A 110388-nucleotide genomic window follows, 5' to 3' on the forward strand; every position below is an offset into this window, starting at 1 on the left:
GCGAATCAGGTATCCCATGAGCACCGGGATCAGCGTGACCGCCAAGCCGGCAGCCGCCGCCATGGCGTAGGTCTTGGTGAAGGCCAGCGGTGCGAACAACCGGCCTTCTTGCGCCTCCAGCGTGAACACGGGGATGAAGCTGAGTGTGATGATGAGCAGCGAGAAGAACAGCGCCGGCCCCACCTCGGCCGCAGCGTCACCAATCACACGCCAGCGCGGCTCGCCTTGCAGCGTGTCGCCCGGGTGATGGTGAGCCCAGCGCTCCAGGTGCTTGTGGGCGTTTTCGATCATCACGATGGCCGCGTCCACCATGGCGCCGATCGCAATCGCAATGCCGCCGAGCGACATCACATTCGCGTTGATTCCCTGCTGCTGCATCACGATGAACGCCATCAGCACACCCAGCGGCAGCGAGATGCTGGCCACCAGCGCACTGCGCAGATGGAACAAAAAGGCCAGGCACACCAACGCCACCACGATGAACTCCTCCACCAGCTTTTCACCGAGGTTCTTCACCGCGCGCTCGATCAGGCCCGAGCGGTCGTACACCGGCACGATCTCCACACCGGCGGGCAGGCTGCGCTGCAGCTCGGCCAGCCGCTTCTTCACCGCTTCGATGGTCTGCAATGCGTTCTTGCCCGAGCGCATCACCACCACACCGCCCACGGCCTCACCTTCGCCGTTGAGCTCACCGATGCCGCGCCGCATCTCCGGTCCGGTCTGCACCCGCGCCACATCGCCCAGGCGCACCGACACACCGGCGCTGCTGGTGATGAGCGGGATGGCGCGGAAGTCGTCGAGTGTCTTCAGGTAGCCGCTGGCGCGCACCGCGTACTCGGCCTCGCCCAGCTCCAGCACCGAGCCGCCGGCCTCCTGGTTACCGCGCGACACCGCCTCGGCCACCATGGCCTGCGTCACACGGTAGGCGGCCATCTTGTCGGGGTCGAGCACGATCTGGTATTGCTTGACCATGCCGCCCACGCTGGCGACCTCGGCCACATCGGGGACGGTCTTGAGCTCGAAGCGCACGAACCAGTCCTGCAGGGCGCGCAACTGGGCGATATCCTGCCCGCCGGTGCGGTCGATCAACGCGTACTGGTAGATCCAGCCCACGCCGGTGGCGTCGGGCCCCAGCGACGAACTCGCCCCGCGCGGCAGGCGCGCCTGCACCTGGTTGAGGTACTCCAGCACGCGCGAGCGCGCCCAGTACGGGTCCACATCGTCTTCGAACAGCACATAGACAAAGCTGTCGCCGAACATCGAGAAGCCGCGCACCGCGCGAGCGCCCGGCACCGACAGCATGGTGGTGGTCAGCGGGTAGGTGACCTGGTTTTCCACGATCTGCGGCGCCTGCCCAGGCCAGGTGGTGCGGATGATGACCTGCGTGTCGGAGAGGTCGGGCAAGGCGTCCAGCGGCGTGCGCTGCAGGGCCACCACGCCCCAGGCGCTCAGCAGCGCGGTGGCCAGGAGCACGAGGAAGCGGTTGGCGATGCTCCAGCGGATGAGCCCGGCGATCATTGGCGCGGCTCCGGTGCCACGCGCTGCAGGCTGGTGATGCGCGGCACATCGCCGTCCTGCATTTCAAACTCGATCTGCAGGCGGTCGCCCGCTTCCAGGTCGCGCGGCTGCTGCGCGCGCGGGGGCAGTTTGAAGTCCATCTGCATCTGCGGCCACTTCAGTGCCGGGATGGGTGGGTGCGTGAGCGTGACCGTGTCGCCGCTGAGTGCATCGATCACTGCGTCGGTGGTGTAGCGCTGTTGGGTGGCGGTGGATGTGGACGGAGGTGCAGGCTCCTGGTTGAGACGCGCTTCCAACCCGCGCAGGCTGGCTTCGGAGTCGATCAGAAACTGACCCGAGAGCACCACGCGCTGGCCCATCTGAAGCCCCGCGTTGATTTCGGTCTGGCCGCCCACCTCCAGGCCCGCTGTCACCTCCACCGGGCGGAAGCGCCCGCCGTCCTCGGCCACCATCACCACGCTGCGCCGCCCGGTGTGGATCACCGCATCGCTGGGCACCAGCAGGGTGGTCGCGGCCTGCGGGCGGTCCAGCCGCATGCTCACCAGCATGCCCGGCACCAGCCGCCCCTGCGGGTTGGCCAGCTCGACCCGTGCGCGGATGGTGCGCGTGACCGCGTCCACCTCGGGCAGCAGCGCCTGCACCCGGCCCTCGAAGGTCTGACCCGGCGCGCCGGGGCTGGTGGTGCGCACCCGCGCGCCCGGTTGCAGCAGCGCCGCCTGGCTCTCGGGCACGGCCCCCTCGGCCCACACCGTGCGCGTGCCCTGCAGGCGCATCAGCGTCATTCCCGGCATCACGGTGGCGCCTTCGCGCACCATGAGTTCGCTCACGATGCCGGCGATGGGCGCGGTCAGCGTGAAACGCGGATGCACTGCGCCTGAAGCCACCACGCGCTGGATGTGCGCGGGTGTCATGCCGGCCTGGCGCATGCGCTGGCGCGCCGCATCCTGCAGTGAGTCGGTGCCATCGCCCGTCAGGCGCGCCAGCGCCAGGTACTCCTCCTGGGCAGCCACCCAGTCGGGCACGTAGAGCTCTGCGAGTGGCGCGCCAGCCGCCACGCGGTCCAGCGCCGCTTTCACATGCAGCTTCTCCACGAACCCCATGGCGCGCGAACTCAGCTCCACCCGCTCGCGCTCGTTCCAGGCCACGTTGCCCACCGCCGTCACCGCCGACACCAGCGAGCCTTCCACCACCGGCGCTGTGCGCAGCCCCAGGTTCTGCTGGATGCGTGGGCTCACCGTGACGCTGCTGGCGTCCGCCGCATCACTGCCGGCGTAGCGCGGCACCAGCATCATGTCCATGAAGGGCGACTTGGCAGGCGCATCGAAGTTCTTGCCCGGCACCATGGGGTCGTGGTAATTCAGAATGCGACGACCCGTAGCCGGGTCCAGGTCGCCCGCCTTGAGCGATTCGCGGATGTGTCGGCGCGTGGCTTCCTCGCCCTGCGGGATGGTCCACAGCGACGGGTCGTTGGTGGCGGTGGCACTGGCGGTGGTGGCCAACGCCGGCTGTGAGGGAGGCATGGTGTTCCCCATGCCCTGCTGCATGCCCATCCACCAGGCGCCACCGCCCACGGCAACGAGCGCGGCCACAGCGGCCAGCGCGAACAGCGTGTTTTTCTTCTTCATGGTGTCACTCCAGCGGTGGTGTCGGGGATGAGGTATTCGAGTTGCGCCCACAGGCCGGCGGTTTCACGCTCCAGCGCCAGACGCTCCAGTGCCAGGTTCAACGCATCGCGGCGCGCCTGCAGCACGGTGCCGAGGCCCTCGCGCCCGCCCCGGTAGGCGGCCAGTGCAGCGTCCACACGCTGCGCGGCCAGCGGCTGGCGTTGGGCGTCCAGAAACGTGAGACGCTCCAGCCCGCTGCGCCATGCCTGTTGCCAGCGCTGCACCTGCAGCACCCGCTCGCGTGTCTGCTCTTCCCGCTCGGCCTCCAGCTCATTCACGCGGGTCAGGCGGGCAGCGAGTTCGCGCTGCTGACGCTGCGGCTTGTCCCACTGCAGCGGCACCGACACGCCGATCGACACCATGTTGGAGAACTGCGAGCCGCGCTGGCTGAACATGATCTCTGCGCTCCAGTCGGGCTTGAGCTCCTGGCGGGCCACCTCGGCCTCGGCCCGGGCCACGGCCTCGCGGGCTTGCAAGGCGCTGATGTCCGGCAACCGGTCTGCGTGGTCGGCTGGCGCGGGGTTGGATCGCATCGGCGGTGGATCGGCCAGCTGCTGCTCGGGCGGCCCACCGGTGAAGCGCGCCAGCGTGAGGCGGGCGTTGGCGCGCTCGGCCTGCGCGCCGATCAGGCCCTGTTCCAGCTGCGCCAGTGCTTCGCGCGCGCTGAAGGCATCGGCCGTGGAGCCCCGTCCACCGCGAAGAGCTGCCTCGGTGGTCTGCACCAGCACACGCGCCTCGGTGATCTGCGCCTGCAGCAATGCCCATCGCTGCTCCTGCATGCGGCGCTCCAGCCAGGCCTGCGCTACCTCGGTCTGCAGTAGGGCCACCCGCTGCGCTCGTTCGCTCAGCGCTGCCTCGGCCTCCCGCTCGAATCGCTCACCCCGGGCGCGGCGCTTGTCCGCGTTCGGCAGGGTCTGCATGAGACCGATGGAGCGCATGGTCATGAAATCGCGCGTGGTGCTGAAGCGCTCAGGCCCATTCACCGGCAGGTTGTCCAGCGACAGGCGCAGCACCGGGTCGGGTCGCTGCGCAGCCGCCACTGCCATCTCGCGTGCGCCTTGCGCGGCGGCGGCAGAGGCGTCGAGACTGCGCGAGCGAGCAACGGCTGCGCTCACCGCAGCGCTCAGGCTCAGGGGTTCATCGGCGGCAGCGGGTGTGACCAGCACAAGCAGGCCAGCGAGGGCCAGCACGGCGCGTGCAAGAAAAAGCGAAGGATGTTCCATGTCTGAGCTCCGGAGCAGGCACGCCCGGGCGCAAAAACCCTGGAAGCGTGCGACAGCAACGCCACCGGCGGGTGGGCTGCGCTGTGCGGGGAATCAGACGGAAGTGGGCGGACGCCAGAGGCGCGAAGTCGCGCCCGGAGGAAGGCTGCGCCAGGCCGGCGCTTGAGGGTCCTGAGTGACCGGGGTCTGGGCCACGAGGGATGGGAAAGACGGCAGGCCTGCAGCGGGAACGACGCAACTCGGAATACTCTTGCAGGGCTGGCCCGTGCGCTCAAAAGTGGCCATGTCGTTGCAGCAATCGTCCATGGCCTCGGCCTGGGACTCTGCCATCCCGTCGACTTCATCCGCCGTGGCCATCATGCCCTGCATGGGGCATGGTGACGCAGGCACCTGCCACGCCGCAAACCCCTGCAAGGGCAGCAGCAGACACAGGACGAGGACGAGCAAGCTGCGCATGGCTGGATTCTATGGCGCGCAGACTGACTGCGCTTGCCTGATTGGAGAGCCTGACCAAACAAGGCACCGTAGACTGTCCAGAGCGAGCCAATCTGTACTTGGAGGCCAACGTGGACATTGCTGCACATGCGCTGTGGGCGGGAGCGGGCGTCGTCCTGCTGTTACGCCATCGGCCAATACCCGTTGCAACTGGTCTTGCCACTGCCGCAATGGCGGCGTTGCCGGATCTGATGCACATGTTGCCTGTGGCGGCGTGGGCTCTCTTCAACGGGCTGCCGGCCGAGTTCATGACCTATGTCCGAGCGCTGCCGGAAAGGGTGCAGCCTTTACCCGAGAGCGTGGAACAGTGGTCGCACCATCTCCACTGCATCTTTCACAGCGGGGTGATCGCCATGGCAGCGACGCTGGTCGCTTGGCGATGGTCTCGTGTCTTCTGGCTGCCGTTGGCCGGATGGTGGTCGCACATCCTCATTGATGTATTCACCCACTCGGACGACTTCTTTCCGTCTCCAGTCCTCTACCCGCTCACCTACCGAGGATTTGATGGCGTTGCCTGGAACACGCCTTGGTTTGTCGTCGCCAACTACTCGGCGCTCGCGCTCGTCTGGGTTTGGCTGTTGGCGACGCGAAGAGAACGAGACCCATGAGAGCCCGGAAACTGCAGGCAGAACCGCGTTGTTCCCGCTGAAGACGTGACCGACGCGCTCCCGCCGTGAGCGAGCATGATGGCCTTGGTAATGGCCAGACCCAGGCCAGCACCATCGGATGAGGGATGCGCGCGCGCCTTGTCCACGCGATAGAAGCGATCAAACAGGCGCGGTAGGTCTGCTGCATCGATCGGATCGCCCGTGTTGGTGACACACAAGCTGGTGCTATTCATCTGGGTCTCGACAGTCAGCGCAACATCGGTACGAGGGTGGGCGTGCCGCAGCGCATTGGACAGCAAGTTGCTGATGGCTCGCCGAATCATCAGTCGATCACCCACCACGCTACCCGCTCCCACCACCCGAAGGCGAAGTTCTTTGTCCTCGGCGACCGCATCGTAGAAATCCAGAAGACTCTTCGCCTCCTCTTCGAGTGCGACGTCTTCGCGATTCGGCAGCTGGATACCGTGGTCCGTCTTGGCGAGAAACAGCATGTCAGACACCATGCGCGCGAGGCGCTGAAATTCCTCGGCGTTGGAGGCGAGGATATCTCTGTAAGTTTCCGGATCACGGCGTTGCGAGAGGGATACCTGGGTCTGTGTCAGCAGGTTGCTGATGGGCGTGCGCAGTTCGTGGGCAATGTCGCTTGAGAACTCCATGAGCTTTGAAAAATCCTGCTGCAGACGCTCCAGCATGGTGTTGAGGCTGCGAGCCAGCTCCGCCATCTCCACGGGCACAGCGTCGATTGGCATGCGCTCGTCGAGCTTGTGGGCCGTGACCTTGAGCGCGCGCTCTCTCATGGTCCTCAGCGGGGCCAGACCGCTGCGGGCTGCCCACCACCCCAGGAGGCCGCTGAGCAGGGTGGCCAAGAGGACATAGACCGCCAACTGTTGGCGCAGCATCTGCATGAAATGGGTGTGGTGCTGCGTGTCCAGCGCGAGCGTCAGGCGCATGCTCTGACCTGGACTGCTCAATCCGCCGGGCATCTGCGCTGTGGAGAGCTCTGTGCTCATGCCTCGCAGTTGCCGCTCACCATCGGTCCAGTCCATGGGCTGATCTGCGGCGCTTCGTGCAGCGAGTTCTGCTGGAAATGTGATGCCGCCTTTTCCAAACAGCTGTTCGTCACCGCGCGTAAATGAGATGAAAAGGCCTTGATGGCTGTTGAGCGATTCATCCAGCTTGGCCGCGAGTTCGGCTGGCTCTGGCGTTTCATCAACGATCTTCTCGATGAGCTGCACCTTGTCCAGCAGGTAGTCGCGGTCAAGGTCAATGAAGTGCAAATGGGTGGACCACGCCACCAAGACGCCAAGGCCAAGAAGCACCACAGCCGATACCAGGGTGTACAGAAAGGTGAGTCGTGCGGTGAGGGTCAAGCGCCGGATCATCAGGAGTGCTCCGGCACTTCCAGCACGTAACCCATGCCTCGAACCGTCTGCAACAGGCGGCACTCAAACCCGTCGTCCACCTTGACACGAAGCCTGCGCATGGCCACCTCGATGACGTTGGTGTCGCTGTCGAAGTTAACGTCCCACACCTGGGAGGCGATCAGCGAGCGTGGCAACACCTCACCCTTGCGGCGCATCAGCAATTCGAGCAATCCGAACTCCTTGGCGGTCAGGTCGATGCGCTTGCCCGCGCGGGTGACCCGACGGCGCAGCAGGTCCAGCTCCAGATCCGCGACCTGCAGGGTGGTTGGCTCCATACCCGAGCGCCCACGGCGCAAGATGGTGCGCACCCTGGCCAACAGCTCGGAGAACGAAAACGGCTTGACCAGATAGTCGTCCGCTCCGAGCTCCAGACCCTTGACGCGGTCGTCCACATGATCTTTGGCGGTCAGGAAGAGCACCGGCATCTCTCGACCCTGGGCACGCAGACCTCTGAGCACCTGCCAGCCGTCCATGCCAGGCAGCATGACGTCCAGAATGATGAGGTCGTGGTCGCCCTCCAGCGCCTGGTGCAATCCGTCCACACCGTTGTTGAGCAGCTCTACCGCGTAGCCCGCCTCGCGCAGTCCCATGCACAGGTACTCACCCGTTTTGCGTTCGTCTTCAACAATCAAGATTTTCACGTTCACTCCTGCGGCGATTTTCACTGCCAGCGGCCCATTGCAACCGAACCTGACAACTTTGTAATGAAACCGACAGGTTCGTGACGGGTGGCCTTTTGCACACTGCCCTCAGCTTGAAACAGTTGAACAGGAGCAAATCAGTGATTCATCGACGTTACCCTTCCTCTGCACTGCGGGCCATCGTTCTGGGCGTGTTTGCACTCCCCATGGTCGTTTCCGCCCAGATCGCACCGGCCCCTGCCGAGAAGAACTGGCGCGAAGCCAACGACGCCGTGGGGCAGTTCAAACGCGGCCATGCCGACATTCTCAAGTGGGAAAAAGAGAACGTTCCCGCTGCTGCAGGTCAGGAGTTGGCATCTCCCAGCCTGAGCCTCATGACGGCTGAAGACGCCGTGCGTCAGGCCTGGCGGGCCCACCTGGATTTGGTCAAACCCATGAACAGGATCGGTACGGCCAACGTGGATTTGATTGCCAAAGGCCAATGGGCCGAGCTTGATCCCATCCATCAGCGCAAGGTAGACGACATGGACGAGCTGCTGGAAGTCGCCGCTCAAGGTCGCAAGGCGTGGTTTCAGGCAGTGGCTGCGCGACAGGTTCTCAAACAGCACCGTGATGCGCTGGACGCCGCCGAGGCCGGCAACGAGCTGGGTCGCCGCATGGTGAGTGTGGGCAATTGGAGCAAGCTCCAGCAGGCCCAAGTTCAACTGGCTCAGTCATCCGCCAAGATGAACGTGCGACGCGCACAGAACGCCGCCACGCAGGCCGAAGCCTCACTCATCAAAACGTTGGGCCTCACCGGCATGCACAGCGCTGTTGCGCTGCCTGACCGTCTGCCCGATGTGCCGGTCCAAGCCTTGTCGCAACAAGTGCTGGATGGGCGCGCTGCGGCCATTGCTGCACAACTGCCGCGCGCCGAGGGCATGCGCAATAGCGCCAACGCCCGCCTCGCTCGCCAGGCCTACCTCTCCAGCCACGCACTGGCCGTGAGTGCGCGCGAAGAAGTGCTGAAGGTTCGAGAGTTCATCACCGAAGAAACCGTTCTTCACTACAACGGCATGCTCAAGAGCGTGTGGGACTTGTTGGGTGAGGTTTCCAGCCAGTCCCAAGCGGTGGCCAGTGCCATCGAGGCGCAGCGGGACTTCTGGATCGCAGAGACCGATCTGCAGTGGGTCCTTCAAGGCGGTGCGCCCGACAGCTTTGTCTCTCTGGGCGGCGGAGGCGGTGAGCCCGCTGCTGCCGCTGGCCACTGATCACATTGCACGCATAGAAAGAAAACCAACATGAGTCTCCTCAATTCACGTCGTCAGTTTTTCGCGGGTGCTGCCGCTTCGGTGGCTGGGCTGGCGGTTGCGCGGTCTGCCATGGCCGCTTTGCCCGAGCCTGTCTACCAAACGTCTGTGGACACAGCGCCTCCATTGGTGCCCACCACCGGCCGACCCTACAACCCGGTGGTCACGCTCAACGGCTGGACCCTGCCCTGGAAGATGAACAACGGCGTCAAGGAATTCCATCTGGTGGCAGAACCCGTGGTGCGCGAGGTCTCGCCGGGCTTCAAGGTCAACATGTGGGGCTACAACGGCCAGAGCCCGGGCCCAACCATCGAGGTGGTCGAAGGCGACCGCGTGCGCATCTTTGTCACCAACAAGCTGCCCGAGCACACCACCATCCACTGGCACGGCCAGCGCCTGCCCAGCGGCATGGACGGTGTGGGTGGTCTGAACCAACCCGCCATCCCCGTGGGCAAGACCTTCGTCTACGAATTTGAAGCGCGCCGTCCGGGTACCTTCATGTACCACCCGCACGCGGACGAAATGGTCCAGATGGCCATGGGCATGATGGGCATGTGGGTCACCCACCCCAAGGGCAAGCATCCCCACATCAGCGAGGTGGATCGCGACTTCTGCTTCCTGCTCAACGCGTTCGACATCGAGCCGGGCAGCAAGACGCCCAAGATCAACACGATGCTGGACTTCAACATCTGGTGCTGGAACAGCCGTGTCTTCCCCGCCATCGACACGCTCAACGTGCGCTTGAACGACCGTGTGCGCATTCGTGTGGGAAACCTCACCATGACCAACCACCCGATCCACCTGCACGGGCACGAGTTTCTGGTGACCGGGACCGACGGCGGCCCAACGCCGCCGAGCACGCGCTGGTACGAGGTGACCACCGATGTTGCCGTGGGGCAGATGCGCCAGATCGAACTGATCGCCGACGAGGAAGGCGACTGGGCCATGCACTGCCACAAGAGCCACCACACCATGAACGCCATGGGCCACGACGTGCCCACCATGATCGGCGTGGACCACCGAGGCCTGGTCAACAAGATCCAGAAGGTGGTGCCCGACTACATGCTGATGGGCGAGCGCGGCATGGCCGACATGGGCGAAATGCAGATGCCCATTCCGGACAACACTGCGCCCATGATGACCGGCACGGGCCAGTTCGGCCCGTTGGAGATGGGCGGCATGTTCACCGTGTTCAAGGTGCGCAAGGACCAGAAGCCGGGCGACTACAAGGACCCTGGCCCGTACAAGTTCCCCGAAGGCACTGTTGCGCACGAATGGACCGGTGCGCCCTTGCCCGCCGTCAGGCCCAAGGCCAGTGCAGACACAACCCCGGCGATGGGCACAGCGGTCAAGCCCATGGGCAAAGGCATGCAGCACTGAACCAAGCCGTCTTTACACATTTCTCCCACTTGCTTTCTCAACCCACCAATCCAGAGAGTTCACATGATCTTCACCCAAGCCCCACTTTCCAAGCGTTCCAGCCTTTTGTTCGTTGCCGCCCTTCTAGCCACGTCAGCCGCCACAGCGGCGGGCACGCACGGCGGCGGCCACAACGAATCGCCCATCGGTGAGCCCGGCGTCGCCAGTAAAGCTTCCCGCACCATTCAGGTCGACGCTGCCGACAGCATGCGGTTCACGCCAGCACTGGTGGACGTCAAGAAGGGGGAAACCGTCCGTTTCGTCGTCACCAACTCCGGCAAGGTGCCGCATGAGTTCAGCCTGGGCACGGAGAAGGAGCTGAAGGAGCACTACGAAGTGATGAAAAAATTTCCAGGCATGGAACACGATGAGGCCAACAAGATTTCCCTGAAGCCTGGGCAAAAGGGTGAGGTCATCTGGCGTTTCACCAAAGGCGGCGTCGTTGATTTCGCCTGCCTTCACCCCGGACACTACGACGCGGGCATGAAGGGTCAGATCAAAGTGACCACCAAATAAGCTGACAAACCACCATTCTTGCAACCCACAGACACACCTGATTGAAGGAACATTTCATGAAAACACTGAACCTGAGTCTGGCCGCATCAGCGGTCGCCCTTTCCTTTGCCTTCGCTGGACCCGCGCTGGCTCAAATGACCATGGACCAAGGAAAGATGGGAATGGATCAGGGCAAGATGGGCATGGCGGCGACACCCGCCATGACCGACGGCGAAATTCGCAAGATCGACAAGGAAAACGGCAAGGTCACGATCAAGCATGGCGAGATCAAGCACATGGACATGCCTCCGATGTCTATGGTGTTCAACGTCAAGGACAAGGCCATGCTGGACAAGGTCCAGGTAGGCGAGAAGATCCAGTTCATCGTCATTCAGGACGCCGGCAAGATGGTGGTCACCGATATCAAAGCGATGAAGTGATTTAACCAATCCGACCCTATGGGTCGGTTGTGGTCAAGGGATCGGTTGTGATGACCGATCCCTTTTTTGCATGGGTGACGTCCTCGCTGCTATGTGAAACCGGTCCGACCCAGCCTCGCAACCCATGGGCAGGCGTACGTTGGCGCACAGTCAATCCGAGTATCGTTGTCGATGATGATGAACCCGCCTTCGGGTAGCTTCTAGGAAGTCACATGAACCATCAATCCACCGCAAAACGCTTCACCACTGTCCCTAACAAGGCTCTGTGCGCCGTTTCGCTGACTGTGCTCATGTCGATGTCGGCGCATGCTCAGTCCACGCCAGCCACAGGCCCAGCGACGATGCCCATGTCCGATATGCACAAAGGCGCCACAGGTGCACACGACATGAAAGGTTCCATGATGATGGGCATGGAGGAAATGCAAAAGATGCCCATGTCGGGCAATACCGACAAGGACTTCGCGATGATGATGAAAATTCATCACCAGCAAGCTTTGAACATGGCCGAGATGCAACTCAAGACCGGCAAGTCACCCGAAATGAAGGCCATGGCAAAGCAGATCATCGTGGCGCAAAAGAAAGAAATCGCTCAGTTCGACAAGTGGCTTGCCAAGCAGAAGTGATCTGTATGGCAGGGGCAAAGCGGCGGTGCTGCTGACATACGCATAAGCGCTGGCTCAGGCACTCAACGAAGCGTCGGTCTTCAAGGCTGCAATCAGCGGGCATCGCACCTTGCCCCTGGATGCTCCGCAGAGTCGAATCAATCCCTCAAGCACTCCTTCAATCCGGTGCAGGTCCTCAAGCCTGCTCTTCACATCCGCGAGCTTGGTCTGTGCTTTGGTTCGGGCTTGGACACAGCTGGCGCCATCGTCGAGTTGCAGCAGCTCGGCTATCTCGTCCAGGCTGAATCCGAGGCGCTGCGCCGACTTGATGAAATGAAGGCGAGAACGGTCAGCTTCTGCGTAGCGGCGAATCCCGCCGGATGGGCGGAGCGGCTCAGGCATCAATCCCCTCCGCTGGTAGAAGCGAATGGTCTCCACATTGACTTCGGCTGCCTTGGCCAATCCGCCAATCGTCATGTTGGAGGCGGAAGGTGTGTGGATATCGCTCATGTCGCTTGACTCCGTACTTGGGTACGGCTTTAAGGTTATCTCATGCCAGCGCACTCCACCACCCCGAACACACCCATCTCCAGTCCCGCTACCGAACAGGGCGGCAAAGCCCTGCTGGCCGGTGGTCTTGCAGCCCTCTTTGCATCGGCCTGCTGCCTGGGCCCACTGGTGTTGATCCTGGTGGGCATCTCGGGCGCCTGGATCAGCCATCTCACGGCCTTGGAGCCCTATCAACCGCTGTTCATGGGTGTATCGCTGGCGGCGCTGTTCTTTGCGGCAAGAAGCATCTGGAGGCCAGAAGCTGCCTGCGAACCAGGTCAGGTGTGTGCGATTCCCCGCATCAACCGCATCTACAAACTGCTGTTCGGTGTCGTGGTGCTGCTGCTCACCACCGCAATGGCATTCCCGCTGATAGCTCACTGGTTCTATTGATGAAAGGCCTGGCTGTGAAACACATCTTGATTGCTGTCGGATTTGTGCTGAGTCCGCTTGCATGGGCAGCGCAGAGAACCGTCACTCTTTCCGTCCCCGGTATGTCCTGCGCCACCTGCCCGATCACGGTCAAGAAGGCGTTGACGAAACTGGTTGGCGTGGTCGACGTGGAGTCCAATCTCGGCAGGCGGGAGACCTCGGTGGTTTACGACGACACCCAGGTTTCATTGGACGCTCTGACCCGGGCGACCAAGGACGCTGGCTTCCCGTCAACCGTCACGGGAGTTGAGCCTTGACCGACGTGCTCCTGACGTCGGTGTTGACCTGTCCTGAGTGTGGACAAGCAAGGACTGAAGTCATGCCCACCGATGCTTGCCAATGGTTCTATGAATGCGAAGACTGTCACGCGATCCTTCGGCCGAAGACGGGTGACTGCTGCGTGTTTTGCAGCTACGGAACGTTGCCGTGTCCACCGATTCAAGGAGGAGGCCAATCGGGTTGCGAGAGGGCCTGCTGACTTTGCGCTGACCGAGATGTAATGCATTCGCAAGCTGCCGGTCATGGGCATCTCACTACATTGAACTTGTACCTCGTACCGCATTGATTCAGTCGAACAATGTGATTTGTTCTTGAAGGAGACACCCCATGATTCGCAAGCTCAGCATCCTCGTCCTCTCATTGGCAGCATTGGCCCCGGCATTCGCGATGGACGCAGCCAGGTCCGAGGCCAAGCAGGTCATCGCACTGCAGAACGGTGAAACGCTCTACGTCTTCAAAGACGGACTGATGGCCAAGGAAAGCAAGTTTGGAAGCGTGACTCACCTTAGCAAGGGTCAAGTCGTCCAGACCGTCGATGGCAAAAGCATCACGACGATGGGTAACGAAGTTGCGCGTCTGAGTTCCCTGTTGAACAAGGGGCACGGGAACTGACCTTCAGGCGATTTATCCAAACGGGGACGATCGAAAAGTCTCTGACCACGCAGCCCTCCCGCCGACATCGGTGCGAGGGCTGCTTTTTTTGGTCAGCGATCTGGACGCAGGTCGCACTGCAACCCCTTCGTCTGAGCAAAACGCCACTCAATTGCTGCGGCCTGTGATCACAAAACAAACCGGTCAAGTGGAGTTGGCCGAGGCTCGCAGAACCGACCCGTTATGGCTTGCCGCGCCGCAAACGCAGCGCATTGCCAATTACCGACACCGAGCTCAAGCTCATGGCCAGCGCGGCAATCAACGGCGACAGCAGCCACCCCGTCAGTGGATACAGCACGCCGGCCGCAATCGGAATGCCCAGCGCGTTGTACAAAAAAGCAAACACCAGGTTTTGCTTCATGTTGCCCACAGTCGCTTCGGACAGGGCGCGCGCAATCACGATTCCGCGCAGATCGCCCTTGACCAGCGTGATCTGTGCGCTGTTCATCGCCACGTCGGTCCCGGTGCCCATGGCCACACCCACATCGGCCTTGGCCAGTGCCGGTGCATCGTTGATGCCGTCGCCTGCCATGGCCACCACACGGCCTTCCTTTTGCAGCTTTTCCACCAACTGCAGTTTGTCGGCCGGCTTGACCTCGCCGTGCACCTCATCGATGCCCAAGCGGGCTGCAACAGCCTTGGCTGTGGTCAGTCCGTCCCCGGTTGCCATCACGATGCGCAGGCCGGAGGCCTTGAGCGTCGCCAAGGCCTCCGGCGTGCTTGCCTTGACCGGATCGGACACCGCCAACAGGCCCATCAGCTGTCCATCAACGGCCAGGTACATCACGCTGGCACCTTCTGCGCGCAGGGCCTCGGCCTGCGGCACCAGCGCACCAACCGCTACACCGATCTGCTCCATCAGCGTGGTGTTGCCCAGAGCCAGCTGACGACCTCCCACTTGCCCACGCACGCCAATGCCCGAGCCAGATTCAAAGTTCTCGGGTTTGTCCAAAGACATGCTGCGCTCGCGGGCGGCGCGCACGATGGTCTCGGCCAAAGGGTGTTCGCTGCCCTGGTCCAGGCTGGCGGCTAGGCGCAGCACCTCATCGGCGTCAAAGCCTGGCGCGGGAACGGCGCGCTCAAACGTGGGACGGCCTTCGGTAAGCGTTCCGGTCTTGTCGATGATGAGGGTGTCGATCTTGCGCATGTTCTCTATGGCCGCTGCGTCCCGGAACAACACGCCGTGTGTGGCGCCGCGACCGGTGGCGACCATGATGGACATGGGCGTGGCCAGGCCCAGCGCGCAAGGACAGGCAATGATCAGCACGGCCACCGCGTTGATCAGGCCGAACACCCAGCTTGGCTCGGGACCGAACAGACCCCAGCCAAAGAAGGTCAACAACGCAATGCCCACCACAGCGAGGACGAAGTAACCCGCCACCACGTCGGCCATGCGTTGCATGGGCGCACGGGAACGCTGTGCCTGGGCCACCATCTGCACGATCTGCGACAGCATGGTGGACGCGCCGACGCGCTCAGATCGCATCACCAGCGCGCCACTGGTGTTCAGCGTGGCGCCGATCACCTTGTCGCCCACGCGTTTGGTGACGGGCATCGGCTCGCCCGTGAGCATGGATTCATCGATCGAGCTGCCGCCCTCCGTCACCTCGCCGTCCACCGGTACTTTTTCGCCTGGGCGCACGCGCAGCAAGTCGCCTACATGCACATGGGTCAGTGGCACATCCTCTTCGGTGCCGTCTTCCCGGATGCGCCGGGCGGTCTTTGGCGCCAGACGAAGCAGCGACCTGATGGCCGCCGAGGTCTGAGAACGGGCCTTTAGTTCGAGCACCTGCCCCAGCAGCGTAAGCGAGATGATCACGGCGGCGGCTTCAAAGTAAACGGCAACGCGGCCCATGGAGATGAACGAGTCCGGGAACACCTGCGGGGCGACGGTGGCCACCACGCTGTAGACGAAAGCGGCGCCGGTGCCCAGGCCGATCAGGGTCCACATGTTCGGGCTGCGGTTCACCACCGACTGCGCGCCGCGCACAAAGAATGGCCACCCGGCCCAGAGCACGATGGGTACCGCCAGCACGAGTTCAATCCAGCTTTGGGTACCCATGTCGAACCACTGCAATCGGTGACCAAACATCGCGAGCACGAACACCACCCCCGTGAGCGGCAAGGTCCACCAAAAGCGGCGCTGGAAGTCGCGCAGTTCAGGGTTGTCATCGTCGTCAAGGTCGGGCAGCAAGGGCTCGAGCGTCATACCGCACTTGGGACAGTTCCCTGGATGGTCCTGGCGAATCTCCGGGTGCATCGGGCAGGTGTAGATCGCACCGGTCACAGCTGGACTGGTTTCTGCGGGTGGCTCGGGTGCGAGGTATTGCAGCGGGTTCGCAGCAAACTTGCCCTGGCACTTGGCACTGCAGAAATAGAAGGTCCGGCCCTCGTGGGTCAACATATGACCAGACTGCGCCGTGACGGTCATGCCACACACGGGATCCTTCAGGTCCGTTGGTGAGGCCGATTCCGACGGGGCACTGCTGCCGTGATGTTGGTGTGCATTCATGTTCGTCTGCCTATTTTTCGTCGTTGTGGGTACGCCCGGAATCCTGCGAATGGCTGCCATGCCCCCCGTGGCCGTTCCCGTGCATCAAGTGCATCAGCGGACAAGCGAGCAGCAGCAGATAGGGCCAGTAACCCAGCACATGACCCCAGTGCTCTCGCAGCAAAAAGAAGCCGGCGATCAAGGCAACCGTGAGCAGCACCATGCCTGCAGGCCGGCGCCAGAACGTTGACCCGTTGGATTCGTCGTTGGCTGGGTTCATTGAATCGCTCCGCCAGGGTTGACTGCGAAAGTTGAGGGAGAACGTGTCACCCCTGGCGATCGATGCGCAGTTCCATCGCACCTGGTTGAGCGTTGATGGCTTGTCACTTGCTGGCGGGCGCGGTGGCTGCACCCGGCATGCGCTGCATCATCATTTCCATCATGATCTGCATCATGTCCATGCGCATCTCCATCATCTGATGGTGCTTGCCCATGTCCATGGGCATCTCCTTCATGCCGGACATCCCTGGCATGCCTTCCTTGCCATGCATGCCGCCCATTCCCTTCATGCCTTTCATCATCGCCATGCCTTCTTGCATGGTTTTCATGTGCTCGTTCATCAGGGCCTGCCGTTCGGCTGGGGTCTTGGCATTCATCATCTTGTCGCGCATGGCCTGCATGTCCTTCATGCCGTTTGGCATGGCAGCAGGTGCTGCAGAAGATGCCGCAGCGGCTTGATGGGCGTTGTGTTCGTCGGCTTTGGCTGCCGACGCGGCGCCGGTTCCTGGTGCACTTGGGTTTGCGCATGCCGTCAGCAAGAGGGCGGCAGAGATCGCGACGATGGTGTGGAGGGTTTTCATGGTGGTGTTCTGTGAAGGAATGGGGGTGCCGCCGCGGGCGGCGATATGGTGGCGGAAGTCAAAAATAGGACGGGGCCCATCCAGGCCGGCTAGAACGCAGGAGCGCTCTTCGCAATGGACTGCGATGCGGTCTACAAGGTCAGTCGATGGGGTCGGGCAGCGATGGGCAGAGCCAGGTGCGCGGGTCTGGTGAAATGCACCCGAACTTGAACCGCGGTTACCGAGGCAATGGTTGGCTCCGATGCCCGGTACGGCACATCCACTGACCCTGGGCCGCCATCGGCGATGGGCTGGTCCACCTTGGTGATGGCCAGCGAGGCTTCATCGCAAAACTTCAAGCATCCGGCAGTGTCGGGGTCGGATTGATCGTCGTGATGGGTTTGGGCGACGGGTACATCCTGTGGCATCGCCGTGAACGAAGAGTGACGACCGTTGTTCGGTTCGTTCAAAAGGCATGCATTGGCCACACCTGCGCCCAACGCAAACAACCACACCGCCAGGATCATCCAGGTGACATGGCGCAGCGAGCGGCGATACAGATGCATATCAGTCAGGTGAACAGTGGCAACGATTCAAGGCTAACCCTGGGCGCTTGAACTGCCTTGACGCAGATCAAGAAAGCAGGTCAAAGCACGATCCCAAGTCGAACCAGTGTGCGACTGGGCTCTACGTCGTTCGGTTCGTCACCGAACAGACCAGCTCGCTGCCATGGCGGTGACGGCATGTCCCCTCAGTGAGCGTCATGGTGAACGTGAACGCCGCGCATCCAGGCCATGAGGTCGATGGGGCTGGAAGTGCTGGCGCCTGACACCTCGGCCTTGGCTCGGGATTTCTTGAGCTGGGGCTTTTGTTGGGGCTGGTGCTGAGCAAGGCTGCCGCGCGAGAGTTTGTCCAGGATGGCGCAGTGAGGCTGGTCATTCCCGTGGCACGCCTTCACCAGCACCGAAAGCCCGTCCATCATCTGCTCGATTTCGCGGCGCTTTTCTTCCAGGTCGGCCAGGTGGCGTTGCGCCACTGCCTTCACTTCGCGGCTCGTGCGCTGTGAATCGCTCCACAGGCCGATGAGCTCGGCGATCTGCGCCACCGAAAACCCCAGGTGGCGCGATTGCCGGATGAACCGCAGCACCGAGACTTCACGATCACCGTACAGACGGTAGCCCGCCTCGCTGCGCTCTGCCTCGGGCAGCAGACCGATCTGTTCATAGTGGCGGATCATCTTGGCGGAGACGCCAGCGGCGGCGGCGGCATCGCCGATGTTCATGAGGGTGGTCATGGAGCGCTCCAGAGGTTGAACGACTTCAATGGTCGAGGATGTAGCTTGTCATGGTGGGAAGGTCAAGGCCCTCACCGGTGGGGCCCTGAGGAGCGGCGATCAGAGGGCTGGGTAGCCAGCGTCAGTCAGCGCTTCGATCAACACATCACGGTGCTCACCACTTTTCACGGTGATGAAGCGCCGCGGCAGATCGACCTGGATCTCACAGGCGGGATCGACCAGTTTCAAGGTGACATTCACCGTCGAAGCGCAGTGGCCGCAGGTCATGTCGGGAAGGTGGAATTCGTGCATGGATGACTCCGTTGAGGATTGAGGGAATCTGCACTGTGGGCATTGCCACGGTGGCAAGGTCAAGTCGCATCCGACGTTGCGCTTGCCACCGTGGCAAGGCCAACCATTCGCTCCATCCTCAACCCTTGGAGTGCCTCATGAACACCGCCACCTTGTCGCTCATCGAGCATCAGTTGCCCATCGAAGGCATGACCTGCGCCTCTTGCGTGGGCCGCGTCGAAAAAGCCTTGAAGGCCGTTGCTGGCGTACAGGAAGTCAGCGTCAACCTGGCCACCGAACGCGCCACGGTGAACGCCGCTGCTGCCACACCGCCTGCCAGCTTGGTGGCTGCGGTGCACAAGGCAGGTTACAGCGTGAGAAAGGAACCCCGCGTGGACCAGGGGGCCCAGCCAACAAGAAGCAACAGCGAGCCCTGGTGGCCTGTCGCGCTCGCTGCGGTGCTGTCGCTGCCCTTGGTGCTGCCCATGATCGCCCTGTTGTTCGGCTCTGACTGGACGATCAATGGCTGGTTGCAGCTCGCGCTGGCCACGCCCGTTCAATTCTGGTTGGGCGCGCGCTTTTACCGCGCGGGCTGGAAGGCCGTGCGTGCGGGTGCCGGCAACATGGACCTGCTGGTGGCCTTGGGTACCAGCGCCGGATACGGCCTGAGTGTGTACCTGCTGTTCAAGCACGCCGATCACGGCACGCCGCACCTGTACTTTGAAGCCTCGGCCGTGATCGTCACGCTGGTGCTGCTGGGCAAGTGGCTGGAGTCGCGCGCCAAACGCCAGACCACGGCCGCCATCGCCGCCCTCAATGCGCTCAGGCCCGAGGTGGCGCGCGTGCGCATGGCCGACGGCGATGTGGACGTCGCCATTGCGAAAGTGAAGGTGGGGAACACCGTGGTGATCCGCCCGGGCGAACGCATTCCGGTGGATGGTGTTGTCATCACAGGATCCAGCCAGGTGGACGAATCGCTGATCACAGGCGAAAGCCTGCCGGTGGCCAAACACACGGGCGACAAGGTCACCGGCGGCGCTGTCAATGCCGAGGGTCTGCTGCTGGTGGAGACCACGGCGGTGGGCGCCGAGTCGACGCTCTCGCGCATCGTGCGCATGGTCGAATCGGCCCAGGCCAAGAAGGCGCCGATCCAGCGCATCGTGGACCGCGTGAGCGCCATTTTTGTGCCGGTGGTGCTGCTGACCGCCACGCTCACCCTGCTGGGCTGGGGCCTGGTCACCGGCCAATGGGAGCAGGCCATCCTGAACGCGGTGGCGGTGCTGGTGATCGCCTGTCCGTGCGCCCTGGGCCTGGCGACACCGACCGCCATCATGGCCGGCACCGGGGTGGCCGCTCGACAAGGCATCCTGATCAAGGATGCCGAAGCGCTGGAGATCGCGCACCGCATCGACACCGTCGCATTCGACAAGACGGGAACGCTCACCGAAGGCAAACCGACGCTGGTCGCAGCCGTGGCGGCCCCTGGCCACGACGACGAGTTGCTGCTTTGGAGTGCCGCGATCCAGGCGGGTAGCGAACACCCGCTGGCACGCGCCGTGATGAACGCTGCTGAAGAGGCCGGTCTTGCGCTGCTCTCCGCCGCCAAGGTGGGCGCCGTGCCGGGACGCGGCATGTCGGCCGAGGTGCAGGGTCGTGCATTGCGCCTCGGCAGTCCGCGATACATGCAGGAGCTGGGCGTGGACACTTCGGCACTGGTTGAACCCGCTCGCCAGCTTGAAGCTGAAGGACGCACGGTCTCATGGCTCGCCGACGTGACGGAGGCACCCGCACTGGTGGGCATGCTGGCCTTTGGCGATGCCCCGAAGGCCGGCGCCATCAAGGCCATTCAGAGCCTGCAGGCTTTGGGCATTCGCACCGTGATGGTCACTGGCGACAACCGGGGCAGCGCGCGGTGGGTGGGGCGTGTGCTGGGTATCGACCACATCGAAGCCGAGGTGTTGCCCGCAGACAAGGCGGCCATCGTGAACCGGCTCAAGGAGGGTGGCCGCTCGGTGGCGATGGTGGGCGATGGGATCAACGATGCCCCTGCGCTGGCCTCGGCCGACGTGGGCATCGCCATGTCGACCGGCACCGACGTGGCCATGCACGCCGCCGGCATCACCCTGATGCGAGGTGACCCCGCGCTGGTGGCCGACGCGATCGACATCTCGCGCCGAACCTACCGCAAGATCCGCCAGAACCTGTTTTGGGCCTTCGCCTACAACGTGATCGGCATTCCGCTGGCGGTTGCAGGTTTGCTGAACCCGGTGGTGGCCGGTGCGGCCATGGCGTTGAGCAGCGTGAGCGTGGTGAGCAATGCGCTGCTGCTGGGGGGTTGGCGGTCGAAAAGATAGATTGACGTACAAATCAATCGGCTGATGGGCCTTCGCGCACGCGGTTCGTTTGTGAGCCGAACCTCGTCTCGACACTGTTGTGCGAGGTATACATGCATTGCCAAGGGTCCAATGGCCCACTTTTGGCCCACCGGAAACGACTACGCCACCCGAAGGTGGCGCAAAGCGTTGTCACATATAACAATTTTGGTGGGCGGTGCAGGGTTCGAACCTGCGACCCCTGCCGTGTGAAGGCAGTGCTCTACCACTGAGCTAACCGCCCGATTGATCTGGGCCGATCTTTCGGAAGCCTCAGATTATAGCCAGGTTTTCTTCGCCTTCAGGCGGCTTGAAGTGCCCGCCAGAGGGTCTTGCCTTTGCTGGCCTTGTCCAGATCGGCCAGCAGCGCGTCGTGTGCCTGCGCTTCCTGCTCGTTGGCCAGCAGCACGGGCAATTCGATTCGGCTGAGGTCCACCTGTTCGGCCACACCGCCCTCGCCGGACGTGTCGCCCAGGTCGATCAGCAAGGCGTCCTGTCCGCGCGTCATGTTGATGTAGACGTCGGCGAGCAGTTCGGCGTCGAGCAAGGCCCCGTGCAGCGTGCGGCCGGAGTTGTCCACGCCCAGGCGATCGCAGAGCGCATCCAGGCCATTGCGTTTGCCGGGGAACATTTCCTTGGCCATGACCAGGCTGTCGGTGACCTGTCCGATGACCGTGTGGATGGGCGAGCGGCCCAGTCGCTGAAGCTCTTTGTTGAGAAAGCTGATGTCGAACGGCGCGTTGTGGATGATCACTTCGGCATCGCGCAGATAGGCCAGCAACTCGTCTGCAATGGCGCCGAACTTGGGCTTGTCCTTGAGGAATTCGTTGCTGATGCCATGCACCTTGAGCGCATCTTCGTGGCTGTCGCGCTCTGGATTCACATAGAAGTGCAGGTTGTTGCCCGTGAGCTTGCGGTTGAGCAGTTCCACGCAACCAATCTCGATGATGCGGTCGCCGTTCTCGGCGGACAGGCCGGTGGTTTCGGTGTCGAGGACGATCTGGCGCATCAGTGGTTCTCTTTTGCGTGGTTGATCGAGTATTTGGGAATCTCGACCGTCAGGTCTTTCTGCGCCACGATGGCCTGGCACGAAAGGCGCGAGTTCGGCTCCAGGCCCCAGGCGCGGTCGAGCAGGTCTTCTTCGCTCTCGTCCAGTTCATTCAGACTGTTGAAGCCTTCCCGCACGATCACGTGGCAGGTGGTGCAGGCGCAACTCATGTCGCAGGCGTGCTCGATGTTGATCTTGTTGTCCAGCAAGGCTTCACAGATGGAGGTGCCCGTGGGCGCCGTGATGGTGGCGCCGTGAGGACAGTACTCGGGATGGGGCAGTATCTTGATCGTGGGCATGGGGGTGGTGTTTCAAACTTCTTCGAGTTTCTTGCCAGACAGAGCCTGCTGGATGCCGCGATTCATGCGCAGCGCGGCAAAGGACTCGGTGCCCTTGGCCAGCGCGGCGGTGGCGGCTTCAATGGCTGCAGCGTCATCGCCTCCCACGGTGGCCGCCAGGGCGTTCATCAGGGCTTCGATCTGCTCGCGCTCGGCGGGGGCGAGCAGATCGGCGTCGGCCGCCAGCGCGGTGCGGGTGGCGGCAATCATGCGATCAGCATCCACACGGGCCTCGACCAGCGCACGCGACTGGATGTCTTGCTGGGCGGTGGCGAAACTGTCCTGCAGCATGGCGGCGATCTGCTCATCGCTCAGGCCGTAAGCGGGTTTCACGTCCACCCGCGCCTCCACGCCACTGCCCTGCTCTTTGGCGCTCACCGAAAGCAGGCCGTCGGCGTCGACCGTGAACGTGACGCGGATGCGCGCGGCCCCGGCCACCATGGGCGGGATGCCACGCAATTCGAATCGCGCCAGGCTGCGGCAATCGGCCACGAGATCGCGCTCACCCTGCACCACATGCAGGGCCAGGGCGGTCTGGCCATCCTGGTAGGTGGTGAAGTCCTGCGCCCGTGCGGTGGGAATGGCGCTGTTGCGCGGCACGATGCGTTCGACCAGGCCACCCATGGTCTCGATGCCCAGCGAGAGCGGAATCACATCCAGCAGCAGCAGATCGCCATCTCGGCTGTTGCCGGCCAGGGCGTTGGCCTGGATCGCGGCGCCCAGGGCCACCACCTCGTCAGGGTTGAGGTTGGTCAACGGCTCCCGAGCAAAGAATTCGCCCACGGTGCGGCGCACGACTGGCATGCGGGTAGACCCGCCGACCATCACCACGCCCTGCACCTCGTCTTTTGCCACACCGGCATCGCGCAGCACTTTGCGCACGGCACTCATGGTGCGCGCCGTCAACGCGGCGGTGCAAGCCTCGAAATCGGCCGGGGTCACCGCTTGCTCGACAGGCTGCCCTGCCACGGTGGCGCGAAAGGTTTCGCAGGCTTGTGAGGACAGGGCTTCCTTGACGCGCCGAGCCTCGGCGTGCACGGCCGCCCGCTCGGAAGGACTGAGCGCATCTCCAACGCTCTGCCCTGCCAGCACCCAGGCCGCCAGGGCCTGGTCGTAATCGTCGCCACCCAATGCCGAGTCGCCACCGGTGGCCATGACTTCAAACACGCCCTTCGTCAGGCGAAGGATGGAGATGTCGAAGGTACCGCCACCCAGATCGTAGATGGCGTAGATGCCCTCGGACCCGTTGTCCAGGCCATAGGCGATGGCCGCGGCGGTGGGCTCGTTGATCAGTCGAAGCACATTGATACCGGCAAGCTGGGCCGCGTCCTTGGTGGCCTGGCGCTGGGCATCGTCGAAGTAGGCTGGCACGGTGATCACGGCACCGTACAACTCGTCGTCAAAGCTGTCCTCGGCGCGAAAGCGCAACGTGGCGAGAATTTCAGCGCTGACTTCCATCGGCGTTTTGCGACCCGCTACGGTTTCGACCACGGCCATGCCGTCCTGCTCGACCACGTTGTAGGAGAGCTTGTCGACATCGGCCACCTGGGCCCTCGCGCGTCCCATCAGGCGCTTGACCGAGCTCACCGTGTTGGCGGGGTCCTGCACCTGCGCAGCCAGCGCATCGAAACCGATCTGCCGGCCCGCGCCGCCCTGCGCGGGATCGAGGTAGCGCACCACGCTAGGAAGAATCACGCGGCCATCGGCGGCGGGCAGGCATTCCGCGACACCGTGGCGCACCGCGGCCACCAGCGAATGCGTAGTGCCCAGGTCGATGCCCACAGCCACTCGGCGCTGATGGGGGTCGAGAGACTGGCCGGGTTCGGAAATCTGCAGAAGCGCCATGGGTGAGGAATCAGGTCTGGAACAGGAAACAACCGGCTATTGTCCCAGCAGTTCGATCCGGTTCTCCACATCGCTGGCAAAGCGCTCAACGAACATAAGGGCTCTGACCTGGGCGGCCAGGGCAGGCCAGTCCTGTCGCTCGTCGGCAGTGGTCTGCAACCCCTGCAACATCGAGCGGCGCATGGCGGCCACCTCGTCGGCCATCCGCTCCAGATCGGGCAAACCGCTGGCCTCGTCAAGCTCCTCGCGCCACTGCATCTGCTGCATCAGAAAATCGGCGGGCATGGCCGTGTTGACTTCCGCCCCGATGGGCGAACCGTTCAACTCGCACAGGTAGGCTGCGCGATGCAATGGATTCTTCAGGCGCTGGTAGGCCTCGTTGATGCGCACCGACCACTGCATGGCCTGGCGCTGGGCCTGGGCGTCGGCGGTGGTGAAACGATCGGGGTGGGCTTCGCGCTGCAGCAACTTCCAGCGCTCGTCCAGTGCAGCGCGGTCGATCTCGAATCGCGGCGCAAGGCCGAACAACTCGAAGTCGTTCGATTGAAGATGAAGGTTCATGAAAGACAAAAACCGCCGGCGCTCAACAGCACGGGCGGCTTTGGAAAGAAAGGCTGACGCATCAGATTCTGAAACTCTCGCCGCAACCGCACCGGTCGCGCTCATTGGGATTGTTGAAGCGGAACCCTTCGTTGAGGCCTTCGCGCACAAAGTCGAGCTGCGTGCCGTCGATATAGGCCAGGCTCTTGGGATCAACCAGCACCTTGACACCGTTGTCCTCGAAGACCACGTCTTCAGGCGCGATCTCGTCGGCGTATTCCAGCTTGTAGGCCATGCCCGAGCACCCCGTGGTCTTCACGCCCAGTCGCACGCCTACACCCTTGCCGCGTTTGGCGATGTAGCGGTTGACGTGCCGTGCGGCGGCTTCTGAAATCGAAATGGCCATGGGAACCCGGGACTCAGTTGAGGTGCTTCTTGCGGTAGTCGTCCACTGCCGCCTTGATGGCGTCTTCGGCCAGGATGGAACAGTGAATCTTGACCGGTGGCAGTGCCAGTTCTTCAGCGATCTGGCTGTTCTTGAGCGCGGCCGCCTGGTCGAGCGTCTTGCCCTTGACCCACTCGGTCACCAGAGAAGACGAGGCGATCGCCGAGCCGCAACCGTAGGTCTTGAAGCGCGCATCCTCGATCACGCCCGTGCTCGGGTTCACCTTGATCTGCAGCTTCATGACGTCGCCGCATGCGGGCGCACCCACCATGCCAGTGCCCACCGATTCGTCACCCTTGTCGAAAGAGCCGACGTTGCGGGGATTCTCGTAATGGTCAACGACCTTTTCTGAATAAGCCATGCCTTTTCTCCTTCAATGAGCTGACCACTGGATGGTGGACAGGTCGATACCGTCTTTGAACATTTCCCACAGCGGGGACAACTCACGCAACTTGGCCACGTTTTCCTTGATGGTGGCGATCGCGTAGTCGATTTCTTCCTCGGTCGTCCAGCGGCCGATGGTCATGCGAAGGCTGCTGTGGGCAAGCTCGTCGCTGCGGCCAAGGGCACGCAGCACATAGCTGGGCTCCAGGCTGGCCGAGGTGCAAGCGGAGCCCGACGACACCGCCAGCCCCTTGATGCCCATGATGAGCGACTCGCCTTCGACGTAATTGAAGCTCATGTTGAGGTTGTGTGGCACCCGGCGCGTCTCGTGGCCATTGATGAACACTTCTTCCACGTCTTTGAGGCCGGCAACCATGCGGTCGTGCAGAGCGCGAATGCGCTGGTTCTCCTCGTGCATCTCGGCCTTGGCAATCCGGTAAGCCTCGCCCATGCCGACGATCTGGTGCGTGGGCAGCGTGCCCGATCGCATGCCTCGCTCGTGGCCACCACCGTGCATCTGCGCCTCGATGCGCACACGCGGCTTGCGGCGCACGAACAACGCACCGATGCCCTTGGGGCCGTAGGTCTTGTGCGAGGTGAGGCTCATCAGATCGACCGGGAGCGTCTGCAGGTCGATGTCCACACGGCCGGTGGCCTGGGCAGCGTCCACATGGAATATCACGCCCTTTTCGCGGCAGATTGCGCCCAGGGCTGCAATGTCCTGGATGACACCGATCTCGTTGTTCACGAACATGACCGAAGCCAGGATGGTGTCGGGTCGAATCGCCGCCTTGAAGGCTTCCAGGTCCACCAGCCCGTCTTCCTGCACGTCGAGGTAGGTCACCTCAAAACCCTGGCGCTCCAGTTCGCGGCAGGTATCGAGCACGGCCTTGTGCTCGGTCTTGACCGTGATGATGTGCTTGCCTTTGGTCTTGTAGAAATGCGCCGCGCCCTTGAGCGCCAGGTTGTTGGACTCGGTGGCTCCGCTGGTCCAGACGATTTCGCGGGGGTCGGCACCGATCAGAGCGGCGACCTGTTCGCGTGCCGTCTCCACCGCCTTTTCCGCTTCCCAGCCCCAGGCATGGCTGCGCGAAGCGGGGTTGCCGAAATGTTCGCGCAACCAGGGGATCATGGCGTCCACCACCCGCGGGTCGCAAGGATTGGTGGCGCTGTAGTCCATGTAGATGGGGAAGTGCGGAGTGCTCATGGCTTGGAATGAAACGGATTCGAGGAAGTGCCGATGCCTACTTGGTGGAAAGCGCCGCGCCGCCCAGGGCAAACACCGAATTCGGTGCGTTCACGCGAATTGGCTTGACCACCGGGGCACTTGAGATCGCGCGCTTGATCATCGGCGCGTTCTCCACCACCACGCCCTTGGCGAGCTGCTCATCCACCAGCGATTGCAGGGACACGGAGTCAAGAAAATCCACCATTTTCGCGTTGAGCGCAGCCCAGAGTTCATGGGTCATGCAGCGATGGCCTTCACCCAGGCAGTTTTCCTTGCCGCCGCACTGGGTGGCGTCGATCGGTTCGTCGACCGACACGATGATGTCCGCCACCGTGATATCGGCCGCCTTGCGACCGAGCGTGTAGCCGCCGCCGGGGCCTCGGGTGGACTCCACGAGTTCGTGGCGACGCAGCTTGCCGAAAAGCTGCTCCAGATAAGAGAGCGAAATCTGCTGGCGCTGGCTGATGGCCGCGAGCGTGACGGGGCCGTTGTTCTGGCGCAGGGCCAGATCAATCATGGCGGTGACCGCAAAGCGGCCTTTGGTCGTGAGGCGCATTTTCAAGCTCCTTGAAGTGTTGGCTTGACCGTCGTGGTACGGCTCAGAAACGGGTTTGCACCGTCTCGAACCCCTTCTCCACCCGCCCCGACCCTTGAACGGTCTGTTGATCGAAGGCTTTCCCGACTGTTTTCGTCGAGTATACCCTAAAACCCACTGTTCCGCTCGACATCTTAGCGGATCGGGCGATTTGTCCTAGACAAATTGCGCCCGCGACCCTTTGGACACAACAAAGACTGATCGGTTCAAACGGGTGCAGTTCCCGCGATTCACGCGAGGTTTTCCCGGCCTGAGGCGCCGAACACCTGCGCTTTCAGGCGCCCGAGCTGGTCGCGAACGCTGGCGGCTTTTTCGAACTCCAGGTTGCGTGCGTGTTCCAGCATGAGTTTTTCAAGGCGCTTGATCTCGCGAGCCACGTCCTTCTCGCTCATGTCTTCGATGCTGGCGCGGTGGGCGCTCTCCGCCGCCAGGCGATCGGCCTCCTTGCCGGCCTTTTCGCTGTACACGCCGTCGATGAGGTCTTTGATGCGCTTGTTGATGCTGCGCGGTTCGATGCCCATGGCGAGGTTGTGCGCGATCTGCTTGGTGCGGCGCCGGTTGGTCTCGTCCATCGCCTTCTTCATGGAATCGGTGACGCGATCCGCGTAGAGGATGGCACGGCCATTGAGGTTGCGCGCCGCGCGGCCGATGGTCTGAATCAAGCTGCGTTCGGAACGCAGGAAGCCTTCCTTGTCGGCGTCCAGAATCGCCACCAGAGACACCTCGGGAATATCCAGACCCTCGCGCAGCAAATTGATGCCGACGAGCACGTCGAAGGAGCCCAGGCGCAGGTCGCGCAGAATCTCGACGCGCTCGACTGTGTCCACGTCGCTGTGCAGATAGCGCACCTTCACACCGTTCTCGGTCAGGTAGTCGGTGAGCTGCTCGGCCATGCGTTTGGTCAGCGTGGTGATGAGCACACGTTCATTTTTCTCGACGCGGATGCGGATTTCCTGCAGCACGTCGTCCACCTGGTGGATGGCGGGGCGCACCTCGAGTTCGGGGTCCACCAGTCCGGTGGGGCGCACCAGCTGCTCCACCACCTGCCCCGAATGCGTTTTCTCGTAGTCGGCGGGCGTGGCCGAGACAAACACCACCTGACGCATGCGCTGTTCGAACTCTTCCAGCTTGAGTGGCCGGTTGTCGAGCGCGCTGGGCAAGCGAAAACCGTATTCGACCAACGTGGTCTTGCGAGCGCGGTCGCCGTTGTACATGCCGCCAAACTGGCCCATGAGCACGTGGCTCTCGTCGAGAAACATCAGCGCATCTTTGGGCAGGTAGTCGGTCAGGGTGGACGGTGGCTCACCTGCCGCGCTGCCTGCCAGGTGGCGCGAGTAGTTCTCGATGCCCTTGCAGTGACCCACCTCACTGAGCATTTCCAGGTCGAAGCGGGTGCGCTGCTCCAGCCGCTGCGCTTCCACCAGTTTGCCGTCGCCCACCAGTTGCCTGAGCCGGTCGACCAGTTCCAGTTTGATCGCCTCCACGGCGTGCAGCACCTGCTCTCGCGGGGTCACGTAGTGGCTGCTGGGGTAGACGGTGAAACGGGGAATCTTCTGCCGCACCTTGCCGGTCAAGGGATCGAACAGTTGCAGTGTCTCGACCTCGTCGTCGAAGAGTTCGATCCGGATCGCCATTTCCGAATGCTCGGCCGGAAACACGTCGATGGTGTCACCGCGCACGCGAAACTTGCCGCGCGAAAAATCCTGCTCGTTGCGGGCGTACTGCATGCGCACCAGCTGGGCGATCAGGTCGCGCTGACCAATCTTGTCTCCCGTGCGCAGCGTCATCACCATCTGATGGTAGCTCTCGGGTTTCCCGATGCCGTAGATGGCGGAGACCGTGGCCACGATCACCACGTCGCGTCGTTCCAGAATGCTCTTGGTGCATGAGAGGCGCATCTGCTCGATGTGCTCGTTGATCGCGCTGTCTTTCTCGATGAACAGGTCGCGCTGGGGCACGTAGGCCTCGGGCTGGTAGTAGTCGTAGTAGCTGACGAAGTATTCGACCGCATTCCTGGGAAAGAACTCCCGAAACTCGCTGTAAAGCTGCGCCGCAAGGGTTTTGTTGGGCGCAAACACGATGGCCGGCCTGCCCAGGCGGGCGATCACGTTGGCCATGGTGAAGGTTTTGCCCGAGCCGGTCACGCCCAGCAAGGTCTGGAACACCTCGCCGTCGTTCACACCTTCCACGAGTTGGCGGATAGCCTCAGGCTGATCGCCTGCGGGCGGATAGGGCAGGAAGAGTTCGAATGGCGAACCAGGAAACTTCAGGAACTCGCCCTCAGGGGGCGATTCGCCCTGCCCTTCAGGCAGCGGGTCTTTCGGCGTCGGGGGCAGTGTCGTCAGGGGCATCAGAAGATTGTGCCGGATGGTGGCGGTCGACTTCGGCCCTCGGTCTGCGCACGCCGGGCTTGGCCAGGATCTCCACGTAGGCCTGCGCCCCACCCTCTCGCGCCACCGTGTCCAGATGGCCCATCAGGGTCGAGAGGTGCACGACTTCGGCGGCCTCTTTGGTGGCACCGAAGCGACAATCGAAATCCAGGTAGTCGGCACCCTCCGGCAGCTCGCGGCGCCTTTCGCGCTTGAGGTACTTGCGGATCTCGTGCTTGACGGCTTCGAGCACGCGGTCGCGGTGACGGCCTTCTTGGGTCAGGGGGAAGATTTTTCTCATGGCGGTCGGTCGGGCGCGTTGCGGTCAGTGTCTTACAAGGGAGGGCGCGATTATGCGCGCCGAGGTATCCTCGGTCGCCCATGCAGCCTCTCGAACATCACCCCACGCCCGGCAAGGACGAGATCGCCCTGCTCGAACCGTTCGAGCGTCTGGGGCTGGACCGCATCGCGCTGGTAAACACGGCCGCGCAAGCGCGCGAAGCCTGCGCCGAGCTGGCGGACCACCCGGCATGGGGTTTCGACACCGAATCCAAGCCGACCTTTTTCAAGGATCAGGTCTCAGACGGGCCACACATCGTGCAACTGGCCACGCTGCAGCGCGCCTGGGTGTTTCAGTTGCAAGATCCCGCCTGCCTGGCGCAGGTGGCCGCCCTTCTCGCCGATGGCGTGCACACCAAGGCTGGCTTCGGTCTGGGCGACGACACCCGGCGCATCGTGAGCAAGCTTGAGGTGGAGCCTCGGGGCGTGCTTGAACTCAACACGGTCTTTCGCGCACGCGGCTACCGCAAGGACATGGGCGTCAAGGGGGCCGTGGCGGTGTTGTTCAACCGCCGTTTCATCAAGTCCAAGAAGGCGGCCACTTCGAACTGGGCCAATCCGCGGCTGAGCGAAGCCCAACTGATCTACGCAGCCAACGACGCCTGGGCCGCTGCGCGTGTGTATCAGGCACTGGGCCTGGCGTGAAACTCAGCGCTGGCGCAAGGGCGTGAGCAGGTCGCCCAGACCGTTGTGGTCGATTTCGTGCATCAGGGCCAGCAGTCGCCCGATCTCGCCAGACGGAAAGCCTTCGCGAGCGAACCAGTTCAGGTAGTTGCCTGGGAGGTCGGCGATCACACGACCTTTGTGTTTGCCGTAGGGCATTTCCACGGTGAGCAGGCGCTCCAGGTCTTCGGGCTTCATCGCACCGCCGAGGTGGAATGATCCAGCCACGTGCGCACACAGGCGTTGAACTCGACGGGCTTCTGGCGCATCACCCAGTGGCCGGTATCCATGCCCTTCACCTCGCACCCGGGTGTGGCCGCCAGTTGATCGAGCCAGCGCGCCGAATGAAACATGAATGGTTTGCGTCGCCCGTAGATGTAGAGCGCTGGGAGCGTGACACCGAGGACATGGTCCACGCGAGCCAGCTCACGAAGTCCACCCATGGTGCCGAACCAGCCCATGGCATAGGGATAGTTCATCTGCCAGGCGATCTGTTCCGGGGCGTTGCGGCAGCCGATGGCGCGCGCCATGAACCGCGTCATGCGGTTGGCAATACCAGGCGCCCATCGACCCAGCTTCCACGCCGCCGCCAGCCAGAGCTGGTAGTAGGCGATCATCAGTTTCTCTTTCACGCTCAGGCTCTTCAGGTAGGCACCTGAGCTCGTGTCGCCGATGTCGACGCCGACGATGCGCGCCACCCGGTGGCTGTGGCGAGCCGCAAACTCGTAGCCGAAGAGGCATCCCCAGTCGTGCAGCAGCAGGCTGACTGGCTCCTGCGGACTCACCGCATCCACCACCTGGCGCAAGAAGCGGGTGAAATCCACCACCGACACCGGCTGTGGCGGCTGGCTCAGGTCGTACCCGGGCAAAAACACGCGCACGCAGCGGTAGCCGTCTTGCAATGCGGCCACGCTGCTGTCCCAGAGCGACGGCGTGTCGGGCCAGCCATGCAGCATCAACACGGTGTGCGCACCTTGCCCATCGACCAGGACATCGACGCCGTTCACGTTCATGCGATGGCTCATGAGCGAGGAGACGCTGTGCGCCTGGAGGACCGTTCGGTCTGCACCGCCACCAGCTTGGCCAGCAACTTCATGAAGCGCGTGCGCTCAGCCGGCGTGAGCGCATCCAGAATGGCGAGCTGCGTGCCCACGCCTTTGCGGCTGGACCGCTTGAACACATCGCGTCCCGCCGACGTGAGCGTGAGCACGCGCGCTCGGCGGTCGTTGGGATCCATCTCGCGGGTCACGAGACCGCCGGCCTCCATGCGATCCAGCACACCGGTCAAAGAGGCACGGTCCAGCGCCAGCGTACGGCACAGCGTCTTCGCGTCGATGCCAGGCCGTTCATTCAGGACGATCAACAGGCCGAACTGGATCGGCGTGAGGTTGAACTCTGCCAATTGCTCCAGTGCGATGGCGGTGGCCAGTTGATGAGCGCGTCGCAGGAGTTGCGCGGGCGCTTCGGTCAGGCTCTGGATGGAAACGCTCATGGGTGACACCGGCAGGTGAGGTGGATCGGCGAACAGGTCTCGGCGATTGTAGAAGCCGCGTGTTCGGCAGGAACTTGACGGATATGTGTTGTGGTTGTGTTTTATTCTTATATGTACAAACTATGATCTCGCCACTTTCCATCGGAAACATCCTTGAGCCCCAGCCTTCCTCGCCGCGGCGCCAACGACATGCTGGCCACGTGAGCGCTTCTCTCGCCGAACACGGCCCCGCCGTCAACCTCGGTGCGTTCACCGGGAGGGTTTCACCGGAGTGCAGGCACCTGCGGGCCTGCCTCGCCGAATCGCTGCCCGCCTGACGCAGGAAGTTCAGCGCACCGTGCGCGGCCCTGAACTCAAGGCCAGGCTCAACAACATCGGCCACGCACCCGCGCCCTTGAACGCGCAGGCGTTCGACGCTTGACTGCGCGCCGAGTCGAGCGCTGGCGCAACGCGGTGCAAGCCAATCACATCAAGCTCGCCTGATGCCGGGCCATACCGACTGGCGAGGCGCCTGGAAGCCCATGATCGCCGACGGCATCGGCCTGGTGGAATTCAACATCTGGTCGGAAACACCGGATGGTGTGTCGGTCGGTCCGGGCAAGGTCGTCGCAACCATGCCGCTGCGAGCTGGTGTCGGGTCATTCGGCGCGCCTGCAGGTGTCCTTGAGGCGCCTTCACCACAATTGGTCCATCTATTGAATATGATGACCATTCCCGCAGCAATCACGAAAGACCGCGAATGAACGCAACCAGCCAGGGAGAAGACACCTCTCCCGTCCCCGACTACGGCCGCCTCTGGCGCCTGGACCAGCAGGTGTTCATCGTGCTCGGCGCAGGCCAGGGCATCGGGCGCCAGGCCGCCCATGCCTTGAGCCAGGCCGGCGCCACCGTGGTCTGCGTGGGTCGCCGGGCCGAGGCCACCCAGGCCATTGCCGCCGAGGTGGGCGGCGTCGCCATCGTGGGTGACGCGACGGTGCGCGCCGACGTGGAGCGCATCGCCGCCGAGGTGATGCAACGCTTTGGTCGCATCCATGGCCTGGTCGACATCCTGGGCATGCCTCGTGTGAAGCCGCTTGTGGCCTTTACCGACGAGGACTGGGACTGGCAGTTCAACGTCGGCCTGCGTCACGCGTTCCTGTCGCTGCAGATCGTTGGCCCGCTCATCGGGCAGAGTGGTGGGGGCGCCATGGTGTTCGTGAGCTCCACGTCGGGCAAAGTGATTTCGTCCGAACGCGCCGCCTACGCGTCGAGCAAGGCCGCGCTGCAACAGCTCGTCACCGCCGCCGCCATCGAATTCGGGCCGATGCAGGTGCGCGTGAACGCGGTGGCCCCGGGACTGGTGATGACACCCCGTGTCAGTGGCTCGATCCCCCCGGAAACGCTTCGTCAGTCGGCCGCGCTCTACCCCCTGGGCCAGGTCGGCACGCCGCCGCAGATCGCTTCGGTGATCCTGTTTCTCTCCAGCGCCCTGAGTTCGCACGTCAACGGACAGACCGTGTTCGCCGAAGGTGGCGTGTCTGCCCGCTCGCCGCTGTATGCCACCAGTTCCGCGAGGCCGCCGGGCGTTCCCTGATCAGAGCGCCTGCACCAGGCGCCGCACGCCTTCTTCAATCTTGTCCGGCCCTACGGTGGCAAACGACAGGCGCAAGGTGGAGAGGTCGGGCTGGCTGGCATAGAAAGGCGCGCCCGGCACGAAAGCCACTCCCTTTTCGATGGCGCGTTTCGCGAACTCACCGCCATCTTTCACCTTGCCGCCTGAGCCGGTGAGACGCGCCCACACGAACAGGCCGCCCTGGGGCTGAACGAAGGCGATCGCATCACCCATTTCGCGCCGCAACGCGTTGCCCATGGTGGTGGCGCGCTCGGCATAGACCTGGCGCACCCGTGCCAGCGTGGCGGGCATGCGCCCGGCCTTGAGGTACTGTGCGGCGGTGGCCTGGGCGAAGGTGCTGGTGTGGGCGTCGCTGAACTGCTTGCACATGGTGGCCTTGGCCAGCAACTCGGCTGGCCCCACCATCCAGCCCACACGCAGGCCAGGGCTGAGCACCTTGCTCAGCGATCCGCAGTGCACCAGCAGCTCGCGGCTGCCCGGCACGGTGTGGCTCATGGCCAGCAGGCTGGGCGGTGGCGCATCGGCGAAGTACAGGTCGCCATAGGGATCGTCTTCGACAATCAAGGTCTGGTGCTTCACCGCCATCTCCAGCACGCGCTGGCGCCGCGCCTGGCTGAGCATGGCGCCGCTGGGGTTGCCGAAGGTGGGAATGAGGTAGACGAACTTGGGCTTGTGCTGCTCGATCAATCGCTCCAGCTCGTCGGCCTGCACGCCGTCGCCGTCCACCGGCGCGCTGATGAGCTCTGCCCCATAGAGGCGAAAGCACTGGATGGTGGCCAGAAACGTGGGGCCCTCGACGATCACTTTGTCGCCGGGCGAGATCATGGTCTTGCCCAGCAGGTCCAGCGCTTGCTGGCTGCCGGTGGTGACGATCAGGTCGCTGGCGCTCACGCCCTGGGCGCCCTTGCTCGCCATGAAGGCGGCGAGCTGCTCGCGCAGCGGCTGGTAGCCCTCGGTCGCGCCGTATTGAAGGGCTCCGCCCGCCTCTTCGGTGAGCGCGGTGTTCACCGCTTCGCGAATACCCTCCACGTCGAACAGGGCGCTGTCGGGAAAACCACCGGCAAAGCTGATGATGCCGGGCTTGCCGAGCAGCTTGAAGAGTTCGCGGATGGCGGAGGTTTCAACGTTGTTGAGTCGGTCGGCGAAGGGAATGGCAAAGGTCATGGCGGCAGCTCTTGTGAGTTCGGGGAAAACCAGCCCGCATTGTCGCCAATTCATTGGATAGACTCAGCGCCGATGAAACCCGCCGCCATCGAAGCCTTCTTCGCCATCCTCCAGCGCGCCAACCCCAGCCCCCAGTCCGAACTGGAATACACCACCGTGTTCGAACTGCTGGCCGCCGTGCTGCTCTCGGCCCAGGCCACCGACGTGGGTGTGAACAAGGCGACGCGAAGGCTCTTTCCAGTGGCCAACACGCCGCAGGCGATCCTGTCTCTGGGTCTGGAGGGTCTGGAGGCCTACATCAAGACGATCGGCCTGTTCCGCAGCAAGGCGCGCCATCTCATGGAAACCTGCCGCATCCTGGTGGAACGCCATGGCGGCGAAGTGCCAACCACCCGCGAAGCCCTGGAGGCCCTGCCCGGCGTGGGCCGCAAGACCGCCAACGTGGTGCTCAACGTGGCTTTCGGGCAGCCCACCATGGCGGTGGACACGCACATCTTCCGCGTGAGCAACCGCACGGGCCTGGCGCCGGGCAAGACGCCGCTGGCGGTGGAGCAGCAACTCCTGCGGCGCGTGCCGAGCGCCTACGCGGTGGATTCGCACCACTGGCTCATCCTGCACGGGCGCTATGTGTGCCAGGCGCGCAAGCCGCTGTGCCCACGCTGCACGGTGGCGGCTTACTGCGACTTCAAGGAAAAGACCCAGGCCTGAAGGTCAGATCTCGACCCAGGTCCAGCCACCGGGTTCGGGTGCGTCCTTCGGCCATTCGCCTGCTTCACGGATCTGCGGGGCGCCGCTCTTCACGATGTGCTGCACCGCGCGGATCACGCCCGCGTGCGTCACCCACAGCACGTCGCCGGAGGTCGCGGGCCGCAGGTCGGCCATTGCAGCGGCCACGCGGTAGAGCAGTTGCTGCGTGCTCTCCGAGCCACCGAACCGGTGGTGCGCGAAATCAGCCATCCAGTCATCGAAGGCGCTGCGGGGGATGTGCTCCCAGGGCTTGAGTTCCCAACGGCCAAAGTCCATTTCGTTGAGGCGAGGGTCGATGCGTGCGGCTCGCAGGTCTGGCCGAAGGGACTGCAGGGCGCCGGCGAGCTGCTGCGCCCGCAACAGGCCAGAGACCCAGACCGGCGTGCCTTGGGGCAGCTGGGGTGCCATGGCCTGGGCAGTTTCGCGCGTGAGCCGTGCATCGGCCGGCACGTCGCTGGCGCCGTAGCACAGGCCGGGGGCCAGCACCACGGGCGCATGGCGAAGCAGCCAGAGTTTCATGGGGTCGCCGGCAAGGCCAGCGCCACGCCCAGGTAGAACATCACCTCGCTCAACTGCTGCGTGGCCCCCAGGCCGTCGCCTGTGAAGCCTTGCAGCCGTCGGCGCAGCAGCCGCCACATCCACGCGAGTCCCAACGCGGCACCCAGCACCGCCTGGGCCCACAGCCCCACCGCCGGCCACCACCAGAACACCAGCGCCATCGCCAGCGTCCACCACAGCAGCCCGGCCATCAAAGCACCGTTGCCGATGTACTCGGCCAGTGGTTTGCTTTTCGATTGCGGGGTGTCGCCCACATGCGGCAACGTGCGGATCACCAGCAGCGGCGTGGTGCGCGAGGTGACATGGGCTGCGAACATCGCCAGGGCCGCGAGTGTGGCGCTCGACTGCGCCAGCAAGGCCAGCAGTGAAATCTTGGCCAGCAGCACCAGCACCAGCGCAATGGCGCCGAAACTGCCGATGCGCGAGTCCTTCATGATCTCCAGCGCCCGTTCGCGCTGGGCGCTGCCACCCAGGCCGTCGGCCAGATCGGCCAGACCGTCCTCGTGAAAAGCGCCCGTGAGCATCACGCTGAAGACCGTGCTGACGATGGCGGCCACCCAGGCTGCGGCTGGCACGGTTGGCAAGGCCCACTGCAGCGCGCAAAACAACAAGGCGCTCAGGCCGCCCACGATCCAGCCGACACCTGGAAAGTGCGCGGCGCTGGCGCGCAGCATGGCCGGACTGAAACCCACCCAGTCCGCCAGGGCACCCGTGACCGGGATGCGGGTGAAGAACTGCAGGGCCAGCAGAAAGTGGCGCACGAACAGGCTCACGTCTGCAACGGCTCCTGGCTTTCGCTGCGGGAGACGCCCGCTGCCTCGAAACTGGCCATCTCTCGCAACAGCGCGCAGGCGCTCACGAGCAAAGGCCAGGCCAGCGCCGCGCCCGAACCTTCGCCCAGTCGCAGTCCCAGGTCGAGCAGCGGCTCGGCCTTGAGATGAGCGAGCATGAGTGCGTGACCGCGCTCGCCCGAGCGGTGCGCAAACACACAGCGCTGCAACACGGGCGGCTGCAGTTTCGATGCCACCAGCACCGCGGCGCTGGCGATGAAGCCATCCACCACGATCACGCGGCGTTCGGCGGCCGCCTGCAGCACAGCACCCACCAGCGTGGCGATCTCCAGGCCACCGAACGCGGCCAGCGCGTCAAGCGGCGCACGCGCTTGGCCGTGCAGGGCCAGCACCTTTCGCAACACGTCGATCTTGCGTTGCACGGCGTCGGCGTCGAGCCCGGTGCCCGCGCCGGTCACGTCGGCCACCGCCATACCACCCAGCCGGGCCAGCAGCATCGAGGCCGCCGAGGTGTTGCCAATGCCCATTTCGCCAAGCAACAGCGCGTTGCCCGGCAAACCGCATACGACGTCGCGTCCATTGCCGATGGCCTGTTCGCACTGCGCCGCGCTCATGGCGGGGCCGGCCAGCGCATCGGCGGTGCCGCGGGCCACCTTCTTCACCACCAGTCCCTTGCGTGCAGCGAAATCGTGGTTGACGCCGCAGTCCACCACGGTGAGGCCGATGCCGTGCTGGCGCGCGAGCACGCTCACGGCGGCACCTCCCGCCAGGAAGTTCTCCACCATCTGCCAGGTCACGTCGCTCGGGTAGGCCGAGATGCCGTGCGCGGCCAGGCCGTGGTCGGCGGCGCATACCAGCATCTGAGGTTCGCGCAGCTGCGGGTGCGAGCTGCCCAGGATGAGGCCCACGCGAATGGCCAGCGATTCCATGCGGCCGAGCGATCCGAGGGGCTTGGTCTTGTTGTCCACCGCACGCTGCAAACGGGCGGCGAGGTCGGGCTCATGGAGGTCGGGAATGTTCATGGTGCGGGATCAATGAGGTGGTCGAGCACGCCGGGCTCGAAGTGGGTCTGGATGAAATCGGCCAGGCCGTCGAACACGGTCTCCAGCGTGGGAACGCTGGTGCCAAAGAGCGCCTGCAACACTCGCGGGTCTTCGAAGAGGCCGTGCAGGTAGACGCCCAGCACCTGGCCCGCCGCGTTCTGCCAGCCCAGGCCACCGGGCAGCACCTCGTGTGCCAGGTCGCCAGCGGCCGCCATGGCGGGATGTTGAGCGGTCTGCCCGTGGTGGATTTCGTAGCCGGCAGCGGACACGCCCGACAGCGCGGACCATGCGCCCGTCAGCGCACCAAAGGTTGCCTGGGTGTGCCGCACGGTCTTGTCGCGATCGAACTGCGTGACCAGCGGCAGCAGGCCAAGGCCCGGCGCGTTGCCGTCGATGCCATGCGGGTCGATCAAAGCTTCGCCCAGCATCTGCAACCCACCGCAGACGCCCAGCACCGCGCCGCCCTGCGCAGCGTGCGATGCAACGGTACGGTCCAGCCCCTGCTGACGCAGCCAGGCCAGGTCTGCCGCCGTGGCCTTGCTGCCGGGCAGCACGATCCAGTCCGCGCCGGCGCAGTCGGCCGGCGTGCGCGCCCACACGAGGCGCACACCCGGCACGTTCTTCAAGGGCTGGAATTCATCCAGGTTGCTGATGCGGGGGTACGCCAGCACCGCCACCGTCTTGGTCACGGCGCCGCTGGCCCTGGTCCGGTCGTCGAACACGCCGTCCTCTTCCGGCAGGCCATGCTGCCACCACATGGGTAGCACGGCCACGGTCGGCACGCCAGTGAGTGTCTGCAATTGCTGTGGTGCCGGCGCGAGCAGGCTGGCGTCGCCCCGGAATCGGTTGAGCACGAAACCCTGAATGAGCGCACGCTCCTCGGGGGGCAACAATGCCCAGGTGCCGTAGAGATGCGCGAACGCGCCGCCCCGGTCGATGTCGGTCACCAGCAGGCAGCGCGCGCTGGCATGCAGCGCCACGCGCATGTTGACAACGTCGCTGTCGTGCAGGTTGATCTCGGCGGGCGATCCCGCACCCTCGATCACCACCACGTCGTTTTCTTCCCGCAGCGCGTCGAGCGCAGCGGCCAGCTGTGGCCACACCTTCAGACTGCGTCCGCGCCAGGGCATGGCGGACAGGCTCTCGCTCACCTGGCCCATCAGCACCACCTGGCTGCGCGTGTCGGCCTCGGGCTTGAGCAGCAACGGGTTCATGCGGACATCGGGCTCGGCGCGCGCGGCCAGCGCCTGGAAATACTGGGCCGATCCGATCTCGCCGCCCTGCACCACCCGTGCGTTGTTGCTCATGTTCTGTGCCTTGTACGCAGCGACCTTCAGGCCCTGCCGGGCGTAGTACCGGCACAGCGCCGTGGTCAGCCAGCTCTTGCCGGCGCCGCTGGTGGTGCCCAGCACCATCACGCATCGCGCTGTCATGTTGCGGTCTCCCGTTGCGCCAGCAAGGCGCCTCGCAAGGCTGCCTGGGCAAGCGGCGCCTGCACGCTCAGTCGCCAGTGGCCCGCGAGGCCAAAGGAACGCGTATCGCGCAGCTTGACACCGCGGGCGCGCAACGCGTCCGCGTCGATGGCACAGGGCGCCTCGGCGCAGAAATAGTTGGCTTCGCTGGGCAGGCACCGCCAGCCCAGTTCTTCCAGCCAAGTCTTTTGAATGCGCTTCCATTCGCGCAGTTGCTCTCGACTTTGCGCCAGCCACGCCTGGGCGCCCGGTGATACCCAGGCTTGCAGCATCGCCACGGCGTGCGCACCCAGCGGCCACGAAGGCGCCAGCCGTTCCAGCGCGGTCGCCTCGGTCTGCGCATGGCTGGGCGAGATGGCGTAGGCGCCTCGCACGCCGGTCAGACCCAGGGCCTTGTTGGGTGTCCAGAGCTGCCAGATGCGATCCAGGGCATCGGCGTCCAGGTGGCACTCACCTTCCAGGCGCAAAGGCTCATAGGCGCGGTCCAGCACGATCTGGGTACCCGAAGCCACCACGCGGCGCGCAAAAGGCTCCGTCGTACCCAGGGGACTGCTCGGCTCGCACAGCCATGCCAGATGGGCGCGCAGCGGATCGTGTACGCGTTCAAGGCGCCAAGTCTGGGCAGCTTCTGCGTAATCGCCATAGGCGAGTTCGGGCAACCAGACGCGCTGGCCGCCCGCTCTGGCCACCCACGCGGTGATGCGACCGATGAATTCGCTGGCGCTGCCAGCCAGAACAATGCGCCCCGGCTTCACCCCATGGAACGCGGCCAGCGCCTCCCGCAGCGCGGTGTACTCGGGGTCGGGATAGTGACGCGCGTCGGCCTGTTGAATCGCCGCCAGCACCGATGGGCTGGGTCCGCAGGCGTTGGCGTTGGTGGAGAAGTCCCACTCAGGCACACCCAGGGCGTCGGGCCCGCCGTGCGTGCGCGTCATGAACTTGCGCTCCACGTCCACGCCGTCACGAGCAGGGCGCAGGCAGTGAGCAGCAACACCACTCGCCCCGCCAGTTGCAAGGCCCGCACGGTGTCTGCAGGTTGCGCGAGCCGCCCATCCCCGTGCAACACGTACACGCCGGGCTTGGCCAGTCGAACATCCAGCGCGAGCGCCATGGCGGCCATGGGCCAGCCACTGTTGGGCGACGGCGTGCGGCACGCGTGCGACGGCCACACCCGCCAGCCACGGCGCAAACCCAGCAAACCGAGCAATGCGCCGGTGAGGCGCGCGGGAAGCCAGGACAAGGCGTCGTCAAGCCGCGCCGCCCATTTGCCGGCCCAGGTCCAGTCTCGGCCGCCGCGCTCACCCCGGTAACCCCACATGGCGTCGGCCGTGTTCGCGAAGCGGTAGAGTGCTGCGCCCGGCAAGCCCGCCACGGCAAACCAGAACAACGGTGCGACCACCGAATCGTTGAGGTTTTCGGCCAGCGATTCGATGGCACTCTCGCGCACCTGCGAGGCGTCGAGCTGGCTTACATCGCGGCTCACCAGCCACGACAGACGCTCGCGGCCCGCCGCCAGGGATTCGACCAGCGCTGACTCCACCGCACCCACTTCGTCGCGCAGCATTCGCCAGGCCAGCAAGGGTTTGAGCAGGCACCCGATGGCCAGTGCCTGCAGCCACCACGCCCAGGTCGCCATGAGGCGCGTGAGGCCGAGCGCCAGCAACACCACCAGCGCCGCACCCAGGCACCAGGCCAGCGCGCCAGAGACGAAGGCGCGCACATGCCCCGAAACAGGGGCGTCTGCCTCCGGCGCGATATGGCGACCCATGAAGGACAGGTACCGCCCCATGCCGACCACCGGGTGCCACCGCATCGGCGGCTCGCCCAGGCAGCGATCGACCACCAGTGCCACCACCATGGCGGGTGCCCAGAACGTCGATGGAGAGAGTACGGGGAGTTCAGTCACGGTGCTCAGGCCGAAAGGGGTCTGGCTGCCGCACCCCGACCGCGCGCCCCTGTGGCACGCGCGGCCATCCGAAGCGCACGCAGCAGTTCGTCCACGTCTGCAGGTTCGTGAGCGGCCGACAGCGCCATTCGCAAGCGCGCCGTGCCCGCTGGCACGGTGGGTGGCCGGATCGCCGGCACCCAGAGGCCTTGATCATGCAAGGCCGCCATGACGGACAGCGCAGTGGCGTTGTCGCCGATCACCAGCGGCTGGATGGCCGTGTCCGATCGCATCAGGGTCCAGCCGGCTGCGTCGAGCGCAGCATCGACCCCAGGGGCCAGCCCGGCGCGCAGCTGGGCGATCCGCTCGCTCAATTGCCGTCGGCGCCGTTCACCGTCTGCCCCCAGCACGCAACGCAAACTGGCCCGCACCGCCTCGGCCAGCAAGGCAGGTGCCGCAGTGGCGTAGGTGTAGCTGCGAGTTTTCTGCAGCAACCACTCCACCAGCCGCTCAGGACCTGCGACGAAGGCGCCCGCGACACCCAGGGCCTTGCCCAGTGTGGCCATGTAGAGCACACGGGGTGACGCCCCTGGGCCCGTGAGGCCGGCAGCAGCCAGCACGCCGCGGCCTTGCGGCCCGAGCACGCCAAACCCGTGCGCGTCGTCCAGCAGCAGCAGCGCATCGTGCCGCTCGCAAAGTGCATTCAGGCTCGCGATGTCGGCGACGTCTCCGTCCATGCTGAACACCGCGTCGCTGATCACCAGCTTGCGGCGCGCCGGACTGGCCGCCAACAACGCACCGAGTTGCGCCAGGTCGGCGTGGCGGTAGCGATGCACTGTGGCTCTGGAAAGGCGCGCGCCGTCGATCAGGCACGCGTGGTTCAGCGCGTCGGAAAACAACGCATCGCCATCGCCCACCAGCGCCGGCACCACACTCGCATTGGTGGCGTAGCCCGCATAAAAGTAAAGCGCACGCGGTAGTCCCACGGCTTCGGCCAGTTCGCGCTCCAGCTCGGCGTTGGCAACGCTGTGGCCACTGACCATGGGCGAGGCGCCGGAGCCTACGCCGTAGAGATCCACGGCGTCACACACCGCCTGGCGCAGCGCCGGCGATCTGGAGAGCCCCAGGTAATCGTTGCTGCAGAAGGCCAGCAGGCTTTCCCCATCAACCACCATCCGCGCGCCTTTGCCTGGCACCACCTCGCGGCGGCGGCGGCGCAACGCCTGGGCATCCAGCGATTCCAGGCGTTCATCGAATTCATTCAACCAGCTCATCCAAAGTCCTTGGTTGCCACGCATCGGGCAGGTTGAGCGCGAGTTTGCGCGCATCGGGGGTCGTGGCACACCAGGGTACGGTGCCCAACAACGGCGCGGGCAGCCAGCGACGAAGGGTGTCGATGTTTTCGTCTCGGCAAGGCATGTCGACGTCGATCGCATTGGCCACCCAGCCTGCCAGGTGCAGGCCATCGGCGCGGATCGCCTCTGCCGTGAGCAGTGCATGGTTCAGGCAACCCAGGCGCAGGCCAACCACCAGCACCACGGGCGCGCCGATGGCGCATGCCAGATCGGCCAAGGTCTCGCGGTCGTTGACCGGCACGCGCCAGCCTCCCGCGCCCTCGACCACCACCACATCGGCCAGGTCGCGCAGCGCACGGTGCGCGGCCAGCAGGCTGGCCACGGTGACGGACTGTCCCGCTCGCAGGGCCGCCAGGTGCGGTGCCATGGCGTCGGGCAGAGCGACCGGGTTGTCGAGCCGTGGCGGTACCGCCACGCTGGAGGCTTCGCGCAGGACGCACACGTCTTCGCTGATCCACTGGCCCTGCTTCAACACCAGACCCGCCGCCACCGGCTTCATGCCCACCACACGGCGGTGGTGGCGCGCCAGGGTGTGCAGCAAGGCAGCAGACACCAGCGTCTTGCCGACTCCGGTATCGGTCCCGGTGACGAAGCAGCCTTCAAACGCCATCACAAACACCTACCGCATTCAGCGCGCCGGAGCGGTCTTCCTCCGCCAGGGTGGCCTCAAGCGCGGCCAGCGCACCCTTCACCAGAATTGCACCTTCGCCTTCGTCAATGACATACGGCGGCATGGCATACAGGGTGTGGCCGATGGGGCGCAGCAAAAGCCCTTCGTCCAGCGCATGGCGCGCAAAGCGGCGGGCGAAATCGGGCAGGCTGCCGGGCACGTCCCACGCAAAGATCATGCCCTGCTGGCGCGCGAAACGCACCCGTGGGTGGCTCGAAAGCGGTTCGAACTGTGCGGCAAGCCGTTGGCTGGTGGCAGCGTTGTGGCGCAGTGCGTCGGTTTGCTCGAACAGATCCAGCGTGGCCAGCGCGGCACGGCACGCCAGCGGATTGCCTGTGTAGCTGTGCGAATGCAGGAAACCCCGCGCCACCTGATCGTCGTAGAAGGCGGCGTACACCTCGCCGGTGGTAAGCACAACCGACAACGGCAAGGTGCCACCGGTCAACCCCTTGGAGAGGCACAGAAAATCGGGACGGATGCCGGCCTGCTGGTGCGCAAACAGGGTGCCAGTGCGTCCAAAGCCCACGGCAATTTCGTCCAGCACGAGGTGCACCTGGTAGCGGTCGCACAGCTCGCGCACCCGCCGCAGGTACTCGGGGTCGTGCATTGCCATGCCAGCGGCGCATTGAACGAGCGGCTCGACGATCAGCGCCGCAGTGTCTTCGTGGTGCTCAGCCAGCCAGTCGCCCAGCGCATCGGCGGCGCGCCCGGCCACCTCGGCAGCAGACTCACCCGGCATCGCAGTGCGAGCGTCCGGGCTGGGCACGGTGGCAGCCAGGCGAACCAGCGGCGCGTAGGCCCCACGAAACAGTGCCATGTCGGTGACCGCCAGTGCGCCCACGGTCTCGCCATGGTACCCACCGGCCACGCCGACGAAATGGTTCTTGCGTGCGCGCCCGGCGTTGCGCCAGTGGTGTGCGCTCATCTTGAGCGCAATTTCGGTGGCGCTCGCACCGTCGCTGGCATAGAACGCGTGTCCCAGACCGGTGGCAGCAGACAGGCGTTCCGACAGCTCCACCACCGGCGCGTGGGTGAAGCCGGCGAGCATCACATGGTGCAGCGTGTTCAGCTGATCCATCAGCGCAGTGCGGATGGCCGGGTGGTTGTGCCCGAAGAGGTTGACCCACCAGGAACTGATGGCATCCAGGTACCGCCTGCCTTCGTGGTCATACAGCCAGAGCCCCTCGGCGCGTGCAATCGGCACCATCGGCTGCGCCTGCCCGTCGGGTGCATGCAGCTTCATCTGCGTACACGGGTGCCAGACCGCTGCAAGGCTGCGCTGACGCCAGGCTTCGTTGGTTGGCATGCGCACGCCCCTCAGGCAGCCGGCGCGCCGCTCGCCCGCAGGCCCAGCCGGGCGAGCATGTCCATGTCTGCTGCGACGTCGGGGTTGCCGGTGGTGAGCAGCTTCTCGCCATAGAAGATGGAGTTGGCGCCACCGAGGAAACAAAGGGCCTGCACTGCCTCGCTCATCTGCTGTCGCCCGGCGGAGAGGCGCACGCGAGCGCGCGGCATCGTGATGCGTGCCACCGCGATGGTTCGCACGAACTCCAGCGGGTCGAGGTCGGGCTGATCGGCCAGGGGCGTCCCCTGCACTTTCACCAGGTGATTGATGGGCACCGATTCGGGGTAGTCAGGCGCGAGGTTGGCAAGCTGGGCCACGAGCGCGGCGCGCTGGCGGCGCGACTCGCCCATACCGACGATGCCGCCGCAACAGACCTTCACGCCCGCACCGCGCACGCGCTCGAGCGTGTCCAGGCGGTCCTGGTAGTCCCGCGTGGAGATGACTTCGCCATAAAAATCTGGCGAACTGTCCAGGTTGTGGTTGTAGTAGTCCAGACCGGCATCTCGCAGCGTCTCGGCATGGCCATCGCTCAGCATGCCCAGCGTGGCGCAGGCCTCCAGGCCCGCTTCCTTCACCGTGCGCACCAGCTCCGCCACGGCAAGCACATCGCGGTCCTTGGGTGCGCGCCAGGCCGCGCCCATGCAGAAACGCGTGGCGCCAGCCAGCTTGGCCCGCTGCGCGGCTTCGCGCACGGCGGCCACGTCCATCAGCTTGCCGGCCTTCAGGCCAGTATCGAAATGCACCGACTGGGGGCAGTAGCCGCAGTCCTCAGGGCAGCCTCCCGTCTTCACCGACAGCAGCGTGGCCAGCTCGACCTCGGTGGGGTCGAAGTGTTCGCGATGGACTGTGTGTGCGCGCATCAGCAGCTCGGAAAACGGCAAGTCAAACAGCGCGGCGACATCGTCCACCGACCAGCGCTCGGTGGTCAGGGCGGGCGTGGAGCGTGGCATGAGGCGCACGGGTTGTTCATTCGGTGTCGAGGTGATCATTTTCTTTTCTGCAGTGGGGGAAAGGTTCAGTCTTCAATGCCTCGCTGGGCGGGGACGCCAGCCTTGAATGCGTGCTTCACCAGGGTCATCTCGGTCACGGTGTCGGCCAGCTCGATGATCTCGGGCGGGCAGCGTCGGCCTGTGATGACCACGTGCACATGTCTCGGGCGAACGCGCAGTGTCTGCAACACGTCGTCCAGAGGCAACCAGCCATAAATCAGCGGGTAGGTCAGCTCGTCGAGTGTAATCATGAAGTACTCACCCCCCAGGATGGCCGCGCGAGCTTTCAGCCAGCCATCCCGCGCGAGTTGCGCCGAATGCTCCAGGTCCTGGCTCTTCCAGCTGAATCCATCCCCAAGTCCTTCGATGGGCAGTCCGAGCTGCTCGAAAATCCTGTGTTCACCAAAGCGGGCGCTGGGCACTTTCATGAACTGGAACACTTTCACCAGCTTGCCATGCACGTGCGTCCTGCCAAATGCCCGCAACGCGAGGCCGAAGGCGGCCGTGCTCTTGCCCTTGCCGTCGCCGGTGTGCACGATCACCAGGCCTCGGCGCTCGCCTTCAGGTTTTTCGTAGCGCCGCTCGGTCGGGGGTGTCTCGATCTGCATGGAACGTCCTTCTGGTTTATCTGGGCAGCGCGACCCACTGGTCGCCCAGCGGATGGATCGCGACGCGGTGGTCAAAAACCTCTTCAAGGGCCAGGTGGGTGGCGGGGTCGTCGCAGGCGCCCTGATGGCGCACTCGGCCATCGGCCACCACCACCAGGTGGTCGGCGTGCAGCGCCATGCCGATCTCGTGCAGCACGCTCACCACCGTCTTGCCATTTGCGACCAGCCCGCGCACGAGCAACAGCCAGTCGGCCTGGTGCGGCGGGTCCAGGTTGGCCAGGGGTTCGTCCATCAGCAACACGTCGGCGTTCACCGCCAGCAGGCGGGCCAGCAGCACGCGCTGGCGTTCACCGCCCGAGAGCGCGCCCAGCGGCCGCAGGCGCCACTCCCAGGCCTGGGTGGCGCGCAGGGCTTGCTCCACGGCGGCGCGATCGGTCTCTGACGGTGGCGCCAGCCAGGGCTGGTGCGGCAGACGCCCCAGCATCGCCACGTCCCACACGCTGAGATCGTCAGCGCCCTGCTCGCCCTGCCCCAGCCAGGCCAGGCGGCGCGCGCGCTCCCGGCCACGCCATTGCATCAACGGGCGGCCGAGCAGTTGCACTTCGCCGCTGTGTGGCAGCAGGCCGGCCAGGGCCTTGAGCAGCGTGGATTTGCCTGCGCCGTTGGGGCCGACCACGCTGGTCCAACGCGCAGCGGGCAACGACACGTCCATGCCGTGCAGGACAGGCGTGCCGCTCAACACCACGCCAATGCTTCGAGCCTGCAGTGCGACCGTCACAGCACACTCCCCGGCTGGCGCCGACGGTGCATCAGCCACAGCAGGTAACTGCCGCCGAGCACGGCGGTGAGCACACCCACCGGCAGTTCCTGCGGCGCGATCACCCAGCGCGAAAGCACGTCGGCGGCCATCAGCAACAGGCCACCCATCATGGCGCTGAGCATCACCAGCCGCCCGTGGGTGGTCTTGACGATGGAGCGCACCAGATGCGGAGCGGCCAACCCCACAAAGGCAATCAGTCCGGTCTGCGCCACGGCAGCACCGGTGGCCAGTGCCAGCACCGCCACCAGCGCCGCGCGCACCGCCGCCAGCGGCAGGCCCAGGCTGATCGCGGTGGCCTCGCCCAGGGCCAGGCCGTCCAGCACGCGGCCCAGCGACGCGGCGATCACCACCGCCGCCAGCAACATCGCGGCCATCACGCCGCAGGCGGCCCATCCCACAAAACCGGTGCTGCCGAGCGTGAAGCCCTGCATGGCTTGCAGCGTGTCGGGCGCGGCGATGGTCACCAGATCGCGCGCCGCGCCCAGCACCACGCCCACGATGACGCCGGCCAGCAGCAGCCGCAAGGTGTGCTGGACGCCTTTGGCCAGGGCCAGCGTCAACACCACGCCCAGCACGGCGCCAGCGAACGCGGCGCCGGTCAACCCCAGGCGCACCAGCCACTGGGTGGCAAAGGGCGAGGCGCCGAAGAGCGCCAAGGCCAAGGCCACGCCGAGAGCAGCACCCGAGGCACTGCCAAGCAGGTAGGGATCCGCCAGCGGATTGCGGAACAGGCCCTGCGCCACGGCGCCGGCCAGACCGAGCAATCCACCCGCCATCCAGGCGCCGAGTGTTCGCGGCAGGCGGATGTCCCACAGGATCTGCCAGGCCACGGGATCGCGGCGCGCATGGAACACGCTGTCAAAGCCGGTGCTGCCCACGCCCGCGCCCGCCAGCAGCACGGCCAGCGCCGCCAGCAACAGGCCTGCGCCCAGCCAAAGGCTGCGCACCCCCCCGGTCATCGCGCGCCCTTCTGCGCGAGGCAGCGCGCCATGACGCGCGCGGCCTCGGCCATGCGTGGGCCTGGCCGCACCAACACGTCGGATTCTTCAGACGTGAACACGCAGATGCGCTGCTCTCGGATCGCGCGCAGGCCCGCCCAGCCGGGTCGCTGCTCCAACCCTTGCACGTTGCGCGAGCCGATCATGATCAGATCGGGATTGGCACGGACGACGTATTCCGGATTGATGCGGGGAAATGGGCCCAGACGGGGTTCGACGATGTTCTGCACGCCCAGCCGCGCCATCATTTCGCCGATAAAAGACTGCGTACCCGCCGCATAGCCACCGGTGCTGACTTCGTAGTACACGCGCAGCTGGCGCGTTTGCGGCGGCAACGACTGCGCGGCGGCAGACACCCCCGCGTCGATGGCGCGCCAGATGCGCAACGCGTCTGGCACCTCGAGCAACTGGCCCAGCAGGCCCATGACGCGCTGGGCATCCCTGGACGTACGTGGCTCCAGCGCCAGCACCTTCAGCCCCAGCGATTCCAGCCAATGCACGCCACGCGAAGAAGTGGCCATCAACACCACGTCGGGCCTGAGGGCCACGATGGCCTCGATGTTGGGGTCGATGCCACCACCGGTTTTGGGCAGGCCGCGCACCGTTTCGGGGAAATTGGAGTACCGATCCACTCCCACCAGGCGTTCGCACCGACCGAGTTCGCAGACGGTCTCGGTGAGCGAAGGCAGCAGCGAGACGATGCGTTGCGGCGACTGCGACAGCGTCACGGTCACGCCCCGGTCGTCGGTCACCTTCACGCTGGCGGCGTGCAGCGCACTCGCGCAAAAGAGGCAGGCCCAAAGCGCGGACAGACCACGAAACATCACCACGAATCTCATTTCGGCTCTTTCAGGTGCAACGGCAATCCCGCCGTCATCAGGGTGACGCGCTCGCAGACAGCGGCCACCGACTGGTTCAATCCACCGAGCGCATCCACGAAGGCGCGCACCTCGCGTCCCATGGGAATCACGCCCAGGCCGATTTCGTTGCCCACCAGCACCAGTGGCCCCGGTGCAGCCTCGATCGCATGGCAGAGCGCGAGCTGGTGTACCTTGGCATCAACTGGCGTACCCGAGGCGGGCATTGACAGATTGGTCAGCCACAGCGTGAGGCAGTCCACCACCACCAGCGTGTGCGGCGTGCTGTGCTCGCGCAGCGCTTCGGCCAGCGTGATGGGTTCCTCCACCGTCGCCATGCCTGGCACACGCTCGGCGCGGTCGCGCTGGTGGCGGGCAATGCGCTCGCGCATCTCGTCGTCCCATGCCTGGCCAGTGGCGATCAGCACCGCATGGCGCGCCGTTCCGCCATCGAGCCACTGCCGGGCCAGGGATTCAGCCCGACGCGACTTGCCGCTGCGCTGCCCGCCGAGGATGAATTCGCTGCGCGCGTTCTCAGCCATGGTGGTGCATCCAGTCGACCACGATGCGGTGCATCTGCGCCACGCCATCGGTGAGCGCAGCCGGGCCGGGCTGGAGAATGTCGGCCGACTTGATCTCGAACAACTGCCCGTTCTTCACCGCATTCACCTCCTGCCAGCCCGCACGCGCAGCCACCTTCTCGGCCCGGAACTTCTTGCCGCACCAGGAACCAATGACGATGTCCGGATGGCGCCGCACGATCTCGGCGCCGTCGGCAATGATGCGGTCCTTGCCCAGCGACATCGCCGCAAGTTCCGGGAACACGTCGTCACCCCCCGCGATGCCCAGCAACTCCGACACCCAGCGGATGCCGCTGATGTGCGGCTCATCCCACTCCTCGAAGAACACACGGGGCCGGCGCTTGCCGCTCGCCTCCAGTGCCCGCACGGATTCCCGGATGTCATCGAGGTGCGCGCGCGTGGCCTCGATCCAGGTCAGCCCCTCTTCGGCGCAGCCCACCATGGCCGCCACCTGGTAGAGCATGGACAGGATCTCCTCCACGCTGCGCTGGTTGAACACCGTGACCTGCACGCCGGCGCGAATCAACAGGGCTGCGATGTCGGCCTGCAGGTCGGAAAATCCGAACACGCAGTCCGGCCGCAGTTCCAGGATCTTGTCGATCTTCGCGCTGAGAAAGGCGCTGACCCTGGGCTTTTCTTCTCTTGCGCGGCGCGGCCGCACCGTGTAGCCCGAGATGCCCACGATGCGGTGTTCCTGTCCCAGGAGATAGAGCCACTCGGTGGTTTCTTCGGTGAGACAGACGATGCGCTGCGGGCCCAGTTGCGTGGGGTTCATCGGTCTGGCCCTAGAAACAGAGAAGCCGTGGCTTCGGGGCTGGAGGCGAACCAGGCGTGAAAGTAGCTGGCTTGCAATGCGCCCGATCGGTAGACTGCTTCGCCGCGAGCCCGCGCGCCACCGCGCACCGACACCGTGCAGTCCACCGGTTCCATGGAAGATTCGCAACGCGAATAGTGGAAGGTGTGGCCTCGCAGCACGCCGGCAGGCAAGGTGAGTTGCTGCGGTCCCAGCGCGGCCAGGCGCTGCTGCATGACCACTCGCCCCGGCAGCAAACCCCACAGTGCATGGGTTTGGCCATCCGAGGTCGTGAGTTGTTCAAAGAGCGGCATCATGCCGCCGCATTCTGCCCACACTGGGCGACCGGCCTGCACATGGGCCCTCAACGAAGAGAGGCAACGGGCAGATCGGGACAACGCAGCCGCGTGCAGTTCGGGATAGCCGCCGGGCAACCAGGCCGCATCGCAAGCGGGCAATGGCTCGTCGGATAGTGGCGAGAAAAAGACCACCTCGGCCCCCAGGGAGCGCAGCACGTCCAGATTGGCGGGGTAGATGAAGCAGAAAGCCGCGTCGTTCGCGACGGCAACTGTCCTGCCCGCCAGCAGCGGTGGCAGGGCTGCGCGAGGCGCGGGAGCGTCGAACGGCACCGCCCAACGCGACAGCGCGGCGCCATCCATGGCGCCCAGTGGCGTGCGGGCCAATGCGTCGGCGACGGTGTCCAGGCGTGACAGCGCATCCGGCAGTTCGGCGGCCAGGGCCAGGCCCAGGTGGCGCTCGGGCAGCGTGAACGCCGGGTCGCGCATCACGGCGCCCAGAAAAGCGCCGCCGGCCAGCGCGTCTTCCAGCATCTTCGCGTGGCCCTCGCTGGCCACCCGGTTGGCCAGCACGCCCGCCCAGGGCAGGCCGGGGCGAAAGTGCTGCAGACCAAACGCCAGCGCACCAAAAGTGCCGGCCATGGCCGACGCGTCGATCACGGCCAGCACCGGCAAGCCAAGGCGCTGCGCAAGATCGGCCGCACTGGGTTCGCCGTCGAAAAGCCCCATCACGCCCTCGATGACGATGAGGTCCGACTCCAGCGCCGCCGCATGCAGTCGCGCGCGGGCATCGTCCTCGCCGGTCATCCACAGGTCGACGTTGTGAACCGGCTGACCCGAGGCCAGCGCAAGCCAGTGCGGATCCAGAAAGTCCGGCCCGCACTTGAAGGCACGCACACGCCGCCCGGTGCGTGCGTGCAGGCGCGCCAGAGCCGCAGCCACCGTGGTCTTGCCCTGGCCGGACGCCGGGGCCGCCACCAGGATGGCCGGGCAAAGTCGCTTCACTGGCCGGGCACCCAGTTGAGCGTCACGTAGGCCGCGCGACCAGGCTGGTTGTAGCCGTAGGCCGTTTCATAGAACTTGTCGCCCACGTTGTTCAGACGCAGTGCGAGCGACCAGTCCTTGCTCAAGGAATAGCGGGCATGCAGGTCCACGGTGCCAAAGCCGGGCAGACGCTGCGTGTTGGCAGCGTTGTCGAAGCGGTCAGACACCAGCTGCATGGAAGCACCCCAGTTCCAGGCACCGATGCGGTGATCCAGGCTGGCGGTCAGCACCTCGTCGGCCCGGCGCTGCAGCTTCAGGCGGTTGGCCTGGTTGCGCGCGTCGAGCAGTTCGAGGTTGGTGAACCAGCTCCACGCGCCCGCAGAGCCTGTATACGCCAGCGACCAGCCCTCCATGCGCGCACGCGGCACGTTGGTGACCACCGGCTGGGTGGTGATGAAGCCGCGAACACGGTTGTCGAAACGCGTGAGCTTCACTTCGTGCAGGCCCATCGAATAGGTCAGACCCACTTCGCTGTTCTTGCCGCGCTCGGGTTGCGTGGTGGGGTTGCCATTGAAAAACGGCGACACGTAGTACAGCGTGTTGAACGACGGCATCTTGAACGACGTGCCGTATGCGATGTGCGGGCGCAAGTTGGGCGTGAGCTGGAAACCGTAGCTTCCAAATCCCGTGGTAGCACTGCCGAACTGCGAGTTTTCGTCGCGTCGCAAGTTGGCCTGCCACAAGTGGCGCCCTGCTTGTCCGTTCAGCCCGACGAAGGCGGCATCGGTGGTGCGCGAATTCACCGCATAGGCCTGCGTACCCGACACCGACTCCTTGATCGACTCCAGGCCCACGAGCACATTGCCCAAGACCGTATTCCAGTCGTGCTGCAGTGACCATTGGGTCTGCGCAGTGTCGAACACCGAGGGTGCGCCGGGCGCGCTGAAGCTGTCGGACTTGTCGTCGCTGCGCGCCAGGCTCAGGCGGGTTCGTGAGTCGGCCGACCACTTGCGCTCCAGACCCCAGGACGCCACACGGGTGGTGGCCACCGAACGCACGTCGAACGTGCCTGGCCCCTGGTCAAAGCGGCTGACGCTGTCAGCCTGAGTGAACTGCACGTCGGTGGCCCAGCCGGGCGCCATCGCCCAGCGAAGCGAAGCGGAGAGGCTGTCCTGATCGAAACCGTCCTTGTCAGGGTTGTGGTTGCCGAACGCGACCTTCGGGTTGGTGGACGAGTACCCCTCCTCACGGAGGGTGCCCACGCTCAGGCTGTAGGTCAACTTGTCGCCGCCCCCACTCAGGCCAGCCGTGGCATTGCGATGGCCGAAGCTGCCCAGCGTGACGCTGGCCTCCGGATGAAATCCTTTTTCGCCGCGCCTGGTGAAGATCTGCACCACACCCCCCACCGCATCACTGCCGTAAAGGGCGGAGGCCGGACCCTTGAGGACTTCGATGCGGTCAATGGCGCTGAGCGGAATGTTGTCCAGCACCGCCGATCCGGACGTGCTGGAGCCGTAGCGCACGCCGTCGATCAGCAGCAGCATGTGGCGAGTTTCGGTGCCACGAATAAACAGCCCCGACTGCTTGCCGAGACCGCCATTGGCGCTCATCTGCAGGCCGGCCCTGCGGGACAGCAGTTCCGACAGCGATCGGCCGGCGGACTGCTCGATGACATCGGACTCGATCACCACGACATCGCTGAGCACGGCGTCGGTGCGGGTCTCTACCCGCGTGGCGGTAACCACCGTCTCCTTCAGCAAGGCGACGGTTTCGGTCTGGGCATGGGAAGGAAAAGCGGCCAGGATGGCCAGAGGCAGCACGGCCAATGAAGCGTGCAGATTGCGGTTTTTCATGAGAGAGAACACAAGCTTGAGTGCCCTCACCGTCTTCCCCGACGGTGCATGGGCGTCACGGCGGCGCGTCTGTTGTCAGGCGCACCACCACCTTGTTGGCCGGTATCCGGGCTGACAGAACGACCTCCATCGCCTTCCCAGACGACAGGCGATGTCGTCCAGTGGCTGCATGATGAAAGCGGAGTGGCCAGGCAGGTTGTGCCGGGCTTCTCGTCTGCTTACCGTTGCGGGGGCAGCGCAGGTTAGGTCGGTCCTGTGGGACTTTCCCTCCTGCTTCCCGTTGAACTGCGGCATGTGAACCACACCGCGAGCACCAACAGCGGGCATTCTAAGCCGCAGCCGCTCAGCCCAACCCTACAATGTGAAAACTGCGAATCCCAACCATGGCCGATCCCAAGCACATTGACCAGATCACCGAACGCGTGGAGCGGCTGCTGCTGCGCCACGAGGAACTGCAGCGCACAAACTCCCTGCTGGTCGAGCAGGTTCACGCCTTGCAGGCCGAGCGCGATTCGCTCAAGTCCCGTCTCATGGCCGCACGCGCGCGCATCGACGCGTTGCTCGACCGGCTGCCGCCGGGCATGGCTGACGCCGTCAAAGACAGCCGGAAGGAACCGTCATGAGCAAACCTGGCAGCAAGCAGATCGAAGTTCAGATCATGGGGCAGAGCTACCTGCTCTCGTGCCCACCCGGCGGCGAGGCTTCGTTGCTCGATGCCGTCGAGCGCGTGGACACAGCCATGTGCCGGATCCGCGATGCCGGCAAAGTCAAGGCACGCGACCGCATCGCGGTGCTGGCCTCGCTCAATCTCGCGTTCGAGCTGTCGCAAAAAGAAGCTGTGGCCTTCCAGGCTTCTTCGTTCGGACAACCAGAGAACAGCGCATTCGCCGAAGCCGGTGGCGCATTCGAAAGCGAGTCACTGGACCCGCAGACGCAGGCACGCGTGGATGAACTCATGCGCCGTCTGGACCAGACTCTGGACAAGGACGGGCGGCTGCTCTGATCACCGCTCGTCACTGTGCGAGCATTTCTCGACCGATGGTCCACATCGGTCACAGGCCGGGCCTACAATCCAAACCGTCTGCAGTGCGCGCCGGGCTTTATATTTCCTTGAACCAATGCTCATAGAGCCCGGGCTTGGTACATTGCGTGGCTGGTGCGAGCGTCTCGCGTCAGACGAACCCGAAGCCACGCTGCCCTCGCCCACCTGAACCCCGGTTCAGGATGCCGGTCCGGTGGCACTTGCAGACACCTTTCATGCCCTTAGATCCCCTGCTGATTCTCGAACTGGCCGCGCTTGGCGTGGGCACTGGTTTCCTCGCCGGCCTCCTCGGCATTGGCGGGGGCATGTTGATGGTCCCCTTCATCACCTTCATCCTCGCAGGACGCGGTGTGGAAGCGGATCTCGCCGTCAAGATGGCCATCGCCACGTCCATGGCCACGATCATCTTCACCTCCATCTCCAGTGTGCGCGCGCACCACCAGCGCGGCGCCGTGCGCTGGGATATTGTCAAGGGCCTGGCGCCCGGCATCGTGCTCGGCTCCATCGTCGCCAGCCTGGGCGTGTTTGCCTTGCTCAAGGGCTCGTGGCTGGCGCTCTTCTTCGCCGCCTTCGTCGGCTTCTCGGCCACGCAGATGCTGCTCGACAAAAAACCCAAGCCCACACGCACGTTGCCGGGCACGCCGGGCCTGGTGGGCGCGGGTGGCGTGATCGGCTTTCTCTCGGGCCTGGTGGGGGCGGGTGGCGGCTTTGTCAGCGTGCCCTTCATGACCTGGTGCAACGTGAGCATCCACAACGCCGTGGCCACCAGCGCGGCGCTGGGTTTCCCCATCGCGCTGGCCAATGCGGTGGGCTACGTCATTGCCGGCCAGGGGTTGCAAGATCTGCCGGCGGGATCGGTGGGCTACATCTACGTCCCCGCGCTGGTGGTGATCGCCAGTGTGAGCGTGCTGATGGCGCCTCTGGGTGTGAAGGCGGCGCACGCTCTCCCGGTGAAATCGCTCAAGCGCGTCTTTGCCGGGCTGCTCTATCTGCTCGCCGCCTACATGCTCTACAAAGGCATCACCGCCTAGTTGCCATCGGGTCGCTGCCCGCGAGGGGGCGACCTTGGCCGGGGAAGCCCGGCTCTGCGGCCTGCCTAAAGTTGCCGGTCCGCGACCACGATGCCGTCCTCGTCGGCGTAGAGCCAGTCGCCAGGTCGAACCCACACACCCTGGATGCGAACCGCCACATCGCGCTGGCCTTCGTCGCGGCGCTCGGTCGGCAGTGGCATGCTGGCCAGCGCGAAAATGCCAGTCTGGCATTCGGCGAGTTCCGCGACATCGCGCACGCAGCCATCCAGCACGACGCCGGCCCAGCCATTGCGAGCCGCCGCAGCGCCGAGGTTGCCGCCCAGCAGCGCACGGCGCATCGAAGCGCCGCCATCCACCACCAGCACCCGGCCCTCGCCAGCGCTCTCGACCGCGGCCTTCACCAACGAGTTGTCCTCGAAGCATTTGACGGTGACCACGGGACCGGCAAATCGCGTCACCGCACCGAAGCTGCGCCACACCGGCGGCAGGACACGAAAGGTGTCACTGGTGTCGTTCTTGTGCGCATCGCACAGGTCACAAGTGGGAACGAAAAACGGTGTGGACATGGTCAGGCTCACGAAAAGAAGAAGGGAAAAACCTGCTGGGAATTGAAGCAGAAACCATGCGCGCTCCACAGGGGAAAGCGGGCAATGCGCAGGCGCCGGGCTGGCACCGGGCCCGCAAGTGTTGTTTTCCCGGCCAAAAACCGCCATCTCCCCTGCGCAAAGCTTGAAAAAACTGCGCCCTCCACCTTGGATTGCACGTGCAACTCCATTAGCATGCGAGACACCAGCGAGAAAGCGCGTTTTCCGCTGGGATGCAAGTCAACTTCTAGAAGGAAATTCAACCATGGCAACTGCGAAAAAAGCTCCCGCGAAAAAAGCGGCTCCGGCCAAGAAGGCCCCCGCGAAGAAAGCCGCTCCGGCCAAGAAGGCGCCGGCAAAGAAAGCCGCTCCGGCCAAGAAGGCGGCACCGGCGAAGAAGGCAGCTCCCGCCAAGAAGGCCCCGGCGAAGAAGGCCCCTGCCAAGAAGCGCACCCCCAACGCCGCGTTCATGAAAGCGCTGACCCCCAGCGCCGCCCTGGCCGCGATCGTGGGCAGCAGCCCGCTGCCGCGCACCGAAGTCACCAAGAAGATCTGGGACTACATCAAGAAGAACAAGCTGCAGGACTCGGTGAACCGTCGCATGATCAATGCCGACGCGAAGCTCAAGGAAATCTTCAAGAAGGCCCAGGCCTCCATGTTCGAAATGACCAAGCTGGTCAACGACCACCTGAAGTGATCCTCTCCTGCGCGCCCCACGGGGTGCGCTGGTTCCCAGCAAAGCCGGCCACAGCCGGCTTTGCTGTTTTTGCGGGGGAAGAGGACATTCCGCACGCGGACATGTGAGAAACTGCAACCAGATGCAGATACCCCTATAGGCATGACACTGAGTTCTCAATCGACCTCCTCCACCTCCCCGGCCTTGCACGGGGAGGTGTCTGCCGTGCCGCCTCTGCCCCAACAACGCCACAAAGTGGTGCTGGTGCTCGATCTCGTGGAATCGGTGCGCCTCATGGCAGCCAACGAGGCCGCCGTTATCAACCAGTGGCGCGGGTTCATGCACCACGCCACGACGCAGGTGCTGCCCGCCTGCCATGGGCGACTGGTCAAGAGCCTGGGAGACGGCCTGCTGGCCGAGTTCGACCAGCCGACCGATGCGGTCCAGGCGGCGCTGGCACTGCACCGCTATTTCGCTCCGCTCAACCAGACGCTGCCGTCGGCACAGCAGTTGCACCTGCGAGCGGGCATCAACGCCACCAACCTCTATGTGGATGAGAACGACGTCTATGGCCAGGGCGTGAACCTGGCCGCGCGCGTGGCCGATCTCGCCTCGCCGGGCGAGACCCTGGTCACCGCCAGCGTTTTCGACGGCATCGTGATCGGCGTGGACGCCGAGGTGGAGGATCGGGGTGAGAGCTACCTCAAGCATTGGCCGGAGCCCGTGCGCACCTGGTTGCTCTACCCGGTATCCAGTGATTCGGCTGCCGTGCGCCCGCGAGTGCCCGAGGGCGTGGCGGCCGACTTCCGGCCCTCCATCGCGGTGGTGCCTTTCGAGACGCGCAGCCACGCCGCCGAGCAGTACGTGATTGGCGAACTCATCGCCGATGGCGTGATCGCCCAGCTCTCGCGCAGCCAGAACCTGCGCGTGATCTCACGCATGTCGACCACGGCGTTTCGAGGCCGCCAGCGAACGGCCGACGAGATCGGCCAGCGCCTGGATGCGTCGTTCGTGCTGGGGGGCAGCTACGTGACCTACGGCGACAAGGTCGTGATCATGGCTGAGCTCTCCGACAACCAGCGCGGCGAGGTGATCTGGGCCGAGCGACTCACCGGTGACACGCACGATCTGCTGGAGCTCCAGAGCACCCTGCTGGATGCCCTCTGCAGCGCGTGCGCCAAGGCGCTGCTCAATGAACTGGTGCAGCGCACACTCGTGTTGCCGGTGCCACAGCTTGACAGCAACGCGCTCATGCTGGGCGGCATCACGCTGATGCACCGCTCCACACCGCGCGACCTGCAGCGCAGCCAGCAACTGCTGGAAGCGGTGGTGCAGCGCCACAAGCGCGTGGCCACACCTTGGGCCTGGCTGGCCAAATGGCACATCATGCAAGTGGTGCAAGGTCTCTCCCCTGAGCCGGCCCGAGACTTCAAGCGCGCCATCGACACGGCCGATCGGGCGCTCGATCTCGAACCATCGAGCTCGCTCGCCATGGCCATCAAGGGACACGCACTGTGTCACCTGGGTGAGGACGTGGGAGCATCTCGTCGGCTGTTGCAGGAAGCCTCGCAGAGCAATCCGAACGATGCCATGGCGTGGCTCTACAACAGCGTGTGGTCCCAGATGTGGGGCAAGGCCGAGGATTCTGTGACCGAGGCCGAGAACGCCTTGCGCCTGTCGCCGCTGGACCCGCAGAAGTACTACTTCGAGATGATGCTGGCGGCGAGCTATGCCGCCCTGGGGCGCTGGGAGCAAGTGGTGGAGCAATGCAATTCTTCGCTGAAGAAAAACCGCTACCACCTGCCCACGATCCGCTCGCTCATGACCGCTCAGCACGAGCTGGGTTCGAAGGAAGAAGCGCGCAAGACCTTTGAGGTTCTGCTGGCGCTGCAACCCGATCTGACGCTGGAGAAATACCTGTCATCGGGTGGAGAAAGTCCGTTGCGACGCCGCGTGGCCAAGGTCATGGAGTCGCTGGGTCTGCCGAGAAGGTGAAACGCCAAAGGAGGGAACATGAGCAGTGGCATGAGCAGTGGCATGAGCAGCGGCATGAGCAGCGGCATGAGCAGCGGGATGAGCAGTGGCATGAGTGGTGGCATCAGCGGTGCCGTCGTTTCTGCCGATGCCCTCATCCTGAGCCGGGCTGCGATCGTCGGCCCCTTCAATGGCGCAGTGCTTCACGCCTCCGAGCCTGCATTCAACGACCCCTCCAACCTCGCGCTATGGGCCGATGGGCCGCGCCACGAGGCGTGCTTCAGTGAGCTGGTCGAAGGACTTGCGTTCCGCACCCGCAGCGGGCCCAGGGAAGCGATTCTGGAGTTTGCCAATCTGCAGGCCAGCAACATCCAGCGTCGGCCCCTGGTGAAGTTGCGTGCCCCCACCAAGGCGCAGTTCAAACGGCAACTCGACCTGGTGGCCGCCTACGCAGACCTGCGCGCCGACCGCGCGGTGGAGATCGTGGACCAGAAAACGCCACCGATCGTGTTCTGGTCTACCGTGGCGGGACTCACGGCGCACCGACACAAGAAAACACTGCAACTGATCGACCTGGTTTTCTCGCTCGTGGTGCTGGTGGAGATGCGCTTCAAGCAGATCTTCGCCAGCATTCGGCCGGTGCAGTACTCGCCGCAGATCCAGCCCATGATCGAAACACCGGGCCATGGCAGCTGGCCCAGCGGTCACGCCACGGAGGCCTTTGCGGTGGCAGTCCTGCTCGAAGCGCTGATGAATGCAGCGCCAGGTGCCGGTAGCCCGCCCAACGGATCGCTCAGCCACGAGCAGTTGCAGCGCCTGGCCGCACGCATCGCCACCAACCGCGTGGTCGCAGGCGTTCACTACCCGGTGGACAGCGCCTGCGGTCGGCTGCTGGGCACCGCATTGGCCGAATTCCTGGTGGCCCGCGCCACCGGAACCCGCGTGCACGAGCGGGGATTCGACGGTCGTTTGTTTGAAGAGGCCGACGGCGCTCCCATGGATTTCAGCCTGCACCAGTCCATGAACCACACGCACGGCCATGCCTACACGCGCTCGGCCGGCACCGTGGGCGTGGGCAATGCGTCTTTGGTGGCGTGGTTGTGGGAGGAAGCGCTCAAGGAGTGGAAATGAGCCTTCGAGCTCCCTGGCAAAAGCTGCCCGTCGGCGCGTTCACCGGCACCGACTGGGGTGCGCGCGGTGAGATCAATGGCCAGGACCCCTACCTGGCCTGGGCAGAGGCCGATCACTTCGCCGGCTACCGGCGTGGCCGTGGCCACAAGCCCCCGAAGTGGCTGCCCGTCGTGATCGAGCTGGCCACCGGGGCCGACGTGCCCGCCTTGGTGGCCGCTTCGTCGACCACGTGGTTGCAGATTCCGCGCGTGTACCTCAGCGTGCCCGGCTTTCGCTTTTGCAGCGCACGCGTGAAGCCGCGTTTCTTCCAGCGCATGCGCGAAAGCTCTCACCTGCGCGGCCTGATCCAGCGGCTGGAACTCGGCCTGCCGGTCGACGAGCACGCCAACGCCATCCTGGATCCCTGCACCCGGGATTGCCACCCCGTTGCCCCTGCGCAGCTTCTCACGGGCCGCGTGCTGGGCATGATTGATGGCGGGCTCGCACTGGCCAACAGTACCTTCCTGGACCGACATGGCCATACGCGCATCAAGCATTTCTGGCGCCAGGATGCCTACCAGAATGGCAACTGGCCTGGCAACCAGCCGCACCACCGCGTGCCGCTGGACCCGGCACGGGCAGGTCCCACCCCGCACGACATGGGCTACGGTCACGAGCTCTCGGGTGCAGCCATCGACGCGGCCATGGCGGACTTCACGCGCCACCATCAGATCGACGAAGACGCGCTGTACCAACACCTCCAGTTGTGGGACCTGAGCAAGCCGGTGAACCACGGCACGCACGTGGCCAGCCAGGCCTGTGGCCGGGGCAACCTGCTGCATCCGGACAACGACGAAGCCAGCCGCTGCGACATCGTGGCCGTGAAGCTGGACTGGTCCAACGTGCTCGACACCTCGGGTGGGGCGATGAACGTGAGCGTGCTCGACGGCCTGATGTACATCCTTTCGCGCTGCGCACCGAGCGCCCAGGTGGTGGTGAACATCAGTTGGGGCACGCTGGCCGGACCGCACGACGGCAGTTCGATCCTGGAATCGGCGATGGACGAGCTCATTGAACACCTCGGCGGGCGTCTGCGCATCGCGGTGCCCGCAGGTAACGCCTACCAGAGCCGCACTCACGCCAACGACACCCTTGCGGCTGGACAGTCGCTGACACTGCACTGGCGAGTGCAACCCGACGACCGCACGCAGAGTTTCCTGGAGATCTGGCTGCCCGAGGGTGCGGAGAAGCTCCACATCCAGGTCACGCCCCCGGGTCGTGCGCAGGCGCTGCCCGCGCTGCGCATGGGCCAGGCCGGCCTGTGGATGGGCGAGGACGATCAACCCCTGTGCGGGCTGATCTTTCCAAGACGGTCCGCGCTGGGTCGGCGCGGCACCTGCGTGCTGCTCGCGCTAGCGCCCACCTTCAGCCTGCGGGGCAGAACCGCCACCGCACCTTTCGGCGCATGGCAGGTCAGGCTGATCAACACAGGTACCACGCCGGTGGTCTGGGATGCCTACATCGAGCGTGACGACGTGGCACTGGGCGTGAACACCGGTGCGCGCCAGTCGTACCTGGAAGATCCCCGCTACGACACCAGCGGCAACATTGGCGCCTTCGTCGACCATCCGGCCAACCCCACTCCGATCCGTCGCAGCGGGACGTTCAACAGCCTGTCGACGGGCCAGCGCACGGTGAGCGCAGGCGGCACGCGCCGGCACGCCTCTCCCAGCGGACACTTCGCGCTCTACTCTCCTCGCCGACCAGACCCGGACGCCGGCCGGGCGCAGCGGCCCTTTGTGAAGAAGGTGCCTGACACGCTGTACCCGAGCGACGACAACACGGCCTTGTGGGGGGTGCTGGGCGCGGGCAGCCGCAGCGGCAGCGTGGTTCGCCTGGCTGGCACCAGTTCGGCGTCGCCGCAACTCGCGCGCGACCTGCTCAACGCAGCTGGTTGAACGTCTACCAGCGTGCCGGCAGCGGCCTTGCCAGCCAGATCCAGCGGTCTCGCACGGCGATGTAGCCGCCGGTCTCCAGGTCTTTCAGCAAACGACTCACCATCTCGCGTGAACAGGCCAGGTGCTGTGCCATCTGCTGGTGTGTCATGCGCTCGCTCAGGCAACGCTCGCCGCGTTCATCGGGCTCGCGTGCCATTTCGTTGAGCAGTCGCACCAGGCGACCATAGACGTCGATCAGCGCCACGCTGCGCGCACTCTCGGTGGCCAGGCGGGCGCGGCGGATGAGCCTGGCCATGAGTTCCAGCGCGAATTCCGGGTGCGCGGAGATGTAGTCGAGCAAGGTGGCGCGCGAAACCACCGAACAGGTGCTGGCCTCGGCGGCCTCCACGTTGGCCGAGCGCGGACCGCCGTCCAGCGACATTTCACCCACATATTCGAGCGGCCCGTACATGCCCAGCGTGAGTTCGCGGCCCTGGTTGTCGGCGACGAAGGCGCGCAGGCGGCCTTGCAGCACGATGTAGAGCGTGTCGCCGCTCTCGCCTTCCTGGATCAGCAACGCTCCACGCCGGTACCGCCGCGCAACCCCGAGGGCGGCAAGGGCTTCAATGTGGTGGGAACTGGGGGGATGGGTCAGGGCAACAGCGGGGGCGGGCATCCAGGCTCACGGGTGGGAAAACTCCGTGGCATTGTGCGGCATCGGCGTGATGATGCGCAAGGCGGGCACCACCGGCGGCAAACTGTTGACGCGGTGCAGGAGCCTGCGGATGCTGGGCGCTCCGGCCTTCTCGCGCAGGGTCTTGATCTGGCTGCGAACCGTGGACTGCGCCACGCCATGCTGGCGCGCGATCTCTGGAATGGCCAGGCCCCGACACAGGCCCATCAGCACGGCTTCCTCGCTAGGGCTCAGGTTGAGGGTGCGGGCGAACATGCGCACCGCCAGGTTGTCGCAGGTGCTCTGACGCGACAGCAGCACCAGCACCGATGGCGGATCTGCCTCCAGCGGGTGGCTCAGCGGGGTAAAGGCCATGGAGAGTTCCCGGTCGCCCTGCGCCATCAGCAACAGCCGGCGTTGGCCTCGGAAAGAGGCTTCCATGGCTTGCTGGATCTGTGCGGTGAAGCCCGCACTGCTGCCGAGCAAGCTGTTGCCATAGGACATGATCACGCGCCCGCTGGCCAGTTCGTGCCGCGCCAGGTGGTTCGCGTGCAGGATGCGGCCCTGCGAGTCGATCACCAGCATGCCGTAGTCGATCTCGTCGAACACGCGCATGAGCACCTGTTGCCCCACCTGGGGCCGGGGACCCGACTTTTCCGACCCCTCGGCGCCGCCGTTCCAAACCGTCTCAGTTGCCTGCCACATGCCGATCCCCTTTTTGTTGGATGGGCCAGTCTAGGCAGACGGGTGTGCCTCAGGGTGTGCAGCAGTGCCTCGTGGTTTGTGATGTATTCACATCTTCAGGTCGACGCGGCGCCCAGCGCGCTCTGGCGGATCGCGCTCAGCGTGCCGCGTGTGGTGATCACGTCCACGTCGATCATCACCTCGATCACGCTGCCAACCGGTGTCGCCAATGCACGCTGCAATGCAGGAACAAACTCCACCGTGCGGTTGATGCGCTCGGCCGCATAGCCATAGGCCCGCGCCAGCGCGCAGAAGTCCGGGTTCGAGAGCCCCGAACCACTCTCGCGCGCGGGATACTCGCGCTCCTGGTGCATGCGGATCGTGCCGTAGCTGCCGTTGTTGAGCAGTAGCACGATGCTCTTGGCACCGTGCTGGACGGCTGTGGCCAGCTCCTGTCCGTTCATGAGGAAATCGCCATCGCCCGCAATGGTGAATGCCATGCGTCCGGTGAGAATCGCCGCCCCGATGCCGGCCGGCACGCCGTAGCCCATGGCGCCATTGGTGGGTGCGAGCTGCGTCTTGTGGCCCTTGACCAGCCCGTGGTAACGGAAGAACCGGTGCAGCCAGCTCGCAAAATTGCCCGCGCCATTGGTCAGCACCGCATCGGCCGGCAGGTGCTGCTGCAGCGAGTGGATGATGGCCGGCATGTCGATGCTGCCGGGCAGCACCACACCGCCGTTGGCCGGGTCGATGTTGGCCAGGTAATCGGCGTGGCAGGCCTGCGCCCATGAAGCCCAAGGCAATTCGGGCGGCGCGGTCAGCACCTCCAGGCTGCGCGCAGCGGCGTTCATGGTGGCGTTGATGGCCAGCGTGGGCTGGTACACGCGGCCCAGCTCTTCGGCGCTGGCGTGCACATGCACCAGCTTCTGCTTGGGCAGTGGAGCCTCGATCAGCGTGTAGCCACCCGTGGTGGACTCGCCCAGGCGCGGACCGAGGGCAATCAGCAGGTCGCTCTCGCGCACGCGGCGCGCCAGCGCCGGGTTGATGCCCAGGCCCACATCGCCCGCGTAGAGCGCGTGGTGATTGTCGAAGGTGTCCTGGAAACGGAAGGCATTGGCCACGGGCAGTTGCCAGTTTTCAGCAAAGCGTTGCAGCGCGGCGGCAGCCTGCGGCGTCCAGCCACCGCCCCCGGCGATGACCAGCGGGCGTTCGCTCGCGAGCAGCAGCGTGCGCAGCTCTCGCAGCGAACCCGGATCGCTCCAGGCCTGAACCGGCTCCACGCGCGGCAGCGGCAGCGCGTCCACGGTCTGCGTGAGCATGTCTTCGGGCAGCACCAGCACCACGGGGCCAGGACGGCCGTTCATGGCGGTGGCAAAGGCACGCGCCACATACTCCGGAATGCGGCGGGCGTCGTCAATGCGCTCCACGCGCTTGGCCATGCCCTTGGTGCTCGGCCCGAAAAACGCGGCATAGTCCACTTCCTGGAACGCCTCGCGGTCGCGCGCGTCGCTGGCCACGTCGCCCACAAAGAGCACCAGCGGCGTGGAATCCTGAAATGCGGTGTGCACGCCGATGGATGCGTTGGTGGCGCCCGGGCCGCGTGTCACGAAGCACACGCCGGGTCGCCCAGTGAGCTTGCCCTGTGCCTCGGCCATGAAGGCTGCGCCGCCCTCCTGACGATTCGTCACGAAGCGGATGCGCCCGGCGTGGGCGTGGAAGCCGTCGAGCACGGCGAGGTAACTTTCGCCCGGCACGCCGAAGGCATGGGTGACGCCCTGAGCAATCAGGCATTCGACGAGCAGGTGACCGGCGATCTGGGGCATGCGATTGACTTTATTAACCCATTGGTGAATTATCACGGCATGAGTTCTGTACCCACACCCGTTCTGGAGGAGCGTCTGCGCGACGCCGACCGATCCCAGAATACCATCCTGATGGCCGCGCGCGACGAGTTCTCGGCGCATGGCCTGGGCGGTGCGCGCATGGACCGCATCGCTGAGCGCGCAGGCTTGAACAAGCGCCTCATCTACTACTACTTCGAGGACAAGGAAAAGCTGTTTCAAGCAGTGCTGGAGCAGGTGTACCGCGACATCCGCGAGCGCGAACGCGAGCTCAACCTGTTGCACCTCAAGCCCGAGACCGCCGTGCGCCGGCTGGTGGAGTTCACCTGGAGCTACTACCTGGAACACCCGGAGTTCCTCACCCTGCTCAATAGCGCCAACCTGCACCGGGCGCGCCACCTGCAACAGTCCGAACGGGCGCGCCAGCTGAACTCGCCGCTGGTGGCCATGCTGGGCGAGATCCTGGAGCGAGGCCGCGTGGAAGGCACATTTCGCGGCGGCATCGACCCGGTGCAGCTCTACGTGTCGATCGCCGGACTGTCCTACTTCTACCTCTCGAACAATCACACGCTTTCGGCCATCTTCGGGCGCGATCTCATGACGCCCAAAGCCCACAGCGAACGGCTCTCGCACATGTGCGACGTGATCCTAGGGTATGTCCTTAGAAGCTGAGTGATCGAGCGCCTTGACGCTGGAATTCACGCCTCCTACGATTCACCAGTCAGTGAATTAAACCTGGAGACACCGCATGAATACCGTCCTGCCCTTTCGCCAACTGTTGATCACCTCCCTGCTGGCCATGGCCTCGGCCAGCGCTCTCGCCCAGTGGAAGCCGGACCGCCCGATCACGCTCATCGTGCCTTGGGCACCGGGTGGCTCCACCGACCAGGTTTCGCGCGTCACTGCCGCCGAACTGGAGAAGCACCTGGGCCAGAAGATCGTCATCATGAACCAGCCGGGCGCCTCCGGCTCGGTGGGCACCAAGAACGCCATGTCGGCCCCGGCCGACGGCTACACCTGGACCGCAGGCGGCGCCAAGGACCTGGGTACCTACAAGGTGCTGGGCATGCTCGACACCTCGGCCAGCGACTGGAACCTGTACCTGAACGTGGCCCACATCGCTGTGGTGGGCGTCAACGCCGACACGCCCTACAAGACCATGCCCGAGCTGCTCGCGGCGATGAAGGCCAACCCGAACAGCATCTCGGTGGCCACCGCCGGGGTGAACTCCAGCGGTCACTCGGCCATCGAGTCGCTGTCGCGCGCGGCCGGCGTGACCTACAAGCACGTCACCTACGACGGGGGTGCGCCCGCCGCGGTGGCCGCCGCTTCCGGCGAAACGCAGGTGACGACCCAGCTCGCCGCCGAGCAGACCGACATGATCCGCGCCAAGAAGATCCGCCCGCTGGCGGTGGTGGGCGACAAGTCGATCGAGATCGAAGGCTTCGGCACCATCCCGCCACTGTCGCAGTTCATCCCCGGCTTCAAGGACCCGATCAACTACTTCGGCATCTTCGTGCCCAGGGCCGCACCGCCTGAAGTGAAGCAGACGCTGGACAAGATCTGGGCCACCGAGATGGTCAAGAGCGACGCTTTGCGCAAGTACGCGCAATCGCGCGGCGCCATGTTTGCCCCGATGGCGGGCGACGAAGCGCAGAAGGCCGTGTTCCCGGCCATCCAGTCCTACGCCTGGACGCAGCAGGCCGCTGGCAAGGCCAAGGTGTCGCCCGACACCGTGGGCATTCCCAAGCCCTGATCCGACGACGCACCAGGAATTCACATGACCGAGGGCGGAAAAACCGCCCGCGCCGACCTCTGGGGCGGCGCGGCCTGGGCAGGGTTTGGCCTGCTGATCGTGGGGGAATCCTTGCGCATGGACCGCTACGAGTCCATGGGCGCGGTGCTCTACACCATGCCGGGCTTCGTGCCTGGCGCGCTGGGCAGCGTCGTGATGCTGCTGGGCATCGTGCTGATGCTGCGCGGCTGGCGGCGCAAGCTTCGGGCGGCCGCAGCGGGCGAGGTCGGCGAGCGGCTGTTCAACCCGCGCATCGTCATCACGATGGTGCTCAGCCTGCTGTACGCGGGTCTGCTGGTCGGACGCGCGCCCTTCTGGCTGGTCACGGCCTTGTTCGTGACGGCGTTCGTGGCCAGCTTTGCCCCCGAGCAACAGTCCTGGCGGCGCCGCATCACCGTGTCGCTGATCGCGGGCTTGCTCACCTCTGCCGTGGTCACCCTGGTGTTCCAGCACGTCTTCCTCGTCCGCCTGCCCTGATCTTTCCCCATGTTCGACGGATTGTTTCTTTTCGGCCAATCAATCGTCCGCTTCGGCACGCCCGAGACGGTCTCATTCGCGCTGCTGGCGTCGCTGGTCGGTGTGGTCATGGGCGCCCTGCCCGGCCTTACCGCCACGATGTCGCTGGCGCTCATGACCACGCTCACCATCAAGATGCCGCCCGAGCAGGCACTGCTCATTCTCATCTGCACCTACGTGGGTTCCATCTACGGGGGCTCGCGCTCGGCCATCCTGCTCAACATACCTGGCACACCAGCGTCTGCGGCTGCATGCCTTGATGGCTACCAGCTCGCCCGCCAGGGCATGGCTGGTCGCGCCATGGGCATTGCCACCACGGGCTCGGTCATGGGCACGCTGATCGGCATGTTCTTTCTGGCAGCATTCACACCAGTGCTCGGCGGCCTGGCGCTGAAGTTCGGCGCCTATGAATTCTTCTGGCTGGCGCTGTTTGGCGTGATCATCGCCGGCACCCTCACGGGGGACGATCCACTCAAGGGCTGGATCGCCGGCATCGCAGGCCTCTTCATCGCCACCATCGGGCAGGAACCGCAATACGGCTACGAGCGCTTCGCCTGGGGTGTGCGCGATCTGGCGGGTGGCATCCAGCTGGTGCCCGCGCTGGTGGGGGCCTTTGGTTTCGCGGAGCTGCTCACGGCCATGCGCAACCGGCAGGCGCCCGTGAAGATCAGCGCCTTCGACACCGTGATCCCGAAGCTGCGCGATGTGGTGCAGTACTGGCGCACCATCCTTCGTTCGGGCCTCATCGGCACTGGCGTGGGCATCGTGCCCGGCGTGGGCGAAGACGTGGCGGCCTGGTCGTCCTACGCGGCGGCCAAACGCGCCAGCAAGGAAAAGGAAAAGTACGGCAAAGGCTCGGTGGAAGGACTGATGGCTGCCGAAACCGGTGACAACGCCTGCGTGCCCGGCGCGATGATTCCGGTGCTCACGCTGGCCATTCCGGGCTCGGCACCAGCGGCGGTGCTGATGGCGGCCATGATCATCCACGGCGTCAAGCCCGGCCCGCTGATCATGGTGGAGAACCCTCAGTTCGTCTACGACGTGGTGGCCATGATGCTGTTCGCCACCATCGGCATTCTCATCTATGGACTGGTGCTCACCAAGGCGCTGGTGCAGGTGCTGCGAGTGCCGCAACACCTGATCGTGCCCATCATCTTCGTGCTCTGCGCAGTGGGAAGTTTCGCCATCGCAGGGCGCCTGTTCGACGTCTATGTGATGCTGGCTTTCGGCCTCATCGGCTTCTTCCTGCGACATTTCGGCTACCCCATGGCACCCTTGGTCCTGGGCATCGTGCTCGGCGACTTGCTGGAGAAAAACCTGCGCCGCGCGCTCATCCTCTCCGACGGTGACCTCTCGCCTTTCTTCACCCGTCCCATTGCTGGCACCGTGGCGGCCATGATCTTCGCCACCATTGGCTGGAAGCTCTGGACGCTGTACGGCCGCAAGCCCGAGGACAGGGTCCCGGCATGAAACTTTCGCTTTGCAACGAAGTGCTGCAGCCCCTGTCGCTGCCCGAGCAGTGCGAAGCCGCCGCGCGCATGGGCTATGCCGCGCTGGAGATCGCGCCTTTCACCCTGGCCGAGGATCCTGCCTCTCTGCACGCGAGTGATGCACAGCGGGTCCGATCCTTCGCAGCGAGCAGCGGGCTTGGCGTTTCCAGCTTGCACTGGCTGCTGGTGAAGCCGCAAGGACTCTCGCTGGTCACGGACGACACCGCATTGCGCGCCCGCACACTGAACCTGCTTCGCCGCCTGATCGACTTTGCCGCCAACTGCGGCGCCCAGGTGCTGGTGCACGGTTCACCAAAGCAGCGCTCTCCCGAACCTGGCCAGAGCGTGGCCGATGCCACCTTGCGGCTGGAAGCCGCGCTGGCCGAGCTGGCGCCGCACGCGCAGGCCGCCGGTGTCGTGTACTGCCTGGAGCCACTGGGCCGCTTTGAAACCCCGGTGATCAACACCGTGGCAGAAGCCGCCGCGCTGGTCGACCGCGTGGGCTCGCCTGCGCTGCGCACCATGCTCGACGTGAGCGCGGCTTCGCACAGCGAGAACGAGCCGGTGCATGAGGTGCTGAGCCGATTTCTCGCCAGTGGACACATTGCGCACGTGCAACTCAATGACCGAAACCGGCGCGGCCCCGGCCAGGGCGAGACTGATCAGCGGCCCATCCTTCAGGTGCTCAGGCAACAGGGCTACGCCGGCTGGATGGCGGTGGAACCATTCGAATACCTGCCCGACGGCCCGGCCTGCGCCGAAGCATCTGCGCGCCACGTGCGCACTCTCTGGGAGGCCCTTTCATGACCGCCACCTCGCTGCGCATCATCGAGGTGCTGCTGTTCCAGCGCCATGTCACGCTGCGCCTGCCGTTCCGTTTCGGCGCGGCCACCGTCACGCAATGCCCGCAAGCCTTTGTGCGCGTGCGTGCCGAGGTGGGCGGCAGGAGTTTCGAGGGAGCCAGCGCGGAACTGATGGTGCCCAAGTGGTTCGACAAATCGCCGGCGCTCACGCACGAGCAGAACTTCGAGCAATTGCGCGAGTCGCTTCGCAACGCGCGCGATGCGCTGCTGGCCACCAGCGACGCGCTGAGCCCCCACGGACATTCGCAGACCGCGGGCGAAGCCGCACTGGGCGTGTCGGTGGCGCGTGGCCTGCCGCGCCTGGCGGCTCAGTTCGGCCCCGCGCTCCTGGACAAAGCCGTGGCCGACGCAGCCCTGCGCGCCGCCGGACTGCCGTGGGTGGAGGGGCTGCGCGCTGGCGTGCTGGGCGATCCGTGGAGCCAGCGGCTGGAGATCGCACGTCCGTCCCACGTGGTGCTGCGCCACACCGTGGGCCTGGCCGACCGGCTGGCCGAGGACGAAGCCGGCCCCGACCCACAAGACGGCCTGCCGGCGACGCTTGAATCCGCCGCCCGCCGCCACGGCCTGCATCACTTCAAGCTCAAGCTCAGCGGGCAGATCGAGGCCGATCTGGAACGCCTTGCACGCATCGCCAGCGTGTTGCAGCGACTGGGCGTGGACTACCGCGCCACGCTTGACGGCAACGAGACCTTTGCGGATGCCACCAGCCTGGGCGCCTACTGGCGCGCCCTGCTGGCCACACCCTTGCTGACCGACCTGCTGCGTCGCACGCTCTTGCTGGAACAGCCCCTGGCGCGAGCGGTGGCACTGCGCGAATCCATCGCCTCGCTGCCGATCGGCGTGCCTGTGATCCTGGACGAGTCGGATGACCACGCGGGCGCCTTCGAACAGGGCCTGGCGCTCGGTTACAGGGGCATTTCCAGCAAAGCCTGCAAGGGCATCTACCGCTCGCTGGCCAACGCCCACCGCATCGCCAACGATCCGCGCCTGCTGCTCTCGGGCGAAGACCTCACCTGCCAGGCCGGTCTGGCCGTACAACAGGACACGCTGCTGGCCGCCAGCCTCGGCGTGCGCCACATTGAACGCAATGGCCACCACTACGTGGACGGCTTCGGCACCGCGCCGACCCAGGAAGCCCAGGCTTTTGCCGAGGCCCACCCTGGCCTCTACGAAACCGACGCCACCGGCCGACCGCACCTTGCGGTGCGCGATGGCCAGATCGACCTGAACGCCCTGCACACCATTGGCTTTGCCAGCGCGGCCGCGCCGCTGTGGCACAGCCTGCAGGCCATCCCCTGATTTCACCCCGCCTTCACGGAGACCCCACATGGCAACCAAGAAACTCGGCCTCATCATGCACGGCGTGACCGGGCGCATGGGCATGAACCAGCACCTGATCCGCTCCATCTGCGCCATCCGCGCCCAGGGCGGCGTGACGCTCTCCAACGGCGACAAGGTCTTGCCCGACCCCATCCTGATTGGCCGCAACGCCGAGAAGATGGAAGCCCTGGCCAAGGCCCATGGCATTGCACGCTGGGGCACCGACCTGGACGCCGCACTGGCGAACACGGACGACACGGTGTTCTTCGACGCCGGCACCACGCAGATGCGCCCCACCCTGCTGGCCAAGGCCATTCGCTCGGGCAAACATGTCTACTGCGAAAAACCCATCGCCACCAACCTGAACGAAGCGGTGGAGATTGCGCGACTGGCGCAAGCCTCCGGGCTCAAGCACGGTGCCGTGCAGGACAAGCTCTTCCTGCCTGGTCTGCGCAAGCTCGACATGCTGCGCCGCGCCGGCTTCTTCGGCCGCATGCTCAGCGTGCGCCTCGAGTTCGGCTACTGGGTCTTCGAGGGTGACCTGCAACCGATCCAGCGACCCAGCTGGAACTACCGCAAGGAAGACGGCGGCGGCATGATCCTGGACATGATGTGCCACTGGCGCTATGTGCTGGACAACCTGTTCGGCGAGGTGAAGTCGGTCTCCTGCCTGGGCACCACGCACATTCCCAGACGCTGGGACGAAGCCGGCAAGCCCTACGAATGCACCGCCGACGACGCGGCCTACGCCACGGTGGAACTCACCGGCCACAACGGCGAGCCGGTCATCGCGCAGATCAACATGAGCTGGGTCACGCGCGTGAACCGCGAAGACCTGGTGACGTTCCACGTCGACGGCACACATGGCTCTGCCGTGGCCACACTGACCGGCTGCAAGGCCCAGAGTCGCGTGAACACGCCGCGCCCGGTGTGGAATCCGGACGTCAAGAACACCATGAATTTTTCCGAGCAGTGGCAGGACGTGCCCGACACGCAGGTCTACGACAACGGCTTCAAGATCCAGTGGGAACATTTCATTCGCCACGTAGTGGAGGACGAACCCTACAGGTGGACGCTGCCGGAAGGCGCCAAGGGCGTGCAACTGGTGGAGGTGGCGTTGCAGAGCTGGCAGGAACGCCGCTGGGTCGATGTGCAACCTCTGGCGGTGTGACGCCATGGCCCACTCGCTCAAACTCCCCAACGCCTCTGGAAACATCGAGGCCTACACCCTGCGCGGCACCAACCCGGTACAAGCGGCGGCGGGCGTGAAGTTCAACCGCATCGCCTACTCCGCCGCCCACGTGGTGGCCGACCCGCTCGCCGCCATCGACCCCTGGCTGCAATGCGCAGTGGACTGGGATGCCACCATCGCCTACCGACAGCGGCTGTGGTCTCTTGGCCTGGGGGTGGCCGAGGCCATGGACACCGCGCAGCGCGGCATGGGGCTGGACTGGCCCACCTCACTCGAACTCATCCGCCGCTCGCTCGATGCCGCGAAGGATGTGCCCGGCGCACTGGTGGCATCGGGCTGCGGCACCGACCACCTGGTGCCGGAGAACGTGAAGACGGTCGATGAGGTCATCGCGGGCTACGAAGAGCAGATGGCCGCCATCGAAAAACTCGGCGGCAAACTGATCGTGATGGCCAGCCGGGCACTCGCCCGCGTGGCCAGGAGCCCGGCCGACTACGAACGTGTGTACGACCGCATCCTCAGCCAGGCGAGGCAACCGGTGGTGCTGCACTGGCTGGGCGACATGTTCGATCCCGCGCTCAAGGGCTACTGGGGCAGCATCGACACCGATCGCGCGATGGACACCGCGCTGGCGGTGATTGCCGCACACCCCGACAATGTCGACGGCATCAAGATTTCACTGCTCGACAAGGAGAAGGAGATCGCCATGCGCCGGCGCCTGCCCAGAGGCGTGCGCATGTACACCGGCGACGACTTCAATTACGCCGAACTCATTGCCGGCGACGGCTGGGGCACCGAGACCACGCAAGGCCAGAGCGACGCCCTGCTTGGCATCTTTGACGCCATCGCCCCCGCCGCCAGCGCCGCGCTGGGCGAGCTCGCCCGGGGAAACCTGCAGAAGTTCCACGACATCCTGGGACCCACAGTCCCACTCTCGCGCCACATCTTTGCCGCGCCCACGCGCTTCTACAAAACCGGCGTGGTCTTCATGGCCTGGCTCAACGGCCACCAGCGCCACTTCACCATGGTGGGTGGCCAGCAGAGCACCCGCTCCCTGCCGCACTTCGCCGAACTCTTCCGGCTCGCCGATGCAGCAAACCTGCTGGAGCAGCCCGAGCTCGCCGTGCATCGCATGAAGACCCTGCTGGCGTTGCACGGCGTCAACCCCTAACCCTTCGGGCTGCATTCCGCACATCCTGAGCTTGTCGAAGGAACAAAGCCCATCCACACCCTTCACGCGAACCCTTCGACAAGCTCAGGGCGAACGGATATCAGAGCATCTCCATGCGCGATTTCTCCCAGGACCACCGCTGGCTGTCCATCAACACCGCCACAGTTCGCAAGAGCCATGGCCAGGAACAGCCGCTCACCGACATCATCGAAGCTTGCGCACGCCATGGCATCCGGGCCATCTCGCCCTGGCGCGACCAGGTCGCCGCCAGCGGCTTGAAAGCCATCAGCGGTCTTGTGAAGACCCACGGCCTGAAGCTCTCGGGCTACTGCCGGGGCGGCATGTTCCCCGCCACCGACGCGGCCGGCCTGCAAGCCGCGCACGACGACAACCACCGCGCGGTGGACGAAGCCTGTGAACTCGGCGCCACCTGCCTCGTGCTCGTGGTCGGCGCGTTGCCTGGCGCCCTGGCCGGCCAGGCAGCACACAAGGACATCGCGCGGTCGCGTCAGCAAGTGCAGGACGGCATTGGTGAACTGCTCGCTTATGCCAGAACCAGCGGCATGCCGCTGGCCATCGAGCCCCTGCATCCCATGTACGCTGCCGACCGCGCCTGCGTGAACACCCTGGAACACGCACTCGACCTCTGCGATCTGCTCGACCCTGCGAAGAGCGGCGCTCTCGGCGTGGCGGTAGACGTGTACCACGTGTGGTGGGACCCGAAACTGCAGGCGCAGATTGAACGCGCCGGCAAGCAGCGCCTGCTCGCTTTCCACGTTTGTGACTGGCTCACCCCCACCACCGACCTGCTCAACGACCGGGGCATGATGGGCGACGGCGTCATCGACATTCCCCGCATTCGCGGCTGGGTGGAAGACCAGGGCTTCAACGGCTTCAGCGAGGTGGAGATCTTTTCCACCGGGAACTGGTGGCAGCGTGATCGCGACGCGGTGTTGAGGACCTGCATTGAACGGCACCGCAGCGACGTTTGACCGCGCTCTTCAACCCATGGAATGCAGGCCCACCTGGTTGCCTTCGGTGTTGATGCCTCGCTATGGACGATGGCGCCGCCCTCGCCCTGCTGGTCGGGCGACAGCATGCCAGGACGTTCGGCGGGGTCGACACAGGGCACTCCGGTTGAAAACCGGGGCCTGTTCCCACTGTTTTTCCAAGTGCGAATGGAGTGGAAACAGCACCCATCGAGGCGCGCGACGACGGCCAGACCGGGTGTCTGGCCTAGGAGTGCACCGAAGAGTGGCGCTGTTTCCACCCCATTCCCTTCGGGTGGCGGCCAAGAAGGCCATGCACCGGGATGGGAGCTGAGAGATCCCGCACCTTCATTTCATCGGGCAGCAGCAACGTGCCAGACGTGCGCTGCTGCAGGCGGCGTTGCTCGCCTCGTTCGGTGACATCGTTGAGGACGGATACGAACCACATCAACAGCAGGCCGGCGGTGGCGGCTGCGAGCCAGATCCCCATGTGCGAAAAATAGACTTGCCAGGCATCGTCGATGCGGTTGGCCAGGTGGGCGTTGATGCGGTTCATGGGCGCTCCTCGATGCGTTGTGGGTCTTCAACGCATGATTCCAGCCAACACGGCACCGGGCTGTCGGTGCAGTTCGTCGGGGGATGTAGGAGGATGCTGACGCGCGGCCGCTCAGGCCGCTTCGGATTCCACGGAACGCGACGCCGAGGCGGCGTCCGCCTTCTTCATGGCCTTGAGCGCCTTCTTGACCACGCCCTGGCCGTCGATGGGGCGCAACAGGCGGTTGGCGATCAGGCGCTCGCAGCTTCGCTTGGTCATGGAATGGGGGCGTCCGCCCCGGCTGACAAACATGAACAGCGTGCCTTTGCTGCTGGCCCAGATGAGCTGGGCGCGCAGCCACTCGCGGCGTGAGAACAGATCGACCCAGTCGCCTTCGCGCAGGCCCGACAGAACGGCGGCGGCATTGAGGTCGGCGCTTTCCTGCTGGGTCAGCCCCATTGCCTCATCCTCGGCATCGTGTCCGCTTTCTGGGGCCTCGTTGGGAACGGGCTCGGTCAGGTCGCCATAGTCCGTGGGCAGCGTGTCCTCGAATCCCGCGGCTTCCAGCTCGCGCTGGCCCAGCCAGGGCTGGGCTTTGGGCTTGGGTTTGCGCTGCTCGGGCGTGGCAGGCAGGGTTTCGTCGAGCTCCAGGGACATGGAGCCTGGGATCTCGGACGAGGCGGCCTCCAGCGGCGCGGGATCGGAGTTGTTCGCGTCGTTGCGGATGCGCGCACGACGCAGGCCCAGCACCGGCTGGTGCAGGCGCATCAAGGCGTCGAAGAAGGGTTTGGTCTCCTCGCGGGTCTTGCCCAGCATGTCCAGCCCGGCGTGCAGGTTGGACAGCATGCCCGGAATCATGGCAAACAGTTCCTTGGGGCGCTTGAGGGTGACCTCTTTCTTCACGCTCCAGAGCAGGTTGGAAACGGTCTTGCGGTAGCCGCCTGGGTCCGCCTGGCTTTCGGTGTCGTTGAGCTGGGCCGAGGCCATCACGAGTGCCCAGGGACCATAGAGGAAGTCCAGGATGACGCCCGGTGCGTTGTCCACATCGGGGCGTTGACTGAGGTCCCAGGCGATCTGGTCGGCCAGCGCCTGGCGCTCTTCGGCGTGACGAATCGACTGCAGGCCCGGGTCCTGCACAAGCATTTCCTGCCGGTCTTCCTCTTCCCAGATGGCCTTGAGGCGGCTGAGAACCTGCGCGAAGGGTTCGGGCTCGCCGCTGCCGTTGGCATTGAGGTCGTTGAACGCCTTCTGCACAGGCAGAAAGAAGACTTCAAACTCGCTGGAAAACTCGTCGTTGTACTTGAAGCTGCGTTGCGCCACACCTTCGATCAGGCGGCGACCGGGGTGACTGTCTTCATTGAAGAAACGCGGATTGGCCAACGCCAGGCGCAGCAGCGCAGGCTCGAGCGCCACCACCGCTTCGCGCACTGGTGCCAGCAGCAAGGGATCGCTGGCCACCTGGCTGACCAGCGTGCGGACCAGATCCAGGCCCACCGCCTGGGCCACGCGCTGCGCCTTCTGCTTGAGGTGCATGAGCACGCGCGCGCGCTCGTGGGCGGCCGCGAACTCGCCCCAGGCCTTGCGGCTGAGCTGGCTGGCGGTGCCCACTTCCCGCGCCGGCCGATCCACCACCGGAAGGTCGCGGTAGCGAGTGCTCTGCTCCAGAATCATCGACTCATCGAGCACCGGAATGGCGGCAAACGCTTCGATGGCGGCCAGCTCCTCGCTCACCTGGTCGTAGTAGTCGTGCGTGAGCGGCTGGTCGTAGTGGCTGCCACCGTGACTGAGAAATTCGTGGAACACCTCGTTGTCGACACGGCTGCGCAGCCGCGCCAGTTCCGGCATGGCTGGCAGGCTCTCGGCCATGGCCCAGGACGGACGACTGGGCAGGCTCACCGGGTCATTGATGTCGTGCCAGTGGCTCACGCCGGACGATCCACTGGAAACGCCGAGCTCGCCGACGCGACTGGACAGGCCGCCGGAACGCGTGGACAGCCCGCCCGAACGGGTGGAATGCCCACCTTCAGTGGCCAGGCGCACGCGGTAGCCCGCTTCGCGCACGTTGGCGCGTTGCAGGATCAGCGCCACGCGCTCATACAGCTTTTGCAGCTCGCGCCCTATCGGCTCGCCCATGTGGCGCAGCCACAGGCCGCGCACCTGCGGGTCCTGCTCCACGGTGGCCATGGTCTCGCGCAAGGCCCGCACGAACACCGAAGGGCGCATGGGATTGCGCTCGGGCTGCACGGTGGGCAGGCTCAGCACCGAACTCATGAGGGCGTCGAGCACGGTGAGCTGCTGCTCCACTGCAGGCAGCAGGCTGTGTACCAGGCGGGCCGATTCAAGCGACTCGTTGACGGCCTCCTCCTCCACCAGCGAGAGCAGGGACGATTCGCCGAGCAGCGCGGGACGCGAGGTCTGCACCTCAGGTGCGGCTTCGAGCGCTTCGTGCAGGTGCTGCGGGAACGAGGAGCCCCAGTGGATCTTGTTCTGGAGCAGTCCCCACCAGGCCAGGGCGAGCTGGTCGCGCTGCTTCACTTCCTTGGACGCTTTCTCGGCCGCCTGCAAGCTGGCAATGGCCGCGTCAACGCAGCGCGCGATCAGTTCTGAGGCGCTGTTGCGAGCTTCCTGGAAGCACTGCTGCAGCAATCGGGAGGGCACCGTCATGGACTCTGTCTGCGGTGGTCTGCCGCTGGATGGAAAAGGGGTCTGGGGCCTGACAACGGGCCTTACCCGTTGTTATACCTGTTGCATCGGCACGCGGCATGACCATCTGGAGTGCCACCCACACCGGAGGTCGCATGGCGGCGACCGCTGCGCGGGTCGCGCGCAGGATATGCAGAAGAAAGACCTCAGACCCCGGCAACCGGCAGCAGCGGCGTGCGCCGCGCGCGTCGCACGTTGAAGGCGCTGGCGATCAGCACGAGCTGCACCAAAGCCAGGCCCAGCAGCACCCCACGGAACTGGCCGTGGTCCATGAGCAGGCCGAAGATCAGCGGAGCAATGGCCTGGCCGATATCCAGCCCCGAATAGACCACGCCATAGACACGGCCGGTGGCATTCTCGGGGGTGGATTTCTTCACCAGCAAGTCGCGCGAAGGGCCCGCAATGCCAGAGGTGAAACCCATGGCGCCAAACAGCACTGGCACCGCCGCCGCGGGCACATCGCCCAGCGCCAGCAACAGGGCCACGCCGGCCGCCAGGCCAAAGCCCACGCCCACCACGCGTTCGCAGCGCGCCGGGTCTGAAGCCAGAAAGCCCCCCAGCACCATGCCACCGGCCGCACACACCATGTAGGTGGTCAGGCACACCGCCACCAGCGCCAGCGGCACGCCATGCAACTGGCCGGCTGCCACGGGCGCGAAGGCCTGCACCACGCTGAGGGCCATGGCATAGAAAAAGAAAAACCCGAAGCACATCCACACTGCCGGGATGCGCAGAAAGGCCATGGCATCTTCGGCGTGCACAGGGCTGCTGCCCTGCACCGGCCTGGGCGCCGCAGGCAGGCTCAGGCGCTCGCGGTGCAACCACAGCACGGCCAGCACCACAAACGCGAGCACTCCGGCGCTGGCCAGCGCCACGCGCCAGGAAAAAGCCAGGGCGATCGGCACCATCATGGCTGGCGCCAATGCCCAGCCCAGGCTGCCGGTGATGCCGTGCACGCTGTAGGCATGCCCCAGGCGGGGTGCGCTCACCTTGCGGTTGAGCAGCGTGTAGTCCACCGGATGGAACACGCCATTGCCCACGCCCGCGACGATGGCGAAAAAGGCCATCATCCAGTAGCCGGTGCTGACCGCGAAGCCAAAGGCCGCCAGCCCCAGCAGTGTGAGCCCGGCAAACAGCACCGGGCGCGGTCCGAAGCGGTCCACCACGAAACCCGAGGTGGCCTGCACCGCGCAGGAGGTAACGAAGAACACCGTCATCAGAAAGCCAAGTTCGGCGTAGCTGGCGTTGAACGCATCCTTGAGCCACGGAAACAGCGGCGCCAACAGCAACTGGCTGAAGTGGCTGATGAGGTGAGCCAGCCCGACCAGGCCGATGAGGCTGGCATCCTGGCGAAGGGCAACGGGAGGCAAGGGATGGGCGGTGCTTGAGGAAGACATGGCGCGATCGTAGACTCAAGGTCTTCTGCAGAATCGCGACGATCTGTCACCTTTCCGCGAAAACCAGCCAACCCTGCACCCACCCCTCGAATGTCCGCCGCCCGCCGCCTGCGCCCCACGCCCCTGGGCGATCCCGATCCTTTCACGCCCGACGCGGTGCGTCCGGTGCGCGTGCGCTCCCGCGCGCTCAGCGCCGACACCCACTTCGAGCCCCACAACCACCCCTGGGGCCAACTGGCCTACTGCGCCACCGGCATCGTGCAGGTGATGACGGTGCCGCACGACCCCGGCCTGCAGGCGGTCACCTACATCGTGCCGCCCTCGCGTGCGGTCTGGATCGCGCCGGGCCTGCGCCACGCCGTCACGGTGCGCGAAGCCGCCGAACTGCGCACGCTCTACATCCACGCCGGGTCCGCGCCCAAGGGTTGGCACGACTGCCGCATGATCGTTGTCTCGCCGCTGTTGAGAGAATTGATTCAGGCCATGGACGCCGCCACCCGACGCGCCGCCGAACCCGCGCGCGACCGCCTGCTGGCCGGCCTGGTGCTGGACGAACTGGCCCATGCCGACACCCAGCCCCTGGGCGTGCCGCTGCCACGAGACAAGCGACTGCGTGCCCTGTGCGAGGCCGTGCTCAACGCGCCCGGCGAACGCGCCACGCTCGCCGAATGGGCGGCCGACACCGGCGCGAGCGAGCGCACGGTGGCGCGCCTGTTCCGCGACGAACTGGGCACCACCTACCAGCGCTGGCGGCAGCAGGCGGTGATCGCCCATGCCCTGCCCTTGCTGGCGCGCGGCGTTCCCATCGGCCAGGTGGCTGCCGCCACGGGCTATGCGAGCGACAGCGCCTTCAGCGCCATGTTCAAGGCCGCCATGGGTCATGCGCCCACGCGGTGGAGCTCGCAGATGCCTACCCGCACCTGAACCTGAACCTGAACCTGAATCTGCTTCCAGCCTTTCTGCGTTGGGACGTCAAGGCGTTGTCATATCCCTCTGGCAATCTGCAGCAGGGACCAAAGACATGAGCCACGTCAGACGCTTCGCCAAAACGCCCCGTGCCTGGGAGGCACTGGCCCGCCCCGACCTGGTGGGCCGGCAGGTGCACACCCTGCTGCTGATGGCCAACGGTCGGCGAAGCTTGCAGGAACTCTCGCTGCTGCTGGGTGAGGACGTGGGCGAACTCGCGCTCGATTTGCAGCACCGCGGCCTGCTGCAAGACACATCAGCGGTTTCGTCTGCGCTGGACGCGGACGAGGAAGAAGCCGGGAGAGACCCGCTCAGAGCCAGCGCTTGAGCAGGCCCATCACGCGATCGAACCTCACCCCATAAGGGGGGTAGAACAGATGGCCCATGGCCCAGCGCGATTGCTCCAGCACCGGCTTTTGCTGGGTGAAGCGCAGGAAACCGGATTCGCCGTGGTAAGAGCCCCAGCCGCTGTCGCCAACGCCGCCAAAGGGCAGCCCCTCATGGGCCACGTGCATCAGCGTGTCGTTGACCGTCACGCCACCACTGACCGTGCTGCGCAACAAGCGGTCGCGCGAAGCCGAATCAGTACCAAACCAGTACTGGGCCAGCGGACGGGGCCGCGCGTTGATGAAGGCGATGGCTTCGTCCATCGTGTCATACGGCAGCACGGGCAGGATGGGCCCGAAGAGCTCTTCCTTCATCAGGCGCAGCTCGGGAGCCGGGTTGAACACCAGGGTGGGGTTCATCTGGCGACTGGAGGCAGGCGTGGGGCCTGACGAAGGCGACAGGTCCACCACCCTTGCGCCCTGGGCGCGGGCTTCGTCCAGCAGGGCGGTGAGGCGTGCCAGGTGGCGATCGCTCACGATGGCCGCGTAGTCGGGATTGCCGGCGATGGTGGGGAACAGCTGGGCCACGGCGGCGGCGTAGGCTTGCTCGAACGCGGCTTCCTGGCCGCGCGGCAGCAGCACGTAATCGGGCGCAATGCAGGTCTGGCCCGCATTGAGCAGTTTCCCGTGGGCGATCTTGATGGCCGCAGTGTTCAGGTCGCATGAGGCATCCACCACGCAAGGCGACTTGCCGCCGAGTTCAAGCGTGGTGGGCGTGAGGTTGGCGGCTGCCGCAGCGGCCACCATGCGACCGACCGACGTGGATCCGGTGAAGAAAAGGTGGTCGAACGGTAAGGCAGAAAACGCCTGCGCCACATCGGCCCCGCCGAGCACGACGCTGAACTCGTCGGCCGAGAAGGCCTGCTGCACCAGCGAAGCCATGAGGGCCGAGGTGTGGGGCGTGAGTTCACTGGGTTTGAGCAGCACGCGGTTGCCAGCGGCCAGCGCGGTGGCCGCTGGCCCCAGGTTGAGTTGCAGCGGGTAATTCCAGGGGCCGATGACGCCGACCACGCCCAGCGGCTGGCGCTGAATGTGGGCGCGGGCGGGCAGCAGGTAGAGCGGCGTCGCCACACGCTGCGATTTCATCCAGCGCGGCAGTTCTTTCAGCAACTGTCCGATGGCGGCGCGCAGCACGAAGAGATCGGCCGCCTCGGTGAGCTGGCGGGAACGAACACCGAAATCGGCCTGAATGGCGTCGGACAGCGCGGGGGCGTTGGTCTCGATCAATGCGCGCAGCCGAGCGAGCCGGTCGCGTCGAACCGCCAGGGGCACGTCGATCTGCGCACGGCTGGCATGGTGCTGTGCGTCGAACAGCGCCTTCAGGGGAAGGGTGGGAGGGATCTGCGTCATGAAGGGCATGATAGGCCGCAGGTTCTCCCGTGGGTAGAGCCGAGCCCCCATCCGCGATGGATGGCGGCCCGGCGCGGCCGATCAGGCTTCGGCCACCGCGTCACCAAACTGGAAAACGCCGGGATCGCGCACTGGATCCACCTCCACCGGGATCACCGATTTCGGCGGGTAGCGGCCTTCCAGCAGGAACTTCGAGAGCGGATTCTCGATGCGCTGCTGGATGGCGCGCTTGAGCGGACGGGCGCCAAACACCGGGTCGAAGCCAACCTTGGCCAATTCGGCCAGCGCCGCCGCCGACACCTTGAGGTGCAGGTCCATCCTGGCCAGGCGGGCCTCCAGCACTTTGAGCTGGATCGCGGCAATCGACTCGATGTGCTGCGCATCCAGCGCATGGAACACCACGGTCTCGTCAATGCGGTTCAGGAACTCGGGCCGGAAGTGGTTCTTGAGCTCGCCCCACACGGCTTCCTTCACATCGTCGTAGGGCTCGCCCACCATGGCCTGGATCAATGGCGAGCCGATGTTGCTCGTCATGACGATCACGGTGTTCTTGAAATCCACGGTTCGACCCTGGCCATCGGTGAGGCGGCCGTCGTCGAGCACCTGCAGCAGCACGTTGAACACGTCCGGATGGGCTTTTTCAACCTCGTCGAGCAGCAGCACGCTGTAAGGCTTGCGGCGCACGGCCTCGGTGAGGTAACCGCCTTCCTCGTAGCCCACGTAGCCGGGTGGCGCGCCGATGAGGCGGGCCACGGAGTGCTTCTCCATGAACTCGCTCATGTCGATGCGCACCAGGTGGTCTTCGCTGTCGAACAGGAAGCCGGCCAAGGCTTTGCACAGCTCGGTCTTGCCCACGCCGGTGGGGCCGAGGAACAGGAACGAGCCGGTGGGCCGGTTGGGATCGGACAGGCCCGAACGCGAACGGCGGATGGCATTGGCCACCGCAGAGATGGCCTCGTCCTGGCCGACCACGCGCTCGTGCAACTTGCCTTCCATCAGCAGCAGCTTGTCGCGCTCTCCCTGCATGAGCTTGGACACCGGGATGCCGGTGGCACGGGCCACGACCTCGGCGATCTCTTCGGCACCCACCTGGGTGCGCAAGAGCTGAGGGCGGCCCTTGCCGTCCTTGTTATGCGCCTTGCCAGACTCCACCGCCTGCGCGTCCTTCAGGCGCTTCTCCAGCTCGGGCAGTTTGCCGTATTGCAGTTCGGCGACCTTGTTGAAGTCACCCTTCTCGGTGAAAGTCTTGATCTGCGAGCGGATGCGGTCCATCTCTTCCATCACGTCCTTGGAGCCCAGTGCGGAGGCCTTCTCGGCCTGCCAGATCTCGTCGTAGTCGGCGATTTCCTTCTTCAGGCGGCCAATTTCCTCCTCGATCAGGCCAAAGCGTTTCTGCGAGGCTTCGTCTTTCTCGCGGCGCACCGCCTCGCGCTCGATCTGAAGCTGGATCATCCGGCGATCGAGCCGATCCATCACTTCAGGTTTGGAATCGAGTTCGATCTTGATCTTGGACGCGGCCTCGTCGATCAGGTCAATGGCCTTGTCCGGCAGGAAGCGGTCTGTGATGTAGCGCTGGCTGAGTTCGGCCGCGGCCACGATGGCCGGGTCGGTGATCTGCACGCCGTGGTGAACCTCGTACTTTTCCTGCAAGCCGCGCAGGATGGCAATGGTGGCCTCCACGCTGGGCTCGCCCACCAGGATCTTCTGGAAGCGGCGCTCCAGCGCGGCGTCTTTCTCGATGTACTTGCGGTATTCGTCGAGCGTGGTGGCGCCCACACAGTGCAGCTCGCCGCGCGCGAGCGCCGGCTTGAGCATGTTGCCCGCGTCCATGGCGCCTTCGGCCTTGCCGGCGCCCACCATCGTGTGGAGCTCGTCGATGAAGACGATGGTCTGGCCTTCATCCTTGGCCAGCTCGTTCAACACGGTTTTCAGGCGTTCTTCGAACTCACCGCGAAACTTTGCGCCGGCCAGCAGCGCGGCCATGTCCAGGCTGAGCACCCGCTTGCCTTTGAGCGAGTCGGGCACTTCACCGGCCACGATGCGCTGGGCCAGGCCTTCGACGATGGCGGTCTTGCCCACGCCGGGTTCGCCGATCAGCACGGGATTGTTCTTGGTGCGGCGCTGCAGAACCTGGATGGCACGGCGGATTTCATCGTCGCGCCCGATCACAGGGTCGAGCTTGCCCAGGCGGGCGCGCTCGGTGAGGTCGAGCGTGTATTTCTTGAGCGCCTCGCGCTGGCCTTCGGCCTCGGGGTTGTCCATTTTCTGGCCACCGCGCACGGCCGTGATGGCCGACTCCAGGCTCTTGCGGTTCAGGCCGTTCTCGTTGGCGATGCGGCCCAGTTCACCCTTGCTGTCGGCCACGGCAAGCAGAAAAAGTTCGCTGGCGATAAATTGATCGCCTCGCTTGATGGCCTCTTTTTCGGTGGCCTGCAGCAGCTTTGCCAGATCGGGGCCCACCTGCACCTGGTCCTGCCCTTGCACTTCAGGCAGTCGTTTCATGGCCGCCTCGGCGGCCATGCTCAGGCCAGGCACGTTGACACCGGCGCGTTGCAGCAGGGATTGCGGCCCGTCGGCCTGGCGCAGCAACGCCAGCAGCAAATGGACCGGTTCGATGTAAGCGTGATCGCTGCCCAGCGCCAGCGTCTGGGCTTCGCTCAGCGCTTCCTGGAACTTGGTGGTGAGTTTGTCGAGTCGCATGTCGGGGCTCTCCGGATATTCAGAACTTCACCGCACATGGGTGTGCTCACCCCATTTTCAAGCCAGCAGGCGCCAACACCCGCAGCCTCGCGCCACTGGGTTGACGCAGATCAAGCGCTGGGCGGTTGCGTGCGGCGCCAGTAGGCGTATGGCCAGGCGGTGCCGAATCCGAGCCGGCGGTAGAGCGAGAGCGCGGGCGCGTTGCTGGCATCCACCTGCAGGAACACCCGCTCGATGCCCCGGCGTTCGGCCTCCTGCGCCATGGTGCGCAGCAAACGCGCGGCCAGACCGCGGCCGCGCTGCGCAGCCGCGGTCCGCATGCCGTGGACACCCAGCCAGCCATGGCTGAACGAGGCTGCGCCGCAGGCGAGCGTCTGGCCGTCCTCACGCCAACTGGCATACATCGTTCCCGCCGCCCGAGCGAGCGAACGCGCCCGGCTGATGCCGTCGACCGGGTCCAGTCCCTCGCCCAGGAACATGGCCAGCCAGGCGGCATCGGGCGCTGCCGCCAGCTCGCCCGCCAGGCCGGCAGGCATCGCCAGGAGATCGGCCACGCGGGCGGTCTGGGTCAGCGTGGGTTGCCTGCGGGTGAAGCCCTGTCTTTGCAGCGCACGGTGCATGCCGTGGAATGCGTCGATGTCGGGCAGGCGGAACACTGGTGCGAAACCCCGCGCCTCGTACCGATTCACGATGGCGTTCAACACGCCGGTATCTGGCTGCTCGTGCGACAGCGGCACCGCGCTGTGGGCTCGCCCCACCGTGCCACCATCCATGGGCAACAACCAGCCGGGCAGGATCTCCACCGCCTCGGGCGCCACCGCTTGCAGCGTGGCGCGTTCCAGTGTTTCGATGTCAGAGGCGCGCAGTGGCATGCGGGCCGGATGCTCAGCCATTCTTCACCTCGATGCCCCAACGCGCCAAGGCCGCGTCGTCGCTCACACGGGCGTCCACCCAGCGTGCGCCTTGCGGCGTCTGTTCCTTTTTCCAGAATGGCGCCTGGGTCTTGAGGTAGTCCATGAGGAATTCGCAAGCCTGGAAACTCTCGCCCCGGTGCGCGGAGGTCACCACCACAAGCACGATCTGGTCCAGCGGCTGCAGGAGGCCCACGCGATGGATCACACGCGCGCCAAACAGGTCGAAGCGCTGATGGGCCTCGTCGATCATGGCCTCGATGGATTTTTCCGTCATGCCGGGGTAGTGCTCCAGCTCCAGGGTGTTCACGCTCTGGCCATCGTTGCGGTCGCGCACCGTGCCGATGAAGCTGCAGACCGCGCCCACACGCTTGTCCTGCAAACGCAGCTTCGCCACCTCCGCAGAGAGATCGAAATCCTCGGCCTGGATGCTGACGCGTGGCCCCATCTCAGCCACCTGTCACTGGCGGGAAGAAGCCCACTTCGGCGCCTTCGCTCACGACAGCGGACTCTTCGCTCATGGTCTGGTTCAACGCCACACGCACCGACTTGCCCAGGGCCAGGGCTTCGGCATAGGCACCGCCACGTGCCACCAGCTCGGCACGCAAGGCACCCAGCGTGGTGGCCTGAGTGTCCACCGATTCGGCACCCTTGCCGAGCGTTTCGCGCAGGGAGGCAAAGTAACGCAATTGGACTTTCATGCCAGCAGATCCGAAAACGAGAGGTAGGAAACAAGGTCGCCGCGCGCAATGGTGGTGCCGGCCGGGTTGTCGACCAGGCCATCGCCCCACACCGCCGAGGTGAGCACGCCCGAGCTCTGGTTGGGAAACAGGTCGAGACCGCCGGCGGCGTTGCGGCGCACGCGCAGGAATTCGCGGCGTTTGTCGGCGCGCGCCACGGAGAAATGCGCAGGCAGCTTCACAGGTGGCGGCAGGGCATGCACACCGTCGACGGGAACACCTTGCAGCTTGAGCAGGAACGGGCGCACGAGGAGCAGAAAGGTGACGAAACTCGACACCGGGTTGCCGGGCAGGCCGATGAAGTGACAGGGGGTGCTGGCGGCGGGGCCGGCACCCGCATCGCGCCGCACGCTGCCGTAGGCAAAGGGCTTGCCGGGCTTCATGCCAATCTGCCAAAGGTCCAGACTGCCCAGCTGCTGCACCGAGGGTTTGATGTGATCTTCCTCGCCCACCGAGACGCCACCGCTGGTGAGGATGAGGTCGTGGTGATCGGCAGCGGTCTTGAGTGCGGCCAGCGTGGCCTCGCGCCGATCGGGCACGATGCCCAGGTCGCTCACCTCACACCCCATGCGGTGCAACAAGGCACGCAGGAAAAAGCGGTTGGAGTTGTAGATGGCGCCTGGCTTCATGGCCTCGGGCGCCACCTCCCCGGGCATGACGAGTTCGTCGCCGGTCGAGAAAAGGGCCACGCGCGGGCGAACCTTCACGCTCAGGCGGGCGCGACCCAGGCTCGCGGCCAGCCCGAGGCCAGAAGGTGCCAGCCGCTGGCCGCGCGCGAGCACGACCGCACCGCGCGTCACGTCTTCCCCTGCACGCCGCACCCATTGCCCAGCCTCGGGCACGGCCTGGATGTGCACGGCGTGAATGTCGCCGCCGACCTCGACCGTGTCTTCCTGCATCACCACGGCGTCTGCGCCCTCGGGCATGGGCGCACCTGTGAAGATGCGTGCGCAGGTGCCAGGCTCCAGCGGCTGGGCCGCGTGGCCGGCAGCAATGCGCTGGCTCACGCGCAGGACCACCCCAGTTTCGGTGACATCGGCCACACGCACCGCATAGCCGTCCATCGAGGAGTTGTCGTTGGGCGGCACCTGCAAGGCCGACACCAGGTCTTCAGCCAGCACACGGCCGTCGGCATCGAAAGTGGCCACGGTTTCCACCGCCGTGAGCGCTTCGACGCGACCGAGCAAGTCGGCCATGGCCGCGTCCAGCGACATCAGCGGAGCGCGGGCGGCGGATTTCTGTGGGGCGTTCATGACAGGCTCGTGTATCGGTCGCGGCTGGGGTATTCGAACCGTTGTGCATTGTCGAGCAACCAGGCGGCCACGTCATCGGCGCGGTTCAAATCCAGCACCGGGCGCAGGGCGGGCTCGGGCAGGGCCTCTGGGCTGTCGGTGGCGATGGCGACCACGAAGGGATCAGCCGGGTAACGCACCGGCACTGAACTGGCGGCCCGCCAGACCTCGATCTTGGGCAGGTCGCTCTCTTTGAAGCCCTCGACCAGCACCCAGTCCACTTCGGGGTGCAACTCGGCCAGCAGCGCATGCACATCGTGCTCCACGCGCTCGGTGAGTTCGCGCATGATCACGACGCGCCGGGGGGAGGCGGCCAACACCTCGAAGGCGCCCGCCTCCCGATGGCGCCAGGTGTCCTTGCCGGGGTGGTCGATGTCGAAGCGGTGGTGCGCGTGCTTGATCACCGAGACGCGCTGGCCGCGCAAACGCAGCGCACCGATGAGCTGCTCCACCAGGGTGGTCTTGCCCGATCCGGAAAACCCCGCGAAGCCGGCGACCCTCATGCGCGTGGCGCGCAATGCTCGGCGATGAAGGCCTGCACGGCAGCGGTGTCTGCGGGCATCACCTTCACGCGCTTGGGCAGTTGCTCAATACCGTTGAACTTCGACGGCCGATCGGGCTGGCGCCCCAGCGCCTCGACAATGGTCTCGGCGAACTTGATGGGCAAGGCGGTCTCCAGCACGATCATGGGCACGGCTGTGTCCTGGTGCTCGCGCGCCACCTTCACGCCATCGGCCGTGTGGGTGTCGATCACCACGCCGTGGCGTGCATGAACGTCGCGAATGGTCGTCAGGCGGTCCGCGTGGGTGCTTTTGCCGCTGCGAAAACCGTAGCGGCCTGCGGCAGCGGCAAACGCCGGATCGGCACTCAGATCGAAGCGGCCGGTGCGCGTAAGCGTTTCGCCGAACAGCGCCTTCACGCGCGCACCATCGCGTCCCAGCAGGTCGAAGACAAAACGCTCGAAGTTGCTGGCCTTGGAGATGTCCATCGACGGGCTGGAGGTCTCGTGCGTATCGGCACTGGCGCGCACACGGTACACGCCGGTGCGGAAGAACTCATCGAGCACGTCGTTTTCGTTGGTGGCCACCACCAGCTGGTGGATCGGCAAACCCATCTGGCGTGCGACATGGCCAGCGCAGACGTTGCCGAAGTTGCCCGACGGCACTGTGAAATCCACACGCTCCGATCGCCCTGAGCCTGTCGAAGGTTCGGTGGCTTGAAAATAGCCTGCGAAGTAGTAAACCACCTGCGCCAGCAACCGCGCCCAGTTGATCGAGTTCACCGTCCCGATCCGATAGGCATGTTTGAAAGCCAGATCGTTGCTGACGTTCTTGACGATGTCCTGGCAGTCGTCGAATACACCCTCAATGGCGATGTTGTGGATGTTCTCGTCCATCAGACTGAACATCTGCGCCTGCTGGAACGGGCTCATGCGGCCATGGGGGCTGAGCATGAAGACACTCACACCCTGCTTGCCGCGCATCGCGTATTCCGCCGCGCTACCGGTGTCGCCGCTGGTGGCACCCAGAATGTTGAGCGCTTCCCCGCGCCGGCCGAGTTCGTATTCGAAGAGGTTGCCCAGCAACTGCATGGCCATGTCCTTGAAGGCCAGCGTAGGGCCGTTGGACAGCGCCTCCAGATAGAACCCGTTTTCCAGCTTCTTCAGCGGCACGATCTGCGGCGTACCGTACACCGCTTCGGTGTAGGTCTTCTCGCACAGCGCGCGCAGGTCGGTCGCAGGGATGTCGTCGATGTAGAGCGAGAGGATCTCGAAAGCCAGCCCGGCATAGCCACCGCTGCCCCCCCCATTGAACACCTGGCGCCAGCGCGCAAGCGTGGCCGCATCCACCTGAGGATAGTGGTCCGGCAGGTACAAGCCACCGTCGGGCGCCAGACCTTCCAGAAGGATCTCGCAGAAGCGCTTTCGCCCGGGATCGCCGCGCGTGGACAGGTACCGCATCAGTTCAACTCTTCCTTGCGGATGCGCACGATGGGCGCCAGCACGGTCGGCAGTTGCTGCAATTGGGCCAGCGCGTCGTCCATGGTGCCTTCATGGGTGTTGTGCGTGAGGATGATCAGGTCGGTCGAGGTGCCACCTTCGCCGCTGACTTCATCGGCCTCGCGCTGCAGCACCGCGTCGATGCTGATGCCCGCCCCGGCGAGCAGGCCCGTCACCTTGGCCAGCACACCCGCCTGGTCGGCCACGCGCAGTCGCAGGTAATAGCTCGTCACGACCTCGCGCATCGGCAGCACACGCAGGTCGCTCATGGCGTCGGGCTGGAAAGCCAGATGCGGCACGCGGTGGTGCGGGTCCGCGGTGTGAAGGCGGGTGATGTCCACCAGGTCGGCAATGACAGCGCTGGCGGTGGGCTCGCTGCCAGCACCCTTGCCGTAGTACAGGGTGGCACCCACGGCATCGCCGTGAACCACCACGGCGTTCATCGCGCCTTCCACGTTGGCAATGAGCCGCTTCGAAGGCACCAGGCTGGGATGCACGCGCAGTTCAATCCCTTGCGCCACGCGCTTGGTGATGCCCAGCAGCTTGATGCGGTAGCCGAGCTGTTCGGCGTACTTGATGTCGGTGGCGCCGAGCTGGGTGATGCCCTCGACATAGGCCTTGTCGAACTGCACCGGGATGCCGAAGGCGATGGCGCTCATGAGCGTGACCTTGTGTGCGGCATCCACGCCTTCAATGTCGAACGTGGGATCGGCCTCGGCGTAGCCCAGGCGCTGCGCCTCCTTGAGCACGACGCTGAAATCCAGCCCCTTGTCGCGCATTTCGGAAAGGATGAAATTGGTGGTGCCGTTGATGATGCCGGCGATCCACTGGATGCTGTTGGCGGTGAGCCCTTCGCGCAGCGCCTTGATGATGGGAATCCCTCCCGCGACAGCGGCTTCGAAAGCCACCATCACGCCCCTGGCCGAGGCGGCGGCAAAAATCTCGGTGCCATGCACCGCGAGCAACGCCTTGTTGGCGGTCACCACGTGCTTGCCGGCGGCAATGGCTTCCATCACCAGCGAACGGGCAATGCCGTAGCCGCCGATGAGTTCGATGACGATGTCGATGTCCGGGTTGGCGATCACCTCGCGGGCGTCCTTCACCACCTTCACGCCAGGCCCTACGATGGACTGTGCGCGCTCGGTGTCCAGATCGGCCACCATGGTGATCTCGATGCCGCGGCCGGCGCGTCGGCGGATTTCTTCCTGGTTGCGACGGAGCACGTTGAACGTGCCGCTGCCTACGGTGCCTATGCCCAGGAGGCCTACTTGGATCGGTTTCATGTCGGTCTTGGTTGCGGAACGGAAATATCAGGCGGCATGGCGTTTTCGCCAGCCTTCGAGGAATCGGGCCACCCGGCCAATGGCTTCTCGCAGATCGTCCTCATGGGGCAGGAAAACAATGCGGAAGTGCTGGTTGTCGGGGTAGTTGAAACCCGAGCCTTGCACCAGCATCACGCGCGTCTCCTGCAGCAGTTCCAGGAAGAGTTGCTGGTCGTCTTCGACCGGGTACATCTTCGGGTCGAGCCGAGGGAACATGTAAAGCGCGGCCGAGGGCTTGTTGCAGCTCACACCGGGAATGGCGGTGATGAGTTCGTAGGCAAGGTCGCGCTGGCGCCGCAGGCGCCCTCCCTCGCACACCAGATCGTTGATGCTCTGGTAGCCGCCCAGCGCCGTCTGGATCGCCCACTGTCCGGGCACGTTGGCGCACAGCCGCATGTTCGAGAGCATGTTCAGGCCCTCGATGTAGTCCCTGGCCGGCTTCTTGTCACCCGAGACGATCATCCAGCCGGCTCGATAGCCGCACGAACGGTAACTCTTGGACAGCGAGTTGAAGGTGAGCGTGAGAACGTCGTCCGACAGGCTGGCGATGGCCGTGTGGTGCACGCCGTCGTAAAGCACCTTGTCGTACACCTCGTCCGCAAAAATCACCAGTCCATGCTGGCGGGCCAGGTCGACGATGGCATTGAGCAGTTCGGTCGAATAGAGCGCACCAGTCGGGTTGTTCGGATTGATGACCACGATGCCTTTGGTGGCAGGCGTGATCTTGCGCCGGATGTCGTCCAGGTCGGGCATCCAGCCATTGGATTCCTCGCACATGTAGTGCACCGGCGTGCCGCCCGAGAGGCTGACCGCGGCGGTCCACAAGGGGTAGTCCGGTGCCGGCAGCAGGAGTTCGTCGCCATCGTCGAGCAGCGCATTGGTCGCCATCACGATCAGCTCGCTCGCGCCGTTCCCGAGGTAAATGTCATCCAGCGTGACACCCTTGATGCCTTGCTTCTGCGTCTCGTGCATCACCGCCTTGCGCGCAGCGAAGATGCCTTTGCTGTCCGAGTAACCAGCCGAGTTCGGCAGGTTGCGGATCATGTCCTGCTGGATCTCTTCAGGCGCATCGAAGCCAAACACCGCCAGGTTGCCGATATTGAGCTTGATGATCTTGTGGCCCTCTTCCTCCATCTGGCGAGCCGCGTCCATGATCGGCCCGCGAATGTCGTAGCAGACGTTGGCCAGCTTGGCAGATTTGTGGATGGTCTTCAAAGTCCCTCCGAGGGGGGTCAAGGGTCATGTCGCGACCACGGTCGCGGGCGGTGGCAACGGGGGTATATTCGGCCCCTCCGTCAGGGAAAACCTCCAATTTGACCACAGTTCCCAGGCCCATCAGTTCGGCTGCTGCCCCATGAAACTTCACGCCGATCAGCCGGACGGCCAGTCCATCACCGCCTACGGCCCAGGGTGGGTGGCCGTGAATGGCCAGCGCAAGGAACACAGCCTGGTGCTGAGCGCCACCGGGACCCTGCAAGACTGGAACTGCGCCCGGTTCGAAGACCTCACGGCCGCACATTTCGAGCAGCTCGGGAACCTGGCAGGTGAAGCCCCCGAACTCGTGGTGTTCGGCAGCGGCGCACGGCTTCGGTTCGTGCGGCCTGCCCTGCTGCAAAGCCTGATGGCACAACGCATCGGCGTCGAAACCATGGACACGGCCGCCGCCTGCCGCACCTTCAACATCCTGGCTGGCGAAGGACGTCGGGTGGTGGTGGCGCTTCTCGTCGAAGTCTGAGCACGTCGGCGACCACCGCCGGACCGCCTGCAGCCTCGCATCGGACGGGGCATACCGTTCAGGGTAAAATAGCGGATTGTTTCCTGCCGCGCCTTCCTCGCATCCAGCATGCCGGGTGTGCCGTGAAGCAGCCGGGAAGCCAACGCATCACCACCAACTTACGTCAGGGGTCCACGCAGTATGGCAGTCGTTGTCAACAAACCCATTCCCGAATTCGAGTCTCTGGCCACCGGTGGCATCAAGGTCAGCAACCAGACCCACCTCGGCCAGACCATCGTCCTCTACTTCTACCCCAAGGACAACACGCCTGGCTGCACCACCGAAGCCATGCAGTTCCGGGACAAGTACCGCGACTTCGTCAAGGCCGGTGCCCAGGTGTTCGGCGTCTCGCGCGACAACATGAAGTCGCACGACGACTTCAAGACCAAGCTCGAATTGCCCTTCGAGCTCATTGCCGATACCGAAGAGAAGATGTGCCACATGTTCGGCGTGGTCAAGAACAAGATCATGTACGGCAAGAAGGTCAAGGGCATCGAACGGAGCACCTTCCTGATCGGTCCCGATGGTGTCCTCAAGCAGGAATGGCGCGGCCTGAAGGTGCCCGGTCATGTGGAAGAAGTCCTCAAAGCCGTCAAGGCATTGAAGAAGGCCGCGTAAGAGGTCTTGCCGACAGGCGGCCCGAACGACTTGATACATGGGGTTGAGCGTCACAGGACTCATGCATAATGAATTCATGACAACGGGAAGCCTCTGCGCTCCGCCCCCTTTCGCCAGGAAATCTCGCAGCCCTGAAAGCCGCCCGGTCACCCCGGCGGCTTTTTGTTTTCCAGCCTATCGCTGAACCCCAAGCCCTCATGCCACTGCCGCCCGCCCCCACCAAACGCGCTGCCCTTCTCGCCCCCGACGCCTACTCACTCAAAGCCGCTGAAGAGTCGCTCGATTTCACTGTTCCCACCCCGGAGCCCGAGCGTGCCCCACCGGCTCCGGCCGTTCAGGCCATGCGCTCCAATGCCCCGGAGGCGCGCACACCATCACGCGGACGCGGTCGCAAAACTGCCGAACCTGCTACCGACGCGCGCGATCAGGCGCCGCGCACCGCGCCAGCGGCGTTGAGCCCTGCCGCACCCCAACCCAACCACCCCTCCCAGGCAAGAAACGGCCAGCTGGAGGTGCCGACGGCCGTTGCAGCCGGCGTTTCTCCGGTCGCCAGCAACCGACGGCGCAACGGCGGCAAATCGGCCAGCAACGGACCCGCCCGGCTGTTTGTTCTGGACACCAACGTGCTCCTGCACGATCCCATGAGCCTGTTCCGCTTCGAGGAACACGACATCTTCCTGCCGATGATCGTGCTGGAGGAGCTCGACGGGCACAAAAAAGGCATGACGGAGGTCGCCCGCAACGGTCGCCAGACCAGCCGCACCCTGGACGCACTGGTCGCCCAGCAGGGTGGCGACATGACCAAGGGCCTGAAATTGTCGGCCACTGGCCACCAGTCGGCACGCGGCCTGCTCTTCTTCCAGACCGAGCCGCTGGATAACCAGTTGCCCTCGAGCCTGCCGCAGGGCAAGGCCGACAACCAGATTCTCGGCGTGGTGCACGCGCTGCGCGGACGACACCCGGAGCGAGAGGTGATCCTGGTGTCCAAAGACATCAACATGCGGGTGAAGGCCCGTGCGTTGGGCCTGGCCGCCGAGGACTACCAGAACGACAAGACGCTGGATGATGGTGAATTGCTCTACGCGGGCGCACTCGCGTTGCCGCAGGACTTCTGGACCCGCCAGAGCAAGACCATCGAGAGCTGGCAAAGCGGCAGCCATACCTTCTACCGTGTGAGCGGCCCCTCAGTGGGGCAGTTCTACATCAACCAGTTCGTCTACTTTGAAGCCCCGGGTGAGCCATCGCTATACGCCCGCGTGACCGAGATCCGCGACAAGACGGCGGTGCTCAAGACGCTCAAGGACTACACCCACCTCAAGAACGCCGTGTGGGGCGTGACGAGTCGCAACCGAGAGCAGAACTTCGCACTCAATCTGCTGATGGACCCCGAGGTCGATTTCGTCACTCTGGCCGGTACCGCCGGCACCGGCAAGACGCTGATGGCACTGGCCAGCGGTCTCACGCAGGTGCTGGACGACCGGCGCTACACCGAGATCATCATGACCCGCGCCACCGTGAGTGTGGGCGAGGACATCGGTTTCCTCCCCGGTACCGAGGAAGAAAAGATGGGCCCCTGGATGGGCGCGCTCGACGACAACCTGGAATTCCTGGCCAAGGGCGATGGCGGCAATGCTGGCGAGTGGGGGCGCGCAGCCACCAACGAGCTCATCCGCAGCCGCATCAAAGTCAAGAGCATGAACTTCATGCGCGGGCGCACCTTCATGAACAAGTACGTCATCATCGACGAAGCACAAAACCTGACGCCCAAGCAGATGAAGACACTGATCACCCGCGCCGGCCCGGGCACCAAAATCATCTGCATGGGCAACCTGGCGCAGATCGACACACCTTATCTCACCGAAGGCTCGTCGGGTCTGACGTTTGCAGTGGACCGCTTCAAGGGCTGGCCACATGGTGGGCACATCACGCTGGCGCGCGGCGAACGCTCGCGCCTGGCCGATTTCGCGAGCGAAGTACTCTGAATGTGCTGGTCATTCCCCCATGAATCAACCCGGTCGGGTTGATTCATGGGCGCCCCGCCTCAATAGTCGCTGCCGCCGCCCATGCCGCCACCCGCCAGACTCTCGAAACGGGTGAGCATGTTCAGGAACGCCAGCTTCACGGTACCTGTGGGGCCGTTTCGCTGCTTGCCGATGATGATCTCTGCCACACCGGGCTCCTTGCAGGCGTCCTTGGTGTAGTACTCGTCGCGGTAGATGAACATGATGATGTCGGCGTCCTGCTCGATGGCACCGGATTCACGCAGGTCGCTCATCATGGGCCGCTTGTCAGTTCGCGTTTCCACACTGCGGTTGAGCTGAGAGAGCGCGATCACCGGACACTGCAGCTCCTTGGCCAGCATCTTGAGTCCACGCGAGATTTCGCCGAGCTCGGAGGCACGGTTGTCGCCATCGCCGCCGCTGCCGCTCATGAGCTGAAGGTAGTCGACCACGATCAGGCCGAGTTTGCCGCACTGGCGCGAAAGTCGGCGTGCATTGGCACGCAGCACGCTGGTGGTCAGGCCGGGCGTTTCGTCGATGTGCAGCGACACGTTGCGCAGTTTTTCGATGGCCTCCGTCAGGCGTGGCCACTCGTCGTCGGTCAGCTTGCCGTTGCGCAGGTGGGACTGGTTGATGCGGCCGATGGAGCCCACGATACGCACGGCGAGCTGGGAGGCGCCCATTTCCATGGAAAACACCGCCACCGGCAGGCCCTCGTTGAGCGCCACATGTTCCGCGATGTTGATGGCGAACGCCGTCTTGCCCATCGACGGTCGCGCGGCCAGCACGACCAGATCGCCCGCCTGAAGCCCCGAGGTCATGCGGTCGAGGTCGACAAAACCGGTGGGCACACCGGTGATGTCATTGGGGTTGTCGGCCATTTCCTGCACCCGGTCGAGCAGGTCGACCACGAGCTTGTCCATGCCCTGGAAGCCCTCCTTCATACGGGAGCCTTCCTCCCCGATGTTGAAGATCTTTTGCTCGGCCTCGTCCAGGATCTTGTCAACCGCCTTGCCTTGCGTGTTGAAGGCAGCGGTGGCGATCTCGTCGCTGGCGGCCACCAGTTTGCGCAGGATCGCGCGCTCGCGCACGATCTCGGCGTAACGGCGGATATTGGCCGCGCTGGGCACGTACTGCGCCAACGAATTGAGATAGGCCAGGCCACCGGCCTCTTCGGCCTTGCCAAGGTTCTGCAGGTGCTCGAATACGGTCACCACGTCGGCCGGCTTGCTGGCATTGACCAGTGTGGCGATAGCCGAGTAGGTCAGGCGGTGCTCGTAGCGGTAAAAGTCGGAATCGTTGACCAGATCGGCCACGCGATCCCAGGCGCCGTTGTCGAGCAACAGACCCCCCAGCACGCTGGACTCTGCCTCGATGGAGTGCGGCGGCACGCGCAACTGCGCGATCTGGCGATCACCGACGTCACCGTGATCGGCGTCGAAGTCAGGAAAGGGGTTTGAAAAAACGGCAGACATGAAGGCTCGGAGCGAAAGAACGATGGTACGCCCAGGGGCGTCGATCGGGGGTGGACAACCCTGTGGAAATCCGGTGTGAATCGAGTGAAAAACCCGGGACAAGTGCGACTGGGCAGAAAAAAAGCCGCTGCCCTGGGGCAGCGGCTCCTGGCAGGCGAACCTGCGTGGAATCAGGCGGTTTCGCCGAGCACCGAGACGTTGATCTCGACGTTCACGTCGGTGTGCAGGCTCACGTTGACCGTGTAGTCACCCACGTTCTTCAGGGGACCGCTGGGCATGCGCACTTGGGACTTGGCGACCTTGAAGCCTTGCTTGTTCAGTTCTTCAGCCACGTCGTGGTTGGTCACGGAACCGAACAGGCGACCGTCCACGCCGGCCTTTTGCGACAGCTTGAGCGTGACGGCGGCCAGCTTCTCACCCAGAGCCTGGGCTTCGGCATGTTTGGCGGCAGCGACTTTTTCGAGTTCCGCACGGCGGGCTTCGAATTCGGCGATGGCGTTCTGGGTAGCGCGGCGGGCACGGCCCGAGGGGATCAGGAAGTTGCGGGCATAGCCGTCCTTGACCTTCACCACATCGCCGAGGGCGCCGAGATTGACAACTTTGTCGAGCAGGATGATTTGCATGTCAGGCTCTCTTTCAGACGCGGTGCTGGTCGCTGTAGGGCAGCATGCCCAGGAAGCGGGCCCGCTTGATGGCGGTGTTGACCTGGCGCTGGTAGAAAGCGCGGGTGCCGGTCAGGCGCGCGGGGATGATCTTGCCGTTTTCGGCGATGAAATCACGCAGCACGTCGATGTCCTTGTAGTCGACTTCCTCGACGTTGGCCACGGTGAAGCGGCAGAAACGCTTGCGCTTGAAGAGCAGCGACTGGGTGTTGCGCTTGGGGCGCTTGTCTTTGTTGAAACGCTTGGGTGCAGCCATGATGGGCCTTCCTTCTAAATCTTGCTGAAATCCTGGATGTGGAACACCACGCCTTTGCCGTTGCGCCCGTTCGCCATGAAACCGTGAAATTCACAAACCGAATCCAGTCCCTGTCGGGACAGGATCTCGGCCTGGGCACCAAAGGCAACGGCCTTCAGTTGCACCTTCACGTCTCTCGGAGCGTCCATCTCGACGACCTTGGACTCGTGTTCAAGCACGAGATTCACGGCCGGGATGCCTGCCGGGGTGTAGCGCAGGCTCTGCACCTGCACCACCACGGCGGACAACTGGAGAAGGTTCACCCGGTGACGACTTCGCGCCGCGGGCCTATGCGGCGGCCTGTTCCTGCGGTTGGTGCTGCTGCTGACCGCCGGTCGGCTGTTGAAGCTTGCGGGCTTCCTCACGCTCGACCGAACGCATCATGGCCGAAGGACCGGTGTCGGCCTTCTTGCGCAGGACGGTGAGGTGGCGCAGCACGGCGTCGTTGAACTTGAAGGCGTGCTCGAGTTCGGACATCACGGCCTGATCGGCCTCGATGTTGACGCACAGGTAGTGGGCCTTGGACAGCTTGTTGATCTGATAGGCCATCTGGCGACGGCCCCAGTCTTCAACGCGGTGGATCTTGCCGCCGCCGGCGGTGATCATGCCCTTGTAGCGTTCCAGCATGGCCGGAACCTGTTCGCTTTGATCCGGGTGGATCAGCAAAACGATTTCATAGTGACGCATGGACTCTCCTTGTGAATAAAAGCTGCCCCCAGCGTCGGTTGGGGTGCAGCAAGGCAAGCCCGCGATTCTAGCAAAAAACCCGGCCAGTCGCAAAACTGGCCGGGTTCCGGGGCCCAGCCCGACGCCATGGCGTCGGGCTGGGCAGGGTCAGGTGGTGCCTGACCCTGGCTTTCAGGCAGCCCTCAGGCTGGGGTAGCGCACGTGCTCCACCAGTTCCTGCACCTTGCGGCTGGGGGCCGGGGTGACGAAGCTCAAGAGAATGATGATGGCAAAACCGATCGGCACGCCGAACAGGCCAGCGGAGATCGGCTGAATGCCCCACCACAGTTCGATCGGCGACGTCACGCCAAACACGCCGCGCAGCCAAGGCTGTGTGGTCACCATGTAGTAGAAAGTCACGCCCAGGCCAGCGGCCATGCCGATCGAAGCAGCGACACCCGTGGCGCGTTTCCAGAAGATCCCGAGCACCAGGGCCGGGAAGAACGCCGCCGCCGCGAACGAGAACGCCGCCGACACCAGGAACAGAATGTCCGCCGGTTTCTGTGCAGCCACATAGGCAGCGCACAAGGCCACCACCAGCAGCAGGACCTTGGAGATGGTCACGCGGCGAGCCGTGGAAGCATTCGGGTCGATCATCTTGTAGTACAGGTCGTGCGAAAGCGCGTTGGCGATCGTCAGCAGCAGGCCGTCGGCAGTGGAAAGCGCAGCAGCCAGGCCGCCCGCAGCCACCAACCCCGACACCACGTAGGGCAGGCCCCCGATGGCGGGCGCAGCCAGCACGATGATGTCACCGCCAATGCTCATCTCGTTGAGCTGCAGCAGGCCGTCCTTGTTGATGTCGGTCACCGAAAGCAGGCCTGGGTCAACCCGGTTCCACGCCGATATCCATTCCGGCAGGTTGTTGAACGGCGTGCCCACGAGCACGGTCAGCACCTCGTACTTCACCAGCACAGCCAGGGCCGGCGCCGTGAAGTACAGCAGGAAGATGAAGAACAAGGACCAGGTGACCGACTGCCTGGCTTCCTTCACACTGGGCACCGTGTAATAGCGCATCAGGATGTGAGGCAGCGCAGCTGTGCCGATCATCAGGCAGAAGATGAGTGCCAGGAAATTGCGGCGAGACGTGTCGAACGTGGCCTTCGCTTTTTCATCCCCGTTGGGGTCGCCTGCAAACTGTTGCGCATGCCGCGGCATCCCGTTGAGCGGTGCGGTCTTGGCGTCCGCTGCGGACTTGGCCTTCGTCCAGGCTGCTTTTGCTGCGGCTGGATCGCTGGGTAGACTGCTGAGGACCTTCTCGGCGGCGCTGATGTCAGCGGTGGGCGCATTGGCTGCACGCAGTTCGGCCAGCTTGGCTTCTGCGGCGGCCTTGTCGGCTGCCAGCGAAGCGGCGGGGTCCTTGAGCTTCTCGGCCAGGGCCGCAGAACGCTGCTTGAACAAGTCGCGGACTTCGATTTCCTTCGGATCGGCAATGAGTTTTGCCTCGGCCTGCGTCACCTTCTGCAGCTGTTGGCCATAAATGGCCTGCGGCACGGGCACGCTGGTCTGCTTCACCGAGAGCCACACCACAGGAATCATGTAGGCCACGATCAGGATGATGTACTGGGCCACCTGCGTCCAGGTCACTGCGCGCATGCCGCCCAGGAAAGAGCACACCAGAATGCCGCCCAGGCCGAGAAACACGCCGAGCTCGAACGCCACACCCGTCAGGCGCGATGTGATGAGGCCCACGCCGTAGATCTGCGCCACCACATAGGTGAACGAGCACAGGATCGCGGCGAAGATGCCGATGAAGCGCGGCAGGTTGCCACCGTAACGCTCACCCAGAAAGTCGGGAATGGTGAACTGGCCGAACTTGCGCAGATAAGGCGCGAGGAAAAGCGCCACCAGGCAGTAGCCGCCGGTCCATCCCATGATGAAAGCCAGGCCGCCATAGCCCGTGAGGTACAGCGTACCCGCCATGCCGATGAACGATGCGGCTGACATCCAGTCCGCACCGGTCGCCATGCCGTTGTAAACCGCCGGCACGCGACGTCCCGCGACGTAGTACTCTGCCGCGTCGGTGGTGCGGCTCATGATGCCGATACCTGCGTAGAGGCCGATGGTGGCCAACAGGAAGATGAAGCCGATCCACTCGCGCGAGAGGCCCAACTGCTCCAGGATGGCCAGGACCACCACGAAGAAGAAGAAGCCACCGGTGTACCACGTGTACACCTTGTTGAGCTGTTGCTTGAAGGCCTTGTTGCCGGAGCCGCCGGAGCCTGTTTCGAACATACCTGCCATGGTGTTACTCCTCGGTCTCTTCGACACCGTGCTCGATGTCGAGTTTGTTCATGTACCAGGCGTAGTACCCAATGATCACGCAGTACACGACCAGGGCGCCCTGGGCTCCCATCCAGAAACTGAACGGCCAACCAAAAAAGTTGAAGCTCAGCTCACGGGCGAAGTAGCTCACGACGAACGTCACCACAAACCAGATTGCGAGCAATATGGCCGTGATGTTCAGGTTTTTCCGCCAATAGCGGCGGTGCTTGTCAGTCAGTTCCATGCGATCGACCTCCATCAACAAGACCCTCTCGGGCACGTCACGAACACTGCCCTGTCCCTCAGGCAGCCTGCAACCGGTCCGCGTTTTTCGGTGAGCGGCTGGCGCCACACACCCCTTTTGTCCGCAGCAAAACGGCTGCGCGAAACCTCAGCTCTGGGCTTGACCCAGACCCGTCTCGCGCACCAGCTGTGCCGCCACTTTTGGCTCGAACCTGCGAAGGTGGTGAATGATCTTCACCGCCTCCTCGGGCTCTTGCCGGTCGACATGAACCCGGGCCAGCTGATACCAGCCGTAAGGGCTCATGGGTTGCAGTTCTGTGTTCTTGCGCAGCGCGGGCACGGCTTCATCGAAGCGGTTCTGGCGGATGAGGCACAGCCCCAGCCCGTACCAGGCGCGGTCCATCTTGGGTTCGATCTCGGTCGCGCGTCGAAACGCGGCCTCCGCACGATCAAGCAGCCCGAGTTCTTCGCTGAGATAGCCCAGGTTGAACCAGCCGGCAGCTTGCTCGGGGGCCACCTCCACCAGGCGTTGCAGCACCTGCAGTGCACCGGGCTTGTCGCCCGTTTCTGCGAGCACATGGGCCTTCGTTGCCAGTGCATACAGGTCTTCTCCGACATCCCGGATCAGCGCTTCCACCCGCTCCAGGGCCTGCGCCCTTCGCCCGAACACGAGCAAGGCGCGAATCTGCAATCGCAGGTACCAGCTGTTGAGCGATTTCATCATTTGCACAGCTCCACGCCGATCCTTAGGCAATGGCCAATCCGCAAGGCAGTGACGATCAGCCAGAAGAAAGCCAGAAGCAGAAACGCCACCAGGGGAAGGTGGCGCTCGAGAACGATTTTTCTTGGCGTCACCAGTCGTGCCGCCAGCACGAATGGCCGGCCTACCTGTTCAAGTATCTGGTAGAAAATGTTCTGCCCCTTCCGTTGGCCTGCGAGAAGTCCAAGAACCCACTGGCCCAGAAGAGCCAGCAAAGCGATTTCAGCGATGAGTTTGGCGGCGGAGAGGAGCAGCAACATAGGTGGGTTGACAGGGTGTTGCGCCATTCTGGATTCATACCTTACCGACTTCTTACAAATCACCCCCCCTTCTCCATGACACAGGTCAAACCCTGTCAGTGGAAACCCTCGATAACCTGGGAGGGGCCGTTGTACGATCACCAAAGTACTCCTTCACCCTTCCCACACCTCGGCAATTCTCATGAACGCTTCACTTGCCGACGTGCGCGCTGCGCCGATCAAGCCTCCTGGCGTCAAGGCTGAAACGAGCCTGATGTCCACCCCGGTGAGCATGCTGGTTCGACGCGCACCGGTGACGCTGTCGCCGGGAACCAGCATCCGTGATGCAGCGGTTCTGATGAGCGAACAAGGGGTCTCCTCCGTGCTCATCGTCGAACAGGGACTCTTGTTCGGCCTGGTCACCGATCGGGACCTGCGCAATCGGGTGGTCGCGCCGGGCATGGATACAGCAAGCCCGATTGCGGACATTGCCACCCTGGCGCCCATGACCATCGACATCAACAGCCCGGCCTTTGACGCCATGATGCTCATGGCACGGCACAACATTCACCATGTCCCCGTGCTGGATGGCACCCGTATCGTGGGGCTGATCACGGCTGCAGACCTTACAGAGCAGCACAGCACCTCTGCGGTGTACCTGGCGGGAGACATCTACAAGCAACGCACGGTGGAAGGGCTCAAACAGGCCAGCAGCCGAACGGGCAGACTGCAGCAAGTCCTGGCAGCAGCCGATGCCTCGGCCTACAACACGGGGCACGTCATCACGGCGATCACCGATGCCCTCACGGCTCGACTTCTGCAGCTGGGCGAGTTGGCGTTGGGCCCGCCACCGGTGGACTACGTGTGGGTTGCCGCAGGCTCGCAAGCTCGCAATGAACAGACAGCTAGAACCGATCAGGACAATTGCATGGTGATCGACGATGCGTTTGACGAGCTGCGGCATGGCGCGTACTTCAAGGCACTCGCCGAGTTCGTCTGCGCCGGACTCGACGCTTGCGGCTACGTGTACTGCCCGGGAGAAATGATGGCGAAGACCGACGCATGGCGGCAACCGCGTCAAAACTGGGTTGAATATTTCGCTCGCTGGACCGACCAGCCCGAACCGAAGGCGCTCATGCTGACCTGCGTCTTCTTCGACCTGCGCGCGATCCATGGGTGTACGGCCTTGCTGGATGGACTGCGCGACGGTGTCCTGAAACGCACGCAAGGCAACAGCATATTTTTAGCCCACATGGTGGGCAACGCGCTCTCGCACCAACCCGCGCTGGGATTCTTCAAGGGCCTGACGGCTCAGCGCAGCGGTGAACACAAGGGCACCATTGATCTCAAGCACAACGGCATCGTTCCGGTCGTGGACCTGGCACGGGTCTACGCGCTGGCCGGAGGAGACCAGGCGGTCAACACGCACGACCGCCTTCTGGGTGCGTCCGCAGGGGGCGCCATCAGCGAACAGAGTGCACGCGATCTGCGCGACGCGTTCGAGTTCATGGGCACGATGCGCATTCAGCACCAGGCGCGCCAGATGGAACAAGGACTGCCGCCTGACAACTTTCTCGAACCACAGGAAGTATCCAATTTCGAACGCACTCAGCTCAAGGATGCGTTCACGGTGGTTCAGACCCTCCAGAGCGTGCTGGGCCAGCGATTTCAGGCCGGCAGGTTCTAGGCCTTGAGAGCCCTCAGTATTTCAGGCGTGCGTAGTAGCTCCTCTGAGCCGCTTCTCGCGCTTGCCCCAGTGTGACGATGCCACGCTCGGTGAGCAGCGGCACCAGCTTGAGAAAGATCTCCGCCGTGACCATGGCGTCGCCCATCGCCGTGTGGCGGCCGATGACGGGGACATTGAAACGCTCTGCGATGGCTTCAAGCCGGTGCGACTCCTGGTTCGGGTGGATCACGGCCGAGAGCAGCAGCGTATCGAGCACCGGCTGACTGAACACCACGCCGGTGGCCTTCTCCTTGAGCTGGAGAAAGCGCATGTCGAACGCCGCGTTGTGCGCCACCAGCACGGTGTCCTGCGCGAAGGCGTGGAAGGCGGGCAGCACCTCCGCGATGGTGGGCTGCCCGGCCACCATGTCGCGGGTGATGCCGTGGATCGGGATCGAGGCGGGTGAAATCGCGCATCTCGGGTCGACCAGTTGCTCGAAACATTCCTGATGCAGCAGCTTGCCATTGACGATGCGCGCCGCACCGATCTGGATGATCTCGTCCTTTGCCGGGTCCAGGCCCGTGGTCTCGGTGTCGAAGACCGTGTAGACCAGGTCGCCCAGGCGCCGCTCGTCCAGCGAACGCGTTTGCTCGGTGGTCTTGAAGAGGTCGAAATCGTAGTATTCGGGGCGGCTCTCGCTGCGCACGAAGGTGCTGGCCGCCACCTGCTCGCGCGGATCGGCCATGGGCAGCAGGAAGCGAAAGAAGGTCTGGTGACGCGTGCGCTCTCGCTCGAACCAGAAAGCGCCGGCGTGGCGCTCGACCACATCGCGCACGGTCAGCCGCGTGGCCTCGCCGCCCACCCGCATGGTGTCCATTTCCCAGCTCATCACGGTCTCGGTGCTCATGACCTGGCCCGACCAGATCAGGTCCAGCTGCGCCTTGCCGGGGCTGCCCAGGGCGGGTGACAGGCGCAACTGCACAAAGCGCACGCTGAACTCTTCGGCCAGGCGGCCGGAGAGATACACCAAAGCCTGCAACAGCGAGAAGCTCTCGACCTTGAGCCACAGTGCAGCATCCACGTCCAGTGCCGATGCCGATAAACCGGTGACCGTCTCGATGCGGCGCATGGCAGCACCGACCAGATCCGCGCCCAGCATGTCCTCCAGCGGCCAGCGCGTCTTGTGTGCGCGCGCCGCGTCGGCTTCGAGCGAGGCAATGCGCTGGGCAAGCGAGCGCGTCTCCTCTCGAATCACGCGCTGGAAACGCTCGCGCGCCGGTGCCTCCAGGTCGGGATAGTCCAGCACGTCCAGCGCGGCCTGCATGTTGGCCAGCGCCGAGCGACTGCCCTCGGTCAGGGTGTGCATCACCTGGTCGCGCGCCGATTCGACTTCGTACTCGCGGGTGATGTTGTCCAGCATCAGCACGAAACCGGTAAGTTCCGCGCGATCTGCCACCGAGTCCTCGGTTTGCGGCAGGTTCGTCGCCTGCACGGAGCGTACTGGCGCCATCTGCACGCGCAGCAACTGACCGGCAGCCGTTGTGGTGACGAACTGGGCGGAAGGTTCACCCGCGCCGCGCAGCATGCGCAGCTGGATGTTCTCCAGCGCATGCGCCACCAGCTTGCGGTCGAACACGGTGTAGATGGATCGACCCAGCCCGATGAGTTCGGCGCCGCCTGCCACGCCGGGAGCCATGGACAGGGCCCTGAACTGCATGCGGGCGCGCTGGTTGTAGAGCAGGATGCGGCCATCGAGGTTGCAGACCACCACGCTCTGCGTGAGCTCCGACATGAGTGCGGCCAACCGGCTGCGCTCGCGCTCGATGCCCTGGCTGGCTTCGGCCACGCGCGCAGCCATGTCCTTTCGAAGCCGCGTGCGCTGGGCAGCAAGCTGCCCGATGACCTCGGCCAGCGCCCGGTTCTCGGCGCTGCCTTCCTGTGCCAGGGCGCGTTCCACCTCGGTGTTCAGCAGCAGCCTGCCCTCTTCCGCCAGCCTGGCGGCCGGCGAGGCGAAATGGCGCAACAGCGCTCGCACCACCCCGGCGCTCACCAGGAACCACACCACCCCCATCAGGGCCAGCGCCGGACCGGTGGCGTCCAGGGCTCGCCCGAGCAAAGGCGCCATCTGCAGGCGCAGCGCCGGGCTCAGGGAGGACCAGGCCACGAACAGGGTGAACGTCAGCCAGAGCGCCACCATCAGCACCAAGGCCACCACGCCCAGAGGCAGGCGACGGTCCACCGCCGCGCGACTCATGGCGCAGGCTCCAGCATTTCCTTGACCTTCTGCACCAGCTCGCGGGTGGAAAAGGGCTTGGTCATGTAGGCGTTGGCGCCGAGGGCCAGGCCTTTGGCCACATCGGTGTCGCGCCCCTTCGCGGTCAGCATCACGATCAGCGTGTCGCGCAGTGATTCGCTGTTGCGCACTTCGTGACAGACGTCGAACCCGGTCTTCACCGGCATCATCACGTCCAGCAGCACCAGGGCCGGCCGCTCGCGCTCAATGGCGTCGATGGCCTCCTGGCCGTCGCGCGCAAGCACCACCTCGTAGCCCTCACGCTTCATGAGAAATTCAAGCGAGATCAGGATGTTGGGCTCGTCGTCGGCGATCAGGATCTTGGTGCTCATGTTGTCTCTCCAGGCGCGTTTTCGGTTACGGGCAATCGGCGCGGTAGCGAAAAACCGAACACCGCGCCCTCACCCGGCGTGGAGCGCAACCACATGCGCCCGCCGAAATGCGTCACGATCTGGCGACTGATGGGCAGTCCGAGGCCGGTGCCGCCGGGCCGGTAATGGGCGTCGCCGCTCACCTGCCGGAACTTGTCGAACACCATGGCCTGCTGGTCCAGCGCAATGCCCGGGCCATTGTCACGCACTTCCACCTCCACACCATCCTCGTCTTCCTTCAGGCTCAGCACCACACGCCCGGAGCCACGCGGCGCGTATTTCGTGGCATTGGAGAGCAGGTTGAGCACGACCTGGGTCAGACGGTCTGCGTCCGCCTGAATCGGGCGCACGCGCTCGGGCAGATCGAGCTCCAGGGCAATGCCTTGCTCACGGCAGGTCTCGGTCATGGTGCGCGCGGCTTGCTCCAGCAGCTCACGCAGGTCCAGCGTCGTGGTGTGCCACTCCGCGTGTCCGGATTCGATCTTGGCCATGTCCAGCACCTGGTTGACGAGGCGGCTCAGCCGCTCGGTCTCGCCCACGATGATGCCCACGAATTGTTGTCGCTGCGCGGTCTCCATATGTTCATCGTCACGCATCAGCTCGGCCAACGCCCTGATCGAGGTCAAAGGTGTGCGCAATTCGTGGGTCACGGAGGACATGAAGTCGTCCTTGAGCCGGTCCAGGCTTTTCAACTGTTCGTTGGCCTGGCGCAGGTCGGCAGTGGCCCGTTCGAGGGAGCGCGACTTGTCCTCCAGGGCATGCGAATAGGCCCGCAGCTGGGAGGCCTCGTCCAGGATGCGCATCACGTCGTCCAGATCCAGCGCCTCTTCTTCCACCACGGAAGCCACCATGACACGTGCCGAGGCACTGCCGATTGCGCCAGCCAGCTGGGTCTCCACGAAATGCACCAACCGCGCATCAGCGGGTATCTGGTCGATGCGCTCAACGCCAACGCGCCGAGCGTAGTTGCTGAACAGGCGCTCGGCCACGTCCACCCCCAGGAAACGGCCCGCCAGGGGAAGCAGGGCCGATACCTGCGCCTTGCCCTGCCAGAACACCGGCCGCAATCCCGAGGCCCGGTGGAACACGTCCACGAACAGCAGGGCCTGGCTGGTCTCGCGCGCGCTGGGCGGGCGCCACAGCGACACCCCCACGTAGCCCACCAGGTTGGCCAGCAGGCTCCAGAACAAAGAATGCGTGATGTTGTCCAGCCCGGCCAGGCCCAGGAAGGCCTCTGGCTGAAGCCAGGCCGCACCCCAGAGTCCATGCTGAAGAAAGTCGCCCGGTAGCCAGCCCGACTTGGCCAGCGACGGCAGCATGAGCGTGTAGGCCCAGAAGCCAAAGCCCAGCAACAGCCCGGTGAGGGCACCGCCCCGCGTGCCGCCTTTCCAGTACATGCCGCCCAGCATGGCCGGCGCGAACTGGGCCACAGCGGCGAAGCTGATGAGCCCGATGCTCACCAGCGCGTACGCCTCGCCCGCCAGGTGGAAATACAGGTAGCCCAGCAACAGGATGCCCAGAATGGCCAGGCGCCGGATCGTGAGCAGCAGCGCGGTGAGATCGCCGCTGGCCCGCGCGCCGAATCGTCGCATGCGCAGCAGCAGCGGCATGACCAGGTCGTTGCAGACCATGGTGGAAACCGCAATGGCCTCCACGATGACCATGCCGGTGGCGGCAGAGAGTCCGCCCACGAAGGCGAACAGCGCGAGCGCATGATGCCCTTGCGACAGCGGCAGCGAAAGCACAAAGGTCTCGGGGTTCATCTGGCCTGGGCCGAAGTGCAGCAAGCCCCCCAACGCGATGGGCAGCACGAACAGGTTGATGAGCAGCAGGTACAGCGGAAACGTCCAGACCGCGCGCCGCAAATGGCGTTCGTCCACGTTTTCCACCACCATCATCTGGAACTGCCGGGGCAGGAAAATCACCGAGAGCATGGCCAGCAGCGTGTGGCCCAGCCATTGCGCGTAGGCGAAGGGTTGGGCCTGGTCGAAGCGCAGCAGCCGGCTTAGCTCATCGAGTGCCTCGGCCTGGCCAAACAAGGCGGCAGGACTGCCGAAGAGACCAAAGGTCACGAAAAGACCAACCGCGAGGAAGGCCACGAGCTTGACCACCGATTCGAAGGCGATCGCCGCAACCATGCCTTCGTGCCGCTCGGTGCTGTCGAGGTGCCGCGCACCGAAGACGATGGTGAAGCCTGCCAGGGCTATGGCCACATAGAGCGTGCTGTCGTTCCACCAGGCCACGTTCTGCGTGGTGGCCTGCCCCAGCGGCGAGGTGAGCACCGCGTACCCGCTGGCAATCGCCTTGAGCTGCAGCGCGATGTAGGGGACGATGCCGACCACGGTGATCATCGTCACCAGGCCGGCCAGCAACTGGCTCTTGCCGTATCGGCTGGCGATGAAGTCGGCGATGGAGGTGATGCGCCAGGTCTTGGCGATGCGGATCATCTTGCGCACCACCATCCAGGCCAGCAGCATCGCGAGCATGGGGCCGAGGTAGGTGGGCAGGAACCACACGCCGGAGGTTGCCGCTCGGCCCACGCTGCCAAAGTAGGTCCAGGCGGTGCAATACACCGCGAGCGACAACGCATAGACCCAGGGGCTGGTGATGACCGAACGGCCTTGCGTGGCGCGTACGTCGGCCCAGTGCGCCACGGCGAACAGCAGCAGCAGATAGGCAAACGAGACGCCGATGACCAGCGGGGCTGACAGCATGGGCGACCCCGTTCAGTCCGACGGGTCGGAATCCGTGTCGCGCTCGACGACCCAGGCCAGCGCCGCGATCAGCATGCCCCAGATCACGAACAGGGCCAGCGGGAACAGGGGCAGGCCCCAGACCCGGGCATCATGGTCCCACAGCGCGAGCAAGGGAAAATTGAACAGCGCCCAGCCAGCGAAGAACAGGGCCACCAGACGTTGGGCGGTGAGGCCTTGGAACATGCGGGTCTCCTCGTGCGGCGCTGGCGGTACGTGGCCGCGCGCCTTGCCAGCGATTGTGCACGAGGGGCGCCCGCAGCGCCCACGGTCAGGTCGAGGCGAGCAATTGCCAGGTATCCACCACCGAGTCCGGGTTGAGCGAAATCGAGCTGATGCCTTCGTCGCGCAGCCATTGAGCGAAATCGGGGTGGTCGCTGGGACCCTGGCCGCAGATACCCACGTACTTGCCTTCTGCCTTGCAGGCGCCGATGGCCATGGTCAGCAGCGCCTTGACGGCGGGGTCGCGCTCGTCGAAGTCGTGGGCCAGCAGTTCCAGGCCGGAATCGCGGTCCAGGCCCAGGGTGAGCTGGGTCAGGTCGTTGGATCCGATGGAGAAGCCGTCGAAGAACTTCAGGAACTCACGCGCGAGCACCGCATTGCTGGGGATCTCGCACATCATGATGACCTTGAGATCATTCTCGCCGCGCTTCAAGCCCTTGTCGGCCAGCAACTGGGTGACGCGCTCGGCCTGGCCCAGCGTTCGCACAAAGGGCACCATCACCTGAACGTTGGACAGGCCCATGTCCTCGCGCACGCGCTTGAGCGCCTCGCACTCCATGGCAAAGGCTTCACGGAAGTCTTCGCTGATGTAGCGGGCTGCACCTCGAAATCCCAGCATGGGGTTTTCTTCTTCAGGCTCGTAGCGGCTGCCCCCGACCAGTTTGCGGTACTCGTTGCTCTTGAAGTCCGAGAGACGCACGATCACCGGCTTGGGCCAGAAGGCCGCCGCGATGGTGGCCACACCCTCGGCCACCTTGTCCACATAGAAGGCCCGCGGCGAAGCGTGGCCGCGCGCCACTGACTCCACCGCCTTCTTCAGGTCCGCGTCCACCGCCGGGTAATCGAGGATGGCCTTGGGGTGCACGCCAATGTTGTTGTTGATGATGAATTCCAGTCGCGCCAGGCCCACGCCGCCATTGGGGATCTGCGCGAAATCGAAGGCGAGCTGCGGATTGCCCACGTTCATCATGATCTTCACGTCCAGCGGCGGCATCTCGCCGCGCTGCACCTCGGAGATCTCAGTTTCCAGCAGGCCGTCGTAGATGTTGCCGGTATCGCCTTCGGCACAGCTCACGGTGACCAGGGTGCCGTCCTTGAGCAGTTCGGTGGCATCGCCGCAGCCGACCACCGCAGGAAT

The 110388-nt window shown here is 64.8% G+C and carries 114 protein-coding genes, 1 tRNA gene, 1 other RNA gene and 1 riboswitch (2 of these 117 cut by a window edge); of the genes, 39 read left to right on the forward strand and 77 right to left on the reverse strand.

Features of this window, described 5'->3' with window-relative positions; all coding sequences use genetic code 11:
* The 4 genes from AB7F11_RS03695 to AB7F11_RS03710 form a co-directional block, all read right to left on the reverse strand.
* Positions 1–1518 carry the beginning of an efflux RND transporter permease subunit gene (locus AB7F11_RS03695; RefSeq protein ID WP_428291500.1) on the reverse strand. It extends 1602 nt beyond the left edge of the window, so 1518 of the gene's 3120 nt are visible here — the first part of the coding sequence; the start codon lies at positions 1516–1518; the stop codon falls past the left edge of the window.
* Positions 1515–3143 carry an efflux RND transporter periplasmic adaptor subunit gene (locus AB7F11_RS03700; protein WP_428291501.1) on the reverse strand — a complete coding sequence of 543 codons (1629 nt, stop codon included), beginning with the start codon at positions 3141–3143 and terminating at the stop codon, positions 1515–1517. Before AB7F11_RS03700 ends, AB7F11_RS03695 begins: the two co-directional genes overlap by 4 nt.
* Positions 3140–4405, reverse strand: coding sequence for a TolC family protein (locus AB7F11_RS03705; RefSeq protein ID WP_428291502.1), 1266 nt, complete (start codon positions 4403–4405; stop codon positions 3140–3142). The genes AB7F11_RS03700 and AB7F11_RS03705 overlap by 4 nt, the downstream gene beginning before the upstream one ends.
* Positions 4406–4498: 93 nt before the next feature.
* Positions 4499–4861: a hypothetical protein gene (locus tag AB7F11_RS03710; RefSeq protein ID WP_428291503.1), complete on the reverse strand. Its 363-nt coding sequence runs from the start codon at positions 4859–4861 to the stop codon at positions 4499–4501.
* A 110-nt stretch (positions 4862–4971) separates the two neighbouring features.
* Between AB7F11_RS03710 and AB7F11_RS03715 the strand changes: the two genes are divergently transcribed.
* Positions 4972–5508, forward strand: coding sequence for a hypothetical protein (locus AB7F11_RS03715; RefSeq protein WP_428291504.1), 537 nt, complete (start codon positions 4972–4974; stop codon positions 5506–5508).
* Here AB7F11_RS03715 and AB7F11_RS03720 read toward each other — a convergent pair.
* A complete protein-coding gene (locus tag AB7F11_RS03720; RefSeq protein WP_428299851.1) occupies positions 5445–6878 on the reverse strand; it encodes a heavy metal sensor histidine kinase in 1434 nt (477 codons plus the stop codon). The two genes, AB7F11_RS03715 and AB7F11_RS03720, sit on opposite strands and share 64 nt — an antisense overlap.
* Positions 6879–6889: 11 nt before the next feature.
* Complete coding sequence (locus AB7F11_RS03725; protein WP_056277296.1) at positions 6890–7573, reverse strand: heavy metal response regulator transcription factor; 684 nt, start codon at positions 7571–7573, stop codon at positions 6890–6892.
* A 140-nt stretch (positions 7574–7713) separates the two neighbouring features.
* Between AB7F11_RS03725 and AB7F11_RS03730 the strand changes: the two genes are divergently transcribed.
* From AB7F11_RS03730 to AB7F11_RS03750, 5 genes are all read left to right on the forward strand, one after another.
* Positions 7714–8823 carry a hypothetical protein gene (locus AB7F11_RS03730; RefSeq protein WP_428299852.1) on the forward strand — a complete coding sequence of 370 codons (1110 nt, stop codon included), beginning with the start codon at positions 7714–7716 and terminating at the stop codon, positions 8821–8823.
* A 30-nt stretch (positions 8824–8853) separates the two neighbouring features.
* Complete coding sequence (locus AB7F11_RS03735; RefSeq protein ID WP_428299853.1) at positions 8854–10242, forward strand: multicopper oxidase family protein; 1389 nt, start codon at positions 8854–8856, stop codon at positions 10240–10242.
* Between the two features lie 63 nt (positions 10243–10305).
* Positions 10306–10797: a cupredoxin domain-containing protein gene (locus AB7F11_RS03740; protein WP_056276575.1), complete on the forward strand. Its 492-nt coding sequence runs from the start codon at positions 10306–10308 to the stop codon at positions 10795–10797.
* A 56-nt stretch (positions 10798–10853) separates the two neighbouring features.
* Entirely contained in the window at positions 10854–11216 is a 363-nt protein-coding gene (locus AB7F11_RS03745) for a copper-binding protein (protein WP_300716481.1), read from the forward strand.
* A 212-nt stretch (positions 11217–11428) separates the two neighbouring features.
* Entirely contained in the window at positions 11429–11839 is a 411-nt protein-coding gene (locus AB7F11_RS03750; protein ID WP_428299854.1) for a DUF305 domain-containing protein, read from the forward strand.
* 54 nt (positions 11840–11893) lie between these two features.
* Here AB7F11_RS03750 and merR read toward each other — a convergent pair whose 3' ends face one another.
* A complete protein-coding gene (gene merR / locus AB7F11_RS03755; RefSeq protein WP_201450010.1) occupies positions 11894–12328 on the reverse strand; it encodes an Hg(II)-responsive transcriptional regulator in 435 nt (144 codons plus the stop codon).
* 42 nt (positions 12329–12370) lie between these two features.
* On the opposite strand from merR, the gene merT reads away from it, so the two are divergent.
* The 4 genes from merT (at position 12371) to AB7F11_RS03775 (ending at position 13690) form a co-directional block, all read left to right on the forward strand.
* Complete coding sequence (gene merT / locus AB7F11_RS03760) at positions 12371–12760, forward strand: mercuric ion transporter MerT (RefSeq protein ID WP_428289435.1); 390 nt, start codon at positions 12371–12373, stop codon at positions 12758–12760.
* 14 nt (positions 12761–12774) lie between these two features.
* Positions 12775–13056 (forward strand): mercury resistance system periplasmic binding protein MerP, encoded by a 282-nt coding sequence (gene merP, locus AB7F11_RS03765; RefSeq protein WP_236574262.1) that lies wholly within the window; start codon positions 12775–12777, stop codon positions 13054–13056.
* Positions 13053–13277, forward strand: a complete 225-nt coding sequence (locus AB7F11_RS03770) for a GDCCVxC domain-containing (seleno)protein (protein ID WP_428289436.1) — start codon at positions 13053–13055, stop codon at positions 13275–13277. Before merP ends, AB7F11_RS03770 begins: the two co-directional genes overlap by 4 nt.
* 128 nt (positions 13278–13405) lie before the next feature.
* Positions 13406–13690 (forward strand): CopK family periplasmic copper-binding protein, encoded by a 285-nt coding sequence (locus AB7F11_RS03775; RefSeq protein WP_428289437.1) that lies wholly within the window; start codon positions 13406–13408, stop codon positions 13688–13690.
* A 220-nt stretch (positions 13691–13910) separates the two neighbouring features.
* On the opposite strand, the gene AB7F11_RS03780 is transcribed toward AB7F11_RS03775, so the two are convergent.
* The 6 genes from AB7F11_RS03780 to AB7F11_RS03805 form a co-directional block, all read right to left on the reverse strand.
* Positions 13911–16241, reverse strand: a complete 2331-nt coding sequence (locus AB7F11_RS03780) for a heavy metal translocating P-type ATPase (RefSeq protein WP_428289438.1) — start codon at positions 16239–16241, stop codon at positions 13911–13913.
* Positions 16242–16251: 10 nt separating this feature from the next.
* Entirely contained in the window at positions 16252–16500 is a 249-nt protein-coding gene (locus AB7F11_RS03785; RefSeq protein WP_159604223.1) for a DUF2933 domain-containing protein, read from the reverse strand.
* A 103-nt stretch (positions 16501–16603) separates the two neighbouring features.
* The gene (locus tag AB7F11_RS03790) at positions 16604–17080 is read right to left on the reverse strand and encodes a hypothetical protein (protein ID WP_428289439.1); all 477 of its coding nucleotides are present in this window, start codon (positions 17078–17080) and stop codon (positions 16604–16606) included.
* Positions 17081–17211: 131 nt separating this feature from the next.
* Positions 17212–17625, reverse strand: a complete 414-nt coding sequence (locus AB7F11_RS03795) for a hypothetical protein (protein ID WP_428289440.1) — start codon at positions 17623–17625, stop codon at positions 17212–17214.
* Positions 17626–17810: 185 nt separating this feature from the next.
* Positions 17811–18353 (reverse strand): Cu(I)-responsive transcriptional regulator, encoded by a 543-nt coding sequence (gene cueR / locus AB7F11_RS03800; protein ID WP_428289441.1) that lies wholly within the window; start codon positions 18351–18353, stop codon positions 17811–17813.
* A 99-nt stretch (positions 18354–18452) separates the two neighbouring features.
* Positions 18453–18644, reverse strand: a complete 192-nt coding sequence (locus AB7F11_RS03805; RefSeq protein ID WP_428289442.1) for a heavy-metal-associated domain-containing protein — start codon at positions 18642–18644, stop codon at positions 18453–18455.
* 137 nt (positions 18645–18781) lie between these two features.
* Here AB7F11_RS03805 and AB7F11_RS03810 point away from each other — a divergent pair, with 137 nt between their 5' ends.
* Complete coding sequence (locus AB7F11_RS03810) at positions 18782–20977, forward strand: heavy metal translocating P-type ATPase (protein ID WP_428289443.1); 2196 nt, start codon at positions 18782–18784, stop codon at positions 20975–20977.
* A gap of 187 nt (positions 20978–21164) precedes the next feature.
* Here the strand turns inward: AB7F11_RS03810 and AB7F11_RS03815 are convergent.
* The 11 genes from AB7F11_RS03815 to AB7F11_RS03865 all read right to left on the reverse strand — a co-directional run bounded on the left by AB7F11_RS03815 (position 21165) and on the right by AB7F11_RS03865 (position 30088).
* Positions 21165–21239, reverse strand: a tRNA-Val gene (locus AB7F11_RS03815).
* Positions 21240–21296: 57 nt separating this feature from the next.
* A complete protein-coding gene (gene dnaQ, locus AB7F11_RS03820) occupies positions 21297–22004 on the reverse strand; it encodes a DNA polymerase III subunit epsilon (protein WP_428289444.1) in 708 nt (235 codons plus the stop codon).
* On the reverse strand, positions 22004–22342 hold the full coding sequence (gene fdx / locus AB7F11_RS03825; RefSeq protein WP_428289445.1) for an ISC system 2Fe-2S type ferredoxin: 339 nt from the start codon (positions 22340–22342) through the stop codon (positions 22004–22006). Before fdx ends, dnaQ begins: the two co-directional genes overlap by 1 nt.
* A gap of 12 nt (positions 22343–22354) precedes the next feature.
* Positions 22355–24226 (reverse strand): Fe-S protein assembly chaperone HscA, encoded by a 1872-nt coding sequence (gene hscA, locus AB7F11_RS03830; RefSeq protein WP_428289446.1) that lies wholly within the window; start codon positions 24224–24226, stop codon positions 22355–22357.
* Positions 24227–24262: 36 nt separating this feature from the next.
* Positions 24263–24787, reverse strand: a complete 525-nt coding sequence (gene hscB / locus AB7F11_RS03835) for a Fe-S protein assembly co-chaperone HscB (protein WP_428289447.1) — start codon at positions 24785–24787, stop codon at positions 24263–24265.
* Positions 24788–24848: 61 nt separating this feature from the next.
* Positions 24849–25172, reverse strand: a complete 324-nt coding sequence (gene iscA, locus AB7F11_RS03840) for an iron-sulfur cluster assembly protein IscA (protein WP_291127139.1) — start codon at positions 25170–25172, stop codon at positions 24849–24851.
* A gap of 13 nt (positions 25173–25185) precedes the next feature.
* Positions 25186–25572, reverse strand: a complete 387-nt coding sequence (gene iscU, locus AB7F11_RS03845; protein WP_428289448.1) for a Fe-S cluster assembly scaffold IscU — start codon at positions 25570–25572, stop codon at positions 25186–25188.
* 12 nt (positions 25573–25584) lie between these two features.
* A complete protein-coding gene (locus AB7F11_RS03850) occupies positions 25585–26802 on the reverse strand; it encodes an IscS subfamily cysteine desulfurase (protein WP_428289449.1) in 1218 nt (405 codons plus the stop codon).
* 37 nt (positions 26803–26839) lie between these two features.
* Positions 26840–27379, reverse strand: a complete 540-nt coding sequence (iscR, locus tag AB7F11_RS03855) for a Fe-S cluster assembly transcriptional regulator IscR (RefSeq protein WP_428289450.1) — start codon at positions 27377–27379, stop codon at positions 26840–26842.
* Between the two features lie 269 nt (positions 27380–27648).
* Positions 27649–29769 carry an excinuclease ABC subunit UvrB gene (gene uvrB / locus AB7F11_RS03860; protein ID WP_428289451.1) on the reverse strand — a complete coding sequence of 707 codons (2121 nt, stop codon included), beginning with the start codon at positions 29767–29769 and terminating at the stop codon, positions 27649–27651.
* Positions 29723–30088: a DUF6172 family protein gene (locus AB7F11_RS03865; protein WP_428289452.1), complete on the reverse strand. Its 366-nt coding sequence runs from the start codon at positions 30086–30088 to the stop codon at positions 29723–29725. Before AB7F11_RS03865 ends, uvrB begins: the two co-directional genes overlap by 47 nt.
* Before the next feature lie 80 nt (positions 30089–30168).
* Between AB7F11_RS03865 and AB7F11_RS03870 the strand changes: the two genes are divergently transcribed.
* Positions 30169–30771: a 3'-5' exonuclease gene (locus tag AB7F11_RS03870; RefSeq protein ID WP_428289453.1), complete on the forward strand. Its 603-nt coding sequence runs from the start codon at positions 30169–30171 to the stop codon at positions 30769–30771.
* Between the two features lie 3 nt (positions 30772–30774).
* Here the strand turns inward: AB7F11_RS03870 and AB7F11_RS03875 are convergent, their stop codons facing one another.
* Genes AB7F11_RS03875 through AB7F11_RS03885 form a run of 3 tightly spaced genes read right to left on the reverse strand, consistent with a single transcriptional unit; the run spans position 30775 to position 32281 of the window.
* Positions 30775–30987 (reverse strand): DUF3820 family protein, encoded by a 213-nt coding sequence (locus AB7F11_RS03875; protein ID WP_428289454.1) that lies wholly within the window; start codon positions 30985–30987, stop codon positions 30775–30777.
* Complete coding sequence (locus AB7F11_RS03880) at positions 30984–31802, reverse strand: alpha/beta fold hydrolase (protein WP_428289455.1); 819 nt, start codon at positions 31800–31802, stop codon at positions 30984–30986. Before AB7F11_RS03880 ends, AB7F11_RS03875 begins: the two co-directional genes overlap by 4 nt.
* 8 nt (positions 31803–31810) lie before the next feature.
* Positions 31811–32281, reverse strand: a complete 471-nt coding sequence (locus AB7F11_RS03885) for a MarR family winged helix-turn-helix transcriptional regulator (protein WP_428289456.1) — start codon at positions 32279–32281, stop codon at positions 31811–31813.
* A gap of 271 nt (positions 32282–32552) precedes the next feature.
* Between AB7F11_RS03885 and AB7F11_RS03890 the strand changes: the two genes are divergently transcribed.
* The 3 genes from AB7F11_RS03890 to AB7F11_RS03900 all read left to right on the forward strand — a co-directional run bounded on the left by AB7F11_RS03890 (position 32553) and on the right by AB7F11_RS03900 (position 33854).
* Positions 32553–32702, forward strand: coding sequence for a hypothetical protein (locus AB7F11_RS03890; RefSeq protein ID WP_428289457.1), 150 nt, complete (start codon positions 32553–32555; stop codon positions 32700–32702).
* Between the two features lie 100 nt (positions 32703–32802).
* Entirely contained in the window at positions 32803–33024 is a 222-nt protein-coding gene (locus AB7F11_RS03895) for a hypothetical protein (protein ID WP_428289458.1), read from the forward strand.
* On the forward strand, positions 33021–33854 hold the full coding sequence (locus AB7F11_RS03900; protein ID WP_428289459.1) for an SDR family NAD(P)-dependent oxidoreductase: 834 nt from the start codon (positions 33021–33023) through the stop codon (positions 33852–33854). Before AB7F11_RS03895 ends, AB7F11_RS03900 begins: the two co-directional genes overlap by 4 nt.
* Here AB7F11_RS03900 and AB7F11_RS03905 read toward each other — a convergent pair whose 3' ends face one another.
* On the reverse strand, positions 33855–35045 hold the full coding sequence (locus AB7F11_RS03905; RefSeq protein ID WP_428289519.1) for a PLP-dependent aminotransferase family protein: 1191 nt from the start codon (positions 35043–35045) through the stop codon (positions 33855–33857).
* A gap of 84 nt (positions 35046–35129) precedes the next feature.
* Here AB7F11_RS03905 and nth point away from each other — a divergent pair, with 84 nt between their 5' ends.
* Positions 35130–35765, forward strand: a complete 636-nt coding sequence (gene nth / locus AB7F11_RS03910; RefSeq protein WP_428289460.1) for an endonuclease III — start codon at positions 35130–35132, stop codon at positions 35763–35765.
* A gap of 3 nt (positions 35766–35768) precedes the next feature.
* On the opposite strand, the gene AB7F11_RS03915 is transcribed toward nth, so the two are convergent.
* The 18 genes from AB7F11_RS03915 to AB7F11_RS04000 are packed head-to-tail and all read right to left on the reverse strand — an operon-like array spanning position 35769 to position 53702.
* A complete protein-coding gene (locus AB7F11_RS03915) occupies positions 35769–36323 on the reverse strand; it encodes a histidine phosphatase family protein (protein WP_428289461.1) in 555 nt (184 codons plus the stop codon).
* Complete coding sequence (gene cobS / locus AB7F11_RS03920; protein WP_428289462.1) at positions 36320–37135, reverse strand: adenosylcobinamide-GDP ribazoletransferase; 816 nt, start codon at positions 37133–37135, stop codon at positions 36320–36322. The genes AB7F11_RS03915 and cobS overlap by 4 nt, the downstream gene beginning before the upstream one ends.
* Positions 37132–38175 carry a nicotinate-nucleotide--dimethylbenzimidazole phosphoribosyltransferase gene (gene cobT, locus AB7F11_RS03925; RefSeq protein ID WP_428289463.1) on the reverse strand — a complete coding sequence of 348 codons (1044 nt, stop codon included), beginning with the start codon at positions 38173–38175 and terminating at the stop codon, positions 37132–37134. The genes cobS and cobT overlap by 4 nt, the downstream gene beginning before the upstream one ends.
* A complete protein-coding gene (locus tag AB7F11_RS03930) occupies positions 38172–39629 on the reverse strand; it encodes a cobyric acid synthase (RefSeq protein WP_428289464.1) in 1458 nt (485 codons plus the stop codon). The genes cobT and AB7F11_RS03930 overlap by 4 nt, the downstream gene beginning before the upstream one ends.
* Positions 39626–40603: an aminotransferase class I/II-fold pyridoxal phosphate-dependent enzyme gene (locus AB7F11_RS03935; protein ID WP_428289465.1), complete on the reverse strand. Its 978-nt coding sequence runs from the start codon at positions 40601–40603 to the stop codon at positions 39626–39628. Before AB7F11_RS03935 ends, AB7F11_RS03930 begins: the two co-directional genes overlap by 4 nt.
* A complete protein-coding gene (gene cbiB, locus AB7F11_RS03940; protein WP_428289520.1) occupies positions 40600–41526 on the reverse strand; it encodes an adenosylcobinamide-phosphate synthase CbiB in 927 nt (308 codons plus the stop codon). The genes AB7F11_RS03935 and cbiB overlap by 4 nt, the downstream gene beginning before the upstream one ends.
* Before the next feature lie 53 nt (positions 41527–41579).
* A complete protein-coding gene (locus AB7F11_RS03945; RefSeq protein WP_428289466.1) occupies positions 41580–42827 on the reverse strand; it encodes an aminotransferase class I/II-fold pyridoxal phosphate-dependent enzyme in 1248 nt (415 codons plus the stop codon).
* The gene (gene bioD, locus AB7F11_RS03950) at positions 42811–43518 is read right to left on the reverse strand and encodes a dethiobiotin synthase (protein ID WP_428289467.1); all 708 of its coding nucleotides are present in this window, start codon (positions 43516–43518) and stop codon (positions 42811–42813) included. The genes AB7F11_RS03945 and bioD overlap by 17 nt, the downstream gene beginning before the upstream one ends.
* Positions 43508–44884: an adenosylmethionine--8-amino-7-oxononanoate transaminase gene (bioA, locus tag AB7F11_RS03955; protein WP_428289468.1), complete on the reverse strand. Its 1377-nt coding sequence runs from the start codon at positions 44882–44884 to the stop codon at positions 43508–43510. Before bioA ends, bioD begins: the two co-directional genes overlap by 11 nt.
* 11 nt (positions 44885–44895) lie before the next feature.
* Positions 44896–45912: a biotin synthase BioB gene (bioB, locus tag AB7F11_RS03960; RefSeq protein WP_428289469.1), complete on the reverse strand. Its 1017-nt coding sequence runs from the start codon at positions 45910–45912 to the stop codon at positions 44896–44898.
* A 26-nt stretch (positions 45913–45938) separates the two neighbouring features.
* Positions 45939–46520 (reverse strand): cob(I)yrinic acid a,c-diamide adenosyltransferase, encoded by a 582-nt coding sequence (cobO, locus tag AB7F11_RS03965; RefSeq protein WP_428289470.1) that lies wholly within the window; start codon positions 46518–46520, stop codon positions 45939–45941.
* Between the two features lie 16 nt (positions 46521–46536).
* A complete protein-coding gene (locus tag AB7F11_RS03970; RefSeq protein WP_428289471.1) occupies positions 46537–47298 on the reverse strand; it encodes an ABC transporter ATP-binding protein in 762 nt (253 codons plus the stop codon).
* On the reverse strand, positions 47295–48299 hold the full coding sequence (locus tag AB7F11_RS03975; protein WP_428289472.1) for a FecCD family ABC transporter permease: 1005 nt from the start codon (positions 48297–48299) through the stop codon (positions 47295–47297). The genes AB7F11_RS03970 and AB7F11_RS03975 overlap by 4 nt, the downstream gene beginning before the upstream one ends.
* Entirely contained in the window at positions 48296–49177 is an 882-nt protein-coding gene (locus AB7F11_RS03980) for an ABC transporter substrate-binding protein (protein ID WP_428289473.1), read from the reverse strand. Before AB7F11_RS03980 ends, AB7F11_RS03975 begins: the two co-directional genes overlap by 4 nt.
* The gene (locus tag AB7F11_RS03985) at positions 49174–49737 is read right to left on the reverse strand and encodes a bifunctional adenosylcobinamide kinase/adenosylcobinamide-phosphate guanylyltransferase (protein ID WP_428289474.1); all 564 of its coding nucleotides are present in this window, start codon (positions 49735–49737) and stop codon (positions 49174–49176) included. Before AB7F11_RS03985 ends, AB7F11_RS03980 begins: the two co-directional genes overlap by 4 nt.
* Positions 49730–50551, reverse strand: coding sequence for a cobalamin-binding protein (locus tag AB7F11_RS03990; protein ID WP_428289475.1), 822 nt, complete (start codon positions 50549–50551; stop codon positions 49730–49732). Before AB7F11_RS03990 ends, AB7F11_RS03985 begins: the two co-directional genes overlap by 8 nt.
* Complete coding sequence (locus AB7F11_RS03995) at positions 50548–51870, reverse strand: cobyrinate a,c-diamide synthase (protein WP_428289476.1); 1323 nt, start codon at positions 51868–51870, stop codon at positions 50548–50550. Before AB7F11_RS03995 ends, AB7F11_RS03990 begins: the two co-directional genes overlap by 4 nt.
* A complete protein-coding gene (locus AB7F11_RS04000) occupies positions 51867–53702 on the reverse strand; it encodes a TonB-dependent receptor domain-containing protein (RefSeq protein WP_428289477.1) in 1836 nt (611 codons plus the stop codon). Before AB7F11_RS04000 ends, AB7F11_RS03995 begins: the two co-directional genes overlap by 4 nt.
* 80 nt (positions 53703–53782) lie before the next feature.
* Positions 53783–54035: riboswitch (cobalamin riboswitch) on the reverse strand.
* 50 nt (positions 54036–54085) lie between these two features.
* Between AB7F11_RS04000 and AB7F11_RS04005 the strand changes: the two genes are divergently transcribed.
* The 4 genes from AB7F11_RS04005 to AB7F11_RS04020 all read left to right on the forward strand — a co-directional run bounded on the left by AB7F11_RS04005 (position 54086) and on the right by AB7F11_RS04020 (position 55775).
* Positions 54086–54325: a DUF904 domain-containing protein gene (locus tag AB7F11_RS04005; protein ID WP_428289478.1), complete on the forward strand. Its 240-nt coding sequence runs from the start codon at positions 54086–54088 to the stop codon at positions 54323–54325.
* On the forward strand, positions 54322–54705 hold the full coding sequence (locus AB7F11_RS04010) for a cell division protein ZapA (protein WP_428289479.1): 384 nt from the start codon (positions 54322–54324) through the stop codon (positions 54703–54705). Before AB7F11_RS04005 ends, AB7F11_RS04010 begins: the two co-directional genes overlap by 4 nt.
* A gap of 72 nt (positions 54706–54777) precedes the next feature.
* A non-coding RNA gene (gene ssrS, locus AB7F11_RS04015) (6S RNA) lies at positions 54778–54957 on the forward strand.
* A gap of 2 nt (positions 54958–54959) precedes the next feature.
* A complete protein-coding gene (locus AB7F11_RS04020) occupies positions 54960–55775 on the forward strand; it encodes a sulfite exporter TauE/SafE family protein (protein WP_428289480.1) in 816 nt (271 codons plus the stop codon).
* 65 nt (positions 55776–55840) lie between these two features.
* Here the strand turns inward: AB7F11_RS04020 and rraA are convergent, their stop codons facing one another.
* A complete protein-coding gene (gene rraA, locus AB7F11_RS04025) occupies positions 55841–56341 on the reverse strand; it encodes a ribonuclease E activity regulator RraA (RefSeq protein WP_428289481.1) in 501 nt (166 codons plus the stop codon).
* A 283-nt stretch (positions 56342–56624) separates the two neighbouring features.
* Here rraA and AB7F11_RS04030 point away from each other — a divergent pair, with 283 nt between their 5' ends.
* From AB7F11_RS04030 to AB7F11_RS04045, 4 genes are all read left to right on the forward strand, one after another.
* A complete protein-coding gene (locus AB7F11_RS04030) occupies positions 56625–57056 on the forward strand; it encodes an SWIB/MDM2 domain-containing protein (protein ID WP_428289483.1) in 432 nt (143 codons plus the stop codon).
* A 204-nt stretch (positions 57057–57260) separates the two neighbouring features.
* A complete protein-coding gene (locus AB7F11_RS04035; protein WP_428289484.1) occupies positions 57261–59030 on the forward strand; it encodes an adenylate/guanylate cyclase domain-containing protein in 1770 nt (589 codons plus the stop codon).
* Between the two features lie 18 nt (positions 59031–59048).
* A complete protein-coding gene (locus tag AB7F11_RS04040) occupies positions 59049–60140 on the forward strand; it encodes a phosphatase PAP2 family protein (RefSeq protein WP_428289485.1) in 1092 nt (363 codons plus the stop codon).
* On the forward strand, positions 60137–62077 hold the full coding sequence (locus AB7F11_RS04045) for a S8 family serine peptidase (RefSeq protein WP_428289486.1): 1941 nt from the start codon (positions 60137–60139) through the stop codon (positions 62075–62077). Before AB7F11_RS04040 ends, AB7F11_RS04045 begins: the two co-directional genes overlap by 4 nt.
* A gap of 4 nt (positions 62078–62081) precedes the next feature.
* Here AB7F11_RS04045 and AB7F11_RS04050 read toward each other — a convergent pair whose 3' ends face one another.
* From AB7F11_RS04050 to AB7F11_RS04060, 3 genes are all read right to left on the reverse strand, one after another.
* Positions 62082–62732, reverse strand: coding sequence for a Crp/Fnr family transcriptional regulator (locus AB7F11_RS04050; RefSeq protein WP_428289487.1), 651 nt, complete (start codon positions 62730–62732; stop codon positions 62082–62084).
* A 6-nt stretch (positions 62733–62738) separates the two neighbouring features.
* Positions 62739–63434 (reverse strand): helix-turn-helix transcriptional regulator, encoded by a 696-nt coding sequence (locus AB7F11_RS04055; protein ID WP_428289488.1) that lies wholly within the window; start codon positions 63432–63434, stop codon positions 62739–62741.
* 95 nt (positions 63435–63529) lie between these two features.
* Positions 63530–65236, reverse strand: coding sequence for a thiamine pyrophosphate-binding protein (locus tag AB7F11_RS04060; RefSeq protein WP_428289489.1), 1707 nt, complete (start codon positions 65234–65236; stop codon positions 63530–63532).
* 39 nt (positions 65237–65275) lie between these two features.
* Between AB7F11_RS04060 and AB7F11_RS04065 the strand changes: the two genes are divergently transcribed.
* The 9 genes from AB7F11_RS04065 (at position 65276) to AB7F11_RS04105 (ending at position 74593) form a co-directional block, all read left to right on the forward strand.
* A complete protein-coding gene (locus AB7F11_RS04065; RefSeq protein WP_428289490.1) occupies positions 65276–65926 on the forward strand; it encodes a TetR/AcrR family transcriptional regulator in 651 nt (216 codons plus the stop codon).
* 76 nt (positions 65927–66002) lie between these two features.
* Positions 66003–67010: a Bug family tripartite tricarboxylate transporter substrate binding protein gene (locus tag AB7F11_RS04070; protein ID WP_428289491.1), complete on the forward strand. Its 1008-nt coding sequence runs from the start codon at positions 66003–66005 to the stop codon at positions 67008–67010.
* Positions 67011–67034: 24 nt separating this feature from the next.
* Complete coding sequence (locus AB7F11_RS04075) at positions 67035–67526, forward strand: tripartite tricarboxylate transporter TctB family protein (RefSeq protein ID WP_428289492.1); 492 nt, start codon at positions 67035–67037, stop codon at positions 67524–67526.
* Between the two features lie 9 nt (positions 67527–67535).
* On the forward strand, positions 67536–69035 hold the full coding sequence (locus AB7F11_RS04080) for a tripartite tricarboxylate transporter permease (RefSeq protein WP_428289493.1): 1500 nt from the start codon (positions 67536–67538) through the stop codon (positions 69033–69035).
* Complete coding sequence (locus AB7F11_RS04085) at positions 69032–69862, forward strand: sugar phosphate isomerase/epimerase family protein (protein WP_428289494.1); 831 nt, start codon at positions 69032–69034, stop codon at positions 69860–69862. Before AB7F11_RS04080 ends, AB7F11_RS04085 begins: the two co-directional genes overlap by 4 nt.
* Positions 69859–71217, forward strand: coding sequence for an enolase C-terminal domain-like protein (locus AB7F11_RS04090; protein ID WP_428289495.1), 1359 nt, complete (start codon positions 69859–69861; stop codon positions 71215–71217). The genes AB7F11_RS04085 and AB7F11_RS04090 overlap by 4 nt, the downstream gene beginning before the upstream one ends.
* Before the next feature lie 28 nt (positions 71218–71245).
* Positions 71246–72409 (forward strand): Gfo/Idh/MocA family protein, encoded by a 1164-nt coding sequence (locus tag AB7F11_RS04095; protein ID WP_428289496.1) that lies wholly within the window; start codon positions 71246–71248, stop codon positions 72407–72409.
* Between the two features lie 4 nt (positions 72410–72413).
* Positions 72414–73601 carry a dihydrodipicolinate synthase family protein gene (locus tag AB7F11_RS04100; RefSeq protein ID WP_428289497.1) on the forward strand — a complete coding sequence of 396 codons (1188 nt, stop codon included), beginning with the start codon at positions 72414–72416 and terminating at the stop codon, positions 73599–73601.
* A gap of 113 nt (positions 73602–73714) precedes the next feature.
* Positions 73715–74593, forward strand: coding sequence for a sugar phosphate isomerase/epimerase family protein (locus AB7F11_RS04105; RefSeq protein WP_428289498.1), 879 nt, complete (start codon positions 73715–73717; stop codon positions 74591–74593).
* Positions 74594–74837: 244 nt separating this feature from the next.
* On the opposite strand, the gene AB7F11_RS04110 is transcribed toward AB7F11_RS04105, so the two are convergent.
* The 3 genes from AB7F11_RS04110 to AB7F11_RS04120 all read right to left on the reverse strand — a co-directional run bounded on the left by AB7F11_RS04110 (position 74838) and on the right by AB7F11_RS04120 (position 79225).
* Positions 74838–75146: a hypothetical protein gene (locus tag AB7F11_RS04110; protein WP_428289499.1), complete on the reverse strand. Its 309-nt coding sequence runs from the start codon at positions 75144–75146 to the stop codon at positions 74838–74840.
* A 111-nt stretch (positions 75147–75257) separates the two neighbouring features.
* The gene (locus AB7F11_RS04115; protein ID WP_428289500.1) at positions 75258–77789 is read right to left on the reverse strand and encodes a DUF1631 family protein; all 2532 of its coding nucleotides are present in this window, start codon (positions 77787–77789) and stop codon (positions 75258–75260) included.
* A gap of 185 nt (positions 77790–77974) precedes the next feature.
* Positions 77975–79225, reverse strand: coding sequence for an MFS transporter (locus tag AB7F11_RS04120; protein ID WP_428289501.1), 1251 nt, complete (start codon positions 79223–79225; stop codon positions 77975–77977).
* A 90-nt stretch (positions 79226–79315) separates the two neighbouring features.
* Here AB7F11_RS04120 and AB7F11_RS04125 point away from each other — a divergent pair, with 90 nt between their 5' ends.
* Positions 79316–80149, forward strand: a complete 834-nt coding sequence (locus AB7F11_RS04125) for an AraC family transcriptional regulator (protein ID WP_428289502.1) — start codon at positions 79316–79318, stop codon at positions 80147–80149.
* A gap of 97 nt (positions 80150–80246) precedes the next feature.
* Positions 80247–80519 (forward strand): hypothetical protein, encoded by a 273-nt coding sequence (locus tag AB7F11_RS04130; protein WP_428289503.1) that lies wholly within the window; start codon positions 80247–80249, stop codon positions 80517–80519.
* On the opposite strand, the gene AB7F11_RS04135 is transcribed toward AB7F11_RS04130, so the two are convergent.
* From AB7F11_RS04135 to AB7F11_RS04180, 10 genes are all read right to left on the reverse strand, one after another.
* Complete coding sequence (locus AB7F11_RS04135; RefSeq protein ID WP_428289504.1) at positions 80503–81927, reverse strand: coniferyl aldehyde dehydrogenase; 1425 nt, start codon at positions 81925–81927, stop codon at positions 80503–80505. The genes AB7F11_RS04130 and AB7F11_RS04135 overlap by 17 nt on opposite strands.
* A gap of 81 nt (positions 81928–82008) precedes the next feature.
* A complete protein-coding gene (clpB, locus tag AB7F11_RS04140) occupies positions 82009–84627 on the reverse strand; it encodes an ATP-dependent chaperone ClpB (RefSeq protein WP_428289505.1) in 2619 nt (872 codons plus the stop codon).
* A gap of 110 nt (positions 84628–84737) precedes the next feature.
* Complete coding sequence (locus AB7F11_RS04145; RefSeq protein WP_428299855.1) at positions 84738–85499, reverse strand: GNAT family N-acetyltransferase; 762 nt, start codon at positions 85497–85499, stop codon at positions 84738–84740.
* 13 nt (positions 85500–85512) lie between these two features.
* Positions 85513–85986, reverse strand: a complete 474-nt coding sequence (locus AB7F11_RS04150) for a molybdenum cofactor biosynthesis protein MoaE (RefSeq protein ID WP_428289507.1) — start codon at positions 85984–85986, stop codon at positions 85513–85515.
* Position 85987: 1 nt separating this feature from the next.
* The gene (gene moaD / locus AB7F11_RS04155; protein WP_428289508.1) at positions 85988–86239 is read right to left on the reverse strand and encodes a molybdopterin converting factor subunit 1; all 252 of its coding nucleotides are present in this window, start codon (positions 86237–86239) and stop codon (positions 85988–85990) included.
* Positions 86236–87531 carry a molybdopterin molybdotransferase MoeA gene (locus tag AB7F11_RS04160; protein WP_428289509.1) on the reverse strand — a complete coding sequence of 432 codons (1296 nt, stop codon included), beginning with the start codon at positions 87529–87531 and terminating at the stop codon, positions 86236–86238. Before AB7F11_RS04160 ends, moaD begins: the two co-directional genes overlap by 4 nt.
* Positions 87528–88073, reverse strand: coding sequence for a molybdopterin-guanine dinucleotide biosynthesis protein B (mobB, locus tag AB7F11_RS04165; RefSeq protein WP_428289510.1), 546 nt, complete (start codon positions 88071–88073; stop codon positions 87528–87530). Before mobB ends, AB7F11_RS04160 begins: the two co-directional genes overlap by 4 nt.
* Positions 88070–89530, reverse strand: coding sequence for a threonine synthase (gene thrC / locus AB7F11_RS04170; RefSeq protein WP_428289511.1), 1461 nt, complete (start codon positions 89528–89530; stop codon positions 88070–88072). The genes mobB and thrC overlap by 4 nt, the downstream gene beginning before the upstream one ends.
* On the reverse strand, positions 89530–90852 hold the full coding sequence (locus AB7F11_RS04175; RefSeq protein WP_428289512.1) for a homoserine dehydrogenase: 1323 nt from the start codon (positions 90850–90852) through the stop codon (positions 89530–89532). Before AB7F11_RS04175 ends, thrC begins: the two co-directional genes overlap by 1 nt.
* 27 nt (positions 90853–90879) lie before the next feature.
* Entirely contained in the window at positions 90880–92106 is a 1227-nt protein-coding gene (locus AB7F11_RS04180; RefSeq protein ID WP_428289513.1) for a pyridoxal phosphate-dependent aminotransferase, read from the reverse strand.
* Between the two features lie 139 nt (positions 92107–92245).
* Between AB7F11_RS04180 and AB7F11_RS04185 the strand changes: the two genes are divergently transcribed.
* The 3 genes from AB7F11_RS04185 to AB7F11_RS04195 all read left to right on the forward strand — a co-directional run bounded on the left by AB7F11_RS04185 (position 92246) and on the right by AB7F11_RS04195 (position 95265).
* The gene (locus tag AB7F11_RS04185) at positions 92246–92626 is read left to right on the forward strand and encodes an Mth938-like domain-containing protein (RefSeq protein ID WP_428289514.1); all 381 of its coding nucleotides are present in this window, start codon (positions 92246–92248) and stop codon (positions 92624–92626) included.
* A 180-nt stretch (positions 92627–92806) separates the two neighbouring features.
* Entirely contained in the window at positions 92807–93283 is a 477-nt protein-coding gene (locus AB7F11_RS04190; protein WP_428289515.1) for a peroxiredoxin, read from the forward strand.
* Between the two features lie 197 nt (positions 93284–93480).
* Positions 93481–95265 (forward strand): PhoH family protein, encoded by a 1785-nt coding sequence (locus tag AB7F11_RS04195; RefSeq protein ID WP_428289516.1) that lies wholly within the window; start codon positions 93481–93483, stop codon positions 95263–95265.
* Between the two features lie 59 nt (positions 95266–95324).
* On the opposite strand, the gene dnaB is transcribed toward AB7F11_RS04195, so the two are convergent.
* The 9 genes from dnaB to AB7F11_RS04240 all read right to left on the reverse strand — a co-directional run bounded on the left by dnaB (position 95325) and on the right by AB7F11_RS04240 (position 101966).
* Positions 95325–96758, reverse strand: a complete 1434-nt coding sequence (gene dnaB, locus AB7F11_RS04200) for a replicative DNA helicase (RefSeq protein WP_428299856.1) — start codon at positions 96756–96758, stop codon at positions 95325–95327.
* Between the two features lie 170 nt (positions 96759–96928).
* Positions 96929–97381, reverse strand: coding sequence for a 50S ribosomal protein L9 (rplI, locus tag AB7F11_RS04205; RefSeq protein ID WP_428288461.1), 453 nt, complete (start codon positions 97379–97381; stop codon positions 96929–96931).
* Positions 97382–97394: 13 nt separating this feature from the next.
* Positions 97395–97676: a 30S ribosomal protein S18 gene (gene rpsR, locus AB7F11_RS04210; protein WP_066270073.1), complete on the reverse strand. Its 282-nt coding sequence runs from the start codon at positions 97674–97676 to the stop codon at positions 97395–97397.
* A 14-nt stretch (positions 97677–97690) separates the two neighbouring features.
* Positions 97691–97978, reverse strand: coding sequence for a primosomal replication protein N (gene priB / locus AB7F11_RS04215; RefSeq protein ID WP_428288462.1), 288 nt, complete (start codon positions 97976–97978; stop codon positions 97691–97693).
* A gap of 25 nt (positions 97979–98003) precedes the next feature.
* Positions 98004–98402 carry a 30S ribosomal protein S6 gene (gene rpsF / locus AB7F11_RS04220; RefSeq protein ID WP_428288463.1) on the reverse strand — a complete coding sequence of 133 codons (399 nt, stop codon included), beginning with the start codon at positions 98400–98402 and terminating at the stop codon, positions 98004–98006.
* A gap of 171 nt (positions 98403–98573) precedes the next feature.
* Positions 98574–100682 (reverse strand): sodium:solute symporter family protein, encoded by a 2109-nt coding sequence (locus AB7F11_RS04225; RefSeq protein ID WP_428288464.1) that lies wholly within the window; start codon positions 100680–100682, stop codon positions 98574–98576.
* A 4-nt stretch (positions 100683–100686) separates the two neighbouring features.
* On the reverse strand, positions 100687–100947 hold the full coding sequence (locus AB7F11_RS04230; protein WP_310313150.1) for a DUF4212 domain-containing protein: 261 nt from the start codon (positions 100945–100947) through the stop codon (positions 100687–100689).
* 147 nt (positions 100948–101094) lie between these two features.
* Positions 101095–101670 carry a tetratricopeptide repeat protein gene (locus tag AB7F11_RS04235; protein WP_428288465.1) on the reverse strand — a complete coding sequence of 192 codons (576 nt, stop codon included), beginning with the start codon at positions 101668–101670 and terminating at the stop codon, positions 101095–101097.
* The gene (locus tag AB7F11_RS04240; protein WP_428288466.1) at positions 101667–101966 is read right to left on the reverse strand and encodes a hypothetical protein; all 300 of its coding nucleotides are present in this window, start codon (positions 101964–101966) and stop codon (positions 101667–101669) included. The genes AB7F11_RS04235 and AB7F11_RS04240 overlap by 4 nt, the downstream gene beginning before the upstream one ends.
* Before the next feature lie 181 nt (positions 101967–102147).
* On the opposite strand from AB7F11_RS04240, the gene AB7F11_RS04245 reads away from it, so the two are divergent.
* Positions 102148–103632 carry a putative nucleotidyltransferase substrate binding domain-containing protein gene (locus AB7F11_RS04245; protein ID WP_428288467.1) on the forward strand — a complete coding sequence of 495 codons (1485 nt, stop codon included), beginning with the start codon at positions 102148–102150 and terminating at the stop codon, positions 103630–103632.
* A gap of 13 nt (positions 103633–103645) precedes the next feature.
* On the opposite strand, the gene AB7F11_RS04250 is transcribed toward AB7F11_RS04245, so the two are convergent.
* From AB7F11_RS04250 to ppsA, 5 genes are all read right to left on the reverse strand, one after another.
* Positions 103646–105865 carry an exonuclease domain-containing protein gene (locus AB7F11_RS04250; protein WP_428299857.1) on the reverse strand — a complete coding sequence of 740 codons (2220 nt, stop codon included), beginning with the start codon at positions 105863–105865 and terminating at the stop codon, positions 103646–103648.
* Entirely contained in the window at positions 105862–106236 is a 375-nt protein-coding gene (locus AB7F11_RS04255; RefSeq protein WP_428288469.1) for a response regulator transcription factor, read from the reverse strand. Before AB7F11_RS04255 ends, AB7F11_RS04250 begins: the two co-directional genes overlap by 4 nt.
* Positions 106233–108989 carry an ATP-binding protein gene (locus AB7F11_RS04260; protein ID WP_428288470.1) on the reverse strand — a complete coding sequence of 919 codons (2757 nt, stop codon included), beginning with the start codon at positions 108987–108989 and terminating at the stop codon, positions 106233–106235. The genes AB7F11_RS04255 and AB7F11_RS04260 overlap by 4 nt, the downstream gene beginning before the upstream one ends.
* A 12-nt stretch (positions 108990–109001) precedes the next feature.
* Positions 109002–109214 carry a hypothetical protein gene (locus tag AB7F11_RS04265; RefSeq protein WP_428288471.1) on the reverse strand — a complete coding sequence of 71 codons (213 nt, stop codon included), beginning with the start codon at positions 109212–109214 and terminating at the stop codon, positions 109002–109004.
* 85 nt (positions 109215–109299) lie between these two features.
* Positions 109300–110388: the 3' portion of a phosphoenolpyruvate synthase gene (gene ppsA / locus AB7F11_RS04270; RefSeq protein WP_428288472.1), read on the reverse strand. It continues 1317 nt past the right edge of the window; 1089 of the gene's 2406 nt are visible here — the last part of the coding sequence; its start codon lies off the right edge, out of view; it ends in the stop codon at positions 109300–109302.

Origin of the sequence: Hydrogenophaga sp. (assembly GCF_050250835.1) — a bacterium.
Taxonomy (GTDB): domain Bacteria; phylum Pseudomonadota; class Gammaproteobacteria; order Burkholderiales; family Burkholderiaceae_C; genus Hydrogenophaga.

Excerpts from the sequence above, each read along its gene's own strand:
- AB7F11_RS03700 (WP_428291501.1), bottom strand. The coding sequence starts at position 3,143 with ATGAAGAAGAAAAACACGCTGTTCGCGCTGGCCGCTGTGGCCGCGCTC.
- AB7F11_RS03705 (WP_428291502.1), bottom strand. The coding sequence starts at position 4,405 with ATGGAACATCCTTCGCTTTTTCTTGCACGCGCCGTGCTGGCCCTCGCT.
- AB7F11_RS03710 (WP_428291503.1), bottom strand. The coding sequence starts at position 4,861 with ATGCGCAGCTTGCTCGTCCTCGTCCTGTGTCTGCTGCTGCCCTTGCAG.
- AB7F11_RS03735 (WP_428299853.1), top strand. The coding sequence starts at position 8,854 with ATGAGTCTCCTCAATTCACGTCGTCAGTTTTTCGCGGGTGCTGCCGCT.
- AB7F11_RS03740 (WP_056276575.1), top strand. The coding sequence starts at position 10,306 with ATGATCTTCACCCAAGCCCCACTTTCCAAGCGTTCCAGCCTTTTGTTC.
- AB7F11_RS03745 (WP_300716481.1), top strand. The coding sequence starts at position 10,854 with ATGAAAACACTGAACCTGAGTCTGGCCGCATCAGCGGTCGCCCTTTCC.
- AB7F11_RS03750 (WP_428299854.1), top strand. The coding sequence starts at position 11,429 with ATGAACCATCAATCCACCGCAAAACGCTTCACCACTGTCCCTAACAAG.
- merR (WP_201450010.1), bottom strand. The coding sequence starts at position 12,328 with ATGAGCGATATCCACACACCTTCCGCCTCCAACATGACGATTGGCGGA.
- merT (WP_428289435.1), top strand. The coding sequence starts at position 12,371 with ATGCCAGCGCACTCCACCACCCCGAACACACCCATCTCCAGTCCCGCT.
- AB7F11_RS03775 (WP_428289437.1), top strand. The coding sequence starts at position 13,406 with ATGATTCGCAAGCTCAGCATCCTCGTCCTCTCATTGGCAGCATTGGCC.
- AB7F11_RS03780 (WP_428289438.1), bottom strand. The coding sequence starts at position 16,241 with ATGAATGCACACCAACATCACGGCAGCAGTGCCCCGTCGGAATCGGCC.
- AB7F11_RS03785 (WP_159604223.1), bottom strand. The coding sequence starts at position 16,500 with ATGAACCCAGCCAACGACGAATCCAACGGGTCAACGTTCTGGCGCCGG.
- AB7F11_RS03790 (WP_428289439.1), bottom strand. The coding sequence starts at position 17,080 with ATGAAAACCCTCCACACCATCGTCGCGATCTCTGCCGCCCTCTTGCTG.
- AB7F11_RS03795 (WP_428289440.1), bottom strand. The coding sequence starts at position 17,625 with ATGCATCTGTATCGCCGCTCGCTGCGCCATGTCACCTGGATGATCCTG.
- cueR (WP_428289441.1), bottom strand. The coding sequence starts at position 18,353 with ATGACCACCCTCATGAACATCGGCGATGCCGCCGCCGCCGCTGGCGTC.
- AB7F11_RS03805 (WP_428289442.1), bottom strand. The coding sequence starts at position 18,644 with ATGCACGAATTCCACCTTCCCGACATGACCTGCGGCCACTGCGCTTCG.
- AB7F11_RS03810 (WP_428289443.1), top strand. The coding sequence starts at position 18,782 with ATGAACACCGCCACCTTGTCGCTCATCGAGCATCAGTTGCCCATCGAA.
- dnaQ (WP_428289444.1), bottom strand. The coding sequence starts at position 22,004 with ATGCGCCAGATCGTCCTCGACACCGAAACCACCGGCCTGTCCGCCGAG.
- fdx (WP_428289445.1), bottom strand. The coding sequence starts at position 22,342 with ATGCCCACGATCAAGATACTGCCCCATCCCGAGTACTGTCCTCACGGC.
- hscA (WP_428289446.1), bottom strand. The coding sequence starts at position 24,226 with ATGGCGCTTCTGCAGATTTCCGAACCCGGCCAGTCTCTCGACCCCCAT.
- hscB (WP_428289447.1), bottom strand. The coding sequence starts at position 24,787 with ATGAACCTTCATCTTCAATCGAACGACTTCGAGTTGTTCGGCCTTGCG.
- iscA (WP_291127139.1), bottom strand. The coding sequence starts at position 25,172 with ATGGCCATTTCGATTTCAGAAGCCGCCGCACGGCACGTCAACCGCTAC.
- iscU (WP_428289448.1), bottom strand. The coding sequence starts at position 25,572 with ATGGCTTATTCAGAAAAGGTCGTTGACCATTACGAGAATCCCCGCAAC.
- AB7F11_RS03850 (WP_428289449.1), bottom strand. The coding sequence starts at position 26,802 with ATGAGCACTCCGCACTTCCCCATCTACATGGACTACAGCGCCACCAAT.
- iscR (WP_428289450.1), bottom strand. The coding sequence starts at position 27,379 with ATGCGCCTCACGACCAAAGGCCGCTTTGCGGTCACCGCCATGATTGAT.
- uvrB (WP_428289451.1), bottom strand. The coding sequence starts at position 29,769 with ATGCCCCTGACGACACTGCCCCCGACGCCGAAAGACCCGCTGCCTGAA.
- AB7F11_RS03865 (WP_428289452.1), bottom strand. The coding sequence starts at position 30,088 with ATGAGAAAAATCTTCCCCCTGACCCAAGAAGGCCGTCACCGCGACCGC.
- AB7F11_RS03870 (WP_428289453.1), top strand. The coding sequence starts at position 30,169 with ATGCAGCCTCTCGAACATCACCCCACGCCCGGCAAGGACGAGATCGCC.
- AB7F11_RS03875 (WP_428289454.1), bottom strand. The coding sequence starts at position 30,987 with ATGAAGCCCGAAGACCTGGAGCGCCTGCTCACCGTGGAAATGCCCTAC.
- AB7F11_RS03880 (WP_428289455.1), bottom strand. The coding sequence starts at position 31,802 with ATGAACGTGAACGGCGTCGATGTCCTGGTCGATGGGCAAGGTGCGCAC.
- AB7F11_RS03885 (WP_428289456.1), bottom strand. The coding sequence starts at position 32,281 with ATGAGCGTTTCCATCCAGAGCCTGACCGAAGCGCCCGCGCAACTCCTG.
- AB7F11_RS03895 (WP_428289458.1), top strand. The coding sequence starts at position 32,803 with ATGATCGCCGACGGCATCGGCCTGGTGGAATTCAACATCTGGTCGGAA.
- AB7F11_RS03900 (WP_428289459.1), top strand. The coding sequence starts at position 33,021 with ATGAACGCAACCAGCCAGGGAGAAGACACCTCTCCCGTCCCCGACTAC.
- nth (WP_428289460.1), top strand. The coding sequence starts at position 35,130 with ATGAAACCCGCCGCCATCGAAGCCTTCTTCGCCATCCTCCAGCGCGCC.
- AB7F11_RS03915 (WP_428289461.1), bottom strand. The coding sequence starts at position 36,323 with ATGAAACTCTGGCTGCTTCGCCATGCGCCCGTGGTGCTGGCCCCCGGC.
- cobT (WP_428289463.1), bottom strand. The coding sequence starts at position 38,175 with ATGAACATTCCCGACCTCCATGAGCCCGACCTCGCCGCCCGTTTGCAG.
- AB7F11_RS03930 (WP_428289464.1), bottom strand. The coding sequence starts at position 39,629 with ATGACAGCGCGATGCGTGATGGTGCTGGGCACCACCAGCGGCGCCGGC.
- AB7F11_RS03935 (WP_428289465.1), bottom strand. The coding sequence starts at position 40,603 with ATGACGCGCACGCACGGCGGGCCCGACGCCCTGGGTGTGCCTGAGTGG.
- cbiB (WP_428289520.1), bottom strand. The coding sequence starts at position 41,526 with ATGGTGGTGGCACTGGTGGTCGATCGCTGCCTGGGCGAGCCGCCGATG.
- AB7F11_RS03945 (WP_428289466.1), bottom strand. The coding sequence starts at position 42,827 with ATGAGCTGGTTGAATGAATTCGATGAACGCCTGGAATCGCTGGATGCC.
- bioD (WP_428289467.1), bottom strand. The coding sequence starts at position 43,518 with ATGGCGTTTGAAGGCTGCTTCGTCACCGGGACCGATACCGGAGTCGGC.
- bioA (WP_428289468.1), bottom strand. The coding sequence starts at position 44,884 with ATGCCAACCAACGAAGCCTGGCGTCAGCGCAGCCTTGCAGCGGTCTGG.
- bioB (WP_428289469.1), bottom strand. The coding sequence starts at position 45,912 with ATGATCACCTCGACACCGAATGAACAACCCGTGCGCCTCATGCCACGC.
- cobO (WP_428289470.1), bottom strand. The coding sequence starts at position 46,520 with ATGCAGATCGAGACACCCCCGACCGAGCGGCGCTACGAAAAACCTGAA.
- AB7F11_RS03975 (WP_428289472.1), bottom strand. The coding sequence starts at position 48,299 with ATGACCGGGGGGGTGCGCAGCCTTTGGCTGGGCGCAGGCCTGTTGCTG.
- AB7F11_RS03980 (WP_428289473.1), bottom strand. The coding sequence starts at position 49,177 with ATGAGATTCGTGGTGATGTTTCGTGGTCTGTCCGCGCTTTGGGCCTGC.
- AB7F11_RS03985 (WP_428289474.1), bottom strand. The coding sequence starts at position 49,737 with ATGGCTGAGAACGCGCGCAGCGAATTCATCCTCGGCGGGCAGCGCAGC.
- AB7F11_RS03990 (WP_428289475.1), bottom strand. The coding sequence starts at position 50,551 with ATGAACCCCACGCAACTGGGCCCGCAGCGCATCGTCTGTCTCACCGAA.
- AB7F11_RS04000 (WP_428289477.1), bottom strand. The coding sequence starts at position 53,702 with ATGAAAAACCGCAATCTGCACGCTTCATTGGCCGTGCTGCCTCTGGCC.
- AB7F11_RS04005 (WP_428289478.1), top strand. The coding sequence starts at position 54,086 with ATGGCCGATCCCAAGCACATTGACCAGATCACCGAACGCGTGGAGCGG.
- AB7F11_RS04010 (WP_428289479.1), top strand. The coding sequence starts at position 54,322 with ATGAGCAAACCTGGCAGCAAGCAGATCGAAGTTCAGATCATGGGGCAG.
- AB7F11_RS04020 (WP_428289480.1), top strand. The coding sequence starts at position 54,960 with ATGCCCTTAGATCCCCTGCTGATTCTCGAACTGGCCGCGCTTGGCGTG.
- rraA (WP_428289481.1), bottom strand. The coding sequence starts at position 56,341 with ATGTCCACACCGTTTTTCGTTCCCACTTGTGACCTGTGCGATGCGCAC.
- AB7F11_RS04030 (WP_428289483.1), top strand. The coding sequence starts at position 56,625 with ATGGCAACTGCGAAAAAAGCTCCCGCGAAAAAAGCGGCTCCGGCCAAG.
- AB7F11_RS04040 (WP_428289485.1), top strand. The coding sequence starts at position 59,049 with ATGAGCAGTGGCATGAGCAGTGGCATGAGCAGCGGCATGAGCAGCGGC.
- AB7F11_RS04045 (WP_428289486.1), top strand. The coding sequence starts at position 60,137 with ATGAGCCTTCGAGCTCCCTGGCAAAAGCTGCCCGTCGGCGCGTTCACC.
- AB7F11_RS04050 (WP_428289487.1), bottom strand. The coding sequence starts at position 62,732 with ATGCCCGCCCCCGCTGTTGCCCTGACCCATCCCCCCAGTTCCCACCAC.
- AB7F11_RS04055 (WP_428289488.1), bottom strand. The coding sequence starts at position 63,434 with ATGTGGCAGGCAACTGAGACGGTTTGGAACGGCGGCGCCGAGGGGTCG.
- AB7F11_RS04060 (WP_428289489.1), bottom strand. The coding sequence starts at position 65,236 with ATGCCCCAGATCGCCGGTCACCTGCTCGTCGAATGCCTGATTGCTCAG.
- AB7F11_RS04065 (WP_428289490.1), top strand. The coding sequence starts at position 65,276 with ATGAGTTCTGTACCCACACCCGTTCTGGAGGAGCGTCTGCGCGACGCC.
- AB7F11_RS04070 (WP_428289491.1), top strand. The coding sequence starts at position 66,003 with ATGAATACCGTCCTGCCCTTTCGCCAACTGTTGATCACCTCCCTGCTG.
- AB7F11_RS04075 (WP_428289492.1), top strand. The coding sequence starts at position 67,035 with ATGACCGAGGGCGGAAAAACCGCCCGCGCCGACCTCTGGGGCGGCGCG.
- AB7F11_RS04080 (WP_428289493.1), top strand. The coding sequence starts at position 67,536 with ATGTTCGACGGATTGTTTCTTTTCGGCCAATCAATCGTCCGCTTCGGC.
- AB7F11_RS04085 (WP_428289494.1), top strand. The coding sequence starts at position 69,032 with ATGAAACTTTCGCTTTGCAACGAAGTGCTGCAGCCCCTGTCGCTGCCC.
- AB7F11_RS04090 (WP_428289495.1), top strand. The coding sequence starts at position 69,859 with ATGACCGCCACCTCGCTGCGCATCATCGAGGTGCTGCTGTTCCAGCGC.
- AB7F11_RS04095 (WP_428289496.1), top strand. The coding sequence starts at position 71,246 with ATGGCAACCAAGAAACTCGGCCTCATCATGCACGGCGTGACCGGGCGC.
- AB7F11_RS04100 (WP_428289497.1), top strand. The coding sequence starts at position 72,414 with ATGGCCCACTCGCTCAAACTCCCCAACGCCTCTGGAAACATCGAGGCC.
- AB7F11_RS04105 (WP_428289498.1), top strand. The coding sequence starts at position 73,715 with ATGCGCGATTTCTCCCAGGACCACCGCTGGCTGTCCATCAACACCGCC.
- AB7F11_RS04110 (WP_428289499.1), bottom strand. The coding sequence starts at position 75,146 with ATGAACCGCATCAACGCCCACCTGGCCAACCGCATCGACGATGCCTGG.
- AB7F11_RS04115 (WP_428289500.1), bottom strand. The coding sequence starts at position 77,789 with ATGACGGTGCCCTCCCGATTGCTGCAGCAGTGCTTCCAGGAAGCTCGC.
- AB7F11_RS04120 (WP_428289501.1), bottom strand. The coding sequence starts at position 79,225 with ATGTCTTCCTCAAGCACCGCCCATCCCTTGCCTCCCGTTGCCCTTCGC.
- AB7F11_RS04125 (WP_428289502.1), top strand. The coding sequence starts at position 79,316 with ATGTCCGCCGCCCGCCGCCTGCGCCCCACGCCCCTGGGCGATCCCGAT.
- AB7F11_RS04130 (WP_428289503.1), top strand. The coding sequence starts at position 80,247 with ATGAGCCACGTCAGACGCTTCGCCAAAACGCCCCGTGCCTGGGAGGCA.
- AB7F11_RS04135 (WP_428289504.1), bottom strand. The coding sequence starts at position 81,927 with ATGACGCAGATCCCTCCCACCCTTCCCCTGAAGGCGCTGTTCGACGCA.
- clpB (WP_428289505.1), bottom strand. The coding sequence starts at position 84,627 with ATGCGACTCGACAAACTCACCACCAAGTTCCAGGAAGCGCTGAGCGAA.
- AB7F11_RS04145 (WP_428299855.1), bottom strand. The coding sequence starts at position 85,499 with ATGCCACTGCGCGCCTCTGACATCGAAACACTGGAACGCGCCACGCTG.
- AB7F11_RS04150 (WP_428289507.1), bottom strand. The coding sequence starts at position 85,986 with ATGGGGCCACGCGTCAGCATCCAGGCCGAGGATTTCGATCTCTCTGCG.
- moaD (WP_428289508.1), bottom strand. The coding sequence starts at position 86,239 with ATGAAAGTCCAATTGCGTTACTTTGCCTCCCTGCGCGAAACGCTCGGC.
- AB7F11_RS04160 (WP_428289509.1), bottom strand. The coding sequence starts at position 87,531 with ATGAACGCCCCACAGAAATCCGCCGCCCGCGCTCCGCTGATGTCGCTG.
- mobB (WP_428289510.1), bottom strand. The coding sequence starts at position 88,073 with ATGAGGGTCGCCGGCTTCGCGGGGTTTTCCGGATCGGGCAAGACCACC.
- thrC (WP_428289511.1), bottom strand. The coding sequence starts at position 89,530 with ATGCGGTACCTGTCCACGCGCGGCGATCCCGGGCGAAAGCGCTTCTGC.
- AB7F11_RS04175 (WP_428289512.1), bottom strand. The coding sequence starts at position 90,852 with ATGAAACCGATCCAAGTAGGCCTCCTGGGCATAGGCACCGTAGGCAGC.
- AB7F11_RS04185 (WP_428289514.1), top strand. The coding sequence starts at position 92,246 with ATGAAACTTCACGCCGATCAGCCGGACGGCCAGTCCATCACCGCCTAC.
- AB7F11_RS04190 (WP_428289515.1), top strand. The coding sequence starts at position 92,807 with ATGGCAGTCGTTGTCAACAAACCCATTCCCGAATTCGAGTCTCTGGCC.
- AB7F11_RS04195 (WP_428289516.1), top strand. The coding sequence starts at position 93,481 with ATGCCACTGCCGCCCGCCCCCACCAAACGCGCTGCCCTTCTCGCCCCC.
- dnaB (WP_428299856.1), bottom strand. The coding sequence starts at position 96,758 with ATGTCTGCCGTTTTTTCAAACCCCTTTCCTGACTTCGACGCCGATCAC.
- rplI (WP_428288461.1), bottom strand. The coding sequence starts at position 97,381 with ATGCAAATCATCCTGCTCGACAAAGTTGTCAATCTCGGCGCCCTCGGC.
- rpsR (WP_066270073.1), bottom strand. The coding sequence starts at position 97,676 with ATGGCTGCACCCAAGCGTTTCAACAAAGACAAGCGCCCCAAGCGCAAC.
- rpsF (WP_428288463.1), bottom strand. The coding sequence starts at position 98,402 with ATGCGTCACTATGAAATCGTTTTGCTGATCCACCCGGATCAAAGCGAA.
- AB7F11_RS04225 (WP_428288464.1), bottom strand. The coding sequence starts at position 100,682 with ATGGCAGGTATGTTCGAAACAGGCTCCGGCGGCTCCGGCAACAAGGCC.
- AB7F11_RS04230 (WP_310313150.1), bottom strand. The coding sequence starts at position 100,947 with ATGGAACTGACTGACAAGCACCGCCGCTATTGGCGGAAAAACCTGAAC.
- AB7F11_RS04235 (WP_428288465.1), bottom strand. The coding sequence starts at position 101,670 with ATGATGAAATCGCTCAACAGCTGGTACCTGCGATTGCAGATTCGCGCC.
- AB7F11_RS04240 (WP_428288466.1), bottom strand. The coding sequence starts at position 101,966 with ATGTTGCTGCTCCTCTCCGCCGCCAAACTCATCGCTGAAATCGCTTTG.
- AB7F11_RS04245 (WP_428288467.1), top strand. The coding sequence starts at position 102,148 with ATGAACGCTTCACTTGCCGACGTGCGCGCTGCGCCGATCAAGCCTCCT.
- AB7F11_RS04250 (WP_428299857.1), bottom strand. The coding sequence starts at position 105,865 with ATGAGTCGCGCGGCGGTGGACCGTCGCCTGCCTCTGGGCGTGGTGGCC.
- AB7F11_RS04255 (WP_428288469.1), bottom strand. The coding sequence starts at position 106,236 with ATGAGCACCAAGATCCTGATCGCCGACGACGAGCCCAACATCCTGATC.
- AB7F11_RS04260 (WP_428288470.1), bottom strand. The coding sequence starts at position 108,989 with ATGCTGTCAGCCCCGCTGGTCATCGGCGTCTCGTTTGCCTATCTGCTG.
- AB7F11_RS04265 (WP_428288471.1), bottom strand. The coding sequence starts at position 109,214 with ATGTTCCAAGGCCTCACCGCCCAACGTCTGGTGGCCCTGTTCTTCGCT.